Source organism: Pseudodesulfovibrio nedwellii, assembly GCF_027923765.1.
Classification (GTDB): Bacteria; Desulfobacterota; Desulfovibrionia; order Desulfovibrionales; family Desulfovibrionaceae; genus Pseudodesulfovibrio; species Pseudodesulfovibrio nedwellii.
Window position 1 is genome coordinate 1,344,829 of the sequence record NZ_AP026709.1, and the last position, 115,343, is coordinate 1,460,171.

Below are 115,343 nucleotides of genomic sequence, written 5' to 3' on the forward strand. Positions count from 1 at the left end.
GAACAAAAAAACTTACTGAAATCCTCCCGGTTATATCCGGGACCATGGAGTCCGAAGGGGAGTTGGTCTAACGCATCTACGGCCGACTTAACGGCCTGTGGCATGTCGTAACAAATACGTTTTTGGGCTTGGTCAAAGAGAAAATCATAGAATTTCTCTCCAGCTTCAACGCTCATCTCACTTTCAAGGGGAAGCCACCAAATGTCCCCTTTATACGAGTTAACCCTGTCGCTTAATCGAGACACGTTCACTCCGTTAAAACCATTGAGAGATGTCGATTCAATAATCTGATTAAAATACCGGTCAGTCGAATCCGCCATTACCTTTGTCTGCAAAATGACTCCCACATGCGACACTGGCGCCCACGTTGCCCACTTGATGATCTCGGAAAAATGTCCTTTCCCGCTGAAAGCTACGACATCACCCGGCTTCATCAATTCACGCACTTCCGCATAAGTCGATTGAATAAGCCCCATAGCTACCTCCTCTAAAAAAGTTGAGTAGATAGCCGTTTAATACACTATATTTATATTTTATCCTATATTCTGAACAAAAAAGAGAGGAAGGTTTCCCTTCCTCTCATTAACGTATTCTTTACAGGAACCTAGAAGTGTATCGGCAGATTCTTTTCGAGAGCAGCCAGCACTTTCTTATGTTCCTTATCAACTTGCTTGTCCTTCAAAGTTTTGGTCGGCGAACGATACGTCAAACGGAAAGACAAATTGCGTTCCTCTTCCTGACCTTCAGGCACGTATTCAGCCACCAGTTCCACGGACTCCATGATACTGACGCCCGCTTCCTCAATAACCTTACGAATTACATCGGCCCCAAGGGTGATAGACCCGATAACGGTCACATCACGACGACTGGGCGGAAACACAGGCAGCGGTGCGAACTCGATTGCGTGCTCCTCAGTCATGGACCGCAGGGCATCAAGATCAAGATCGCCCAGCCATGCCTCTTTCCGGGCATGATAATAATCCGCGATGTCTTCTTTGACGCGACCAATGAGACCAATCGGCATCTCGTTAACTATCACCTGCACGCACGGCTCCAAATAGGCATGGTCTTCGACCAAACTAAATTCAGGAGCTTCCAGCTTGAGATGATTCACAATGAGATGTTCAATATGCCCTTTGACATCAAGATAGTCTGCACTCTCTACACCCCACGGCCATTCATTGGCATGACGCGGACCGTAGAGCAAAACTCCTAAACGAATATGTTCGGAAGTCTCGGTTTCAGATTCGGCATCGGCCAGAAATTTCTTGGCCACTTCAAAAATACGAACGTGGTTGTTACCCTGCGCCAGATTATTTTTAAGTGTGTTCAGCAGGCCAGGCGCGAGATCAGTACGCATGACATTCTGGTCTTCACTCAAAGGATTGGCAATAAATACCCGCCCTTCTTCTGGAAGGTTAAGGCGATCCAGATCATCGGAGCCAACAAAGCTGTAATTCACAGCTTCATTTAGACCAATACCGGCACCCCACAACTTGATATTCTTGATAAAAGCATATTCAGTACCGCTTGAAACAGTATCCAAAGACTTGGAAACCCGCGGCAGAACTGCCGGAATCTGATCCAGGCCAAAAACGCGGCCCACTTCCTCGTACAAATCCACTTCGCGCTCAAGGTCGAGGCGATGGGACGGAGAAGAAACAGTCCAATTATCAGCATTGGAATCATCAACGGCACACCCTTCGCCCTCAAAAACTTTTTTGGCGAAATCTTGTTCCAAATCAAGACCGAGCAGGGACATGCACCGCGCATGACGATAGCCATGTGTACGGTCCTGCCATGGAGTCGGCTCATTGGAAACCACACCGGAGACAACGGAACCGCCGGAAGCTTCAGCCATGAGCTGAGCTGCACGGTCCTGACAGAAACGGGTCAACTGTTGATCCACGCCGCGCTCAAAGCGATAAGATGCATCAGACGGCAATGATAAACGACGGGCGGTCTTGCGAACAGTACCCGGACGGAAAACGGCAGCTTCCAACAAAACACTGGTGGATTCGGCGTGCATCTCGGAATTGGCACCACCCATAACACCTGCAAGAGCAACGGGCTTCTTACCATCCCATATAAGGAGATCCTTGGAAGTCAAGGTGCGCTCGACATCATCCAAAGTAGTAAATTTCATGCCGTCAGTTGCCGGAGCTACACGAATGGTAGCGTCTTCAATCAAATCAAGATCAAAGGCATGAAGCGGCTGTCCCAGCTCAAACATAATATAATTGGTCACATCAACAATATTGGATATTGGACGCTGTCCCAGTGCAAGCAATTTGAAACGCATCCAGTCAGGAGACTTACGTGTTTCAACGCCGCGAATAATACGACCGTGATATGCTGGGCACAGTGCCGGATCATCGATCAAAATTTTCAAATCGTCGGCAGCGTTGCCACCAGCCTCCACCAGATTCAACTCCGGCATAGTCAAAGGCAGATCAAATGCCAATGCAGTCTCACGAGCAAAACCCAGAATGGAGAGGCAATCTGCGCGGTTGGGTGTGATATCAAAATCAAAAACCACACGCTCCAGATTCATGACGTCCACAAGTTTTTCACCAACCGAGAAGGTGTCATCCAGAACCCAGATGCCATCATGGTCGTCGGAAAAACCGAGTTCGCGCTCGGAACAGATCATACCGAACGACTTGATACCGCGCAGCTTGGCTTTCTTGATCTTCATACCCTCGGGCATGACGGTACCAACAGTGGCTACCGGAACTTTCTGCCCCTTGCCAACATTGGGCGCACCGCAAACGATGGTCAAAATTTCGGGACCACCGACATCCACGGTACAGACCGAAAGCTTTTCGGCCTCAGGGTGCTTTTCGCACTCCACAACGTGGCCGACCACAATGTCCTTGATATTCTCAAAAGGATCGTCGATCCCTTCCAGCTCAAGGCCCAACATGGTGAGCTTGTCACCCAGAACCTGAATATCGCCCTCGTAGGGAACGAACTCACGCAACCAATTAAGACTGACTAACATTGCACTACCGTAATCGGTGAAAAGTTATGAAAAACGACCCGAATAATCCACGCGGAATCATTCGGGCCGCACAGAATATCTAAGCGAATTGTTCCAGGAACCGGACGTCGTTTTCAAAGAACATACGCAGATCACCGATGCCGTATTTCAGCATGGCGATACGCTCGATGCCCATTCCGAATGCAAAGCCGGTAAAGACTTCCGGGTCGTAACCCACGGATTTGAAAACATTGGGATCAACCATGCCGCAACCCAAAATCTCAACCCAGCCGGTGCCCTTGCAGACACGACAAGTCGAGCCATCTTTTTCACCTTTGCCACCGCACATAACGCAGGAGATATCAACCTCTGCAGACGGTTCTGTAAAGGGGAAAAAGCTCGGGCGGAAGCGAACATCAGTCTGAGAGCCAAAGATCTGGCGCACAAAGACGGTCAAAGTGCCACGCAGGTCAGCCATGGATACGTTCTTATCAACCAACAACCCTTCAATCTGATGAAACATCGGAGTGTGGGTCAAATCAGAATCACGGCGATAGACCTTACCTGGACAAATGACGGCCACCGGCGGCTCTTGCTTGAGCATGGAACGAATTTGCATACCGGAAGTATGCGTACGCAGCACGATTTTATCCGACACATAAAGCGTATCCTGCATGTCACGAGCTGGATGCTCAGGCGGCATGTTAAGCGCTTCAAAGTTGTGCCAATCATTTTCGACTTCAGGCCCGGCTGCATGCTCGAAACCAAGACCGGTCAGCACGTTACACACTTCATCCATGACAAGTGTCACAGGATGCAGAGAACCTGCCCAAGGCTTACGGCCCGGCATGGAGGGGTCAAATTTGGACAACGCTTCGGAGGCCTCAGCCTTATGCAATTCGGCTTCCCAGGAATCAAGCAACGCTGTGATGGCTTGCTTGACTGTGTTGGCCTTCTGTCCAGCTTCGGGCTTTTCCGAATTGTCGAGCTTCCCAAGCTGGCCCATCATTCCGGCGAGCTTGCCTTTGCGCCCCAGGAACTCGACACGGAGTTCTTCCAGTTCCTTTAACGAACAAGCCTGGCCCTTGCGAGATTCGCAATCCTGGGCCAGGCTGTCGAGTCCTTCCAGGAAGGACTTCAATTCATTACTCACAATTTAGCTCACTTTGGCTTTTGCTGCCTCTGCGATTTTGGCGAACACTTCAGGATCGCGCACTGCCATATCTGCCAGAACCTTACGGTTCAGCTCGATGCCAGCCAGCTTGAGACCGTTCATCAAACGGCTGTAGGACAGTCCGTTGAGACGGGCGGCGGCATTGATGCGAATGATCCACAATTTGCGGAACTCGCGTTTCTTGCGTTTACGGTCGCGGTATGCGTTACACAGAGCTTTCTCTACACGCTCGCGAGCTGTGCGGTACAGGCGACTGCCTGCGCCACGATAGCCTTTGGCCATCTTCAAATACTTTTTATGACGCCTCTTGGCGGCCACTCCACGCTTTACTCTCATGGTAAAACCTCCATCGCTTATTTACCTCCCGGGCCGGACGGACTCCCCCGACGAGGCGGATTGCTTTAAATGTTAATGTAAATCAACGGGCATCTCGACTGAACCGAACTGACGCTACGTGCGAACCGGGGCCATTCCCCGGCTCTCTTTGAACGCGGCCAGCAGGTTTATCAGGCGGATTGCTAGCCGTTGGGCAACTGACGACGAACAGCTTTCATGTTGGCGGAGTCCACTGTAGTGGACTGGCCCAGGCGACGCTTTCTCTTGGCATTCTTCTTGGTCAGAATGTGCCTGAGGTTTTTGCGGCGACGCTTGAACTTGCCAGTAGCGGTTTTGGAAAACCGCTTCGCTGCTGCGCGGCGAGTTTTAATCTTAGGCATAGTTGTATCCTCCTAAAAGGGAACAAGTCCCCTATGAGTCTCTATTTTTTCACGGGAGCAAGCATCATTGTCATGGTCCGTCCTTCTGACATTGGCTTGCTCTCGACTTTAGCGATATCCAACGTATCCTCCACGACCCTGTCGAGCATCATCAGCCCGCGGTCCTTATGGACGATTTCGCGTCCTCGGAAGAAGATGGTCACTTTACAGCGATCTCCTGCGTCGAGGAATTTAACAATTTTCTTGAGCTTGGTCTGGTAATCGTGCTCATCGGTTTTGGGCCGGAACTTGACTTCCTTGATCTTAATTACGGTCTGTTTTTTCTTAGCTTCCTGCAGCTTCTTCTGCTGCTGGTACTTAAACTTACCATAATCCATGATCTTACAGACAGGCGGATCGGCGTTCGGCGCGACCTCCACAAGATCAAGCCCTTTTTCGCGAGCGCGTTCTAAAGCGTCGCGGGTTGCCAGTACGCCCAACTGCTCGCCGTCATCATCCACGACTCGCACCTTAGGGATGCGAATTCTGTCGTTGCGCCGGACCTCGTCTTTCCGCTGGTCGCGGCGGTAGTTACCCCGAAAAGCTATAGCTCATTCCTCCTGCTTCGAAAGGCGACTTTGCAGCATCAAGTATCAACTGCACTGCCTCCTCCAATGAAACCAATCCGGGGTCTTCTCCGTCTCGTGAACGAATATTGACGCACCCGGCCTCAACCTCTTTATCACCGATTACCAACATATACGGGATCTTCTCAACTTGAGCTTCCCGAATCTTATAACCAAGTTTCTCGTTGCGGGTATCCGCTTCGATACGAATTCCCTTACTTGCAAACAAGGCTTTGGCTTTATTCACAAAATCAAGCTGTGCATCCGTCACGTTCAAAAGACGCGCCTGGACCGGAGCCAGCCAAACAGGATAAGCACCTGCACAGTGTTCCGTCAAGACGCCAATGAAGCGTTCGATAGAACCGAGCATAGCACGATGGATCATGACAGGTCGATGCCGCTCACCATCCTCGCCGACATATACTATGTCAAAGCGATCTGGCAAGGTGAAATCGACCTGAATAGTACCACACTGCCATGAACGTCCGATGGAATCACGCAAATGAAAGTCAATCTTGGGACCGTAAAAGGCACCGTCACCCTCATTGATGGCATATTCCAAACCGGATTCGTTCAAAGCCTCGCGCAAGGCTTCAGTAGCGATATTCCAATCTTCATCCGAACCGATAGACTTCTCTGGACGAGTGGACAGCTCCACATCGAACTCGTAGTCGAACAGAGAATAAATGTCCTGATAAAATTTGATGAGATCAATGATTTCCTCAGAAATCTGATCCGGACGACAAATAAGATGTGCATCATCCTGAGTAAAGGTACGCACACGCATCAAACCATGCAACACACCGGATTTCTCATGACGGTGCACTACACCCAGTTCAAAATACCGCTGAGGGAGCTCTCGATAGCTCATGATCTTACGCTTGTAGATGATCATGTGAGCCAAGCAATTCATGGGCTTAATGCCGTAAGCCTGCTCGTCAATTTCCGTGAAATACATATTCTCACGATAATTTTCGTAGTGACCGGACTTTTCCCACATTTCGCGTTTGAGAATGAGCGGCCCCTGAACGAGGTCATATCCACGCTTCAGGTGCTCCTTGCGCTCGAAGTCCTCCAAGATGGCACGAAGCAACATACCTTTGGGATGCCACAAAGGCATACCGGGGCCGACTTCATCATTGAAAGAGAAAAGATCAAGCTGCTTGCCGAGCTTACGATGATCACGCTTCTTAGCTTCTTCAAGACGGAACAGATGCTTCTTGAGCGCTTTGGGGTCCTGCCATGCAGTACCGTAGATACGCTGAAGCTGTTTGTTCTTTTCGTCGCCACGCCAGTACGCTCCAGCCACGGACAAAAGCTTGAAGGCTTTGATCATGCCGGTACGCGCAACATGCGGGCCGCGGCACAAATCCGCGAAATCGCCATGCGTGTAAATAGAAAATTCGTCTACACCAAGGTCATCCATAATTTCAGGCTTGTACTCTTCACCCATGTCGGAAAAGAACGTCTTCGCCTCTTCTTTGGTCATGGTTGAACGAACAAATTCCTTGTTGGCACCCACGGAACTGAGCATCTCTTTCTCGATGGCTTCCAGATCTTCAGGGGTAAATGGGCGCTCATAATCAAAATCATAGTAGAATCCGTCCTTAATGGCCGGACCAATAGTCACCTTGGCGGTGGGGAACAGTTTTTTGACAGCTTCGGCCATGAGATGGGCCGCGGAGTGGCGGATAACGCCCAGCCCCTCTTCGCTGTCAGCGAAGACGGGCTCAATGGTAGTACAAGGAGTCGGCACGGCAGTGGACATGTCCAAAATGGTGTCTTCGCACTTGGCGGCGACAACCTTCTTGAACTGTTTCTTTGACAGGCCCTCTTGCAGGGCATCGGCACAGGATGCACCGTCGGCCAATTCAACTGGATTGCCAGCGACTTCGATCTGCACTTCTTATACTCCTTGGTCCGGGAAAATGCCGGAAGCTGTTAACGAAGAAAGGGAGGCCTGAGGCCTCCCTTCCGGGGATGTTCTGGTAGGCGCGGAGGGATTTGAACCCACGACCCTTTGCACGTCAAGCAAATGCTCTCCCCCTGAGCTACGCGCCTTCTCGTTGAAGCGAGACGGAAAGTATCCGCGAGACCGTTTGTTGTCAAGCGACATTTTAATCTTTTTTCATTTTTTTTAAAAAGGATATCACCATGAAAAGGGAAAGAGCCTCAAACAACTTCTTATATCCATAGTCAGAGCCCCAAAAAAGCCCCATTCATTGTTTCCAAAATTGCTTCAACATATTTAACACAAACAACAAAATCATAGAATAATGAATGCAAATTCAAAAAGATATTCCATTCAAAACCCTAAATTCAGATGGAATGCGACCCGTTGCAAAGTCTCCTGCTCAATATAAACCAAGAAAATACAGACGTCCTAAACAAGCACTACGTCAACAACATGTCCGGGAACTGAACAACATGCAATTTCTAACCAATGGCTGCCAGTGCTTCACTCGCCATATCTCCAACGGTCAAATACTTAATAACACCGTCCTTGAACGTCCGAAGCTCGGCTTCATCACTCTTCATCGCTTCAAGCTTGACCTTTACCCCTTCAGCCTTGATGAGACCAAGCACCCATGCAGCATATGCACGGTTGTATGTATCAGAATCATCAAGCCCCACAATCAAAAAGCGTTCACCATGGGCAACCAGCTCAGGCCGCACACTGGCCAGTCGGGCTAAACCCCAATATACATCACGTCTCAGTTCAGGATGATCCAGAAAATTGCCATCACATTCGGCATCGCAGAATATGTAGGACACCAAAATCTTATGAAACTCCTTGGCGATCTTTTCATTTTGGACCATGGCCTCAGCCATGAAATGCGGGATACTCCATCCAAGATTGCCGGATTCTTCATTCATGTGCCACATAAGCGTACGCATAAGGGTACGAGTCTTTTCCATGGACACTTCAGCTAAACGATACACAGCTCGACCAAATGCCGGGACCGTATGCCAACGGACGGCCTCTTCTCGATCAAGCCTCAGATTCAACAACGGCGGCATCAGGTCTCCAGGAGGAAACTCATCCAACTCGACCAGTCGTTCCTGCCAATTATCATCTATGAGTATTTCACGAACTATCTTCTTCGTGCTGCGAAACTTTGACATATCAACTCCTACAAAGAATAAGGGGACCGCCAAACTGACGGTCCCCCTAGTATAATCATCTTTTCGATGCAGGCAATAGGAATAATTCCTATTTATTATTTTCTTCCACTTCTTTCTTGAAGTCTTCGGGCACTTCAAAGCCGGATTCTTCAGCCTTGACGATACACTTTGCGGCATCTTCCCAGTTGCCAAAGTGAGCGTCCACAATAGCCTTGTTATTCCAAGCCGGACCAAAGTTGGCTTGCTTTTCCAAAATTTTCTTGAGCAGCTTGTCAGCCTCTTCATAGTCGCTCATGGCGATAAACAGAGAGGACATGGTAGCCTGAGCCTGAGCGAACTCAGGATCAAGTTTAAGAGCCTTTTTCAGGGCCTTATGAGCCTTGTCAAAGTCTCCCTGCTGCAAAAGGATAAAGCCGATGTTGCCCCAGGGCACTGCAAAAAACGGACGCTGCTGAGTGGCCTGAATATTATAATTCAGACAAGACTCCATATCGTCACGCTGCAAAGCTATACCGCCGAGCTGCACATACCCTTCGGCCATACGCGGAGAATGAGCGATGGCATCGAGAAACTCACGTTCGGCCTCCATGAAATCCCGGCGGGACAAATAAGCCACGCCCAAATTATAATGGGTGTTACCGCAGGAGGGGTTAGCGACCAACTTAGCTTTGAGATCCGCAATGTACTCGTCAAGATTTTCGAATTTTTCCATGGCGTAATATCCTTCTTATGGTTCGATGCCGTGTTTTTTACAGTGCTCTGCATACCAGAGACAAAATTCATAAACGGGACGGACTTTTTCAAAATTCATAACCATCATGACATTAAATTCATTGACCTGATCAATAAATTCCTGATTGCTATGCTTCCCTGATTCTCGAATAAAAAGCTGAGAAAGTTCTGCCGAAGTATATCCGGTCTTATCCTGACGAATATCGATGGGATCAAACGGAGCCGCGAACGGGTCCCAATTCTCATAGCCCATACGATCAACGAATTTACGACGCCTTTTAGACATCTTTTCGTACATGAATTTTTTGCGGGCTTCGATATCCTGAGCGGACATCTCTTCATAATTGAGCGTCTTGGTCATTATTCTTTCCCGCCGCCACCGAGAACGATGGACTCACCACAGGTCTCGCAAGCGGATTTGGACTGAGTACATGTTGAACACGCTTCGGACTTGGGAGCATCGGGAGCGACAATTTCTTCGGGAACGACCTTGGGTGCGGTCTGCTCCAACTCATCAACCCGCTCCTTGGGGATAGTCAAATTCACACGATCGCCCACACCCAAATAATGTTCGTCGTACTCTGTCACGAGAGCCATGGACAACGGCAACAGCATTTCGCTCAATTCCTTGAACCGACTGCCGATGCCTTCCTGCAAATCCTTGCCAATGGCGAGCAATTTGTCGAGGACGATATCCATATTAACTGTGGGGTATTTCTCGCCACCCTTAAAACCAGTCTTGTTACAGGTATGAGCCACGCCGCCAATAGAGGTGGGCACACCGTACAATCGACAGGTTATGGGACGATTTTCATAGATGGAGCACAGGTCGTTGTCATCCAGCATGGGACAACGCACACGAGCCTTGGCTACTTCCAATAAAATATCATTCGTGGGCTGCCCGGCCTGGCTCGCTTTATAAACTTTACGCTTGAGCTTATGAATCTGGCGATCGGCCTGATCGGCACGAGTCATAATGATAGACCGTTCCAGACCGGAAAATTTTTCGTTGAACTTGGTGTTGATATACATGGCTTCAACCAATGTGACATCAAACAGGGCGTAACAACAGTCACTGCAACCCTTGCCACATTTAACCAAGTCACTCATTTCGTTTTCGAACTTCTTGAAAACGGCATCAACCTCGGCCACAACGGCTTCGTACTTTTCAAAATACTCGGTAAAATCAAGCGCCATTCTAAATACTCCTCGTCAAATCTGCACAAGTCGTTACAGGACCGTGGTGATGTAGTGTCCAGTTAATTTAAGTCGTGAATTGGAACCGTCAACCGTGCCGGGGAAAGAAAAATGGAACGGTGAACCCGGAAGATAAAAAAAGACGCCCGGAGGCGATAGGACGGCACGGTGTGCCAATGTAAAAAATGGAAGGGAGCAGCAGCAAAAACTGCCACTCCCTAGACCATATTCAGAACAATAAAGACTAGTTCTCTTCGATGGTGATAGCGTCGGATTCGCAAACCTCAACGCAGGACTCACAACCGAGACATTCGTCTTCGTTAACTGCAACGGCTTTGCCGTCCTGAAGTTCGTAAACTTCAACGGGGCAAACGTCTACGCATTCGCCGTCGCCGGTGCACTTGTCAGTGTCGATAGTAATAGTGTAGCCCATTTTTTCCTCCAGAAAATAATTTGGGACGCCCGTATTGCGGGCCTGTTCTTGTGTGTCGGCAGCCATACAAGACGGTTATCGGCACACTCATTCGTATTTAATCCGGTCAAAAAAGCCGGACACGAATTGCTGATATAACCAAGGCCGTCCTGTGTCAAGACATGAAACAGCTTTTCGGAATACGGGACAATTACTCGGTACAGTTCAATAAGGTTGTGATACACATCATACTTGTTTATTCTCCGAGTCCGAAAACGCATCTTTAAAACGAACAAGGACCTATATGTTTACTCAAGAAGAACTCAGAAAATATGCTGAAACCCTGTGGTGGGGCCTCTCCACCGCTCGCACCAAACCATACCAACCCGGTGATTTCGTTCTGCTCCGTTTTGACACGGATGCACTCCCTCTGGCTGAAACCATGTTTGAACTGCTCGTGGAAAAAGGCATCAACCCTGTGCCACGTCAAAACATGACCTCCAATATGGAATTATCTTTCTATGGCAAAGGAACCGAAGCCCAGCTCACCCATATTCCGGCTGGTGACAAGGAATTCGTCAGCAACCTGAACGGATTGATTTCGCTCATTGCCCCGTCCTCCCTGACCCATTTGCAAAACGTGGACCCCAAAAGAATCGGCCAAGCCGCCGTAGCCCGCAAATTCATGCGCGATATCATGGAGAAACGTGAACAAACCGGTGAATTCGGGTGGACGCTCTGCATCTATCCGACCAAAGCTCTTGCCGAGGCAGCCGGGTTGTCCATGGACAAGTTCAAATCCCAGGTAGTCAAAGCCTGCTTCCTCGACGCTGAAAACCCACCTGCCAAATGGGCTGAAATCTTCGAGCAGTCTGAAAAGGTCAAAAGATGGCTCAACAATCTCGAGATTGAACACATCAACGTCAAAACCGAAAATACAGATCTCATTGTAGTTCCGGGCAAGGACAGACGTTGGCTCGGCGTATCCGGTCATAACATCCCCTCCTTCGAAATTTTCCTTTCCCCAGACTGGCGCGGCACCGAAGGAGTCTACTACGCCGACCAGCCTTCATTCCGGTCCGGCAACTTCGTGGAAGGCGTCAAATTAACCTTTGAAAAAGGTATTGCCGTCAAAACTGAAGCCAAAACCGGCGGTGAATTCGTTGCCAAACAGTTGACTCTGGATGAAGGAGCCAACCGGCTCGGCGAATTTTCCCTGACAGACCGCAGATTTTCCAAGATCAGCGAATTCATGGCGAACACGTTATTCGACGAAAACTTCGGCGGAGACCAAGGCAACTGCCATGTCGCAGTTGGGGCATCATACGCCGACACCTACGCAGGTGATCAGTCAACATTGGACGATGCCAAAAAAAACATACTCGGATTCAATGATTCCGCCCTCCATTGGGATTTGGTCAATACGGAACAAAAAATAGTCACAGCCACTCTCAAGGGCGGTGAAGAACTCGTCATCTACAAAGATGGCCAGTTCCAGCACGATTAAAACGGGGGAAGCCTCTGGCGGTCGGGAGAAGGGGGGGGGAAGAAACCCCTTTGAAAAAAGTTCTCCTTCTCCCGACCCCTCGTCCTCTCTCCTTTCCTTTTTTATTGTTTTGCTTTGCAAAAGTTGTAGGTTACATTTGGCGGAATTTTATTGTCGGGATGCTTGAGGGAAGCGTTCCGAATTGATGTTTAAGGAGTTATCAAAATGACAAAACGAAATATTTATTTAGAAACAATTGCGCCTGAAAAAGCGGTCAGGAACGCCAAGGAAGCATTGGACCGCAAGGCCCTGATGGAAACCGAAACGATCCCCACGCACGAGGCTGCCGGACGAGTCACTGCCGGGCCGATCTTCGCAAAATGCTCTTCTCCAACTTTTCACGCTGCGGCCATGGACGGCATCGCCATTCAGGCCGAATCGACATTCGCTGCCCGAGAAGATGAACCCGTGGTCTTGAACCACCCGGATCAATTCCAGTTCGTCAACACAGGCAACCCGATGCCTGACGGAACTAATGCGGTCGTCATGATCGAAAACGTCGTACAAAAAGATGAAATGACGGTCCTTGTCGATACTCCGGCTTTTCCGTGGCAACATGTCAGACGCATCGGAGAAGACATCGTTGCTACCGAACTGCTTATCCCACAAAATCGCGAGCTAACGCCTTCAGACATCGGTGCTCTGCTTTCAGCAGGTATTTATGAAATTGAGGTCAGGGAAAAGGTCAAGGTCGTCTTCCTGCCCACAGGCGATGAAGTGCTCAACTTTCTGGACAAACCCGAGCCACAGGCCGGACAGGTCATCGAATCAAACTCGCAGGTATTCAAGGCATATGCAGACTCGTGGGGCGTTGACGCATCATGGTCGTCCCCTGTCCCGGATAACGAAGAGACACTCCGCACCGCTGTCATGGATGGACTCAAAAAAGGTTGTCACGTCGTCATCGTCGGCGCTGGATCGAGCGCAGGCAGTAAGGATTATTCAAAACGGGTCTTCGAATCAATCGGATCGGTATTGGTCCACGGCATTTCCGTCATGCCGGGAAAACCGACCCTGCTCGCCGTGACAGACGAACGAAGTGGATACCCGGGACGTTTGCTTGTGGGCGCACCTGGCTACCCGGTATCCGCCATTGTCTGCCATGAAAAAATCCTCGGCCCCATCATCCACTGGCTCATGGGCAAAGCCCTCACTGACCGACATATGGCAGACATTACGCTGGCACGAAAAACTCCATCGAAAGCCGGCATGCGGGAAGCCATCCGACTGGCCGCAGGTCGCATCGGTGACAAAATCGTGGCCGCACCGCTTGCTCGCGGAGCCGGCATGATCACCACCATGACCAAGGCGCAAGCCGTGGCTTATATCCCGGAAGAAGTAGAAGGCGTAGAACAGGGAGACTCCCTGAATGCGGAACTGTTGGTTCCAAAGGATGATCTTAATCGAGTGTTGGTACATGTGGGCAGCCACGACAACACGATCGATCTGCTCGCTAATGAACTTATGGGTTTATCGGTCCCCATGCGTCTGGTCTCCAGCCATGCCGGTTCCATGGGCGGCCTGACCGCACTCAAGGCAGGATCAGCCCTGTTTGCAGGTACACATCTGTTCGACCCGGAAACCGGAGATTTCAACTTCCCGTTTCTTGACCGCTATCTGCCCGATCTGGACGTGACCGTGGTCAACCTCGCCATCCGACATCAAGGTCTCATCGTCGGCAAAGGCAACCCGCTCGGTATTCAGGGTGTAGCCGACTTGACTCGCGAAGACGTGATCTTCATCAACCGTCAACGCGGGGCCGGAACCAGAATTCTTCTGGACCATCACCTCAAGGAAGCAAGCATCAATCCACGTGATGTACAAGGATATGACAACGAAGAGTTCACGCACATGGCCGTAGCCGTCAACATCCTGACCGGCGCAGCTTCCTGCGGTCTGGGCATATTTGCCGCAGCCAAGGCTCTGGACCTCGACTTCGTGCCACTGGCACATGAACGGTATGACCTGATCATTCCCACAGCATACATCAACGATGAGCGCATACAAACGCTCATCGCCACAATCCGCAAGGATGAAGTCAAAGCAAAGATCCAAGATCTCGGCGGATATGAAACTGATTTGACCGGCCTTGAAATGGCGCCGGGCATCGGACTGGGATAATCTAAAGTAACGTCGACGGGGAGCCGTCGTTCTTAAGGCGGACATCAACCGCCTTGGGACCGGTTTCCTCGTCGATCAGACCAAAGGTCACATATTCGCCCGGTTCCAAGGTCTGAAACCCATCACGAACTATTTCGGTATAGTGAACAAAAACATCATGTCCGTCTTCATCGACAATGAATCCAAACCCTTTCTGTTCGTTAAACCAAGTCACTTCGCCTTCACACCGCACGGCAGCCTCCGATGAGTTGATGTATAAACATTACTCGTTGATCAGCATATTTGCAATGTGAATGGCGCATTGTTCCAGATACACTGAAACAACTAGGAAGCAGTTTCCTTGTTTTCTTCAGCAGTATCATCAACGGTATCTTGAGAATCTTCTTCGACGGCACCTTCGACGGCTTCGCCGTTTTCTTCGCCATCTTCTGCCGTATCAAATGGTTCCTGCGCCTTTGCCAACTTGCGCTGTTTCTTCTCTTCTTTCTTCTTTTTCTTAGCCAATTCTTTCTGACGCTTTGCGAACTTGTAATTGGGCTTTGCCAAGACGATCTCCTTGTAAAAATATGTCCGATTCTGAAAGAATCAGATAAAAGAACCCGTCCCTCCCGAAAGAGAGACGGGCTTTTATAGCCAGCTTACGCTTGAAAGCGAAAAACTACCAGCGGGGACGCTCCACGCGGGGCTTTGCTTCGTTGACCTTGATGTTACGGCCGCCGAAATCCTTGCCGTCCAGAGCTTCGATAGCTTCCAAAGCGCCGGAGTCATCATCCATTTCGACAAAACCAAAGCCGCGGGGGCGACCGGTTTCACGGTCTTCGATCAATTTGACAGAAGAAACCTGACCGTATGCTTCGAAAGCAGCACGGACTTCGTCTTCGGTTGCGGACCAGGGCAGATTGCCGACGTAGATGTTCTTGGACATAATAAACTCCTGAAAAGTGATATGATGCAGATGCACCGATAAATAAAGAAAGAAGCAGTGTACACGATGCGCACACTGCTTCTCGATATACCTGTTCTATTTCCAACCAGCACCGGCCAACATTTAGACCTCGCCCCCATGGGCTTCACTGGTACATTCATGAGGACAGTTTGTTAAAAAACGGGAGATGTCAAGTGTTTTTTTAAATTTATTCATTTCACTTAAAAAAAAGTTTTATCCAATTATCCTATGCCGTATTCAGCACGCAGTCCACTAAACCGCAACCGGCCTTGCTTCAACATCAACACGCGATTAAGAGCTGGCACCCTGTCATCAGCATGATGCGTAACAAGGACAAGAGGGGTCCCAGACTCTGCCAGCCGTTGAATAATATCTCTCATAAATGCGCGAGAGCCGCTGTCCAACCCTGATAAAGGCTCATCCAGCAATAGCAGCTTCGGCCCCGGAGCCATTGCTCGTGCCAAAAAGACTCTTCTCTGTTGACCATATGACATATGACGCAATCGCCGAGACTCAAATCCAGTCAGCCCAACCATTTCGAGCCACTGTGCCGCCCCGAGCTTTTCTTGACCCGTCGGTTCGTCCAACATCCCCACGCTCCCACGATAACCGGACATGACAGTTTCTTCCGCCGTCACCTCCCACCCCAGTTCACGCGCATAGTTAGCCTGAAGGTCCGGCGACACAACACCAATCAAGGGACGCGCCTCATCCATGGTCATGCCGCCCAACCGCTGAATCACGCCCACACCCTCTTCATCATCTGCATATGGCGCAATCTCACTCATGATCAATTTGAGCAACGTGGATTTCCCTGCACCATTTGCACCGACCACCATCCAATTCTCACCGGGCAATATCTCCCAGTCAATGGAATGTAGGATACGTGATCCGTCCTGTACCACCGAAACATGTTCCATACGCAGAAGATATTCCATATTCGAATCGGAAGCTGTCACAGGCAAATCACAAGCCACAAGATCCGGTGCACTGGCCTGCAATGCCAACAAGGCTTCATCCCTGCCGCCTTCCGATATGATTATACCCCGATCAAGAATTATGGCGTGCGCAATGCACTCCGGCAAGTCTCCAGCTCGGTGCGCGACACACACCAACGTGGTCCGCTCCCCAGCTTTATTGAGCATTTGAAGCACTTCGCCACGAGACTGTGTATCCAAACCGTCCAGACATTCATCCAGCAGCAAGACATCAGGCTTGGGCACCAATCCTCTAGCCACAAGCAGTTTACGCACCTGACCTGTGGAAAGTGTTCCTAACGGACTCTCCGCCAAATCAAGAATATTAAAAAGATCAATGATTTCATCAGCCGAGGCCTCCTGTTCAGGAGTCGGCACATCATAAAGAATCGGGGTATCAAAAAATCCGGCCAGAATTACATTCCGGCCTGTAACATGCGGCGTATGCAAGCCATAAAAATCCTGCATATCCGTCGAGACCATGCCGATTCGCTGACGCAACCCAAGCACGGAACGCTGTTCTCCCTGCCCGAAGTCATAGACTCGTTCACCGCCCGAATCCGGCAGCAACTCACCACGCACAAGACGAAGAAACGTGGTTTTTCCGGCTCCATTAAAACCGGTTACAGCCACATGGCGACCACGCTCAAGGTGCCACGACAACGGACCGAGAAGGGTTTTGCCTTCACGGGTCACAATCACATTGGTCAATGAAATCAAAGTATGCATCAGCGACATTCTTCCTTTTCTTTCGATCAGAAGCAACCGCTTTATCTTGTAAACACCCCGACTCCTGCCTATGGTAATTGCCATGCGTCCAACAGTTGCCATCGACCACGTCCACGACTATGCCCCCACGCCATTAAAATTTGCCGTGGACAAGGTGCTGACAACATCGGGTTTGACCATCTCTCCCGGCCAACGAGTGCTGGTCAAACCGAACTTGGTCAACGGAAAGAACGCTCGGCACTGCACCACCCATCCTGCAATGGTCAAAGCAGTCTGTGCATGGCTTCTCGATCACGACGCCCTTGTGACTGTGGCAGACTCCCCGGCACTCGGCCCTGCCGCATATGTAGCCCACAACTCAGGATTGACGCAGGTAGTCGGCCAACTTGGCCTCAAGGTCACGAGCTTGAAACGAGCGATGCCGCTGGAATTATCGCACGGCGGCACAATCGGTTTATCACAGGATGCGCTTGATGCAGATCTCATTCTCAACATGCCCAAGCTCAAGGTTCATTGCCAAATGGTCATGACTGGTGCGGTCAAGAATCTGTTCGGTTGCGTGGTGGGATTCCGCAAGGCCATGGCTCACAATCACCTCGGGCATAACCGTAAAATATTCCGCGCCATGCTCATGGATGTATACGCCGCCCTGCCTCATTGCCATCATCTCATGGATGGAGTCCACGCCATGCACAAAGATGGCCCCATTAACGGCGAACCGTTCCCACTCGGTCTACTGAGCGCATCTACGAACGGCATTGCCATGGACACAGCTGCCTATACCGTACTGGGTTTGACGCCAGACCGTATCCCGCTCTGGGACGAAGCTTTGACTCGCAATATTTCCGGCGCAAACATACAGGAACTCGACTTCCCGATTGCCCCCCCCTCTGGATTCGACATTCTCGGTTTCACCATGTCGCCGGAGCGCGAACTTTCCTTCGCACCCTCTCGAGTTATCAAAGGCAGAATTCGCAGTTTGTTGAAGTATTTCAAAAAACAGTGATTTTCTTGCACTTTACGGCTTGGAGTTGTATGGACTCCCCATGACTCTCATGCGGCAGAAGTTTACCATCACCGGGCAAGTACAAGGCGTCGGATTCCGACCCTTCGTCTACCGAACCGCTTTGGACAACAACGTCTCGGGCACGGTCAACAATTCTTCCGCGGGTGTTCTCATCGAAATTCAAGGAACCCTGAAACAAGTCACTGGCTTCTCAGAAGATCTGGCTGAAAAGCTACCGCCATTAGCCAAAATCATCACTCTGGATTTTGAAGAATTGCCTGTCGTGGACGACGAAAAGGATTTCACCATCCTCAAATCCACTGGTGGGAAGGGACATTCTGTTCTCATCAGTGCAGACGTTGCTACTTGCCAGGACTGTCTGAATGACATGATTGATCCGACCAACCGTCGATACAGATACCCGTTCACCAACTGCACCAACTGCGGTCCTCGTTACACCATCACTCGATCAATACCGTATGACCGTCCTCAGACCTCCATGGCCTGCTTCCCACTCTGCAATGATTGTCTGGAAGAATACGAAGACCCACTCAACCGCCGATTCCATGCGCAGCCAAATGCCTGTCCTGATTGCGGCCCCACGGTCTGGCTCACAGATGGAGAATGTTCGACCATTGCTGAAGGCGACGAAGCGCTTAAGCAACTTGCTATTGAACTTGCCAAAGGAAAGATAGCGGCGATCAAAGGACTTGGCGGCTTCCATCTCGTCTGCGATGCCATGGCAGACGAAGCCGTGACGACATTGCGCCAACGCAAACACCGCCCGGACAAACCGCTGGCCGTCATGATCCCGACCATGACTCACGCTCGCCAATTGGCCGACATCATTCCGGCAGAAGAAAAATGGCTGACCGGATTGCATCGCCCCATTGTGCTCGCCGCCAAACACGAACCGTTTCCACTGGCAGAACAGGTTGCACCCGACACAAATTTCGTGGGGATAATGCTTCCCTACACTCCGCTGCACCACATCCTGCTGAATGATTTTGCCGCCGCCACACCGCACGACATTCCGGCTCTGGTCATGACCTCCGGCAACATGAGTTCCGAACCCATTTGTTTGGGCAACAAAGAAGCCTTTAAACGACTCCACGATATTGCGGATATTTTTCTCTTTCACAACCGGGACATTCTTATTCGCACAGACGACTCCGTGGTCCGCGTGAACCCTGCCACCGACAATCCCATTTTCATGCGCCGCGCACGTGGATTCGTCCCTGCACCCGTCTTTATCCCGGAAAAAGGTCCGACCGTTTTAGGCATGGGGCCTGAACTAAAATGTACCATGACCCTGACCAAGGGAGATCAAGCTTTCACCAGTCAGCACATCGGCAACATGTCCAATCTGGAAACACTGGAATTCCACAAGGAAATCCGGACCCATTTACAAGATATCCTTCAGGTTAAACCGAAGCTGATCGTCCGAGACCTGCACCCGGATTACATGACATCCACTCTGGCCGAGGACATCGGCAAGGAACTGGACATTCCCGTAGCGACGTTACAACACCACTACGCTCATATATATGCCAATCTTGCCGAGAACAAACACACTAGCCCCGCCATCGGGCTGGCCCTCGACGGCACAGGCTACGGTGAAGACGGCACCATCTGGGGCGGCGAATGTCTCATGGTCATACCCGAAGAACTAGAACATCAACGACTGGCCCACTTTTCCCACATCCGACTACCCGGCGGAGAGGCAGCAGTCAAAGAACCATGGCGTATAGCTCAGGCCGCACTCTGGAAACTTGGCATCAAGGAATCAGGGAAATACCAATGGCCATGGCTCACAAATTTTGAAACCCAAAGTCGATTCCTGCCGCAAATTCTGGAAAAGGCCATCAATGCACCAGAAACATCCAGTTGCGGGCGGTTATTTGACGGCGTGGCTGCGCTTTGTGGACTGGTCGACATCATCAGTTATGAAGGGCAAGCCGCCATCCTGCTAGAAAAAGCGCAGGATATGTCTGAAACCGGAACATATCCTTGTCCGCTCCAATCCGACGACCCCGTTTCCTTGAACACACTTTCTCTGGTACAAGCTGTATTGGAAGATCTGGAAAACAAGGTGCCTGTTTCCATTATCGCCCGCCGATTCCACCGAGGGCTGATTAACGGCCTGACAGAAATGGCTTATTCTTTTTCCATGGTGCTGGATATCCATCACGTGGCCCTGTCCGGTGGCGTCATGCAAAACCTGACGCTCGCCACAGAATTGCCGCAGGCCCTTGAAAATGTAGGGTTGATTCCATTAATACACCGCCAACTTCCACCCAATGACGGATGTATTTCCTTAGGTCAGGCGGTCTGGGGGCAAAGGAAACTACTCCTCAAATCATAAAGGAAAAACCATGCACGCCATCCGCACTTTTTCGATCGCGATCATGCTCATCCTGTTCACCCCGGCACTCATTATGGCTGGGACAAAATGCACCCCGCTTGTCCTGTCTGAAATCCATGTAGCGGAAGAGACCGCCGGTTTCATTGTGGACACCCGCTATCCTGTTCTCTGTGCAGAGGCCGCCAATCGCACCATCCGCGACTGGGTGGGACATCGCTTGTTCGATTTCAAAAAGTTCGATCCTGACCATGACCTGTCAGAATTCCCGCACAAATATGAAATGACCATGAACTACAGTGTCTGGGCGGCCGCTTCCGAACGATTCGCTTCGATTAAACTTGATGTTGAAGTCTATTCAGGTGGCGCCCACCCAAACCATTGGCCCATGACATGGGTCTTCGACATGACAAACGGCACGACCATCACACTAGAAGAACTTTTCACGGACATGAATACGGCACTCCCTGCTGTTTCCTCCATGTGCCGCGCCGTTCTGCTGCGGACACTTGGCCCGGAAATCAAGGACATGATCTTTTCCGGCACCAAATCGCTGGAAGAGAATTTTTCACGATTCATCCTCAACGACCAAGGCATAGTTTTTATCTTCCCGCATTATCAGGTGGCTCCCTATTCATCAGGCGAACAGGTGGTAACTATCCCGTATGCACATATTACGGAATACTTCACTCCTGAAATCAACCAGAAGCTCGGCCTCGCCCTTCCGCCACCAACCAAAGACATTGTTCCCGATATATGATTGATACAAACCACAAAAGTAGGTAATAGGAGATTATAGTACTCACCTTTTTCAAAGGAGCTCACGTGGAACTGCTTCGTATCATCATTTCCGTACTTATCCCGCCCATAGGCGCATTTTTGAAAGTCGGCTTTGGCCTACAATTCTGGGTGAACCTGTTGCTGACTCTCCTCGGATACTTCCCCGGCTTGGTGCATGTCATCTGGCTGTTATCCAGAAAATAACAACGCAAAAAAGGCCCGGTGCATCAACACCGGGCCTTTTCAATTTCAACAAAAAGTCTATTAAAATATCCAAAAATTACAGTTTTTTCAACTCCACTTCAAGCGCAGCCAGATACTCGGTAAGCATGTCAGGGGTAATATCGCCCATATGACCAATACGGATAATCTGACGTTTGCCCTCTTTTTCCAACTGAACATTAAGCTTTCCGTAGCCAGGGTCCATCAGATAGCCTTCTTCTCGCAAGGCTTCCTTCACGCCACCCTTGAGTTGAGCCTGTGTCACGCCTTCAGGACAAATGACAGTGGACATGGTCACGGACCGATACCCTTCCGGCACGAACATATCGAAACCATCCAGACCGGCCACCCATTCTTCAACCATGCCGCGCATCTGAATATGACGGGCAAAGCGATTCTCCACGCCTTCCTCGTTGACGATTCGATCAAGCTGCACAGCCATCTGGTTGGCGAGTGTGCCATTGGGTGTGGTTAAAGTCTGATTTTTACGAGCACAGACAAGCTGACGGGTGATGTCGTGAGCATGGCCCTTGTTGGTCACACGAGCAGCCTTTTCCTCGGCCTCCCTGGACACGAATCCGATACCGAATCCGGCAGGTAAAGCCAAAGACTTCTGTGTAGCAGTTACATACATGGCAGCCCCGGAATTCGACAAATCCAGATCAGCTCCGCCAAAAATGGACACTCCATCAACCAAGGGCATGGCGTCATATTGGCGAATAAGCGCGCACACAGCCTTCATATCATTGGTGACACCAGTGGATGTCTCGTTGTGAGTAAAAGAAACAACATCCGGCCGCAGATCTTTGAGTTTCTGCTCCAGCACATTCAAATTGATAGGCTGACCATACTCGAATTTGAGATTCGTGGATTGCTTTCCGTTGGCAACGGCGATCGTCTGATAATGGTCACCGAACGCTCCGACAGATACGTTAAGCAAAGTTTCATCATCAGCTACCAGTGAACGAATGGACGCTTCCATGGCAGAAGATCCAGACCCCAAAACCAGAATCGGTTCGTAATCGTCACCACATCCAGCCAGTGTTCGCAGATGCTGACGGATAGGACCGAAACGCAATTCATTCTCACTGTCGCGATGACCAAATTCCGGCAACATTGCCGCAGCCTTGACGTCGTCACGAATATAGGTGGGACCGGTAATAAAAAGCTTGAGTTGTGCGAATTTAGACAGGCTCATGGCGAATCCTCTCTCTGTGGATGTAGAACAAAAAAGATGAAAAAATGTCGTCGTTCAGTATACCGGAGAGTGCGCAATGTCCAGAAACGACACCATCAAATAGCACCAGATTTTCATATTTCTTATGCGCCCCAACGCTTGCCATTCGGGGGAAAAGTACTTATTTACTCTCTCTTCACCAATTTCCCATGGAGTAATAAGACATGGCTCAGCTCGGACCCCACATTTCAATATCAGACGAACAGCTCATCACCCGCGCCCTGGGCGTGGTAGAGATGGAGCAATATGCACACTGGCCCGAGGATGTAAAAAAACTCGCCGCCAATCTTGCCGCCGAACTTTTTCTGGTGCGCTATAATCCGTTCATCGACGCCTCACTGGTAAAAAAATCAGTTGCTCGTCGCCTGAACATGTCCAGGCCCTCCCTCGACAAAGAATTCGGCACGATCCTGACCAAAGGAATCGAACTGTTCTGGGAACGCTATGACCGAGAAATCACCTTTCGCGAACAGATCATTAAGCAACTCGAACACTTCATGCCCGAAGACGGCATTGGTGACGCACCGCACTCCCGTGTAGAATCAGCCACCGACGCCACCGACCTGCGCATGGAACTGCCCATGCTCGTCCTCTTTCCCGAAACCGAAGCGCAGATTCAGGGCATCGTCAAACTCGCCAACGAAATGCACTTCGGCATCATCCCGCGCGGTGGCGGCACCGGAGCAACAGGTGGAGCCATCCCGGCAGAAACTCGCTCCGTCATCCTGTCCCTGACCCGATTCAAGGATATTCTGGACGTTGATCAGGAAAATCACATCCTGACATTGGAATCCGGTGTTATTACCTTGAACGCCATTCAAGCTGCTGCCAAAAAGGATGTCCTTTTCACCGTGGACCCGGCTTCCAAGGCAGGTTCTTCCATTGGCGGCAACATTTCCGAAAACGCCGGTGGCCCGTTCGCCTTTGAATACGGCACCACCATCGACAACATCCTGAGCTACCGGATGGTTAAACCAGACGGCTCGCTCATCGAAGTCCGCCGTAAGGATCACCCACGTCACAAAATTTATGAAGGTGAAACTGCAACCTTTGAAATCTTCGATGTAAATGGACACAAAATCGACACTGTCGAACTCGACAGCAGCGAAATCCGTGGCAAAGGCCTCGGCAAGGACGTGTCCAACAAATATCTGGGCGGCCTGCCCGGCGTACAGAAGGAAGGCACAGACGGCATTATCACCGTAGCCCGATTCGTCTGTTATCCGGCCCTGAAGAACTCTCGAGTGCTCTGCCTTGAATTCTTTGGACGCTCCATGCGCAATGCCATGCTCGTCATCAAGGACGTTGTCGGCCTGCGCGACACCATCCGAGAAGAAGGCGATCTGGTAAAGATTTCCGCTCTGGAAGAATTCGGCCCCAAATACGTACAGGCCATCGACTACCAAACCAAATCCACCCAGTACGAAGGCAACCCGATTTCCGTCCTCATTCTGCAACTGGATTCCGACGACAAGGAAGCACTGGACGCGGCATGCCAGAACGTGCTGGCCATTGCCCAGCCCTTTGACGGCGTGGACATATTTGCTGCCCGTGACGACAAAGAAGGCGAACTGTTCTGGGAGGACCGGCACAAGCTGTCGGCCATTGCCAAACGCACCTCAGGTTTCAAAATCAACGAAGACGTTGTCATTCCCATGGATGTCATCCCGGAATTCTCCGACTTCCTCGAAGATCTGAACCTCATCTATCTGGCAAAAATATACCGCACCACCCTTGAAAAGGTCCGTGCCATGTCCGGCGTGAACGACGATGATGCTGACATAAGAGAAGCATTTGGTCGCATCGACGATATTCTGAGCGGCAAAGTAACGTCCCATGACTTTTCCGACACCGAACAGGAGGCTCAATGCCGTTACCTGTTCCTGAAATTGCGTGATTCCTACCCTCGTCTGGACCGCGAAATCAAAGCCATGTGGCAGGACATGCAGCTTCGGCGCATCGTCATTGCCAACCACATGCACGCAGGCGATGGCAACTGCCACGTCAACCTGCCGGTCAACTCCAACGACCCGGAGATGCTCGCCTCAGCCCACGAAGCCGCTGAAGTAGTCATGACCAAAGTTTTGGAAATGGGCGGTGAAGTCTCTGGCGAACATGGCATCGGCATCACCAAGATCGCCTTCCTGAGCGACAAAAAAATTAAGGATTTGTCTGATTACAAGAAAGATGTAGACCCAAACAACATCCTTAATCCGGGAAAGCTCACCGCACGAAAACTGCCAAGTGTGCCATTCACTTTCTCATTCAACAGACTGATCAAGGACCTCGACGCCACTGCGCTCAAGGACAAGGAAGCCCTCATGGGGCTTTTGAAAAACATTCAGACCTGTACCCGCTGCGGCAAATGCAAACAGGTCTGCCCCATGTACCTTCCAGCCAAAGGACTTTTATTCCACCCGCGCAACAAAAACATCAGTCTCGGCGCGCTCATTGAAGGCATTTATTATTCGCAGGTGCAAACCGGCGAGCCCGCTCCTTCGCTCATGGCTGAACTGCGCAACCTGATGGATCACTGCACAGCCTGCGGCAAATGCCAAGCAGCCTGTCCTGTCAAGATTGACTCTGCCGGGGCCGCTCTGTCCATGCGGTCATTCCTCGATTCCAAGGGCAAATCAGGCCATCAGCTCAAACAAATTATTTTACGCAACGTCGCCAAAAATCCGGCATCCAACCTGCCGGTCGTTGCAAAGTTCCTGTCTGTCGGACAATCCCTTCAGGATAAGACCTTGGGCATGATACCGGCCCGCTGGCTTTCTCGCATCGAATCCCCGATCGTCAAAAGTCGCAGTCCTCACATAGATTTCCGAAATCTGTTTGAAACTCTGGAATTGGAAGGCGGCTCAGTCTTCAAAAATCCCAGAGCCGCAAGCGATAACACCGTGCTCTACTTTCCGGGTTGTGGAGGATCACTCTTCTCCCATTCCATCGGTATGGCCTCGGTCTACCTGCTTCTCAAATCCGGCGTAAACGTGGTCATGCCCGACCACCACATGTGCTGTGGATATCCACTGCTCGCTTCGGGTTGTGAAGAGGCATACAAAACCAACCGTCATCGCAACATACAGGAATTCCTTGACCTGTTCGTCAAAACCGGCAAGGCGGGCCTCAAGGCTACCACTCTGCTCACAGCCTGCGGTACCTGTCGTGAATCGCTGGAAAGCTACGACTTCACCGGTGAAATGGAAGAACCGCTCAAGCAGATGGACGTAGTCCAATTCCTCATCGAACGATTGCCTTCCATCCGCCAGTCCGAGTCCATCGTGTACCACGCTGCCTGTCATGCAGAATGGGTGGACGCACCCAAAATCAAGGCCCCGGAACTGTATCGCACGGCACTGGCCGAACTGACCGGTGCTGAGGTGAGCCTCTCACCCGGCTGCTGCGGAGAATCCGGCCTCGGCGCCTTGACTTCACCTGGCATTTACAACCGGCTGCGCGAATGCAAACAGGACCAACTCACTGAGGATCTCGGCCACAACCGAGAAAAACCCATCGTGGTCGGCTGCCCGTCCTGCAAAGTCGGTATAAAACGGTCCATGCTCCAGATGAAACGCCCCAACCGGGTCCTTCACGCCGTGGAATATCTGGCCGAAGCCGTGGGCGGGAAAAAATGGAAAAAAGAACTCAAGGACTTGCTAGAAAAAGTTGAACGCAAAGGCTCGGATAACTAATTCCGACCCAAGTTTGACCCAAAATGTCTGACAAGGTAGGCTCCTGTTCCAAAGGAGCCTACCATGACAATCTACGCTCGCCTCATTGCATCCATTGCGATTCTACTCGGCCTGATCTGCTTTGCGGCCTTCCTGCGGCACAAAGGTTTTGTCCGCGAAGAACATGGTGGTGTCTTTGCTAAGCTCGTAACGCACGCCACCCTGCCAGCACTCATTTTTGTTTCATTAGCCCGCACCTCCATCATTTGGGATGAAGCATGGCTCGCGCTCATCATGCTGATGGCCGAACTCCTAGCTCTTGGCCTAGGCTGGATTGCGGCCAAGGCTCTCCGATTGGATCGTCCCTCTAGCGGGGCCATGATTCTCGTTTCCGGCTTTGGTAGTTCCTCGCTGCTTGGATACGCACTCATCAGCCAGGTCTTTCCGGGGAACACTGGCGCAATGACCGAAGCTGTCATGGTTTCAGAAATCGGCGTAGGTCCGGCACTCTTCACCATCGGCACAATGATCGCCATATACTATGGCAGTGAAGGCGCATCCCCAGAGGCTCGTTTCAAGGCAGCATTAGGATTTTTCCGTTCCCCCATTTTCATCTCAGTAGTAGCCGGACTTGTCTGGTCCGCCTTCAAACTCCCGACAGACGGCCCTATCATGGGGACCATCATGCAAGCCCTCGACGTAACAGGCGCAGCCAACACATTGATGGTCACCCTACTCGTGGGCGTCCTCCTCCATTTTCAAGACCTCGGCTCCGTGGCATTGGCAGGTGTCGCCGTAGCCGCAAACAAACTCATCCTGAAACCTATCATGATATGGATGCCAACCGTGTTTATGGCCCTGGAGACATGGGAAGTGCACGTACTGGTATTGGAAGCGGCCATGCCCTCAGCCCTGCTCACCGTGGCGTTGTCCCGCACCTATGGATGCAATGCCGGACTGGCATCTCGAATGGTCTTCCTGACCACCTTGGCCAGTGGCATTACCATCCCGATCATGTTCAAAATATTGAGTTGACCTCGTTTTTACATTGACCAGAGTCCGCTCAAATGCTTTGTTTGGGCGGACTTTTTCGATGAAGACACGCATGGACAATAAAAAGATTATGAAACACGACACAAACTGCCCCCCCGCTCACACTCGGGAAGAAGAATAGTATGCGTGCGCTCGGCATTGATTTCGGCCTAAAACGCGTGGGCCTTGCCGTGTCCGACCGCACAGGCACACTTGTCTCGCCGTTCAAGACTATTGTCCGCACTTCACGAAACGCCCTCTTTGACGAACTGCTCGAAATCATACACAATGAAGTAATTGAAACCGTTGTGGTAGGTCTCCCATTATCTTTGGACGGAGGAGACACCCTGACCACTCGTCAGGCCCGCAATTTTGCCGAAAGTCTGGGACGACGCATCGAACAGCCCATCCACCTGATGGACGAACGGTTGACCTCTGCTGAAGCCGAAGAAGAACTCAACGCTGCCGGTCTCTACGGCAAAAAACGAAAGATGGCCCTGGACAGTCAGGCCGCCGTCATCATATTGCGCTCATGGATCGAAAGCGGACAATCATAATATCATTTCTCAGCCTGCTTCTTCTCGCGGGCATTGGTGCGGGCGGCTATGTCTGGCATAAGGCATGGCTTGAAGAACAATTTCTGACCGTACCACCGGAATCCCCTGGACAAGACATCATGTTTCGCGTGGAACCCGGTCAAATTTTCACTACCATCTCAGCCAATCTCAAAAAAAATGGCCTGATCACGGATACCCGTCGTTTTCTCAAGTTGGCACAACAAACCGGCAAAACGTCATCACTCCGCGCAGGACAGTTTAAACTTTCGACTGGATGGACGCCCGATCAAATTCTCCATGAACTCAGTTCATCAGCCGGAATCATGAAAAAAGCCTCGATCCGCGAGGGTCTGACATGGTGGCAAACCGCCGACAAAATTCAGGCAGCACAGTTGGGCAGCTATAAAAATTTTGCTGAAGCCATAGTCGACCCTGAACTTTTAAAAAAATACGGCCTTGAAGCGAAAAATGCCGAAGGATATCTCTTCCCGGAGACATATCTGCTCACCCCGCCAAGGGGTGACCAATCTCGATACATGGCCGAAATCATGCTTAAGGAATTCTTCAAAAACGCGGCCAAAGTCTGGCCTGAGGGTCTGCCAGAATTTGAAGAGATGAACAAGATGGTCACGCTCGCCTCACTCATCGAAAAAGAAACTGGCAACACCTCGGAGCGAAAGCGAATTTCCGGGGTCTTTCATAACCGCCTCAAGAAACGGATGCTCATCCAGGCGGACCCAACCATCATTTATGGTCTTGGGCCAGCTTTTGACGGAAACATTCGGCGCAGTCACATTTTGGACAAAAAGAATCCATACAACACGTACGTCATTCGCGGCCTGCCTCCGGGGCCAATCTGTTCACCGGGTCTTGATGCACTTCTGGCCGCCGTCCACCCTGAAGATCATTCATTTCTGTATTTCGTAGCAAAAGGGGACGGGTCGCATTATTTCAGTAAATCCTTATCAGAACACAATAATGCGGTCAGACAATACCAACTCAGAAGAAATCGTAAGACCTATCGATCCACTCAAGAATAACCGAAATCCCTGCGCCTCGAACATTGCGAACTGATACCTTTTCCGATAGCATATCGGGTGGAAGAACATTCCATCGGGAGAAACATGCGTTTATCAATTCGACTCGTCCAACTCATGGGCCTTATCCTCTGTCTGGTCTGTGCCACGAACGGCTTTGCCCAATCAGAATCATCGGTGCGTCGTGCCGCATTCGATATAGGCTCCGCCGTCATCAAATGCACTATCGCCGATGTGAACATATCCACCGGCCAGATCATCAAAACAATTGAAACCCTGTCGGAAAAAATAGATTTCGCAGAAGACCTCGCCCGATCCTACGATTCAAATCTCAGCCGTGACATCATGAACGCGGGCATCAAGGCCCTTGAAGAAATGAAACGTATTGCGGTTAAGCAAAACGTTAAAGAATACTCTGCCGCAGGTGGGGCCGTATTCCGCTCTGCCAGAAATGGTCGGGCCTACTTTGTCCGCATCGAAGAAGAAACAGGTATCCCCAGCCGGATTGTTTCCGAACAACAAGCTGCCATGCTCAGCTACCACGCGGTACGACAGGCATTAGATTTTTCGTCTCGGGACCTACTTGTATGGGACATCGGTGGCGGCAGCATGCAGATGACTGCCCGACACATGGATGGTGGCCTTCTCTTTTACATTGACCCCATGGCTTCAGTCTCCTTCAAAAATGTGGTCATCGGCACCATTCAGGGAAAAAACATCGCCACAGTCTCTTCCCCCAACCCAGTCAATGCCGACGAAGTTGCCTCTGCTCTCACCAACATCAAGACCCACGCCGCCACATCCATTCCCCCGCTCATCACATCCCGCCTACGTCATTCCAACATGATTGTGGCCGGTATCGGCGGTGTGCACTATTACGGAATCCCCGAACAGATAGGCAGACGTGACAAAGTCTTCACCCGCGACGATGTCGCCAAGGCGCTGGAAAAATGGACTGGCAAAAACGACGAAGACTTTGAAAGTGAATTCGCCGCCACCCGCCTGACCAATCTTATTCTAGTGTTGGGTTACATGGACACTCTCGGCATCAAGGAAGTCCATCCGCTGGTCATCAACCAGTCAGACGGACTGCTGGCCGCTCCTGAATTCTGGTAGCCTAGCGAATTTCAACGCCGAGACGATCCGCCCATGACTCTGACTCAAATTCGCCGGGGAAATAAATATACTTGGCTTTGGCCTTGATCTTTACTCGTTGGACCGGCCCCCACCATCTGGAATCGTAACTAGCTTCACGATTATCACCGAGAACGAAATACTCCTCCGCCCCCAATGTCAAAGGCCCGAAGTCGTCACGTACTGGTACTATGCTCGTCTTGGTGTGTTGCACATACGATTCTTCAAGCGGATTATCATCAACAAACACTTGTCGTTGACGAATCTCAACGGTCTCGCCGGGAAGTCCGACTACTCGTTTGATAAAATCGACATGCTCATTTTCCGGGAACGGAAAAATCACGATATCCCCTCGCTTCACGGCATAATCTAAGGCCAAAGTCTCCACAATAAAATGATCCCCAATTTTCAAAGTGGGCAGCATTGAACCGGACGGGGCCTTATATGCCTCATAAGATTGAGACATCAAATGATCAAAGACAAGACCGGATGCCAGACTCACGCACAGACAGAGAGCGTACACCCACCAACGATTCCATGGTCCGGGACTAAATTCCCGAAGCCTTTTGGCAGAAGCAAAAGCCTCCCACGCCACGAATACATTGAAGCCCAACAATATGGCGAGACACAATAGTGTCGAGACAAAATCTGACCAAAACGGAATCATGGCCAAAGAGTACACCCACTCGGCCACGAAAAAACCAACGCCCTTTTTCCACTGACCGTTATATATTTGACCAAAACCGGTAAACAAAAGGGAAAGCAGTCCTGCCAGCCACGGCTTTCTCGGCTTGGAATCAGACGCACTCTGGATGGTATTTTGATCAGTCATGACTTGACCATGCCAGATTGACCGAGAGAAGAAAACATCAGGCTACTGGTATGAAATCGCGCCCCAATTCATAACCACGTCCATTCAAGAACTCGGCGATATCTTCACGTGCTCCCCGACTGGCTACGTACGGCAAACAAAACGCCTCGCCTGCACCGGGAATATCATTGCGATCAACCACTGGCACCCCGTTAACGATATGACCTATCTTACGCGGGTCGATGTCATAATAGGCCGCAAATTCCACACCATGAGCGAGCAAAAGATCTGCCCGTTTACGAGTGGTCCGTCCTGAGCCAAGTATATGGACCACGGGGTGCAACGGATTATTCCGAGCCAACCACCGTGCAAGATACTCGGTCTTGATACGATAAAAGGCATCCACATCATATCTGGGATGATTGCGCGACAATCGTGTGGGAGGATCATTCCAAATGAGCAGTTCCTCATCCACTTTCATCATGCGCACGCCTGCTTCCAACCACCGCAGCAGCAATTCGTAATCTTCAGGGAAATCTCCATCACGATACATGCCGTGTTCGTCGATGCACTCCCTTCGATACATGATGGATGGATTGGGCACTGGAAATTCAACGAACCGATTCAAAGTAATGGCTTCATGCGAGAGGACCGTATTGGTCCAATCTACATAATGGGCATACCCAGCACAAGCTTCACGACACCCGCCGAATCGGATACGACAGCCAACCAACCCGACATCCAGATTTTCATCCAACAGCCTAGACTGAGCCGCCAACCGCTCCGGCAACGACTCATCATCCGCATCCATGCGAGCTATATACCTGCCACAAGCCGCCTCAATAGCCGCATTAGCCGCCGTAATCACGCCACCATGCTCGATGGACACAACACGAATACGGGAATCCCGGCGCGCATATTCGGCCAGGATTCCCGCTGTATTATCATTACTACCGTCATCCACGGCCACCACTTCGAAATCCGCACACGTCTGAACAAGCAGACTGTCGAGCGCCTTACTCACGGTCTCCCCGCAATTAAAGCAAGGCATAGTCACGGAAACCTTCGGTGTAGGCATGGGTTACTCGACCTCGGCCTCGGCTTTGCTCGCCTTCACAGCCGCCTTGATGCGACAGACCGAGCATGTGCCGGCACTGGTTGGCGATCCACATTCAATGCACGGATTGAGTTCATCTCCGGTCTCCTTCTCCAAATTAGCGAATGCAGGCTTCCCCTTCTTGAGAAAGGATTGATAGAACTGAAACTTCTGCCCGGGGCTACGATATTCAAGTTCTCCCCACAATTCCTTATGGTGAGTAAAACTTGCACCTGAAGCATACGGACATGGGTCCGAATGTATTTCAATACCCTTAAGAAAGGCGTAGTTGGCGGTCTCGAATTCACTCAATCGAAACAGCGGCTTGACCTTACGCACAAAACCATCACTGGCAGGCAGGGTCGGCCCCTGATCGGATAAATATGCCGTATCCCAACGCAGAGTGTTTGCGAAGAGTCGCGCCACTTCATCATCCAAATTATGACCGGTAGCGAGCACATCAAAACCCTCTTCCCGAGCAATCCGGTTAAAATGATGTCGCTTCATCTTGCCACACACGGAACAGACCGGACGTTTGACGTATTGCTTGATGTCCGGGATGGGCAACCCCCACTTCTCCATTTCAAACACACACAGGTCGAGATCATGCAGATCACAAAAATCCTCGACTTTCTTACGCGCTTTTCCCGAAGAATTGGGAATGCCGAGGTCAATATGCAGGCCTGTAACATCATACCCCTGCAATTTCAGCTCAAGCATCAAAGCCAAAGAATCCTTGCCACCGGACAGTGCCACAAGAATACGCTCATCATGGGTGAACATCTTTTCCCGACGGATGGCGGTTTCCACCTGTTTGGTGAAGAAAAGCGGAAAACAATCCTTACAAAACCCGGAATGATGACTGGGCAATGCGACGCAGGCAGTTTTTTTACAACGGATACATTTCATAAATAATACCCTTACCCTGCGGAAGTAACTTTACGAACCATGAGCGTATCACCGTTTTTCAACATACAGTCCGCGGTGAGCAGCTCGCCGTCGCGCACAACGATGGCCATGGTGGAACGGAGCTTCAATTTATTCAGCACAGCAATGACCGAACGAGTGTTGCTCATCTCGATCTGCTCTCCGTCCGGTTCAAGATTAACCGTAATCATATGTGTCTCCTTTTCCGCCAGTCGCTTTGATGGCCAGCGGGTGGGTGGACACTACAGAGGAAGCGGGTCCTGTTCAAGCCCCCTGTCTCGGAGGGGAATTACACGAAAAACACAGTCACTCCGGGGTACCACGGCGGTATGTTAGAATCTGAATGAAAACACCAAACCTTTGTTGACCCAAAAGAGGGGAATCGCGTATGTTGCCAATAAGGGAATAATCCTAAGGAGGATTTCATGAGCCAACCGAAGATTCTCGTTGTCGATGATGAAAAACATATTCGCATGCTCTACAGGGAAGAACTGGAAGCTGACGGATACACTGTCGCCACCTCAGACGGCGAAGAAGACATCCTCGATGTAATGGAACGAGAAACCCCGACCATCGTCATTCTGGACATCAAACTTGGTGTCAGCCGCTCCGGCCTTGACCTCTTGCAGGAAATCAGGACCAAAGACCTGCAAATACCGGTCATCCTTTCCACGGCGTACGACTCCTTCCAGCACGACCTCAAATCCATTGCCGCAGATTACTATGTGGTCAAATCAGTGGACCTCTCAGAGCTGAAAGACAAGGTTCGTATGGCCCTTAATAAAGCTGGTATGTAGCTAATCACACACAGCTTTTCATCTTTTTAGCAGACACCCTCCAGGCACATCCCGGGGGGTGTCTTCGTTTAATTTTCGCACCTGCCCAACAATTTCTACTGAGACATTCCTCTTGCCGTGCCGCCCTCCGGCATGGTAGCCGCATCGCATGTTCGACATTACCGCACAGGACCTCCAACTGTATCTTATCATGGCTCCGGGCCTGCTCATTGCATTGGTTTGTCACGAAGTAGCCCATGGTTACGTGGCCTATCTGCTCGGTGACCCCACAGCCAAGTCCCAGGGACGATTGACGCTCAACCCGCTCAAGCACCTGGACCCCATCGGCACGTTGGCCTTTTTCTTTGTCCAGTTCGGCTGGGCACGCCCCGTTCCGGTTAATGCACGATATTTCAGAAACCCACGTCAAGGCATGATGCTGACAGCTATGGCGGGACCAGGGATTAACTTCCTGCTGGCCTCAATTTTTGCGCTGATCTTCCACGCCATGGTCGCTTTTGACATCAACGGACAGAGCGCATTCTATGCTGTGGCCTATTATGGCGTATTCGTGAACCTTATTCTCGGCGTATTCAACCTTTTGCCCATTCCACCTCTGGACGGCAGCAACGTTGTCGCGTACTTTCTACCGCCGCAGGCAGCCTACAAGTTCATGTCCCTAAGCCGATATGGTTTTATTCTCCTCATCGGCATTATCATGCTGGGACGCTTCACCGGCTTTTCACTGGTTGGCGAGATCATTCTGCCTATGGTTCGCGCCATGGCCGGTCTACTCGGCATCCCCATGTAACCCTTTAAACAACACCAATTCATCATGAGCGAAAGACAACGCATCGTTTCAGGCATGCGGCCCACCGGCCCCCTTCATCTCGGTCACTACTTCGGCGTCATTGCCAACTGGGTCAAACTCCAGGAAGAGTACGACTGTTTCTTTTTCGTGGCCGACTGGCACGCCCTGACCAGCGAATACGCCGATCCCACCAGAACCAAAGGCTTCGTTCCCGGTCTGGTCAAAGATTGGATCGCCGCAGGTCTGGACCCGGAAAAATGCAGCATCTTCCAGCAGTCCATGGTCAAAGAACACGCTGAATTGAACCTGCTACTGGCCATGATCACCCCGCTAGGCTGGCTGGAGCGGTGTCCTACATACAAAGAACAAAAAACCGAACTGGCACAGAAAGAACTGAACACCTTCGGATTCCTCGGTTATCCCGTACTCATGACTGCTGACATCCTGATGTACAAGCCGTGCGCCGTGCCTGTAGGCAAGGACCAGCTTCCGCATCTGGAACTGACCCGAGAGATAGCCCGTCGCTTCAATCACCTGAACAAGACGGAACTCTTCCCGGAACCGGCAGACATGCTCACCGAAGAATGTAAGCTGCCCGGTCTGGACGGTCGCAAAATGTCCAAGAGCTATGGTAACTCCATCATGCTTTCCGAGCCTATTGACGAGATCATGCCTAAACTGCGCGGCATGAAAACCGACGAAAATCGTCTGCGCAAATCCGATCCGGGTGATCCCAATATTTGCAACCTCTACCCCTACCACAAGCTCATGACCGATCCGGCCAGACTCCCTGAGATTCAGGAAGGTTGCCGCAATGCGTCCTGGGGTTGTGTTGATTGCAAAAAGGTGCTCATGGAGTCCATGGAAACCTTCCTGACGCCTTTGCACGAACGCCGCGCCGCCTGCACTGATGCAATGGTTCAGGAAATCCTGCACGCAGGGAATGAAAAGGCCCGTGCGTACGCCCGAAAGACCATGGACGAAATCCGTCAGGTCATGAACTTCGACTTCTAAGCAAAAAAAATATATATAGTGCATTTCCCGAACTCTTTCCGGGACCACACAACATTCAGGAGATTCTATGGCAGCCCAGAAAGGCAGCACTGTCAAAGTCCATTACACCGGTACCCTCAAGGCTGACGGCAGCCAGTTCGATTCCAGTGAGGGCCGCGAGCCTCTCGAGTTCCAATTGGGTGAAGGTATGGTCATCGCCGGTTTCGAAAAAGCCGTCATCGGCAAGAATGTCGGCGACTCCATGACCGTGGAGATTGCACCAGAGGAAGGCTACGGCAATCCCAATGAAGAACTGGTCTTCCAGGTCCGCAAGGAACAACTTCCCCCGAACGTCGAGTTGGAAGAAGGCATCATGCTGGAAATCCGCACCGAAGACGACCACCCCGCATACGTACGCGTCACCGCGTTCGACGAAGAGATGGTCACGCTTGACGGTAATCACCCCTTGGCGGGAGAAACCTTGATTTTTGACATTGAACTCGTGGAAGTTGCGTAAATAACTTCACATTGATTAAAATCCCCCCGCCTCTTGCTGAATTCGGCGAGGGCGGGGTTTTCTTTTTTTTAACAGGCGGACACATCACATGAGTATTTCAAAACGCTGTAGCGACCTGACCCCGTTTCTGGTCATGGAAATCCTTGAGGCTGCTCAGGCCATGGAGCGTAATGGCGAATCCATCATCCACATGGAAGTCGGCGAACCAGACTTCGATACACCGGACTGCGTCAAACGCGCTTCCTGTGAAGCTCTGGACAAAGGCCACACCCACTACACCCATTCATTGGGTCTCATCGAACTGCGTGAGGCCATCTGCGATGACTATCGCGAACGGTACGATATTGCTATTGACTCGGCGAACATCGCGATCACACAGGGCACCAGCCCGGCCATGCTCGCCCTATTCTCAGCGATTCTAGAAGACGGTGATCAGGTCATCACCAGTGATCCGTGCTACGCCTGCTACGATAATTTCATAACCTTTGCAGGGGCCGAACCTGTCAAGATCCCAGTGTCCGAAGACGACGCCTTCCAGTACCGCGTATCCGCCATTCGTGAAGCACTCAAGGCCAACAAAAACATCAAGGCCATTCTCGTCAACTCCCCGGCCAACCCCACTGGCACACTGCTTTCCAAGGAACGCATGCAGGCCATTGCCGAACTGGCTGAAGAATACAATCTCTGGATCATATCCGACGAAATTTACCATGGTCTGGTTTACGAAGGAAAAGAACATTCCATCCTTGAATTCACTGACCGCGCCTTTGTCCTAAACGGTTTCTCCAAGCTTTATGCCATGACCGGCTGGCGGCTGGGCTATCTCATTGCCCCGCCTGAATTCATGCGCACCTTACAGACCGCGTGCCAAAACTTCTTCATCTCCGCCAACAGTATGGCTCAGTGGGGCGGTGTGGCCGCACTCAAGGAAGGCGCACTCGACGTAGAACGCATGAAAACCACCTACAACAAACGCCGCCTGTACATCCTTGAACGACTGACCGGCATGGGCTTCGACATCAAGCATCCACCGACCGGCGCATTTTACGTGCTCGTCAACATGCAGCATCTGGCCGCAAAATTTGATGGCAGTTCACTCAAGCTTGCCTATGATATTCTGGAAAAAGCAAAGATCGGCGTTACTCCCGGAATCGATTTCGGTAAAGGTGCAGAAGGGTTCATTCGCTTCTCCTACGCCACCTCCATGGACAATATCAAAGAAGGCATGGACCGACTCGAACAGTATCTCAAAAACAACAACTAAAATTCTCCCTTAAAAAAGACCGAGGCCTGTACATCAGGCCTCAGTCTTTTCGATACTCATAAAAAAAACACACGTTCTAAACGTGGATATCCAGCCCCTTGTAAGCCACACCGCCCGCGCCAAACATCATTCCACCGCCTGTAAAAAGTGACGTCGTATTCATATTAGATGCATACCACCACGCCATAGCCTCAGTCTGAAGCGTCTGCTCCATATCCTGCGGCGACAACCTGCTTTCTGCAACGCCTGCCAGTTTCCCGAACTGAAGAATCTCACCCAGCTCATTCACCCGTGCAGGGTTCGTACTGAAATACGCATTGATCATTTCCCGATGCGGATGATCTCCGGCCACAGTCACGCCACCCGCCGGATCATATGACAAACGAAACGGTGCCGACACGTTCACACCAAGATCAGCCAGATCGTCACTTACGTCTCGGTTCCATCCACTTTGCAATGCATCATGATAATCCGACACGGCCTTGAACGACACTCTATCATCACCAACATCAGCAACCTTCGACAAAAGCGCACGAATATGATCCCGCACACTCCCTTGTATATCGGCATCAGTTTCCTGTCGTTTTTTTGACTGCTCAGGACCAAGCGAAAAATCGGCCTCGCCCTGTGTGCGCTTCGGCCTTTTGTACGTGTATCCTTGTACAGTCTGTTCAATAGGTTGCGTCGACATAGGAGCCTTCTCTCCACATAATGATTTACTTGAATCGAACAGCAAGCTATACATTTTATAGCACAAAATGTACCAGCCGCATTGCACGGACCGGAAAACATAGGTATACTTAACCTTATTAGGCCAACCACGAACTTTTAAGGGTTACACATATGCATGAGAAATCATTGATTATCAACGGCGTTAACGTCACTAATATCATCAATCGAAATGAAAGCCGCGTGGCGGCACTTATCCCGGAATTAATTCAGGAATACTATCCTGATTTCATTTTCGAAGATCTCGATATTCAGGATATCTATGCACTCACTCTGAATCTGATCCCCGCAGGTTACGCCCAGACCGGATCAATAGTTCTGTCCAACCGATTGTCAGATTTCGAAATAAACTCAAAAATCCGCATCGCCATCGAACGAGTCCTCGACAATCCCACCCGTGTGACTGGATAATAAAAATATATTTGATGTGCCTCCAAAAACTGGAGGAAAGGAAAGGGGATAAAAACACTTTTTTCACTGAGCGCACGGCTTTAATGCATCTTCAAAAAAAACATAAATAAAATTCAATGATCAATAATTATGTTGTCTACGTCCTTCTGGCGATCACAATTACTGCCATTCCAGGACCAGCTGTTATTCTCACCATACGAAACAGTCTAAAATATGGCTATAAAGCATCTATTGCCAATATCTTAGGAAACTTTATTGCCATGGTTCTGCTGGCGACACTTTCTGCAGTTGGACTAGGAGCTTTAATTATCTCTTCATCTTCGTTATTTGTTATTCTCAAAGTTTTCGGGTGTCTTTACTTGATATATCTGGGTATAAAATCTTGGAAAACACCTTGTATTCAAAAAAGAAACCACCAAAAAGAACAACAAATCAACAACCAAAAATTTACGGTTCTGTTTAAAGAAGGATTGGGAGTTGGTATCAGCAATCCAAAAGCCATTGCCTTTTTCACAGCCCTTTTCCCTCAATTTGTTGACCCAGCCAGAACTTTCATCCCGCAATTCTTAACTTTAATCCTCACCATTGAAGTAATTTCTTTCATTATTTTGACAAGTTACGCAATATCAGCGTCGTTAGCCTCGCCTTTCTTATCAAAAAAAAGAGCAATGGCTATTTTCAACAAACTGACTGGTATTTCTTTTATTGGATTTGGAATCGCTCTTCTCTGTGAAGATTCATAACCCTACACCGCCATCCTTCCATCTAAATTTTCTACCAAATTTGACTGGCGGCGTTGGCAGCAGTCCGCAAAAAATAGCGTGGGATATCTTCCTAATTACAGAAGATATCACACGCGTTTTTTTGCGGATATTCCATACCCCGGCCTTCCAAGCACAGTAACCATGCACGAATGCGCCTATATGATTCCAAAGGCTCTCGGCCTCTGCCGGGTTCAGAGCAGCGCCCTAGTTCCATGAAATAGACCGCCGATAGCCACCATTCCTTTCCCTCAAGTAAGTACTATTTTACCATGATACTGAGAGGAAACGTGACATAAAAACAACTTCCCTTTCCCAGCACTGATTCGGCTAAAATTTCACCGTGATAGTGTTCTACTATTTGCTTACAAATCGGAAGCCCCAAGCCTGTTCCAAGTTGGGAAGAACTGAGAGTATTCCCTTTTTTTGCGACGTAATATTTGTCGAATATTCTAGTGATATTTTCAGCAGTCATGCCAACACCTTCATCACTGACCGCGATCTCTATATGCTTATCATTCACTGACGCGGTGATGACGATTTCACCCGAATCCGTAAACTTAATTGCGTTACTCAAAAGATTGACAAGGACTTGTGTAATCAAATCCACATCCAAATACATTGAAGGAAGCGGCGAGTGCGTACCGATAGTCATCGTCACGGATGGCTTTTCAAGAACAAGACCCTCCACCGCCGTTACCGATGATTGAAGCACATCTTCCAACGAAGTGGGTTCATCGTTCCATGTAGCCTGACCCGATTCAATCTTAGCAAGATCAAGTACATTATTAATCATTCGGGTCAGTCTGCTGCACTCGTAGGAAATAATGGATATATTCTTCCGAATCCTATTCTCTTTTTTTGCAAGAGGTTCTGGAATAACATTCTCTGAACTGATCACATCAAAATCTTTTTTTATAAGCTTGGTAAAACCAAAAATGGAAGTAAGAGGAGTTCGCAACTCATGAGATACTTGCGAAAGAAAATCAGACTTCAGTTGTTCAGCCTCCTGCGCCATTTCTTTTTGTTTGATTTCCATCTTCAGATTATCATTAAGTCTGATCAACTTATCCTGATTCTCTTCAAGCTTTCTGGCATGTTCTCGCAACTCCTTATTGGTATTGTTCAACAAACCAAAGGCCTTCCGCTGAATAATAATTCCAATATAGACAAAGACTGCACCGAAAAAGAAAACAAGAGCAATAAACAGATCGTTTACAACATCGAAATGACCGATAAAAATAAAAATAACGAGTATATATGCAAAAAAGAAAAAGACCATGAAGGCCATATGCATTTTTATCAAGCTTGAGGTCCGTTTTGGGAACCCTTCTATCGAATCGTGGACGGTGAGCATCAAGCTCTTATGATAAAGTATGCTTCGCAGCATCACCAGTGCACCTAAAAAAATTAAAATGCACGCCAGTATTGTGCTCCACGTCATCCCCGCTCCTTTTCACGCAATAAATAGTAACGCCTTCTACTCCAAGTTTATTGGTTGCATCGTGATTCATAATTGTCCAGTATAACATATATGTAATCATTGATGACACATTCAACTATACATTTGATGTCACCACAGTCATCCCCTTCCCCAAAAACCAAAAGTCTAGCTGGCTATATTAACAACCGTTCGCAAAAAATTGCGCGGGACACCTTCCGATTATAGAAGATGTCCCGCGCAATTTTTTGCGAATATTCCGTAGCCCAACCTTCCGAGCACAGTAACCATACTCCACTGCGCCTATAAAATTCCAAAGGCCCACAATCGTTGATGGGTCCAAACAATGCCCTAGTCCCCACCAAATGGACCATAGGTAGCCGCTGTCCCGCAATCGGACGGCCCCCGGCAGAAGTCCCCAAAAGGACCTCCACCGAAAGCACGCTGTTATTCTACGTTTATATTACTACCCGGCTTCTCCATACCGATAACGAACATGAGAAGTGCTGGGATAACGAACACGGTAAAGACAGTAGACATAGCCAACCCACCAAGCACGACTGATCCAAGTCCTCGATATAACTCGGAACCGGGACCAGGAGCCACGGCGAGCGGCAACATACCGAAGATAGACGTAGTCGCGGACATGTAGATGGGCCGCAAACGTGTTCGAGTGGCTTCGATGACCGCCTCTTTGTGCTCCATACCGCGCTCTCGAATATTACCGAGCGATTGATGCACGATAAGAATTGCGTTGTTGACGACGACACCGATAAGAATGACAAATCCGAGCATTGTCAGAATATCAAGGGCCTGCGGTGCAATGAAGATGTTCTCCAATCGCAACCCGAGGAACCCTCCTGCACCGGCCAGAGGGACGGTGAAGAGAATGATGAGCGGATAGATAAAGTTCTCAAAGAGCGCAGCCATAAGCAGATATGTGATGATAATTGCAAGGATAAAATTCCATTGCAAAGCATCACGAGTCACGGTGAGCTTATCTGCCGCACCGGAAAGCTGGACGTGTACCCCTTCCATCATACCCGTTTGCTCCAAGGCAGGAATAAGCTTCTGCTGGATAATTTCCATAGCGGACTGCAAAGGCATATCCGGCGGAGGCGTGACCTGAAGGGTAATGGTCCGTTTGCGTTCGAGATGTCGAATCTGTGTCACACCATAGGTGTTTTCGATAGACGCAAGGGAAGAAAGCGGCACAGCCCATCCTTTAGGCGTTGCCACTAATTGAGAATAGAGTTCTTCGGGCGTAGCTATTTCATCTTTGGATGCCTTGAGCACCAGATCAATCTTCTTTTTGCCTTCTTCCTTATAATCACCGATCTTACGACCATCGAGAATAACATCCACGGCCTTACCCAAATCGCTGGAGGTTAGGCCCGCCGCACGCACTCGGTCACGATACGGATGGAACCGTACTTCGGGATACAGCAATTCCAACGACGGAATAGGCCGTACCTGTGCACCTTGAATAGACTGCATAGTCATGCCGAACATGGTTCCGGCAGCGCCCACAAGTTGTTGCAAGTTGTCACCAGAGAAATCCACATTGATAACTCGACCCTCACCGATCCCCTGCTCAAAAATGGAGGATTGGAGAGCAACGCCGAACATACCTGGTATGGAATTAAGCACCCGCATGAAGAGTGGAATCAACCCGCCAGCGTTCTGTTCTTCGGTCGATACGGCACCAAAGAGGTTGATAGTCGGATGAGAAACAAAAAACATGCTCTCAATTCCAGGGATATCACCAACACTTTTGTCAAAATAAGGATCCACTTGATCAAACACATACTGACCGATGTCGTAGCGTTCCGCATACGACAGGCCCGGCGGTGGGATCAGAATCGAGATCACAAAGTTACGATTGCCCTGCGGCAGGTACTCCATCTTCGGAAACATGGTCCAAACAATAAGAACGGACACCATGGTCAACCCGACAACGGTAATGACACGACTTTTCCACGTATTAATCGCCATACGCAAAAGCATGATAATAAAATCAGCAAATTTGCCACCCAATTGAGTGAGCGGCGTAAGAATCCTTTTCGCTATGGACAGGCCAGCCGGTTTTCTCGGGCTATCGTCCCGCTTGGCGGCTTTCTTCTCGGCAATACGATAAAACTGATTGGCGAGCATGGGGATAACCAACACCGACACAAAGAGCGACAAGGCAATGGCGCAGGTGACAGCAATGGCGATATCCTTGAAGAGCTGTCCGGCTTCCTGCTCCATAAATACAACGGGAAGGAACACGGCTACGGTGGTCAATGTCGAAGCAAGCACCGCCCCCCACACCTCACTGGCTCCATCATAGGCTGCCTTGAAAGCGGTTTTCCCCATTCGTCGATGCCGGTCAACGTTTTCAAGAACAACAATGGCGTTATCCACGAGCATACCAACAGCAAACGAAATACCCGCCATGGAAACGATATTCAAACTACGTCCTGCCGCTGCGAACATAATAAACGCACCAACGATGGACACGGGAATGGACACAGCCACAATAATAGTCGAGCTAAATGATTGGAGAAAGACAAACAAAACGATAATCGCCAAAATGGAACCGATAAGGATGTTGCGCCTTACCAGATTAATGGCACCTTCGATGTACGGACGCTGGTCATAAACCCAGTCAAGGTACACACCTTTTTCAGCCAGCACACCGTCGTTGAGATTCTGAACGACCTCTTCCACCGCATTGGTCATGGACAAAATGTTGGTTCCCGGCTCAGGCTTAACGCCTACGGCAATGCCGGAAACACCACGTTGCAACATGACGGTAACAGGTTTTTCATTTCCTTTGGAGACAGTTGCGACATCACCGAGAGTGACACGGAACTGACCGGAGGAAGAGATAACCACGGACTCGATATCTTCAATAGACTTGAACTCGGCTGGTGTACGAATACGATAATCGCGTCGCCCGACACCAAGGGTACCTGCGGATACGGACACGTTTTCGCTTTGCAACACACTTATAAGTTCAGTGGCCGTCAGGTTATAGGAAGCAAGTTTGGCAGGGTCCACGACGATGTGCATTTCATCCTCGCGCCCACCGCCCATGAACAAATCAGCCACACCGGGCACACGCTCGATGTACTGACGAACCTCGTTCTCAAAGAAAGTCATATATGTTGTGACATCGTCAGTGTTGTCCGGCAGGCCTTTCAGAAGCATCCAGATAACAGGCGATGTGGACGCACCTGTGGCCGAAATAATGGGTCGGTCAACATCGTCCGGGTAATCCGGTACTTCGTCGAGTTTGTTGGACACGCGCAAAAGTGCACGGTCGATTTCGGTACCAATTTTAAACGTCAAAGTCAGTTCAGACAGGGAGTTATAATTGGAACTCTCCATTTTGATGAGACTGGGGATACCCTTGAGTACCTTTTCCTGTTCCTCAACAACATCACGCTCCATCTCGTAGGGCGTAGCACCATTCCAAGTGGTGGTGACGGTAATTACAGGCTCGGTCACGTTTGGTGACAACTGATAGGGCAGCCCAAGCAGGGCCACCACGCCGAACATGGTAACCATAATGACGCCCACAAGGACGGCAACAGGTTTTCGTATGGCGGTTCCGACGATATCCACGGCGTCCCCCTACTGCTGCTGCATGGGTTTTGCGGCCACGGACTGCTGGGGCTGAAGCCGCTCATTGCCCTTGACCACCACGTCCATACCCTCTTTGAGAGTCTTGGACTTCACACCGGCACTGAGACCACGATAGCCAACAACGTATACTGGCATAGGTACGGCCTTGCCTTCGATAACGCACCAGACGACCAGTTGGCCTCGAGCGGAAATAATAGCGTCACGAGGCACAATAAGAGTCTTGCCTCCAACGCCCTTGGGCAGACTGACACGGGCTTCCATGCCTTCGGCCAAAGAACCATCATTCTTGACACGAATTTTGACCGGGAACGTACGAGTGGTCACATCACCCTTGGGAATGACGGCGAACACTTCACCCGGCAATTCCTTGCCAGCAGTATTAATAACAACTTTGAGACCGGGCTTAACCACGCCAAACGCTCCACGTGGGGCATTAACCACCACGTCAAATTCGTCGTCGCGAGCAATCAAAGTCACAACTGCCCCTTTTGAAACCCATTCACCACGAAAGACTTTGCGATCAAGCACCACACCTTCATACGGGGCACGGATGGTCTTCTTCTCCCGCTCCACATACAGCCTGTTAAGAATGGCCTGAGCAGCAATCATCTTCTTTTCAGCAGATAATGCGGCCAGTCGTTTAGAGTCATATTCTCCTTCTGCAACTGTCGCACTCTTGTAAAGCTTGGTCGTCCGAGTATTTTCCCGTTTGGCCAACTCAGCCTCTGCCTTGGACTGTTCCAACAGCGCTCTGGCATTAGCGATGGTTCGATTCAAAATATCCGAAGACAGGATCACAAGCGGATCGCCCTTTTTCACTCGCTGACCTTCCTGAACTTTCAGGTCCACCAGCTTGCCGTCCACCTCGGCGGCGACATTGGAAATTTCAGTAAAATATACAGTACCGATAAATTCAGTTTGCGGAGCCATATCCCCAGTCGTCACCTTTCCGGTAACAACGGGAGACGGAGGCCTTTCGCCAGATTTCTGAGCAAGAGCCGGAGCGGCAAGCAAAACCGCAAGGCTGAACACAACGAGGAGATACAGTGTTTTTTTCATGATAGGCTCGTACATTTCCTTATATTTTTCCACGGCTCAATAATAGAACCATGGTCATGCTCAACGACAACATTCTGCATTTCGGAAAATATTTTCTTCCCTGTCAGGAGAAGTAATGATCTGCCACAAAACCTTCTGACATATGGCAAGTTCTGCAGGATCAATATTTTTTACGGTATTGACAAGAACTTCCAGAACCGGATCAAAAGACGCTTCCATCAAATTCCGGCCAGCTTCCGTAATAAAAAGGAACTTGACCCGTCGATCCTCTTTGCTGGCCTCTCGACGCAACAAACCTCGCTTCTCAAGCGCAGATACCAACCGGCTGACACCTGTCTTTTCCTGAGACATAATTTCGCACAGCTGACCTTGAGTCAGCCCATCATGCTTGTAGGAAGGAATCAATGCGCGCCATTGCTCCACGGTAATGTCGAGGCCAGCCTCAAACAATTTCGCGGTCATATCATTAGTCAAAATTCTCGAGACCTTCCATGTAAGAAAGCCGAGAGAACCTCTTGGGTTCAATTCTTGTAAAGGCATCCGAAAGTTGTAACTGCAACAAAATAGTCGGTCAACCCATTTTTAGTGTGGACACCAGTTGCAATAATGATCGTATGGTTATACTGTTCCGGCCATGGAAAGATTCACCGCAGACTTGCACATCCACTCCCGTTTTTCTCGCGCCACGAGCAAGAACTTGACCATCCGGAGCCTGGCAGCCTGGGGGCGCCTCAAAGGACTAACAGTCCTGGGTACCGGAGACTTCACCCACCCTGAATGGCTGGCCGAAATCGAAGACCAGCTTCAAGACAACGGGCATGGACTCTTCACCCTGAGAGACCCCGGAGGGCTTGAATCGGAAATCCCGACTTTTGACGGAGAGATTCCCGGCCGTACTCGCTTCATGCTCCAGACGGAAATCAGCTCTATCTACAAACGTGGCGGCAAGGTGCGCAAAGTCCACAATCTGGTCTATATGCCAGACCTTGATTCCGTAAAACGATTCAACGAAAAGCTGGGACAAGTCGGCAATCTGGCTTCGGACGGACGCCCCATTCTCGGACTGGACAGCCGCAATCTCATTGACATGGTGCTGGAAACTCACCCCATGGCCTTCCTCGTTCCGGCCCACATATGGACACCATGGTTCTCATTGTTCGGCTCCAAATCCGGCTTTAACTCCATCCGCGAATGCTTCGGTGACTATTCAGACGAAATCTTCGCCATGGAAACCGGCTTATCTTCGGACCCGGAAATGAACTGGACATGGTCGGAACTCGACCGCATCAAACTCATCTCAAATTCAGACGCGCATTCCGGCGAAAAGCTGGGACGCGAGGCCAATCTGTTCCGTGGTGATATTTCCTATGAAGGCATTTACCGCGCGCTCAGAAGCGAAGGTTTGGGCCACAAATTTCTCGGCACCGTGGAATTCTTCCCTGAAGAAGGCAAATACCACATGGACGGCCACCGCAAATGTGGCGTGTCCATGGACCCGCACGAAACCATTGCCCGCGACGGCATTTGTCCGGTCTGCGGCAAACCGGTCACCGTGGGCGTCTATAATCGCATACTGGAACTGTCCGACCGCGAAGAACCGGTCCAGCCCGCAGGTGCGGCCAATTTCGTGTCCATGATTCCACTCAAGGAAATTCTGTCTGAAGTGGTGGGGGTGGGACCGACTTCAAAAAAAGTCAACTTGCTGTACATGAAACTCCTCCATGAATTCGGCACTGAATTGGACATCCTTCAACGTGCTCCGGTAGAAGATCTAAATAAATTTTCCTGTCATCTGGGCGAAGGTCTATCCCGAATGCGTGAAGGACAGGTCATTCGCAAGGCCGGATTCGACGGTGAATACGGCAAAATTACCGTGTTCTCTGAAAAAGAACGCGCTGAAATCAAAAATGGCGGTACGCTCATCTCCATGGCCGCATCCGACAAGCACCCTGACGTGGGCGAAATAGCCAAGCCGTGCAAAGTCATTCTCAGACGAAAAAATAAAATTGCTACTGTCACGTATAACAAGGAACAGCAGGCAGCCATCAACGCCGGCCCTGGTGCGGTTCTGGTCATGGCCGGCCCCGGTACCGGAAAGACGCAGACCCTTATGGGACGTATTGAACGACTCATTAACGAAGGGGGTAACCCCAAGCGCATACTCGCTCTGACTTTCACCCGCAGAGCAGCGCAGGAACTCCGCGATCGCATGAAAAGTCTTCGTGGCGACACAGCAGAAATGCCTCAGGCAGGCACCCTGCATTCACTGTGCTTCGACTACTGGCGACATGCCTATTCTGACACACCAATAGTGGTTCCAGAGGCTGCGGCCAAAAAACTTTTTGCCGAGGTTAACCCCGAATTCGCGGGCAAAAATCTCAACCACTACTGGAACAAATACATCATGGCCCGTGAGCGGTTAGAAGAACTGCCCGCTGACCTTGCCGAGGCACACATCAACTACGGCAACCAGAAAAATCACTGGGATTTGGTGGACTACACCGATCTGCTGGAATTCATGCTGGAGCAATCAGACGCGCCCACTTTCCGTATGCCTTACACCGACGTACTGGTGGACGAAGTTCAAGACCTCACCCCCCTGCAACTTGCCGTAATCAAAGGCGTTGCCGAGAAGTCAGGCAAAGGCGTATTTTGTATCGGCGACCCCAAGCAATCCATCTACGGATTCCGAGGCGCAGCAGAAAACGTGGAAGAACGCCTCAAGGAAATGTGGCCAAAAATTAAGCCTGTCACCCTGCTTGAAAACTACCGCTCAGGTCAGGCCATTCTTGATACGGCAGCATCCCTTTTCCCGGATGAACCAAAACTCCACGCCAATCAGGACATCAACGCTACCATTCATCTTTTTGAAGGACCAAACGGATTACGCGAAGCCACCTGGATCAGCGATAAAATCAAAGGACTGATTGGCACAACCAGTCATTCCATCACCGATCAGGAAGGCGGCGGAGATTTGGCCCCCGGCGACATCGCCGTATTAGTACGGTTCAAAGCCCTTATTCCCATTCTTGAAAAAGCCTTGAAACGGGCCGGTATCCCGGTATCCACGCCAGAACTGGAAGGCTTCTGGCAGGAACCGCGTGTAGCGAGTATACTCAAAGCCGCCGAACAATTCTTGGGCATGACACTTTCCGATTCCGAAGACGTCCTTGATGTACCTGACCACATCCTCGCCAAAGGACCAGTGGCTTTGGCCGCATTCCTGAATGAAACCCCACCGTTCGACCAGTTCTTCTGGGACAGCCGACAATTCAAAGAATTAAAAAAGGCCTTTGACGAACGTAATGGATGGCAGGGGCTGGTCAATTGGGTCAGCCTCCAGACCGAACTGGAGCTGGTACGCAAATCTGCGGAAAAGGTTCAAATAATGACCCTGCACGCGGCCAAGGGGCTGGAGTTCGATGCGGTGTTCATGCCTGCCTGCGAAGAAGGCATCCTGCCCTTTGCCGGAATGGACTTGCTGACAGCCACGGTGACACTCACCCCCGGACGCGGCCAACGCTTCGAAGAAGAACGCCGCCTAATGTTCGTGGGCATGACACGTGCCAAACGCAATCTTTATATCAGTCGATCCGACCAGCGGCAGTTATACGGCAAGACTCTGAATCTGCCATCTTCTCGATATTTACGGGAACTGCCTGAACATCTTCTGACAAAATCAACCTTGGCTGCCAAGATGGTAACCAAGGAAAAACAGCTCGGGTTGCTCGATTAGAAAAAGAACCGATAGACGCCGCGCTCATACGCCCTGCACATATTTCGTGCTGCAAAGACGGATACGCCTGCCTGACGCAAACGACAGAACAGGTGGAGCGGATTAAATACATGTTGGCAAAAGCTTCTGAATCTTTTCATGGCAACAACCTCGGCAACTCAGTGCATTTGTCTGTTCTTTTGCAAGGGATATGCCCACTATTGAGAGTGCAATAATGACCGACAGTTCCACATCGAACACTCCCGTCGACAGGGAAAAAACTGCGCACCAATGCCCAAATTCCGTCACGGCCGCCCAGAATAAATGGGGAGTGGAATTCCCGTATTCCGTAGCCGCAACGTCTTTTGTTGTTCCAGCCGGAGCCGCTGAAAACGCTGTATATCTGGCAAATCGATTCCCTGAAATCGCCCTGCTTTTTTTTGAAGCGGACGCCTGCCTCAATTATACCGAGGCCGACCTGCCACCTTCCATGGCCGAGCTGCCGCTTTCATGGCACGTTCACATGCCGCTGGACTTTGACTGGGCTGACGGACTGAATGTCATCTGGCACAAAATCGACGGACTTATCGACAAGGCCGCATTTCTGTCACCGCACTCCTATGTACTACACCCGCCAACTGAACCGGATATGCTTGTTCCATTGGCTGCCCGACTACGAGACAAAGGCGTGGACCCGGCTAGTTTTCTGGTGGAAAATATCCGAGGCTACAACCTGACACCCATCTGGGATGAAATACGTGAAGGCGGCTATTCAGCGTGTCTGGATATCGGGCATATACAGGCCTACAACCAATTTGACGTGCTTGATCTGCCCGACCTATGGCAACATGTTCAAATGCTTCACATCTATGGCGCTGAAAAGCGCATGCAGCACAGACCTCTTTCCGAGATGGACAAGGCGGGACAAGACCTGCTACGCACCATGCTCGACAAATTTACAGGCCGGACATTGACTCTGGAACTGTTCAATGAACAGGGACTTTTTCGATCCCTTGATCTGCTGGGCCAATGGGTGTCCGACTGGAGAAAAGAACAATGATCACCTTGGTACTCGGCGGCAACAAGTCCGGAAAATCCGACTTCGCGCTCAATCTACTGGCCGATATGGCGCAACCGGGTGTTTTTATTGCCACAGGCAAAGCCAAGGACTTCGCTTTCCGGGAACAGATCGGCAAACACCGCCGAGAACGCTCCTCAAGCATTGAAGTTATTGAAGTTTCCGAGAACTTGCCTCAGACGCTGAGACAGGCTAACTTGCACTTTCCGACTGTGCTTGTGGACAGTCTTGACTACTGGTTATTCGCCTGCCGGGAAGCTGGCTGCGAAGCGGAAAAAATGAAAGAATTCATGGATGTTCTCAGTAATTGGGGCTCCTCGAATCTGATATTGGTTTCATGTGAGACTGGACTTGGAGTTTTACCGGCATCCGGTGAAGTCCGGGCATTCGTACGGAGCCTCGGCGCGCTTAATCAGCGCATCGCCGCGCAGGCTGACCAGGCTTTTCTGGTTGCAGCCGGGCTTCCGTTAACCCTGAAACGGGGATAACTTTTTGGCACTCTTTCGACAACTGGATGAACAGGTCGAACATCTGCTCGAACTGTTCAACAAGGACGATAATTGGCTTATCGTCATCAATGCTGACCCGGATGCTCTGGGTTCGGCCTTGGCGTTGAGGCGCATTATGGCACGGCGGGTAAATCAAACTGCCATTGCCCAGATTAATGAGATCAAGCGACCGGACAACCTGTCCATGATCCGTTACTGCCGCATACCCACGCAAAAACTCATTCCGAACCTGTCGGCCCAATTCGACAAGTTTGCCTTGGTGGATTCACAACCCCACCACAACCCCGAATTCAAACAGTTCGATTTTTCAGTGGTCATCGACCACCACCCCATTGCACAGGATAATCTGGTCAACGCTGACTTTGTGGACATCCGGCCCAAGTACGGCTCCGTCTGCACCATGATGACCGAATACCTGTACAACATGAAAATCCGCCCGGCCAAACTGCTGGCCACGGCCCTGATGTACGGCATCCGTTGTGACACCAAGACCTTTGAGCGCGAATTCATCGACGCTGACATGGCGGCTTTCAAGTATCTGTCCAAATATTCCGACTCCAAGCTGATGAACCGTATCAGCCGCAGCGAATTCCATCTGGACTGGATGCGGTATATTTCCCGTGCCTTCTACAACCTGCGCCGGATCGGCAAAGGGTTGTTCGCTTATTGTGGCAACGTGGAAAACCCGGACGTTCTGGTCATTGTCGCCGATTTCTTCACCCGCGTTCACGACGTGCCGTGGGTTGTTGTTTCGGGGACGTCCGAAGGCAAGCTCGTCTGTATTCTTCGCGGCGACGGTCAACGTCGTAATATGGGGACCATGGCCCAAAAACTCATGAACGGCCTCGGCTCGGCTGGTGGTCACAAACAGGCTGCCCGTGCCGAAGTGCCGGTTGAAGAACTGGACGGCGTGGACCCAGAAATATTCATGCTCAAGCGTATCGGACAAGGCCGCAAAGCCACGATTCGTAAAGTTTAACCTTTACTCACACAATACATATGTCGCTGAAAGAACGCCTTAATTTCGATAAGGAACCTATTTTTCTTATCGACGGTACCGCCCTGCTCTATCGCGCCTTCTACGCTCGCGCCGACCTGTCACGTTCGGACGGATTCCCGACCAACGCGATCAATACGGTTCTGCGTGTGCTCATGAACATGCTCCGGGATGAACAGCCCAAACATGTAGCATTCATGATGGACGGTAGGGGGAAAACCTTCCGCAACGACCTGTACGACAAATACAAGGCCAATCGTCCGCCCATGCCCGAAGGGCTGGCCGAACAGATTGCGCCAGTACAGGAAGGCGTTCAGTTACTCGGCCTCAAACTGCTTGTCTCAGACGGCGTAGAAGCGGACGACTGCATCTGCGCACTCGCCAACAAGTACAAGGCGGACCGCCCGGTCATCATCATGGCCTCGGACAAGGACCTCAAGCAGTGCCTTGATACCAACGTGGCTATGGTCAGCCAGCACGGACGCAAGGAAACCCTCTATACACTAGACGGATTCCGCGAGAAGGAAGGCATGGAGCCAGCCACATGGCCGGATTTCCAGGCCGTAATCGGCGACTCGGCAGATAATATTCCCGGTATTCCCAAAATCGGCCCGGTCACGGCGCGAAAAATTTTCGCCGAAACCGGTCCCACGCTTGAGGACCTGCGCGACAACGTGGATAAGCTCCCGGAAAAGCTCCGCGCCAAGGTGGAGCCGGAAATGGAAACGGTATTCATGTTCCGCGACCTGACCCGCATGAAGACCGATTGCTGTGACAATCCGGTGGATGATTTCATTGTGCAGGACATGGATGTGGACGCGCTTCACGCATTTTTGGAAGAGTATGAACTGCGAGGCTTGCAACGCGATCTACCCAGAAACACGGCAACACAAACAGCGACAAGCGCCCCGGCCGCATCCTCCCCAAAAGCGGCACAGGACGGCGGCATGTTGTCCCTGTTCGGCGAAACCCCGGCAACCCCGAAGGTCGAAGCACCTCTGGCTATGACCGAGGCCCCGACTGTCGGCGATCTGCCCAATTTGGCGGGCGAAGACGTGGGTGTGGTCTTTGAGAAAAAAGCATTTTTCATTGGCATGGAAGGCAAGGAATACCGGTATACCGGTGACGTTGCCGATCTGGTTCGCGCATTGGCCGATGCTTCGGTGATCGCGACCCCGTCCGTGCAGGATTTGTTACGTGCCGATTCGGCATGGAATTATATTTTGGCAAGCCAATGGTTCGACCTGAGTCTGGCCACATATCTGCTCGACCCGGAATCACGCAATTATACGTGGGCTCGGCTCAAGCAATCCATTCACCATGATGGCCGCTCTGAATTTGCAGAAGCTGCCAAGGGATTGCACCCGCAATCTCAGGGATTGGCCGCGCTTGTGTATATGCAAGGTATTCAGGGACAGGTGAAAAGTGCGGAGCTTGAACCGCTTATGCACGACCTTGAATTGCCGCTCATCCCGGTGCTTGTTTCCATGGAGCAGGCTGGTATTGCCGTTGACCTTGAAGCGTTCAAAGGATTTCTCGATGACGTCAGCGCACAACTGGCTGAGCTGACCCGGACCATCATCGGCCACGCCGGAGAGGAATTCAATATCCGCTCCAGCCAACAGTTGGCCGTAGTCCTGTTTGATACACTCGGTATCAAAGCGGGATCAAAGACGAGTACGGGGTTGCGTTCCACTGCCAACCAAGTGTTGGAAAAGATTCGAGATCAGCACCCCATTGTCGAAGCAGTGCTGGAATACCGCATGTTGGAAAAACTGCGCTCCACCTATCTTGAACCACTGCCGAAACTGGTGGACAAGGAATCGAGACTGCACACCCATTTCAATCAGTTGTCCACGGCCACTGGCCGACTGTCCAGCTCGCAGCCGAACCTGCAAAACATCCCGATTCGCGGGGTACACGGCCCACGGATGCGCGCCTGTTTCAATGCGAAAGAAGGCCATCTGTTAGCTGCGGCTGATTACTCGCAGATTGAATTGCGCGTACTGGCACACTTTTCCAAAGACCCGGCCCTGATTGATGCATTCCGCCATGACGAGGACATCCACTCGCGTACAGCGGCCCTGCTCAATGACAAGACGGTTGAAGAAGTGACATCGGATGAACGACGCGGCGCAAAGACCATCAACTTCGGCCTGATCTACGGCATGGGCGTCCAAAAACTGGCCCGCGAGCTGAAAATCAAACAGACCGAGGCCAAGGAATTCACGGAAAAGTATTTCGAAAAAATGGCGACCCTCAAGGCCTACTACGACACCATCGTGGAAGACGCCCAGAAACACGGCTTTGTGGCAACCCTCGCCGGACGCCGCCGCCTGCTCCCGGAACTCCACTCCCGCAATAACCAACTCCAGTCTCAGGCCAAACGGCAAGCCGTCAACACGGTCATTCAAGGCTCAGCCGCCGACATCATCAAAATGGCCATGCTCGCGGCCCACGCCGACGCAGAACTCAAAACCCTCGGCGCCCAACTCATCCTTCAGGTACACGATGAACTCATCATCGAAGCCCCACAGGAAAACATCGAAGCCGCCGGAGCACGCCTCAAAACCATCATGCAAGACGTAGCAAGCTTGGACGTCCCCTTGAAGGTAGATTTAGGGATTGGATTGAATTGGGCTGAAGCGCATTAAACTTTTTCTTTGTACTTATTCATTAAAAGGTCGTCATTTTTTGACGACCTTTTGTTGTTCTGATTGACGCCGCAATAATCACACCTTTTCAGTGTGTTTTCGACATATTGCATGTTTTGTAGATGACAGTATAGTCATAATAAAGACCATACATCTACAGGAGCATTCCACATGGACCAATTTAAACTATACGAAGAAGAAATTAACTATTTTTCAGAAACTGTTATTGTTAAATACGATGGAACAAACCCATTCCTTTTAACCCACCAAATCGACGCAACGGATTATTCAATTTCAATTGGCGGATATGCGAAAGCGCTTAGTACTATTTGCACAGATCTATTCAACACCCCCATCCAAATTTCAATCGTTGCAAATGATGAAGGATCATTTAAATCTGTTGTTAATACGACTATCAAATCTATAGGGCTAATCGGGTCTATTTGTGGAATCCTAAATTTTTTTGGAATTGAAGCTCAAGATATTTCTGATGCGCTAACTAAAACTCAAACTGCAATTGTTCAAGAGTTTAAAGATGCCAAAGGCGACATCAACAAATTAGTGGAAAAAATTAATAGAGATAAAAATCTTAATGATGACGAAAAGAGTATATTAATTGAATCAATTAATAATCAAAATTTTAGAGAAGGGATGGATAACTTCACCCGCCCACTTGATGACAATGGTTATCACGCTATTACTGTAGCAAAAGGAGAACAAAAAATATTTTCAATAAAGAACACTGAAAGACACTATTTCAAATACACTCCTCCTGCTGAAAATGAAACCGACTTTTTTGATGACAATGTCGAAATCATATATCTTTCTCCTGAACTAAACCGCTGGCAATTCAAAGGAAAAAATGAATTTTGGGCTGACATCCAAGATCACACTTTTATCAACCGCACAAAGAATAAAAAGTCCAACGAATTAAAGGGTCTACACTTTAAAGTATACGGACGCAAAATTACAACTCGAAAAGCAGGACAAAAAAAACGACATATTACTTGGATTATTGATACCGTAAGTGAGGTGCCTTCACCATTCAAACTTCCACTCACATAAATTTACCCCTAGCCATCATCTCCCCAGCCTTAGAAGCTGACGGGGTGGTGGAGCGGCTCTTCCGAACTTGGAGGGAGCACAGCGAGTGACTGTTCGGGGAGCGGAACCGGCCCGATCAGCTTCTTAGGCTGGGGAGTGCTGCGGCCAAGCTAGGAAGCCGAGTTTTTTTGGTTCTTTTTTGGGGCGGCCCAGCCAAAAAAAAACCCCGCCGGGAGGGCAAAAAGAAAGCTGGAGGAACGCCAGTGACGGCTCTCTGCCTTTAAAAAGCCAAAGGCTTTTCTCTTCTCCCTTCCCCTCTTTCCCCTCTTCCTCTCTTCCCTTCTCTTCTCTTTCACAATAAAAACTCGAATAATCCCCCCCACTATTCAAAACTCCCCCAAACAAAACAAAAAACAAACACCCCCTGTAAGGGCACCCTGTATGTTCAAACAAAAAATATGGCCCTTCATAGGCGCCTCCGGCACGGAATACCCCTTCACCATCCTCCCCAAAAGCGAGAAACTCCCGCAATCCGCAGGAGTATTCATCCTCGCCTACACCCACCCGCGCGGCCATATGGCAGGCTGGAAAACAACCCCCATACTCATAAACCACGCCGACAATATAGCCTTAACGCTCGATACCGAAACACAGCTCAACCACAATCAAACGGCTCTATGGAACTCCAATTTCGTCCTCTTGGAACCCTCTCAATCAGCCAGAGAAAAATGCGTACACGACCTGAAAATACTCGAATCAAAAGACGCTTGACCGCCAAAACAAAAAAAGCCCTGATCAACAGGGCTTGCCTTCACTGCTTCATAAAAACCGCTCAAATCTTTACTTTCGATGACAACCATTACAACAATAATAGCACCCATCGACATTATCATAATGCTTCTTCGCTTCCCTCAACGCCCCCTTACAGGTTTCATGAACACCGAGATACACACGATTCTCAGGAGCCGGTAAATGTCCGCACGAAAACTCATGAACCTCGTGCTCACCTGTAGCCTGCTGATTCTTGTTCACATAATACTTCGGCATGCAATTCTCCTTTGAGTTATTTACTTAAACACGGAATATCATAAATTCTATATTGTTCAAAACAATAATTTCACATCCGACCCTCATCATTCCTTCTTCCATAAAAAAACCGCCTCCTCGGCGGCATCTACACTCTTCTTTGTCTCGACCAAAAGGCAGTCTCTTACAATCCCACCTTTACATACTTTCGCACCATCTCATCAATGAGACCTTCTTCCTGCATCTCAACAATAATTCTATCGAATTCCTCCAAACGTTCCACAAAAAGCTCACCCTTACGGACCAAAAGATGAAATGGCATTGATGCAACGACTACTTCAGTCTGAACAATCTTGTCGCTCACCCCTTCACTGACAATATGCGCCCACGCAGCTCCCGGCCACTCAATGGCAATATCAGCCCGTTTGTTCGCCAACATCTGCCAGACGTTCTTCAATCGCGGAGTCTGATAGGTCTTGATTCCCCGCGACTTGATATGCGTGTCATTCCACCCATTCCCTACATAGGTCACAACAGACAAATCTAACCGAAGGATATCCTCTATTGAAGTAACAGCTTCAATTTTCTTTATTTTCGGGTGGTCTATGGAAGTGAAAATTGTCAAATCCTTCATGTAAAATGAATGCTTGTGTGTCACCGTATACTCAAGGCGTTCCTTGGTTGGCACTGAAATCATGGCACTGGCTTCACCACATTGCACATTCACCTGACACCGTCCCCACGGGTATTCATGCCACGAAGCCCTCATATCCATTCGTATGAAGGCTTCGGTGATGATGTCATAGAAAAAACCTTCCATATTGCCATCTTCATCACGCGAAAAAAAAGGCCAATAGTTTGGATAATCAATATGGAGGGATGGGTGATGTGCCACGGCTGTTGATGACAGGAAAAACACAACCAACACCATTAAAACACACTGGTATAATGCTTTTTTAGCAAACAGGCCGAAAAATGATGACTGCTGTGGCATGGTGTCCAATTTAACACAATCATACAGACCGTCAACACGCACCAATCAATAATAACATTCACCCGATCAACCACAAAAAGGGCCGCCCATTTGGACGACCCTTTGATGATGTTTGCTATGAATCAGTTATTCATCCGACGCGGACTTTTCCGGCGGTCGAGTTTTACGAATCTTTCCGCTGAGCTTGCCGCCGGCACCCTGAATGGCCGTGTACAAGGCAGGTACCACGAGCACACCCAGAATAGTCGCCGCGAGCATACCGCCGAAAACGGATGTTCCAAGCGCGTGACGGCTGGAAGAACCAGCACCTTCTGCCCATACAAGCGGAATAACACCGAGAATAAAGGCGAAGGATGTCATCAGAATGGGCCGGAAACGCAAGGCAGCGGCCGCCAATGCAGCGTCTTTGACCGACATGCCTTCTTCATGTTTTTCCTTGGCATATTCAACAATCATAATAGCGTTTTTCGCCGCCAAGCCAATGAGCATAATCAGACCGATCTGGGCATAAACGTTGTTGTCCAACCCGCGAATCCACTGGGATGCCATGGCACCACAAATACCAAGCGGAACGCAGAGAATGACCGCAAACGGAGTGGCCCAGCTTTCATACTGAGCGGCCAGCACAAGGAAGACCATGATGATAGCCAAAACAAAAACTAACGCAGTGTCACCACCGGCGGCTTTTTCCTGATAGGCGATGCCTGACCAGTCGTAACCGTAACCCTGCGGCAAATTGGCAAGGGCTGTCCGCTCAAGTGCGGCCATAGCCTGCCCCGAACTGTAACCGGCGGCCGGAGATATAGTCAGTTCAACCGTCCGATAGATGTTGTACCGCTGGACATATTCCGGCCCGACCATGCGAGTGGATGTACTCAAAGTGGACAAAGGAACCATGTCACCCTTGGCCGAACGCATATAGAACTGGTCCAGATCATCGATCTTGGTCCGGTACTTGGATTCAGCCTGAGCCATAACACGGTATGTACGACCATATTGGTTGAAATCGTTGATATAATAGCCGCCGAGATAGGTCTGAAGCGTCTGGAAAACGTCACTGATCGGCACGCCGAGCTTCTTGACCTTGTCACGATCGATTTCCACATTGAACTGCGGAACATGCGCCGAGAACGTGGTGAACACGTTGCTGACCTCAGGCAATTTGCCTGCCTCGGCCATAAACGAAGTCGCCACGGAGGACAGCTCTTCGATGGAGCCACCGGTCTTATCCTGCAACTCGAACTGCAAACCACCAGTGGAACTCAATCCACGAATAGGCGGCGGGCCGAATCCCACGACAATGGCTTCCTGAATGCCAAAGAACGCTTTTTGCGCCTTGGCCATGATGGCATCAGCCGTCAATTCAGGCGTGGTCCGCTCGGACCAATCATCCAAAACCACGAAGAATGCTGAGTTGTATGAAGAATATGCACCGGTCAACAGGCTGAATCCACCAAGTGAAACCACACTCCGAACGCCTTCTGCATCCTTGAGATAGGCTTCAACTTTTCGAGCAACTGCATCGGAACGCTCAAGAGACGCGCCCTCGGGCAACATTGAGTTGACGATGAAGTAACCCTGATCCTCATCCGGCACAAAACCAGACGGCAGAATTTTAAACAACCCGCCACACGCGACAACGACAATACCCACAATGAGCAGGCCCATAACCGAGCGGCGAACCAACATGCCAACCCCATTATTGTACCGTTTGCTCACGGCCTCGAATATGACGTTGAATTTATCGAAGAACCATCCCAACGGCCCGCGAATGGGCTTATACGGCCTGAGCAACAAGGCTGACAGAGCCGGAGACAGGGTCAACGCGTTGATAGACGAAATAAACACGGACACGGACAGGGTCAGCGCAAACTGCTTGTAGAGCTGGCCTGTGATACCGCCCATGAAGGCGACCGGGATAAACACCGCGATAAGCACCAATGTACTCGCGATGACCGGGCCGGTAACCATAGTCATGGCCTTTTTGGTCGCTTCCTTGGGTGACATCCCGTCATCATCAATAAATCGCTGCGTGGCCTCAACCACAACAATGGCGTCATCAACAACAATACCGATGGCCAACACAAGGCCGAACAGCGTCAATGTGTTGATGGAAAAACCAAGCACCGGGAAAAGCGCAAAGGTACCGATAAGTGATACCGGCACACAAACCATTGGAATAATAGTAGTTCGCCAGTTTTGCAGAAAGATAAAGACCACCAGAAAAACAAGGATCAACGCCTCGTACAAGGTCACCAGAACCTCGTCGATGGAGGACGAAACGAACAGGGTCGTGTCGTAAGGGATCTGGTACTTGATGCCATGCGGGAAAGCGACGGATAATTCATCCATGGTCGAACGAATCTGAGCCGCTACATCCAGAGCGTTGGCACCGGGAAGCTGATAAATAAGCATGGATGCGGTGGGGCCACCGTTCAGACGGGCAAAGGTGAAGTAGTTCTTGGCACCAAGTTCTACCCGTGCGACATCCTGAATCTTGACAGAACTACCATCCTCGTTTGCCTTGAGGATGATGTTGCCAAATTCACTCGGCTCAACCAGACGCCCTTTGACGCGCAATGCCATCTGAAACTGCTGTCCTTGAGGTGCGGGGGGCATACCGATCTGTCCGGCAGGGGCCTGAACATTCTGCTCCTTGACCGCGTTGATGACATCCGAAACCGTCAAACCATAGGTCGTCAACTTATCAGGATCGAGCCAAAGGCGCATGCCGTAATCCTGGTCGCCAAACAACATGACATCGCCGACACCGGGAATACGTTTGAGCGCATCATACAGGTTAATCTTAGCGTAGTTGTTGAGAAAAAGCGTATCATAAGCAGGATTGTCCGAGGTCAGGTTAATGATCAGGACGATATCCGGCGACCGCTTATCAACGCTGATACCCGAATTGCGAACCTCCTGCGGCAACTGGGCCGTAGCAAGGTTCACACGGTTCTGCACGTCAACGGTTGCGAGTTCGAGATCACGCCCCAACTCAAAGGTAACAGTCAGGGACATGGAACCATCGTTGGCCGAGATGGAAGACATATACAACATGTCCTGCGCCCCGTTGACCTGCTCCTCGATGGGAGTGGCAACGGATTCCATAACGGTCTGCGCGTCAGCACCGGTATACGAAGCACTCACCTGCACCGATGGTGGCGCGATTTCCGGGTACTGGGCGATAGGCAGGGCAAAAATGGACAACCCACCCACCAACAGAATGATAATAGCCAAGACCGACGAGAAGATTGGCCGATCAATAAAGAATCTGACGAACATGGTCTAGCTGTCCTTCTTTTCAGTATCCTGAGCTTCGGCAGCGGGTGTAGCAGCGGGTGCAGGCTGGGAGCCGTCATCAGTCATGGGAACGACGATTGGCTTGATGTCCATACCCGGACGCACTCTGCGAATACCGTCAACAATAACCATGTCGTCGACTTTTAATCCTTCTTTAACAACGGTCAGATTGTCTACTTCAAAACCGATCTTAACAGGCTGGCTCTTGACCTTGCCGTCTGCACCAACCACGTAGAGGGACTTCATTCCTTGCACATCCATGACCGCGCGGGCCGGGACGACCACGGCATCATCAATATTCGTAATAAGCACTCTAACCTTAGCGTACTGACCAGGCCTGAGCATATTCTCTGGATTGGGGAAAACGACACGAATCCCCAGCGTACCGGTCTGAGGGTCAATCGTCGGATCAACCATGCTGACCTGGCCGTCGTGGCCATATTCGTTGCCATCGGAAAGGAGTAACCGAATCTGACGGTCTGTATCCTTTTCCATACGACTACGGGTAGCCCGCACATAGTCATTTTCACTAATGCTAAAACTGACATAGACCGGGTCCTGCGTAGAAATAGTGGCGAGCAACGTATTTTCACCCTGACCAACAAGGTTACCAACGTCCACTTTCACACGACCGATAAGGCCGTCAGTGGAAGCATAAATTTTGGTATATCCAAGCTGAATCTTCGCATTTTCAACCTTGGCCTGATTGTCGCCAATCTGCGCCTGATAGGTCGCAACCTGCGTCTGATAGCTTTCATACTCATCGCGGCTGACCACGCCCTCATCATAGAGCTTCTTGAATCGCTCAAAGTCTTTCTTCGCTTTTTTATACAAAGCCTGATTGTATTGCAGACCTGACTGGGCCTGCTTCAAATCCTCTTCAAAAGGCTTGGGATCGATGACGAACAACAGGTCGCCCTTCTTGACACTCCCACCTTCCTCGAAATTCCGCTTGATCAAAAATCCGGCCACGCGTGCCCGAACCTCAACGGTTTCGACAGCACTGATCTGCCCTACGAACTCACCCCATTGCGGCATCGTTCGAGTTTCGGCCTTGACGACCTTCATAGGTACGGGACCCTGAGGAGCCTGAGCCGCTTTATCTTCACCGCCACAACCGGCAGCCATCAAAACAAGTACAACCAAAGACAGGAGGAGAGCTCCACGCAGACCTTTCTTCGCCATGACAAAAACCTTATTGGAGGGTTTACTTACACAAACACCACAGCCCCTATGTTCAATTGAAGGCATCTTAAACGGAAAATGTACGCATGTACACCGTGTTTTACACTAAAATACATGCTGATAGACACGATTTGCACCTCCCTTGTTATTGACTCCAAAGACGCCAGACCGTATTTAATTGCGAGTGACACACGCATCCATCAAAATGGAGAGGAACATGGCTGACGACAAAACATGCAAAGACAACCCCATGAAGGGTGTCCCCATCGACATCACTTTTACCACTTTTATTTATTCCCTGTCCTCATCGGCCATGGTCGCCTTGGGCGAGGCCCCGGAGCCGGGTACTGGCAAAGTGGAATTCCAACCGCAACTCGCCAAGCACACCATCGACATGCTCGGTATGCTCAAGGAAAAATTTGATAAAGGTCTGGACGCTGAAGAACAAAAATTGCTCTGTGACATCGTATATAATCTGCGCATGTCCTATGTAAACAAGACAAAATAATCGGAGAGGCACATGTCTCAGACAATCAAGGCGGGATTGGTCGGCGTAACCGGCTATACCGGCATGGAACTGGCGCGTCTTATGATCCATCACTCCTCCATGGAACTGGTTCGGGTCACTTCACGCTCGGAAGCGGGTAAAACCCTCGCCGACATATACCCTTTCCTAAACCGGTTACCGCTGGGCAATTTGGTCATCACTCAGCCTGATCCCAAGGATTTGGCCGAAGAATGTGACGTAGTATTTCTGGCTGTGCCGCATAAAACCGCCATGGAAATCGCAGCCACCCTGCTGGAAGAAGGCGTTAAAGTTGTGGATCTGTCCGCAGATTTCCGCATCAATGACAAGGCGACCTATGAGCAATGGTATGACGTAGAACACACGCGTTCGGAGTTGCTTACTGAAGCCGTTTACGGACTGCCCGAACTCTACCTCGATCAAATCATGGGCGCACGGCTCATTGCCAACCCCGGGTGTTATCCAACTTCAAGCATTCTGGGTCTTGCCCCGGCACTAACAAATAAATTCATCGAAACCGACGACATCGTTATTGATGCCAAATCCGGTGCCTCTGGTGCAGGCCGAGGAGCCAAAGTTGGCTCTCTGTTCTGTGAGGTGGCAGACTCCTTCAAGGCATACGGTCTCCCCTCGCACCGGCATACTCCTGAAATAGAACAGGAAATTTCCAAATTGGGCAAGACCGACATCACGGTCTCCTTCAACACCCACCTGCTGCCCATTGATCGTGGTATCCTGTCCACAATCTACACTAAACTGACCGCTGACACTTCACTGGATGATATCCACACGGCATACACCGAATTCTATGCGGGTAAGCCCATGGTCCGTGTATTGCCCAAGGGGCAGCTCCCGGAAACCCGTTTCGTACGTGGCACAGTATTCTGTGACATCGGACTAGTGGTCGATCCCCGCACCAACCGACTGATTATCCTGTCCGCCATCGACAACCTGTGTCGCGGAGCATCCGGTCAGGCACTCATGAACGCCAACCTGATCTGTGGGCTCGATATTGACGAAGGGCTACCCATGGCCCCTATGATGCCGTAAACAACACCCTTATTTTTACGATTATGCAGGCCGCTTGAAAAAGCGGCCTTTTCTTTTTTTCAAGAATGGTTATCATGTGGCAAAGTTCTCAACCAGCCACAGGAAGGTTACCTTTATGGATTTCAACGATATCATTATCAAAAGACGGGCCATCAACTTCTTTGACCCCACACGCGATGTATCCGAAGACCTGATCAAAACCTTGCTCGATGAGGCCGCCAAGGCTCCATCAAGCTTTAATTTGCAGCCATGGAAAATTAAAATGGTCCGTGACCCCGAACGGAAAGCCACCCTGCGAGCACTGGCCTTCGATCAGCCCAAGGTAACCGAGGCACCCGTCATACTGTTGGTGCTCGCTGACCGAGACGGCTGGAAAGAGGGTTGCGACACACTGGAAAAGCACTTCACCAACAATCTCCAACCCCAACAACGCGAGTGGTTTATCAACACCACAAGCGCGCTCTATGGCAACAGCGAAGCGGCCAGTCAGGCTTTCGCCAACAAAAACGCTGGACTATTTGCCATGTCATTCATGTTTACAGCGACCAACCACGGCCTACACACGCATCCCATGGATGGATTCGACCACGAAGCCGTCAAAAAGGAATTTGCCATCCCGGACAACTACTGGATTCCCATGCTCATCGCGGTCGGACATCTCAATCCCGGTACAGAAATCCATCCCAAGGCATGGCGACAATCTGCGAATGAAATGATTCTGGAATAGGAAAGTATAGATACCGCTGCACGGTTATTATATGTGATTTCGTCTCCGACGGCCAAAAATCAAGGGCCTGTGGAATCCTGTGTCGCCTTTGGCGCGAACACAAAAAAAGGGGGCTCAAAAGCCCCCTTGTAATATTCAACGTGAGAGTATGTATCATCGCCATACGGCATACGCCGAAGCTTTCTTAAAGAGTGCGGCCAAAGCAACCATCCCCATCACGGCAGCCAGCCCGAGGTGCACCCATTCAATGGCAACAATGACTGTCGGATCAAGTGTCACGCTCGGCATATTACGATAGACCCGCAACAACCCGCTCACCAAAAGCCCACCCAGAATAACGGGCCGGACCACACCGAATCGAGTGAGGACCAGCCGGTCCTTCCATTCCAGCAGCCAATTCATAACCGCCAATGCGACCACAAACAACAGTAGGGCTGCCAGCACATAATGCAACTTATGCACAAAGAAAAAATCACCGGTCCAGGCCATGCCCGGAACCTCAGTCAGATAATACCGTTTTGCCAACGGCATTTGAAGCATACCGGTAACACCAAGACCAGTCATGGCAAAAAGAAACAATCGGGATATCCATGTGGAATACGGTCTAACTTTCATTGCCGCCCTCCTCTTCAGGACTCTTCAGGAGTTTAGCTCCCACGCCAAGGAACCCGGCAACAACACCGGCCATAGGAGCCAGTAGTGTCGCTGTCGCAAGATGAGTTTCATCCTTCATGACATCCTCGACCTTTGCCATATGCGGCTTGCCCTTGCCCTTTTCCACCCCCTTGCTGAGCAGTTCAAACGGAACCGGAGAGACATATATCGTATTAGTGCCACCATTTTCGTTCAGGCCATAGATAAAACCATCCATTTCCTTGGCCAAAGCCTTGGCCTTGACGACGATCTCTCGACGCGGCCCGATGGTCTGCACGTCCTCGGGACAAGCCGAAATACATGCAGGCAATTCGCCCTTGTCCAACAACTGATAACAACGGTCACACTTATACATAACCCCGTTCCCTGCGAAACGCGGCATAATATCCAAATACAACCCAACTCCTGATTGTCGTTGCGGGATGTGCCATGGACAAACCGTCCGACACTTGGCTCCCCCCATGCATAACTGGTCGCTAATTTTGGTAATGCCATTGAGTTCCTTATTGGCCGCACCGAATGGACACAAATTGGCACATGGCGGATTCTGACAATGCATACACCGACGAGGTATATTGATGTCATACTCTTCACCATTATACTCACCCGTAGCATTCTGCAAAAACAACCAGTTATATGGAGTCAGCCTGTCGTCGACATCCCGTTTTCCCGACCAGTCCTCGGGCTTGGCCCGCTTGGCAGGTACAATCTTCGGAAAAGGCTTGGTGGGTTCAGGGAATTTGGAAGCATTGGATTCACGACATGCGGACACACACTCACCACACCCGATACACTTGGACAAATCGAGCAGGGTTGCCAATTCGCCATCCGACGGTTTGGGAACTCGCTGTTCGGAAGCCACGGCAACAGACGGAATAAGCATTCCGGCTCCACCCACGCCAAAAGTTTTCAAAAAGCCACGACGACTTATGCCCCCAGAAGATTCTTTCTTTTTACCCATATTAATAAACACCTCATAATAAATACTCTGGCTGTTCGAACAAATCTCGATTCACCGCGCAACATACCCTATAGGGGTATATTCGCTCATGTCAAGATGGACAGTTTTCATTCAAAATGACACTTTTTTGGGGACATACAATAAAAAAATATACACCTTAGCATCGTTAAAGCTTTTAAATAATTCATTTTTCACAACATAGCGCATTCTGAACAATTGACACCATTCATACCTCTGTTGTAATAACATAGTGATAACAAACGAGTCCATAAATCAAGACAGCGCATCGACCGCAACTATCGGCCAAAATCATCGGCCATCTGGCCCAGTCCAGCAAACGAATATCATTCTGCCTCCGACATGATCGGAGTCGCTAGGTCGACGGCAAAAGACAAGGAAATGACATGGGAAAAGAGAACACAATGACACCGGATCAGAAAGCCACGCTGACCATAGGGGATGCAACCTATGAGCTGCCCATTATCGTGGGCACGGAAAATGAGCACGCAATCGACATCACTGGCCTCCGTTCCGAGACCGGCTTCATCACCTACGATCCAGGCTACGCCAACACGGGATCATGCTCCAGCAACATCACCTTTGTTGATGGCGAAAAAGGCATTCTCCGATACCGAGGCTATCCCATCGAGGAGCTTGCGGCCCAAGGCACTTTCATAGAGACCGCCTACCTGTTGATTTTCGGAGAACTGCCGACCCGCGCCCAACGTCAGGAATTTCGCCAACTCCTCGACGAACAAGAATTACTCCATGAAGACTTGCGCCACCACTTCGAAGGCTTTCCATCCAACGGACATCCCATGGCTATCCTGTCCGCAGTCATCAACGCACTTGGCTGTTATCATCCTGATCTGCTGCAAATCAATACGGAAGATGAATTTCTCCGGGCTGCTGCCAAGATTATTTCCAAGGTGCGTACCATCGCAGCCTGGTCCTATCGCAAGGCGCACGGCCTGCCGTTCATGTACCCGGACCCCAAGCTGACATACTGCCGCAACTTCCTGCACATGATGCACTCTTTCCCACACAGACCATTTGAGCCAACCGATGCTCAGGTACGTGCGCTGTCACTTTTCTTCCTGCTCCATGCAGACCATGAACAAAACTGCTCATGCTCCACCGTACGCATGGTTCAGTCCACCGAAGCCAATATGTTCGCTTCAGTTTCCGCAGGCATCTGCGCACTCTGGGGCCGTCTGCATGGCGGAGCCAACGCAGGCGTGATCTCCATGCTCGAACAGATCAATGAAGGAGATCTGTCCGTCAAGCAGTGCATCGAGCGAGTCAAGCAAAAGGAATTCCGGCTCATGGGATTCGGCCACCGCATCTACAAATCATTCGATCCACGTGCCAAAATACTGCGCGAGGCAGCCCATAACATGCTCGAATCCACAGGGTACAGTGACCCGCTGCTCGACATTGCACTGGAACTCGCAGATACTGCCTTGAATGATGAATACTTTACCGAACGAAAACTCTATCCCAACGTGGATTTCTATTCCGGCATCATCCTGCGCGCACTCGGCATCCCAGTGAACATGTTCCCTGTAATGTTTGCCATTGGCCGCATGCCTGGTTGGATAGCCCACTGGAATGAGGCCAACACCGACGGCGTCACCAAGATTCACCGTCCGCGCCAGATTTACACAGGTCTTGCCCCGCGCAAATATGTCCCGTTGGATTCACGACTGTAGGCTGTCATGACAGAAAAAGAGATCAGGAAAATCGCCTGTGTGGCGTCGGATGCCCCCAAGGCTCAGAAAGGGCTCGCTATCCTGGCTGAACGCTACCCGCTGACGGACGTTGCCGATGCTGATGTATTGGTTGCTTTGGGCGGTGACGGCTTCATGCTCCAGACCATCCACGAGCACATGGATACCGGCCTGCCCATTTATGGCATGAACCGGGGCACCATAGGCTTCCTGCTCAATCAGTTCAATCCCGACAACCTGTTGGGACGACTCAACGCGGCACAGGTACATGCTCTCAATCCGTTGGTCATGTCCGCCTTTACGGTGGATGGCCAACAGGTTTCCGCATTGGCCTTCAATGAGGTAGCCCTGCTCCGCTATTCACAGCAGTCAGCCAACATCAGGGTGTCCATCAACGGCAAACAACGTCTGGAAAACCTTGTTTGTGATGGCATTATGGTGGCGACCCCTGCAGGCTCTACCGCATACAATCTGTCCGCACGTGGACCAATCATCCCGCTCGGGTCCAATGTCCTTGCCCTGACACCGGTCAGCCCGTTCCGGCCCCGCCGCTGGAACGGCGCACTTCTGCCCCACTCGGCCAGCGTTGAATTTGAGATATTGGATGCCAAACGCCGCCCCGTTGGTGCGTCAGCAGATTCTTTCGAAGTCCGTGATGTCGCGCACATCACGATCAAGGAAGACCATTCCCGTCCGGCCTGCATCCTTTTTGACCCGGATCACTCACTTGAGGAACGCATTTTCAACGAACAATTTGTCCTTTAATTCTGATCGTCAAGCGCGGTCTGACTCCCGCACCTTTAGAGAAAAATATTTCAGGAAAAGGATTTTGCCGTTATTGTACAAACAGGGGATTAAGGTATACTGTGCGCGAGCTTTAAACAAATTTCTCACTCCGGCCCCATTTATACGACTGACTCGACCGGAGTTCACATCATACATTGTAGGTACTTATGGAAAATGAAAATCTGAATCCCGACACCGGGAACGAAGAAGGGATAGATGAAACAGGTATCCCTGGAATAACTTTTGAGGAACTGCCTGAAAAAATGGCAGAAGCATGCAACCGTGCAGGCTGGGATAAACTCATGCCAGTGCAGGAAAAAGCAATGCCGTACTTGTTGAATGGACAGGATGTCATGGTCCAAGCCCGGACAGGTTCCGGCAAAACGGGCGCTTTCGTACTCCCGCTCATCGAGAAACTCAATGCTAACAGCCCGAAATGTCAAACCTTGGTCATGGTTCCGACTCGAGAACTGGCTAAACAGGTAGCGCAGGAAGCGCGTATGCTAGCTGGCGACAATGGTATCAAAGTCGTGGCCGTGTACGGCGGTGTGGGCTATAAAGAACAGCTCGATGCATTTCGCGACGGTGCCCAACTCGTCGTCGGCACTCCCGGTCGTATTCTGGACCACCTCATGCGCCGTAACCTGATCCTTGACGACCTCAAGGTCCTAATTTTCGATGAAGCAGACCGTATGTTGTCGGTCGGTTTCTACCCTGACATGGTGGAAGTAAAACGGTATCTGCCACGCAATTTAATCGGTTCTTTCATGTTCTCCGCCACCTTCCCGCCATCTGTTTTGCGATTGGCCGAAGACTTCATGGTCAAACCGGAATTCCTGAGCCTCTCCTCTGACGAGACCAACGTTTCAGCCATCTCCCACCAATTCGTGGAAGTGCAAGCCATGGGCAAGGAACGCAAGCTCATCAAACTCATTGAGCTGGAAAATCCTTCCTCTGCCATCATCTTTTCCAACACCAAACGCAACGTGGAATTCACCGCCGCCCTGCTCTCCCAGTTCGGATTCGACGCTGAAGGTTTGACCTCGGATTTGACGCAGAATAAACGCGAACGCCTCATGACACAAATCAAGGAAGGCAAATTACGCTTCCTCGTTGCCACGGACGTTGCTGCACGCGGCATCGACATCCCGGAACTTTCCCATGTCTTCATGATGGAACCACCAGAAGATCCTGAATCTTACGTACATCGTGCTGGCCGCACAGGTCGTGCTGGAGCCACAGGCACCGCCATCACTCTGGTTGACGTCATCCAAAAGATGGAACTGGAACGCATCGCCACCCGGTTCAAGATCACTTTTGAGGAGATGAAGGACCCCACAGAAGAAGATGTAACCGCTATCATTGAGGAACGACTCACCGCCATTCTTGAAAAACGTTTCCGCAAATTGACCAACATTCAGCAAGAACGTGTTTCTCGATTCCTTCCCTTGGCAAAAAAATACAGCAAGGACGAAGAATCTCTGGCTTTGCTCGCCATGTTGCTTGATGAACTTTATCAGCCCACCCTGCACGGCAAACCCGTAGATCCCACTCTCGCAAAAGAACCATCTGGCAACTCTCGGCCCACAAAAAATACGCCCGCCAGAAAGCCTCAAAAACGAGAGGAAAAACCAGCCCCGCGTGAGCGTACAGTCGCAAAACGCGCTCCCAAACCAAAGGAAACGGAAAAGCCTGTCAAAAAACAACCGGCCAAAGAAAAACTTGCCAGTGAGCCAATACGCGAACCCGCTCCCAGGGAACAACTGCAGGCCGAGGACGAAACGGCTTCAAAATCCAGGCCCAAACCCAGACGACGTCGCCGACGCAGAAAAAAACCTTCCAGCAGTTAAGCCGTGCCAAAAAATTCACTTATTCTTGGACTGGCCGCAGGTTACCATTACGGTGATGTGCGGCCTTTTCTTGCCTCACTTGATCAAGTCGACTATTCCGGCGATCGGATTCTTTTCGTGTCCGACACGACTCGAAATCTGGACCAAATGCAGTCACACTCAGTGACCACCATTCCTATAAAACGGACGACGGGACATGAAAAAGTTCCTTACAATGGTTTGCGATATTTTTCATATCTAAACTTTCTGGAATCATCGAAAAGATATGATCACATTCTTATCGCAGATGTTCGCGACGTCGTTTTTCAACGCGACCCATTTTCCTTTCCATGGGCCAAAGGTCTCAACTGCACACTGGAAGATCGCAGCGCGACCATTGGAGGATGCCCATATAACGCCCATTGGGTTCGTGAACACCTCGGCCCCGAAATGTTAACAACTCTCACGGACAAACCAGTGTCCTGTTCCGGCACGACTGTTGGTGATCACGATGCCATGGTTGGCTATCTGCGTACCATGACCAGCCACCTCACACCGCCACCCACGGCCAAACGCATGGCGGGATATGATCAAGCCATCCACAACATGCTTGTTCACACCGGGCAAATTGAAACCCTAACTCTGCTCGACAACAGCGGCCCTATTCTCACACTTGGTCAGACACAGGGAGAACCAACGGCCGATGATACAGGAAACGTACTCAACGAAGCGGGAACTCCAGCACACATAGTCCACCAGTATGACCGCAAGCCGATTCTTTTCAAAACAATCCGAGGCTTGTACGCCGCGTAATCCCCTCTGAAAGCACCTCGGTATTATAAAGCAACTACTTGAAGTACTGCTGGAATTCCGCACTGGGTTCGATGTCTGCGTAAATATAGAGCGCAACTCCATACGGATCCAAAGTGGCAAATCCTCGGTCGCCCCACGGATGATCCTCAAGTGGCATAATAATCGGCAAACCGGCCTCGACCAGTCGATCATGCGTTGCATCGACCAAAGAGCTAGACTGCAACGCCATATTGTACGTGAGTCCCCCCTTAAAAGTTTCCTGCTCAGGAGATTGAGGCTCCATGAACTGTAATGTGGGACCATCCTCACCAAACTTGAAATTGACATACCACCCACTATCAAACCAGATGGTGGCATTAAAATGAGTACAATAAAAATCTCGGGCAAGCCTCGCATCAGCAACAATGATACAGGGCGAAATTGTCGACGGATTCATGTTTCCTCCATTTTTTTACAGTGCTACCATAAACACTTTCGCCTGCCCATACTGTCATAATCTACCTAAAATAAACGTGTTTTACTTCTCAATACTGCCACACAACGAAATGACATTGGTATTGACAAACATTAATCAAGCGATTAATTAATAGATATGAACAAGAAGGAACACATACTCAAAACAGCGGCGAGACTGTTTGCCATGCGCACCTTTGATACGGTGGGCATCCGCGACATCGCCAGAGAGGCAGACGTCAATAGCGCCATGGTTTCCTATTACTTCGGGAGCAAAACAGGCTTGCTGCGAGAGATTTTCTCTCGATTCTCCAATTTGTTCCTCAGTGAAGCCAAACGTTGCATGAATAGGTCTCTTAACCCCCATGAGTTAATTAAAAATTTTGTACCAACAGTACTGGAAAACGCCCGATCAAACCGCGATCTCTACCTCATCGGCCTGCGCGAATTAAACCACGATTCTGAAGAATTACAGGATCTTAGAGACGAGATCATCAGCGAGTCACTGGAAAATTACAAAGAAAACTTTGAACGACTGGGAATCAACAGACCACGATTAGACGGTATTCCGGGACTGGGTTTCACAGTCATTATCGGTGCCGTTTTTTCTGACTATCTACTCGGCGGAGGCAGTTGTATCGACGACGAAAAAATGGTCGGAGAATATGCAGATGCGATTGTAGAAATTCTTCAAAAAGGCCTCACTGGATACTGGGCGTAATTTTTTTTAACCTGGAATTAATCAACTGATTAATTTTTCAGTCCTACAAGGGAAGATAATGAGAAAAGTCATCGTATTCTGCCTGTTGCTCACCGTTGCACTGGCAGGCTGCAAAGAAGAAATCAAGAGAGTAGAATCCATCCGGCCGGTCCGCGTCTTCACCGTTGAAAGTGCGACTGCGCAGGAGTCACGAACTTTTCCTGGCAAAGTGAAAGCGACACGTGAAGCCAGCCTCGCATTTCGCGTCGCAGGGCAAATTATAAAATTGAATGTGAAAGAAGGTGACCCCGTCAAGCAGGGCCAACTCATTGCCATGCTCGACCAACGTGATTTTCAAGCTGCCGTAGCTGACCTTCAAGCCCGTCTTGTTGGAGCAAAGTCGGTCCTGAACGAAGCCAAGCTCAACATTGACCGTAACCGCAAACTTCTTGACGATAAAATCATTGCCCAGTCAGCGTTTGACGCTGCGCAATCCAAGTATGAAACCAGCCGATCCGAGGTTCTCTCCCTTGAGCAGTCACTGCGACGAGCGCGACTCAATCTGCAATACACCAGATTGGAAGCTCCGTTCAGTGGAATCATTGCCGAAAAGATCCCATCCAATCACGAATACGTCCAAGCCAAAGAAGTCATTGTCCAGTTGGCCGATACTTCCGCATTGGATGTTGTTATTGATATCCCGGAAAACATTTGGATCAAGGCCTTCAAAACAGGCGACGCCAATCTCCAAGGATTTAAGGCACGTTTCGAATCATATCCGGACAAACTCTTCCCTGTCCGTATCAAGGAATACCAGACCAACGCTAACCCGCAGACCCAAACCTACGAAGTGACTCTGACCATGAATAATGCGCAGGGACTTGGAATCCACCCCGGTATGACCGTAGAAATTGTGGGAAGTGTCCCCGAAGAGATAAGCGCCGCCTCCGTAACCATTCCGTTTTCATCAGTAGTTGGTGAAGTCGAAGGCGACAAGTATGTCTGGGTTCTTGACAGCAATAGCTCCGTGGAAAAACGGAAAATCGAAGTTGAAAAAATTATTCAGGATATGTTCCGCGTTACCGGTGACATTCAACCCGGCGATCTCCTCATCGTAGCTGGAGTCAACTACCTGCGTGAAGGTCAAAAAGTAAAAGTGCTTAATGGTCGAATCGGAGGCCGCGAATAATGAACCTTGCAGAACTCTCCATTCGCAAGAAGACCATTACTTTGGTTCTTACGGCTTGCTTCCTTGTAGGCGGTGCACTTTCCTTCCTGAATATGTCCAGATTGGAAGACCCTGAATTCACCATCAAGGACGCCCTCATTATCACCAACTACCCTGGAGCCACACCGGAAGAAGTAACCAATGAAGTCACCGATGTCATTGAAAGTGCGGCTCAGGAGTTAGGACAGCTTGATACTGTCGAATCAATTAATAACCCAGGCCAGTCCATTGTCACCGTAGAAGTACAAGACAAATACGGCCATGAAAAACTCCAGCAAGTCTGGGATGAACTTCGCCGTAAGGTCAATGACGCGCAGGTTCAACTGCCTCCTGGAGCCGAAACATCCATGGTCATTGATGACTTTGGCGATGTATACGGGATTTTGCTCTCCGTTTCGGGAGATGGGTATCCGCAACAGGATATTCAGGATTTTGCCGATTACCTCAGGAAACAACTCCTCCTAGTTGAGGGGGTAGCAAAGATCACTATTTGGGGCAGTCAGCCCGAAAAAGTCTATGTGGAGATTTCCCGTGCACGTATGAGCCGCATGGGACTTTCACTAGATTCGGTCTACAACGCATTGTCACAACGTAACCTCGTGGTCCCCGCCGGTAATGTCCGAGTTGACAGGGAATACATAAAGATATCTCCCACTGGCACCATCGATTCCGTCAAAAGTCTTGGCGACCTGCTTATCAAGGACAACGCCAGTGGCAGACTTGTCCCGCTTCGCGATATAGCTGAAATTAGCCGAGGGTATTCCGACACTCCTACACAAATCATGCGATATAACGGCGATAATTCCGTATCGCTCGGCATATCCTCAGTTTCAGGTGGCAACGTTGTTGACCTCGGCTCTGCCGTCAATGCCAAGCTGGACGAACTCCAGAACCAGACGCCGGTAGGCATGAAAATCGACAAAGTATACTATCAGCCCAAACGAGTGGAGAACGCTGTCAGCTCCTTTGCCTTGAACCTCGCCGAAGCCGTGGCTATCGTTATTGTCGTACTGCTCCTGTTCATGGGAATGCAATCTGGCTTGCTCATTGGGATCATCCTGCTCATCACTATTTGTGGCTCCTTCATATTCATTAAAATGGCCGGCGTCGCTTTGGAACGCATTTCCCTTGGAGCACTCATCATCGCACTAGGTATGCTGGTCGACAACGCTATCGTCGTCGTGGAAGGTTTGCTCATCCGCTATCAACAGGGAATGAATCGGCTTCAAGCGGCCGTAGAAGTCGTCAATCAAAACAAATGGCCATTGCTTGGGGCAACCATCGTAGCCATTATGGCCTTTGCCGGAATCGGCCTCAGCGAAGACAGCGTCGGTGAATTCTGCAGATCTTTGTTCATCGTCCTCTGTATTTCGCTCTCCATGAGTTGGATTACCGCCGTCACGGTCACGCCTTTGCTCTGTCACATGTTCCTGCATCCCAAAGTCTCATCGAACAAAGACCCCTATGGCGGAAAACTCTATCGCATATACAAAAAGTTTCTTGTTTTATGCATGCATCACCGAACAACGACCGTTCTTTGTCTGGTCGTCATGCTCTCCCTGGCTATTTACGGATTCGGCTTTGTCAAACAAAGCTTCTTTCCAGCCTCAACACAGCCACGCTTCCTGATCCACTATTGGATGCCGCAAGGGACGGATATCAGAACCACCAGCAATGATATTCATCAAATAGAAAAAATGCTGATGGAAGATAAAAATATCATTTCCGTCACTTCCTTCGTGGGGCAAGGCGGTCCTCGCTTTATCCTCACCTACAGCCCAGAAAAGACAAATGCGGCATACGGCCTACTACTCGTTGAAGTGGAAGACTATCATCAGATCGAATCCATCATGGCTAAATATCAAGGAGAAATTGAGAACTCATTCCCTGATGCAGAACCGAAATTCAAAAAATTCCGTCTCGGCCCTGGCCGTGACGCCTCCATTGAAGTCCGTTTCAGTGGCCCGGATACAAAAATCCTCAAACGACTCTCCACTCAGGCTCAGGACATCATGTACGCCAGCGGGAATGCGCAAGGCATCCGCGACAACTGGCGACAGGAAGTCAAGATTATCCATCCGGTCATGGCTGAAGCCCAGGCCCGTTTGGCTGGTATCACTCGCCCCGGACTGTCCAAAGCCTTGAATATGTTCTTTGACGGCACCACGGTCGGCGTCTATCGAGAAGGCGACAAACTGCTTCCCATCGTAGTTCGACCTCCTGAAAACGAACGAATGGAAGTCAGGGAACTCGGCAACGTACGCGTCTTCAGTCCCACCGCCGGACAGATGATTCCAGTGGAGGAAGTGGTCTCCGAATTCAAGACTGAAATGGCTTTCGGAACTCTCAAAACACGGAACCGCTTGCTGACCATAACCGCATCCTGTGATCCGGCTGAAGGTCTGCCGTCAGTTCTGTTCAAAGCCCTAAGGCCTCAAATCGAAGATATCGAACTGCCGCCAGGGTATATCATGGAATGGGGTGGTGAATATGAGGATTCCACAGACGCCCAAACGAGTCTCGCTGGCTCACTCCTCGTCCCCACCATCATCATGGTGCTCGTAACGATTATGCTATTCAACAACCTGCGCAATCCACTGATCATATGGTTGACTGTGCCGCTGGCCATCATCGGGGTTACCGTAGGATTATTGATTACAGGTGAACCATTTGGATTCATGGCCCTGCTCGGATTCCTCAGTCTGTCAGGTATGCTCATTAAAAACGCGGTCGTCCTCCTTGATCAGATCAAACTAGAACTGGAGGGCGGCAAGGAACCATATCATGCCATCGTGGATTCGGCTGTCAGCCGTATTCGTCCAGTGGCAATGGCTGCCGCAACGACAATCCTTGGCATGCTCCCATTGATGCTCGACCCATTCTTTTCATCAATGGCAGTCACCATTATGTCCGGCCTGGCTTTTGCCACGGTCCTGACTCTGATAGTTGTGCCGCTCTTTTTCGCCATGTTCCACAAGGTAAAAAACTCGGCATAAACATATTCCCCTCAACCATTTGGCAGCCCTACATGCCAAACACTGAAAGGGCCGGGAAGCACAAACCCCGGCCCTTTTTACGTGCCCATACGGCATGATCACCACCGGTCATCCTCTCTACAAAAAAATCAACGACAAGAACTGAACTGCAACACTCTGATTTCATACTCCCTCTTGACGAATTCATTTGATTCACCTACCTTACATGGTGTTACGAATAGCCATTTCGTAACATAAAGACACCAAATAATAAAAAATCGTACACCAAAAGGGGCTTACAAGTGAAAAATTGTATATGCGTTGCTCTGCTTATTCTGACTCTAGTCACATCGGCAATAGCCTCTTCAGACACTCGACCCGTCACTGATGGTGCCAACCGAACTGTCCAAGTGCCAAAAGATGTCCAACGCGTCATTTGTTCAGGTCCCGGATGTCTTCGCCTTCTGACATATCTTCAAGCACAATCAATGGTTGTAGCTGTTGACGATATTGAATCAGAAACCAGCCCTTACGATGCACGCCCCTATGCAATGGCCAATCCTCAATTCACTGGTATGCCCATGTTTGGAGAGTTTCGTGGCCACGACAATCCCGAATTGATACTGACCCTTGAACCTCAACCTCAGGTCATTTTTAAAACATATGCAAACAAAATGGGATACGACCCGATAGAACTTCAGCAAAAAACCGGAATCCCGGTGGTAACACTCACTTACGGCAACCTTGGCAAACTCCGCCCGCAATTTTACCAGGCACTCCGCACCATGGCAGAAGTCATCGGGAAACAAGAGAGAGCAGAAGAAGTCATCGCCTACTTTGAAGCAGAGATTGCCGAGCTTAAAAAAAGAACAACAGACATTGCTGAAGAAGGTCGTCCCAGTGTTTTCATTGGCGGTGTCGCCTTCAAAGGACCTCATGGGTTCCAATCCACTGAACCCGCCTACCCACCATTCGCTTTCATCAATGCAAACAATCTCGCATACAACAAAGGTCTTACCGGCAAAGAACTTAGCCATTCTGATGTATCCAAGGAAATGATAGTAGCCTGGAACCCGGATATTTTGTTCCTTGACCTCATGACCATGCAACTAGGCAACAAGGCTGGAGGACTGTATGAGCTGCGGAATGACCCCGCATACCGTAGCCTGACCGCCGTCTCCGAAGGCAAAGTCTATGGAGTACTGCCCTATAACTGCTATTCAAAAAACTACGGCTCCATTTTGGCCAATGCCTTTTACATCGGAAAGCTTCTTTACCCCGACCGGTTCACCGACGTCGATCCAATAAAAAAGGCAGACGAAATTTATCAATTCCTCGTGGGTAAACCTGTCTTTGAATTAGTAAACCAACTTTTTCAGGGATATGTATTCACCCCGGTTCCGGTAAACTAATATGCACTTCTCTGACGGACAAATTCCTGCCGAATATCGTCGATATATCGGCTGGAAGACCACGTTCCTGATCACCTCCATGGGACTTTTGGCGATCACTCTGGTGATCGCCATCTCCCTGGGAGCAGCGAAAATCCCCCTGACCGACGTCATAGCTTCACTACTGGACTTCCCGGTTTCAAGACGCGTGGATGTCATCGTCTGGAATATCCGCCTGCCCCAAGCGCTCGCGGCCGTCGTAGCCGGAGCCGGACTCTCAATATCCGGCACTGCCATGCAATCCATTCTACGAAATCCGTTAGGGTCACCATTCACGCTCGGCATTTCTCATGCTGCCGCATTTGGAGCGGCTTTTTCTGTCATGATGTTGGGCGGTGGCGTCATGACTTCCACCAATGCGGGTGCTGTCAACATTACCAGCCCGTATATGACTACTGCGGCGGCCTTCATCGCCAGTCTCATCGCAGCCGGCGTCATCGTGGGCATTTCGCGCACACGCGGTGCAACACCTGAGGTCATGGTTTTGACCGGTGTGGCTCTCGGAGCACTCTTCACGGCCGGAACCATGTTTCTACAATTCTTCGCTGATGATATCCAACTGGCTGCCATGGTCTTCTGGACCTTTGGCGACACTGCTCGTGCATCCTGGTCTGAGTTGGGAGTCATCACGGCAGTCGTTACCGTGTCATCACTTTATTTCCTCACCAACAGTTGGAACTACAACGCCATCGATGCAGGAGATGAAACCGCCAAGGGACTCGGAGTCCGTGTGGAACGGGTCCGTTTGATCGGCATGTTACTGGCATCCTTGGTAACAGCGACGATTATCGCGTTTCTCGGTATTATCGGATTCGTCGGTTTGGTTGTGCCGCACATGGCCCGCCGAATTATCGGCTCGGACCACCGATTCCTTTTGCCCGCGTCCATTCTGGGCGGCAGTCTCCTGCTGCTCATTTCAGATACAGCGGCTCGCCTTATGCTGGCTCCGCACATCCTGCCGGTTTCCGTGCTCACGGCCTTCATGGGCGCGCCAATCTTTATTTATCTCATAATACGGGGGCAACGCCGATGATCCTCTCTATCTCCGACGTTGAATTTACCTATGGAGCGACTCCGGTCCTTTCCGATGTAAACTTCCAACTCGACGGTGGCGAACTACTCGCAATCCTCGGTCCTAATGGTGTCGGCAAGACAACACTGCTAAAATGTATCAATGCCATCCACCGTCCATCCGCAGGCGCGGTCATGGTCGAAGGACGAGATATTCTGACCATGCCGCCCCACGAAATAGCTCTGGGTGTCGGCTATGTTGCCCAACAAAGCGAAGCCGCCCGCATGACGGTTTTTGATGCAATATTGATGGGACGAAAACCCCATATTCAATGGCGTCCCTCAGATAACGACCTGAAAATCGTAGATTCAGCCATCAATCGACTCAACCTGAAAGGGCTGACTCTGCGCCATATTGACTGCCTAAGCGGAGGCGAATTGCAAAAAGTTGCCATTGCACGCGCCATGGTTCAGGAACCAAAGTTGATGCTCCTTGATGAACCGACAAGTTCCCTTGACCTCAAAAGTCAGGTCGACATCCTAACAATGCTCCGCCGCGTGGTCGATGAACACCGTATCAGTGCTATCATGACCATGCACGACCTCAACACGGCCCTTCGCTATGCGGATAAAGTCCTCTTTCTCAAAGATGGCCGCATTCATTCAACCGGTCCGGCCTGCGCAGTCACCGCCGATGTTGTGGAAGAGGTCTATGACCTTCCGGTCCACATTCATACAATACAGGGGCATCCCATGATCGTCCCTGCCATTTGACCTCATTCAAAGGAGAATTCAATGTCCTGTAATTTTACACCTGATACCATTGATAAAACTATAGAATTTCACGGGCACAGCTGCCCAGGGCTTGCCGTTGGCATCCGTGCTGCAGAACTTGCTCTACGCGAGCTGGGCGATTCCCCTGATGTCGACATGGTAGCTGTTTCCGAAACCGACATGTGTGGCGTGGATGCAATCCAATTCCTTACCACCTGCACGTACGGCAAAGGGAATTTCCTCCACCGCGATCACGGAAAGATGGCTTTTTCATTCTATGACAGGAACAACGGAAAAGGCTTCCGAGCTTTCATCAAACCCGGGATCAAAGATGAAATAGACAACGAACTCGCAGTTCTCATGCGCAAAGACAGCGATGGCACAATCACCTCCGCCGAAAAAGATCGTATAGCGGCCCTCCGCAAAATGTTGCAGGAACTGTTTATGGCACTGGAATTAGATGACATGTTCGTCATCACTCAGCCCAAAGAGCCTGTCCCGACTCCTGCTCGAATTCTGGAAAGTCTGGTTTGTGAGTGCTGCAACGAATCCATCATGGAGTCCCGCACACGCCGAATGGGTGGCAAGACCCTCTGCATCCCCTGCTTTAATGCAAGGGAGCAGAAAATCTAACACCCATAAAAACGAAAACAATTTAGCGCGATGATTGCGTTGAAAGCCGATGACGAAGCTTATGAACAAAGTCCGTAATAATCCCGAAACAACCGGCATTAATCAGTGATACAGCTTGGTCCATGTCGTTCACGGTATACGGGTTGACCTTGATACCCCGACTAGCAAGGTCTCTCACCAGCTCTGGATCAATAATATCCTTGGCCGGATGATAGCCAGTCGCCCCAAGGAGCTTGAGATATCCCGGGATATCGTCTGGATGCTTTTTTTCAGCCAGAACTGCTAATGGCATATTCGGGGCAAGATAATGCATCCGAGTCAAATAGTCATGATTGAAGGAAGAAAGCAGGATAAGATCTTCAGTTTCTGTCTCATGCGCCATTTTTAAAACATCATCAACAATGGACAGATCGCCCGGAGACTGAAGCTGATCCTTAATTTCAACGTTCACAGGGAGGTCGTGTCTACGAGAAAATTCCAATGCTTCCCTAAGTGTGGGAATCTGCAGACCAACCATCTTGTCAAGAGTTGCGGATGAAACTTCTCCACTGGCAATGGTACCATAAGGATCTTCCTCGATAAACCAGGACCCGGCATCAAGTTGTTGCAATTCTTTACAAGAATATTCATGCGTCGCCCATGGCGCAATCCCAGTAAAGCCAGCATTCGAGGCAACATCCGTGGTGCGTGACAAAACGTCGTCATGGAACACCATAAGTGTCCCATCTGCCACCTTATTAACGTCAAGTTCCCAAAAATTAGCACCCATCTTCACAGCCAACTCAGCCGCAAGCATGGTGTTCTCAGGCGCAAGAGTACGTGCGCCTCGATGAGCACCGACGTGCCCTACTCCGGGTAAAAAATCGAAAAACACTTACTCTTCCTTCTTCGTGAAATAGAGGTTGACCATGGCCAACAACGACGTACCAACTATGAGCATCAAGGATATCGCATTAATAACCGGCGTGCTACCATCTCGAACCTGCAAATAGAGATTGATGGGCAGGGTCGGTTCCGAACCAACGAGAAACAACGTGGTATTGAAGTTCTCGAAACTCATGAGAAAGGCCACGGCTCCCGCGCCGATAATGGCCGGACGCAGGAATTTCAAAGTAATATACCAGATGACGCTGAGTTGAGTGGCTCCCAAATTCAGAGCGGCTTCCTCCAGCGACTTGTCAAACTTACGCAATCGTGCCGAGACAACGAGCGTCACAAAGGTTGAAATAAATGAGAACTGCCCAAGTACGACCAGCCAAAAACTGGGACGAAAGAGGTCAAAATCCAGCCCGAACGTCTCATCAAAAAACGTCCCGGCCGTATTGGCCGCAAGGAGCAGAGAAATTCCAAGAATAACGCCCGGAATAACCAACGGGGCAAGCATGAGAAAATAGAGTACACCCTTAAAACGAAAGTCCTCTTTTTCAAACAGAAAGCTCGCACAGGTACCGACCACCACGCTGAGAATAGCAACAAAAAAGGCGGTCTGAAAACTTGTCAAAATGGAACGCAAATTCTGATCATCAAAAAAAAGACCGACTCTTTCTGGCCCAGAAGAGACGAACCAGTCAAGACTAAAACCTTGCCACGGCAAGGACGGATAATTGGAATCGTTGAACGCCAGTACGCAGGTGACAAGGAGTGGCGCAAACAAGAAGACGAAATACGCGATAATGAACAGATTAAACGACCAGTTGTAGTTCCGACTTCTGGGCAAGGAGCGAATCATGACGCCACCTCCCCAAGCTTCTGGCGCGTAAGCTTCAGCCCCACCCAAATAATAAGCGAACTGAGGATGAGCAACAGGAAGCCAAAAGCCGAACCCTGATTCCAGTTGAAGCTGGCAATAAATTGATTATAAATCTGTTCGGTAAACCAGAGCGAATTTTTGCCGCCCATGAGATTCGGTGTCAGATAGTTACCCAATGCCAACATGAAAACCACGATGGAACCAGATGTAATACCAGGCTTGCAATGCGGGATGATAATGGTCCGCCAAATGGTGAGAGGCCCTGCTCCAAGATCATGTGCGGCTTCAATGAGACTGTCGTCCAAGCTATCCATGACCGAAATTAATGGTACGACCATGAACAACATAGAAGTGTAAACCAGTCCCATGATCATTGTCGCATCATTATAGAGCATTTCGATGGGTGTATCGATAACACCCAATTTGAGCATGAAAAAATTCAGCACCCCGGACTCCCGTAGCAGAATCATCCAGCCATAAATACGCACAAGCTCGCTGACCCAAAACGGGAGCAGCAGCAGAATCATGAGTGCACCCTGCACCCGCGTCCTTGCCAGCTTGGCTATATAGAAAGAAACCGGCATGGCAAGCAAAAAAGTGATGAATGTGGTGATAATCGCATAGAGCGCAGTGCGGACAAAAGTCAGCCAATAGACCGGCTCTGTAAAAAAATTCATATAATTCTGTATTGTCCAGACCGTATTACCATAATCATCTTCCCCCCTGAAGCTCATAGTCAGGAGATCAAGATGCGGCAAAACGATCAGCAGCAACAACCACATAATGACCGGTGCAAAAAAAATCCAAAAAACCAGACGGGAGCGTTGCATTCTACGCCTCCGCCTCAAAACAGATACCGGACTCAGGATGCCAGCCAATGGCAATTTCATTCCCCGGTTCAATATAGTCGAATTTACGATTCTGAGGGAGCGTGACCAACAGTTCATGGTCTTCTTTGGTGACGGTCAAAAGTCGACTGTTGGCCCCATCAAACAAAATGCTTTTCACTATCACGTTAAACGTATTCAAACCGTCCTTATTCCGAGGTTCAATACGTATTGCTTCGGGTCTAAGGAACAGGTCCACTCTCTTTCCAACGCCACACAAACCATGCGACTTCGTACGGAAGGAATAACCTTCATCCGTAGAAATGAGCACATGTCCGTCAATCTGCTGGGTCACATGCCCACTCCAGATATTATTGTCCCCGACAAACTTTGCCACGAATGGCGTTGCTGGTTTACCGTAGAGTTCCTGAGGCGTCCCCACCTGTTCAAATCGACCTTTATTCATCACGGCCACATGATCGGACATGACAAGGGCTTCGGACTGATCGTGGGTGATGTAAATAAAAGTCGTCCCAACCTTGGCCTGCAACTTCTTCAACTCCACTTTCATCTGTTCGCGAAGTTTAAGATCAAGCGCACCAAGCGGTTCGTCAAGAAGGAGCACCGAGGGTTCCAACACCAAACACCGAGCAATGGCCACCCGCTGTTTTTGTCCACCGGAAAGCTGACTGATCTGCTTACTACCGAACCCCGGCAGGCCAACACGGTCAAGCATGGTTTCGGTTTTCTGTTTGATTTCAGCAGCACCAACACCCCGCCGTTTAAGCCCAAATGCTATATTCCCGGCCACATCCATCATGGGGAACAAAGCGAGATGTTGAAACACGAGGTTGACCGGCCGCAAATTTGGCGGCACATCGAGCATATCCTTCCCGCGAATCTCAATCGCACCGGACGTGGGGCCTTCAAAACCTGCAATCATGCGCAAAAGTGTTGTCTTGCCGCAACCGGACGGCCCGAGAATAGAAAAAAAAGAACCGGTAGGGACATCAAAAGTCACATCATCAACAGCGGCGAAATCGCCAAACCGTTTTATCATATTGCGAACGGATAGGTCGTTGGTCATAGCTCTTCGTGGAATTAAAGATTAAATAAGGCGGGGAGTCCCTTCGGACACCCCGCCTCCAATACCTTGGATGCTTAGCTTTGGCTAGTTGGCAGCCTTGATCTTATCCAAAATCTTGCCTTCGATGCTTTCCAGCTTGGCCGGGACCGGCGGGTACCACTTGATATTATCAATGGTAGCCTGCGGGAAGGAACGAGCAAAGTTATCAGCCACAGCCTTGTCAGTGAACTTCAGTGCGCCCTGAGAAGCAGTGGCGTACTTTTCCTGAGAGGAAAAATAACCAGCGTTTTCAGGCTTCATGATAAAGTTGATCCACTTGTAAGCAGCGTCAATATTCTTGGCCTTGGCAGGAATGGCGAAGGTGTCGATCCAACCCAATGCGCCCTCGGAAGGAGCCTTGAAATCAATTGCCTTGTTATCGAGATGCAGCTTCCATCCGCCTGCATCCCAAGCCATGGCCACGAAAACTTCTTCGGAACGCATGGATTCAAGCAAAGAATCACCATTGGCCCAGTAATTCTTCACAACAGGCTTGGCATCAATCAGGGTCTGAGCGATTTTGTCGAGCATGGCCTTGTAGGCTGTGACATCACCATACAGAGAGAAAGGATCATAGCCGAGGGCAAAACCCATGGCGATCAAAGTAGGTCTCTTCAGACGGTAGCTGACGCGACCTTCATATTTGGAATCAATCAACGCCTTGAAGGAAGTTGCCTCTGGAGCCTTGTCACTGTTGACGATCAGGCCGGAGGTTCCCCAACAGAACGGGACAGCGTGAGACTTACCGCCAACCAAAGTGTTCTTCTTCACTGCGTCCAACATGGACGGAATGAACAGCGCGGCGTCAATCTTCGAATAATCAAGCGGTTGGTACAGCTTGAATTTTTCCTGCACGGAGGAAATACGATCCTGAGAAGGCTGCGCCAGATCAAAACCAGCACCGCGTGTAGCACGCAACTTGGCGATCATCTCTTCGTTGTTGGAAAAAGTGACTTCAACCTTGATTCCGGTTTCCTTTTCAAAAGTATCAATCAACTTCTGAGGGGCATACCCTTTCCACGTCAGCAATTTCAGCGTTTCCGCATGGGCTGTCCCGGCAAAGGCAAACATTGCCAGAAGAGCGAACACGATAATCTTCTTCACGGTCATACTCCTTATTAAAAATAACAAATGAACGAAATATCTCATTTTTAATACAACCATGTACAGTTTTACACAACCGACAAATGTTACAACTTGGCGTCTTATTACTATCAACAAGGAACTTTCTCCCAAAAATCCAATATAAAACACCAATCATAAACACTTTCACAACCACAAAAAAAGGCCGCCCAAATTTCTGGACAACCTCTTATTCTCGATTAAAATACTACCGCCTGTTCAGGCGACTGCCGTGAAACAATAAATTACACGGCTTTTCGCGCAGCGATCATCAACCCGAGACCAGTCTCGGAAACCGGCTGGCACCGAATGTCCTCAAAACCGAGATTTTTAAGGATTCCGGTCAACTCTTCCTGCTCAATAAAATGAGAAGAATAGCCGCACAAACGCGTCAGTAACTCGACTGACGCCTTGGCCATTTCATACCCAGGCTTGGCATATCCAGAATAATGCTGAGAGACATACCAGCCCCCCGGCTTCAAGCCTTCGGCAATTCTTTCCAATGCACCAACAAGATCCTCTTTAAAAATATACAGGACATGCGAGGTGAGGATCAAATCAAATTCACCGGCAGGCAAATGATCCTTTAAAAAATTTATTCCCTGCGTGGTAACACGATCACCAAAACCGAACCGGTCGCATCGGGCCTGCGACTTCTCGGCTACAGGAGGTAAATCAAAAATGACCCCATGCATATTCGTATTTCGCTCCAACATTCCCATGGTATACATACCGTGATTACCACCGATATCACCCATGACTTTAAAATCGACGAATCCAGGCAAAGAAGCCGTAAAATCAATTACAGGTGACAAAGGCCCACCCATGGCATCCTGCGCCGTCCCTTCAATGCCTTCATCGACCCCCCAATCCTGATCAGTCTTTCTCATATTAACTTCACCGCCGCGAACAAGCTCCGTAATATTGTCCTCCACCATCGCATTAAAACGCATGGTCAAACGCATACTGTCCCCCTGATACAGGGGTGCACTACTCACCAAGAATTCGGAAGCACAAGGAGTATTCCGATACCCGTCGTTCTCTTTAACAACCAAATCGGCTGCTACCAAAACATTCAGAAGCGGCTCTAATCTTTCAATACTGACTTCCATTTCATCAGCAAGGGAAGACGCTTCCCGCACCGAACCATCAAGCAGATCAAAAATCTTCAACTCCACAGCACTCATGATCGCCTTGGCATTGAAGGACTGCATCAGCATGGCATGTATCGGTTCAAAATTATTCTGAGGTTTTGTGACAAGCATATGCCCTCCGGTATGTTTAGTTGCTAAACTTATTTACTAAAAAAATTATTTCAAATAGTTGTCCATCCACAAATTCATCTGTTTGCCAAAATCGCGAATCGTCTCGTATGAAACGTCATCGAGTTGGCTCATATACTCCACAAAATCCCGATCATGCTCTCGATGAAAGGCCATATGATTATCACTGGCCGTCTTTCCAAGATCTGTTGTCCTGATAATCACTCGCGCTCCATGTTCGGGGTCGGCCTCTTTCATGAGCAACCTTTTTTTTACAAGCTTGCCGACCAATTGAGAGACAGCCCCCTTGGTGGTGCCAAGCTCTTCGGCCAATTCGGTCACTCCTGTGCCATCATGCATATTTACCGTGGTAACCATGTGAATTTCTGCTGAATGCAGCGACATACCCACACCAAAATCATACGATTTCCTGTCAACAAGGGAATGTTTTGTCATGGCTCGACTGAATTGCCTGAGCATCGGCATCATCTCTTCAAAAGTTCTCATGCACTGTGTTTAGCAACTAAACACAATGAAATCAAGAACTGATTCAAAAAGAACAGAACACTATATCATACAGGTAAATTTTGCGGAGTTTCAACGTTTTGGAGATGACTCCTGAACAGTATTGTAATCTGTGTCCCTCTGTCAGGTTGCGTCTTCATGGAAATATCTGCTCCATGCGTCCGCGCAATAAGTGCCGCAAAATACGTCCCAAGACCGGTTCCATTTTCCTTGCCATGCGTCACATATTTATCAAAAAACCGCCTCCGCACATCTTCATGAACCGTTTGCGAGTTGGCAATAACGACGCTTTTCCCCTCACTATCTGATAAATCCACAGACACATGATCACCTCGACGAGATGCCTCAATACCATTCTGTATCAAATTTCTGAACATGGCGCGTAACAGAGGTCCTTCTCCTGGAACGACAAAAACTTCACGTCCTTCAACGTCCTGACCATTCAACTGCATTTCTATGGCTATTCCCATACTCTCGAGCATTGGACGAAATTCTTCCTCAAGACCACACATGATTTCCACGAGATCGACCGACCTTCGACTCAGGGAATAAATACCCTTTTCCATTTTGAAAATATTGAGCTGGTTCCGAATCATGTCGAGCATTCGGTATCCGGCGGCACGAACCCGTTTGATGTGTTTCTCCTGGCGAGAGTTGAGTTCCCCTTCGCTCAAAAGCAGCTCAGGATACCCGATAACAAGACTCAAACCAGATTTTAAATCATGACGATTGATGCGTTCCACTTCCTCCCGGATCATCTCGGCTTGAGCACGCTTCTTGATCTCCGAAAGGAGTAGGCGGTTATTCTGCAACAATTCAAGCTCATTGCGTTTCAATTGCATAGTCCGTTCTTCAACGGTTTCTTCCAGCACTTCCTGATGATGACTCAATTGTTGATCACGACTCTGAATCTTGCTCAACATGGAATTGAATTCAGCAACGAGCACACCAATTTCGTCGTCGCTGTCATAATCGACACGCCGGGAATAATCCTTGTTCAAAGATATTTCGCGTACAGCATCGGTCATTTGCTCCAGCGGATCACCGAGTCTGCGACGAAACAGAATGGCAACTCTGTAGCAACAAAACAAAATCACCGGACAAGAAAAAATGGCAACGAGGAGATAACCTCGCATCATACTCCATTGTTCTTCCAAAGACAGCGAGATGAGAAGTACACCGCCCGACATATCAGAGGATATGGGCATTGCTACAGTCAAAGAAGAAAGCCCCAGCTCAACCTTCTTAACAGTTTCAATCCGTTGCGGAGTCTGACCGTAGCAAGCAAAAGGGATATCGCTGGTCACATACACGGCAGCTCCCATAACATCGGGAATAAGAGTCAGAGTTTCAAGGCTCTCCTGTGCGGCAGCAGCATCGTCAAAATCAACGGCAGCGACCAACGACGCAGCCATCAACTCGGCCTGTGCCAAAGTTCTGCTGACAGCCGCCTGCCGAAACTGCAAAACTATGGGCATGAGATTCAAAACGAAAGCCAATACCAACGCGATGCATGTAGTGCCAAGGATAGCCGCAACTATTTTCCGTCCAAGCGGGGTCAGCTGTTTACTGCTCATGGCTTTCTCCCCTATATATCGTGGCTATGCGAAGTAATCTTGAACTAATGTTTAACCCAGCTGCACCGGCTGCATGCGGATTGACCTGCAACTTGAGTTTTCCGCCAACCATACGAAAATTTATGACCACCCCCTGACGAAGATTCGCTGGGCTCTGCCCGATAGTCAGCACAGGCATTTCTGCTGTTCGCTTCAAGATGGCGGCAGCCTCTCTTTTGGGTGCGCCATTGATAACAAGAACATGAACACCGTCCGCAGGCCATTGCACCAACCGAAACTGCGATGATGCGTCATTAAAATATGGCTTAAGTTTTTTGGAATCAGTTGCAGCGATGACATACGGTTCGCCAAGTTTCGGGCCAGCGCCCACAGGCCACTTCACATACTTGACTAGCCGCTGCACATACAAGGCCTGAAGTTGTTCACTGGTCGCAGTGAGTTGCTTGCCACCGGCGAAGGATGAAACGGGACACAAACCGACTGTCCAAAAAAGGAGCGTTATGACAAAAAATTGAACACGACTCATCAAAAATCCCATGTCATACGCAAATCGACACTCGGACCAATGTGCAACGGGGAATATTGGTTCGTCGCTTCGCCAAGATTTCGACCAATCAATTCGAGCATAAGGGTTTCCGAAGCTTTCCATGAGGCATGAGCTTCCAGAGAAAAATAACCGGGCATGAAGCGCTCATCCGGGCTAATGGAATATCCCGCCAACACATCAAACCCGACATCCTGCATGGGCTTCATGAACGCGTGAAGTTTATATTCACTCGACAATCCTTCCTCCGGCATGGAATCTCCTGACGGAAGAAAATCGATATTCCGAAGATCTTGATAAACAAGGCCAATTGAAGGACTGAGACGCAACCAACTATTCACCGTCCAATCGAGAATAGCTTCAACTCCATATGCTGAACCTTCAAGTGAATTTGTCAAAGTGGCGGTCCGAGTAGCTCTATCAAAATCGATCATGGCAAGTTGATCATAGTCATTGATATAAAATGAAATGTCTCCATGGATATCCGAAGTGAAGCGCTGACGATATCCGGCTTCATAGGCAATGAGTTTTTCTGTCGTCAATGAATCCGGTGCATAAACGACATACTCTTTGCCACCATGCTCAATAGAATAGCTTCCACTCCGTTGAAACCGTGTATCGGCCCGAACAGCCTTGGATACAGCCAACCAGTATTCCGAATCCTCCCGAGTATGCAGCAATCGGATTGTGGGTTGAACTTCCACAGGAGTCTGTCCGAAATAATCCAATTTAACTCCAAGAAAGAGAAACAAACTATCTTCAAGGAGTGTTACTCGATCTTGAACAAACCCATTTGAAGTAAATGTATACCGTCTTTCTTTATCGATAGTAGCCCTGTCTCCGCTCTTGATATCGTCCCAAAAGTAGCGACTTCCCACTCCCCATGTCAGTCGATGCCGACCGTATTGCTCGGCAGCATATTGTAATTCTGCGTCCAGCGTATTGGTCCCGCCTGTCAAATCAGCCACGCTGACGAGTTCACGGGTGAACGAAGTCCTGAACCCTATCCCGGCATCCAACCCTGTCGCCCTATGCCAGGAAAATTGCCCATATCCACCAAATTCATTTCGAACATGCGGCCTGTAAATTTTTTGTGAACCAGAAGCGCCATCATTGATACTTGATGCCGCCAAGTCTCCCTGTAACGACAACGAATCAGTAAAAGCGTTCTCCCAATCGACCCGAAAACCACCCTGCTGTTTGACCCAATCCTGAGAGCTTCGATCATCACCCTCACCCGTAATCCAGTCACCAGTCCTGTAACCGCCGCTGAGGTAGCCTCTGTAGGCCACGTCATCAACGGTGTCTCCATACCTGAATAACTGCTCAATGCCGGTTGATCCGGCAAGAGTCACACTCTGCCCGCCCTGCGTCTCAGCGGCACTTTTAGTGATAATATTAATAACGCCGGTAAAAGAGTCCGCGCCCCATAGATGAGTCCAGACACCGCGTACGACCTCGATACGTTTCACTATACTGACCGGGATCGTATTTCCCCAAACCACCCCTGCAGTTGTTGGTGAGGTGATTGGCCTGCCATCCAGCAAAACTAAATGCTTGTTACTTAAAATCCCGTTAAAACCACGAATACCTATGGCCCACTTGTCTGTATCCATCTGGACACCATGCAGGCCGGGAACAAGTAGGAGTGCTTCTGCGATGGTGGTGGCACCAGAACGAAATATATCATCTTCGTCCAAAACGGTCACAGCTCCTGCGACCTGCGACAAAGGCTCGGCTCGACGAGAGGTGGTAACCACTTCGACTTCCATCAACTCTTCAAGACTTAATGAGGCCAAAGGATCTTCTGCATCGGCCCATGCACTGCCAACACAACATAAAAAAAGACAGACAAGGCACAGAGACTGAAAGCCCAAAGCGTACAGCCACCCTCGCACCATCATTAGACAGCCGCTCCTTGTGAAGTGGCGAGTAGATATCCTCTTCCTCGGATAGTCTTGATGCTGACGTGTGACCCCAGCTTTTTCCGCAGATTACTCATATGAACATTAAGGACGTAGTCATCAAACTCAACACCCCGACCAAGCGCCTGCTCCATAAGATCGTTTCGTTCAACCACGGCCCCCATATTCAAGGCTAACTGTTCAACGATATCATACTCCGTCGAAGTCAAATGCACGGGATTGTCATCAAGGGTCATATTGCGCGTATTTCTATCAATGACCACATTACCAAACTCAATACTCTTCTTCCGGAGCATCTTCACGGCCCCGCCTTCAGATCGACTGGTGTCATACCGGCGAAGCACGGCCCGAATTCTCGCCAGCAATTCACGAAGTGGAAAAGGTTTGGCAATGTAATCATCAGCCCCCATTTCCAATCCTACCACCCGGTCAATCTCTTCTCCACGTCCGGTCAGCATGATCACCGGAATATTTGAACTTGATCTCAAGGCGGAAAGCACATTGAACCCACTCAGGTCAGGTAACATGACATCAAGCAGAATCAACTCATACGACTTTTTCTCAGCGGCCTGAATACCAGACTCACCTGTATACATTGAATCAAGGGCAAAACCTTCGCTTTGAAGGTAGCTGGACAAGAGTTCCGCAACCTCGGGATCGTCATCTATCAACAACAGATCACTCATACCGCCTCCTTTTCATTTGATTATATAGCTTTAGAAGAGACACTGAAACTCATATAATGTTAATTTATATAAAGAAGATTAAGACGCATTAATAATCACTGTAGTTTTCTCAATATCTCATGCAATTTTTATGCAGGGAAAAATTTTCCCATGTAAACGAATTGCCCATCCTCCTCCGTATAGAGGGGCATTGAATGTGCGTTTTGCTCACCGTGAACAAAACCACCGCATGGATGCACCCACTTTCAAGGAGGAAAGTATGTCTCTGGTCGTTAACAACAACTTAATGGCAAACTCGGCAGCCCGGTATCTGAACAACGCGTACAGTGCTTTGGGCACCTCGACGGAACGTCTGTCTTCTGGCCTGCGCGTCAACAGCGCAGCGGATGATGCAGCTGGACTGGCAGTCCGCGAACTCATGCGCTCCGACATCTCAACCCTCAACCAAGGGGTCAGGAACGCCAACGACGGCATCTCCATGATCCAGACAGCAGACGGCGCGCTTTCCGTCATTGATGAAAAGCTCATCCGTATGAAGGAACTGGCCGAGCAGGCCGCCACCGGTACGTACACCGATAGCCAGCGTGAACTTATCGACGACGAGTATCAGGCCATGGCTTCGGAAATCACCCGTATCGCCAATGCCACTGACTTCAACGGCATTTACTTGCTCAACGGCAATCTGTCCGGCGACGGGCTGACAGTTCACTTCGGTACTGGCAACGATGCCACCGAGGACAAGTACGCCATCACTATCGACAATTGCACAGCTTCAGCTCTCGGTGTGGGCTCAAACAGTACTACCGGAGTCGGCGCTGCCGTTTCCACTCAGGAACTCGCCCAGAACTCTCTGGACGCACTCAACTCGGCCATCGTGTCCAAGGACAAGGTCCGAGCCAACCTGGGTTCAATGCAGAACAGACTTTCGGCAACCATTTCCAACCTCGAAGTCCAGGCGGAAAACCTTCAGGCTGCCGAATCCCGTATCTCCGATGTGGACGTAGCGACTGAGATGACCGAGTACACCAAGCAGCAGATCATAACCCAATCTGCCGTGGCCATGCTCTCACAGGCCAACTCACTCCCGCAGATGGCCTTGTCACTCATCGGCTAGTCCACTCCTTCTCCAACATGAGGACCGACTCGGAACCAATCCGGGCCGGTCCTCACTCTTTACATCGTCCAAACTCCCGACGCGGTTACATCTTTTTTCCCATCGGCGTTTTTTTCCGGCCTGCACTTTCCCTCACGGAGAACAAATGGTTTCACCCCACTCTCAACTATCGTTTTTTATTAAGAATTATTTATTTTCATTTCATCATGACGTCTTCATCAAAACAAAACAGATCAATTATTCATTTTTAAAAAATATTTACTAACATACTTTTTATATAAGTGAACATTAAACGGTATTCATATTGCTCATTTTGTAGTCAGGAGGCGAACAATGAGTAGTACATTAATTGAAATAGAAAAAAAATTTGGCAATATATCATATGATGAACTCTTCAAAAAACACTCTAAACTGATATTTAAACTCATTTACAACTTCATTAATGCAAAAAATATTAGACTTCATAACAGTGAGGTCGATGACATATTTCAAGAAATTGCATTGAAAATTTTTAAGAATAACTATCTTTTAAAGTATAATAAAGAAAAAAGCTCATTTATTACATGGCTCAACATCATATGCAGAACAACTACAATTGATTACTACAGGAAAAAAATCCGATGGACAGAATCAGTACTCACCGAGACCCACCACATCACAGAAGAGCCAAACATTGATGCGGCCATATTCAGTCTCCCGGCGGGAGTTCTTACAGCACGACAGACGGAAGTCATAACACTCCTCTTTAAGGAAGGGATGGTGGCCTGCGAAGTCGCAACAGCACTGGGGATCACAGCCAGAACTGTCAGAAGCATCAAATTTCAAGCCCTGAACAGACTCCGTACCTACTACGGAGCCACTCCCGCACTGCACGAGATAGACACCATGGAAACACCCAGGAGGAAGGTCTCATGAGTATCGACACCACAAGTTATTACGACTCACTGGTGCAGTCTTCTGCGCCTGATCCGGTCACCATCACCACTGATACTGAAGCCAGTTCCCTCACTTCGGATGATTTCATCACGCTGTTGCTGGCCGAGTTACAATATCAGGACCCCACTGAGCCTGTGGACAACTCACAAATGGTTGACCAGATGACCCAGTACTCCCAGCTCGAACAGATGACTGAAATGAATGAGAAAATGGATGCCCTGACCGAAAGTCTTGGTGCCATGACCGCCTCCAACGGCTTGGACTACCTCGGCAAACAGGTCGAAGCAGATGGATCAACCATCAGCGTATCGGGGGACTCCATTTCCTCTCTTTATTTCGAACTGCCCGAAGATGCCGCCTCAGTGACCTGCAACGTCTACGACAGCAACGGCACCATCGTGGACACCGAAACCTACTCCGAACTGGATGCCGGAATCAGCGCATTCACGTGGGACGGCACTGATTACAACGACGACACAGCGAGCAACGGCATATACTACGTGGTCGTTTCCGCACAAGACAGCAACGGTGCGGATATCGATGTTTCCACCACAACCACCGGCACGGTTATCGGCATCAGCAATACCGATGATGGAATCATCCTCTCTCTCGACGACGGACGCACCGTGAACATGCTGGACGTCACATACGCCACTTCCTGATTAAATTAATCAAATTTCTGTTAATACAAGGAGATAGACATGAGTATCACAGGATCAATGTACGCAGGGATTTCCGGTCTTCAGGCACAAAGTCAGGCGACTTCGGTGGTCAGCAGCAATCTAGCGAACTCCACAACTACAGGCTACAAAAGCTCATCCATCGTTTTCGAAGATGTTTTCTACAGCACGGTCTATGCTGGTAACAGCGCGGACCAGGTCGGTAACGGTGTATCCGTGGCCTCCATCAATACTGATTTTTCTCAGGGGGCATACCAATCCACCAACTCGGTCACTGACGTTGCCATTAACGGAGACGGCTTCTACATGCTCGTGGACCCGGACACAGACAATACCTATTACACCCGCGCCGGCAACTTCACCTTTGACACGAATGGCTACCTCGTAGATGCCCACGGCAATCGTGTTCAGGGGTGGGAAATGGCAGACGATTCCATCTCCGGCGGGTTAACCGACATCCAGCTGGACAACTCCCAATCCCCGCCCAACGCCACCAGTGAAATCAATTTCTCACTGAATCTCGACTCTACATCCACGGATAACAGCACCTCAGCCACCAGCCCATACACAGCGTTATTCGACGCGTACGACGGCACGGCAGAACCGCCCATGGACGACTCCCGTTATGCATATCAAACAACCATCTCGACATATGACGAAAACGGTGCTGCCCATGATATGACCATATACTTCGATCCCGTAGAAACTGCTGACGGTGATCTGGTCTGGGAATACGTCCTGACTTGTGACGCCAGCGAAGACATGCGTGACTTCGAAGGGGCGGAAATGAACACCACAAGTGGTGCAGGCGCACTCATGACCGGCACCATGACGTTCTCCTCTTCCGGTGATCTGCAAAGCATGACTGCGTTCACCCTCTCGGACACGCCGACGGACCCGACCGACCCCATGGCTGCCGAGAACTGGGAATTAGCGGAATTCGACACCAACGGACTGCCCATCTTCGACACCAATTTCACCGGCTCCGACGAAAATCAAGAAATCACGCTGGACCTCGGCATCTCGAACTCGGATTACAGCACAGGCACCGGTTGGGACACCACCGGCGGCATTGACTCACTGGATGACTTAAACGCGGCAACCGTTACCGACGACCTGCCTTCATTCAATACGGGCGTTCTCGCCACAGGCGCCACCACCAGCACGACCTCCGGGTCTGCCACATTCAGCCTCAATCAGGACGGCTATGCACCCGGCGTGCTCATCGATGTTTCCATCAGCGAAAACGGCGTACTTTCAGGCCGATATACCAATGGACAGACACAGGATCTGTACACTCTTGGATTAGCTGACTTCACCAACACACAGGGGCTCTACTCCGAGGGAAGCAATCTGTTCTCGGCCACCACTGAATCAGGACAGGCCTATATCGGCACTCCCGGTTCCGCAGGCTTCGGCTCCATAGCCTCCAACGTTCTGGAACAATCCAACGTAGATACGGCCACAGAACTGACTAACCTCATCATTATTCAAGCAGCCTATCAGGCCAACTCCAAGGTCGTCACTACGGCAGACACCCTGCTTCAGACAGCCATCGGCATGAAGCGATAACGGCCACGATACCGGGAGAGCGACATGATCAACAATCTGTACAATATCGGACTGAAGTCACTGCAAAATGCGCAGGTGTCCATCGACAATGCGTCGAACAACATCGCCAATGCAGACACTCCCGGATACCAGCAGACAGAGGCCGTTTACGAAACCGGCGATTCCATCACCATACAAGGTTTGACTATCGGCACCGGGGCGGACGTGGTGGCTATCCAGTCAGCGTTCGATGAATTTGTAGAAGCGCAATACCTCGACGCCTCCGCAGATTTGGCCTGTCAGAACGCCGCCTACCAATACCTGTATCAACTCGACTCACTGCTTAACCAAACGGACGGTGGACTCAGTACATCGCTGGATGATTTCTTCCTGGCCTGGAATGATTTGAGCACCGACCCGGATTCGCTGTCCGCACGTGAAGCCCTGTTGGGAGAAACTCAAACACTGATCTACGGCCTCAACTCCACAGCAGAACAACTTGAAGGCGTGGAAGAAAGCATCAACACGGAAATCCAGAGCGAAATCAGCGAAGCCAATCAACTCATCGAAGACATCGCCCTGTCGAATGCGGCCATTGCAGCCAATCCAAACGATCTTCAAGCCATTGCCGAACGCGATCAGATGATCCGTAATCTCGATGCGATCATCGGAGTCAACGCGCTTTACAAATCCAATGGGGAAGTCACGATCATGACCGAGGAGGGATATACCATGGTGGATGGAACTGAAACGCACAGCCTTGTCTATGGCGATCCGAATGCTACGACTTCACTGATTCGTGACTCTGATTATGATGGAACTATCGATTTCTCCGGGTCATCAAGTGAAGAACTGCTCCTTGAATTCGTTTCCACAGGCCCGGACGGAACTGCGGAATTCAAAGTGTCTACCGATGGCGGCAAGACCTGGTTGGAAGATGAAAACGGCGACACCATGCTCTACACGGCTGGCGATGAAAACTCCCCGGTTGAAATCGAAGGGGTTGAAATATGGTTTGAAGGCGGCACAGCAGATCATGCAACAGGTGATCGATACGCTATTACTCCCAAGAGCGGCCTGTACTGGGAAACCAGTGATGGCTCATTACAAAACATCACTCCCATGACCGATGCCGCAGGTCAGGAAGTCTCCGGGCGCACTTCAGGAGGAAGTCTGGCTGGACTTTATACGGCACGAGACGACACAGTTGTCCCCACCCTTGACGCACTGGACGACATAGCCAATGCCCTCATCTGGGAAGTCAACGCCGAACACGCACAAGGAGCCGGGCTTGAACACCACACCGGACTGACAGGCAGTTACAGCATGGAAGATTCCAGTGCCCTGCTCAGCAATAGTGGTCTCGCATACGCCGATAATATTCAGGCAGGGGAACTTGAGTTGGTGACATACAATGCGGACGGCACGGTCTCCACTTCGGCTGTCATATCCGTTGATCCGGCCACGGATTCCATGGACGACATCATCAATTCCATCAACACACTCTATGCAGGAGAACTCACGGCATCCGTCAACGGTGACGGTCAACTGCAAATCGCAGCAGCCTCGGACGTAAGTTTCGAGATTGCAGGAGACTCATCAAACCTTCTTGCCGCGACAGGCATGAATACCTTTTTCACGGGTTCGGATGCTTCGACCATTGCAATAGACAGTTACATCGCAACCGACACAGCACACATCAACAGCGGAGTCGTTGGTGACGACGGTCTGGTTTCATCTGGAAACAACGATGTAGCCAACGCAATAATGACTCTTTCAAGCGAAAACGTCTCTGTAGGGTCTATAACCACGACTCTCAGTGGTGCCCTTTCAACGCTTGTATCCGACGTTGGATCAGCAACCTATTCCACGGAACTCAAGCTGACCTATGCCCAGACTTCAGCCCAGTATCTTTACGACCAGCAAGCCTCTGTCAGTGAAGTGAATGTTGACGAAGAACTTCTCGATCTCACCAAGTATCAACAACAATACCAAGCTGCTGCAGAAATAATCTCTGTCACGCGAACCATGATGGATACCATTTTGGACATGGTCTAACCTCAAAGGAACAGTCATGCGTATCAGCACATCACAAATATTTTCCCAGTCTCTCAACCAGATGAATACCGCGCTCAATGATGTAGCGGAACTCAACATGATGGAATCCACTCAAAAAAAAATCAACAGGCCGTCAGATGATCCCGCCGGAATAGCGAATATCATGAACCTGAACGCTTACGATCAATCCCTGAGTGGCTACATGGATAACTGCGGAACCGCCACGGACAGTCTTGATTTGGCAGATCAAGCATTAATGCAGGTCAGTGAAAATATCATAGCTGCCATGGAACTGGCTGAACAGGGATCGACCGAAACATACACTGATGAACAGCTCCAGATGATGGCTCTGGAAATGGAAAGCTACCTCGACAGTATACTCGCCATTTCCAACACCCAAATGGGGGCGGACTCTCTCTTTGCAGGAGATGACCTTGGCAATAATGCTTACGAAATGGGCCTTGGCGTCACGTTGCCAAATGACTCATTGAACGATGCGAACTTTGCTTCCATGACCGGTGAAATCGACAGCACGGTCCACGTCCAATTCAGTGAACCAGGTGTCATCGGAACTGATGAAATCGACTACCAATATTCCACCGATAACGGTCAGACATGGACAACCGCCACACTTGCGGCTGGCGACACGACCATTGATGTCGGGACCGCCCAAATTGAATTCACAACAGGTACCCCGGTGACAGCGGCTGACGGCAACGGAAACGGCACTGAATTCTATCTGCGAGAAGCGGCCCATTACACAGGAAGTGACACAGCCATGTCCGTTGCCATTTCCGAAAACACCAATGTGGATATGACCACCGTGGGCAGCACTGTCTTCGGCGGTGTCGACCCGACAACCAACATGCCTTACACAGAACCCAATCTCTTCGAGACCTTAAGCGACTGCATCGTCTACATGGAAACTGGCAATCAGGATGCAGTGGCCGCATGTCTCGACGATTTGCGCGACGCTCATGAAAATGTCGAAACAGGTTCAGCCAACGTCGGCGCGAGAGAAAACAAAATTTCCTACACCGAGCAATCCTTGGGGCTGATCCGGGAAGTGACCACAAACAGTATCAGCCGCGAGGAAGACGCCAACGCAACTCAACTGATTGTCGAGCTTGAACAGGCCAATTACGTCTATGAAGCTGTGCTCAGATCGACTGCTGACATCATGAAAATGAGCATACTCAATTATATTTAAGGAGGAAGTCATGGGATACGTCTCTTCTGTTTCCAGTAATGTCATTGCATACGAGCCTGTTACGACCTCTGGTGAAGTCTCATTCTCAGGACTGGGTAACGGGACGGACTTCCAGGAAATCATCGACGTCACCATCGATTCCGAAAGCTATCAAAAAGAAGAGTACGAAGCCCAAAAGACTGAAACAGAATACATAATCAGCCTTCTGGAACAGTTGGAAAGCGAAATGGACGAACTCAACACCTCGCTGAAAGATTTGGACGAACCTGACGAGTTCTACACCATGGAAGGAACCAGCAGTGGCGATGAGGTCGATGTGGAAGTCACTGGCGAAGCGGATGTTGGCGTACACACTGTCATTGTTGACCAGTTGGCCCAAAATGACATCTGGATAAACAGCGCACAAGGGTACGATGCAGAAACAACTGTAATCGCAGATACGGCCACAACTCTGGATATAACATTTCAGGGAGACACCATTTCCATTGATGTAGCCGCCGGGACCACTCTTCAGGGCCTTGTGGACACTATCAACGGCAGCGTGGCCGCACGCGACAAGGTCGAGGCCGACCTCATGTTCGACGGCGACAGTTATTACTTTGTCCTGAAAAGCACCGACTCCGGCGAAGATAACGCCATCACCATCGACAGCACGGGCACATTGAATGGCATGGACCCGACAGGGTTCGCCAACACCCAGACAGCGCAAAACTCAAAAATCAAGGTAGATGGATTCCCGGACGATCCAAACCAATGGATAGAACGCGACACCAATTCCGTAGATGACGTGATAAACGGCATGACCCTTGATCTCAAAGAGACAACGGGAAGTGACGGGGTCAAGATATCGGTGGATTACGACACTGACGGGATGCTCGACACCATCATGGATGTGGTGGCGGGTATGAACCAAATCATTCTCGACATTCAGATTCTGACAGGTCGCGTCACTGAGGAGGAAGACCCGGAAACGGAAGCTTATACAATCGACAACTACGCCATGGACATCATGTACAACGAACTCAAAAGCATCCTGTCATCAGGGGCACTTGGGTTCTCCCGATATGACGAAGAAGAAGGTGGAGATTATTACAATGCCCTGTCACAAATCGGTTTTTATACCGACACGGATGAAGGATCTGACACATTCGGTCAATTGCTCGTGGAAGAAGACGAATTGCAGGAAGCACTGGACACCGACCCCGAAGCCGTGGCCGCACTGTTTTCCGAAAGCGGCGTTGGCGAATCAGACAGTGACGACTTCCAGATCATCTCCGTTATCGATTCCGTAACACCTCCGGGTGAACACTCGGTTGAGTACACCATTTCCGGCGGGGCCATTACCTCGGCAACTATTGACGGCAAGGAAGCTGAAATTGACGGTTGGACCATTCTAGGCACCGATTCGACCTCAACCGGTTTGTTTATCTCGGTGGGAGACCACAGCGACGGTGACTATTCTGGCACGGCGCGGGTCAAGCAGGGGAAGATAGGTGAGATATCAGACGCCCTTGATGCCATGTCAGATGAAGACACTGGAACCCTGTCCATTCTCATCGACAATTATGAAGAAAGCGTCACGAGTCTGGACAACCAGATATACAATGAAGAAAAACGACTCGACACATTGGAAACATCACTGACACGCAAGTACGCTGCTCTCGATGCGACTTTAAGCACTTACGAAAACCTCAGCGCCATGCTCACGAGTCAATTGGCACAGCTTGATTAATTCCGGGGACGATCTCTCTTTTCCGACGATACGAACCTCAATCTCCGACTCCCAACTTCACGAGAGTCGGACGTGTACTCAGATTTTATGCACTCATCGTCAGCAGATGCATTCGTAGCATTCTTGCGCATTATTCGCCTCAACACATCCACAGGGATTTCGACCGGTAATATCATGGCAACCCACAATTTTATTGAAAAAGGGCCGTGCTCAAACACACAGCCCTTTTTTTGTTCCGCATAAACGTCTAAGCGCTGAGGTCCAATCCTGCGGAGAAGGATTGGGTATAATCGCCACCGAACATGGAATCCTGCATCTGGCCGTACTGTTCAACGCCCTGAGCCTGACGATCGCGGGTGTTACCTCCGGTCATATCCATCAACTGTTGGAATGCCTGAGAACCTCCGTTGAACTTAATACCGCCCAAGCCATTGCCCCCACGTCCCGCGTCAAGCTCTTCCTGCGACACAAAACCATCTTCATTGGTATCCAATGGGTCAAGTTCTTCGGTACTGTCCGAAGAATCTGAGGCTTCAGAAGAGGATGCGCCAATCTGACTCACAAGGTCATCACTATCGGCGTCCATCGCATCCGCGAAATCCGAACTTTCTGACGACGCTTCCGGCGGAGGCGGAGGCTGCATACCACCCTGCATTCCCATCATTCCGGCCATGGAACTCATCGAACTCATAGAGCCAATTTCCATAAGGCATCTCCTTGAATCATCCACCCCCGTTTTCACGGCCCGGCAACAGCCGATATGACTGTCTCCCCTCTCCAAAGGCGGGCATGCGAAAAGGAAGTGGTGTACTTGATAATATTATCGCATACCCCACCCAGAACGTTACTAGGATTTCATTAAGAAATATTCAGAAAACTCAAAAGATTATAGCTGGACAGTGTTCAGGACCACAGACAAAGCCTTGAACCAAAACTCCATTTCATCGCCGGATTTCAGGGCAAGTTCCTTGGCACTCTGTTCAGAAATGAGTGCGCAAACGTCAGAACCATCCGGCAGTCGTCCCAACACTTCTGACAATACGGGAGAATCAGTCACACGAATAACAGTCCCCTTGAATCGATTCCTGGCACTGCCAACCGGTGTTTTACGACATGAAATGACATTGACTAACGGAGCTTTAACCGTTGCAATGACCGGCGCACCTTTCACGAGTTTCAAATTGCGCAGACTGTCCGAAGTGATAACGGAGGACAAAACCATACCCGACCGTGTTTCCATAGTCACTTCTGCCATGACTGAATCTTCCACAACGCCTATCACGTGGCCGACAAAAGAATTTCGCGCACTGGTTCTTTTACGCATGGCATTATGAGCCGTCCGCACAATAGATTGCATATCGCCCGTCGAAAATTGTTGAAAATTCGCTGTCAAATCAAGAGAGGACTGACCAAGAACTTCCTTCACGATAGTGATGGGGACACCGCTGCGAAGCATTTCCACGGCCCGTGTATTACGAAGGGATTTTGGACAGACATGATCTTTGGACAACCCGCAATCCTTCCCTCGAGCATAACAAATACGCCGAAAATACCCTGGGTCAACCTGAAAGAATGTCCCCCGTAAACCACATCCCAACGGGCCTTCAAGGGCTGCCATCACCTCGGAAAACAACTCGTTTGAAAGTGGCACTTCCCGGATTCTCCCTTCCCGTCCCAAACGAACAAAGAGCCCCTCAGCGTCAAAAGCGATTGAATCATCAAGGGAAAGGATCTCCCCCAGGCGCGCTCCGGTATGCCTGAGCATCAAAAAAATGAGCCACATGCGCTCCCTTGCCTGCACACTGTCCGCACGAACAGCCGAAACCTTCCATTGCCTGAACGCCTGCTCAAACTCACGCATCTCAGACGGTTCCAGATAATTCACATGATCCGACACATTAAAAAAGTCTCGGGGGTAGGCCTTGCTGGATGATTTAACACTGCTCATTGATGGTATTCCTTAAAGAGTCACGTTTTACACTGTTCGCGTGACTTGGTTGCCGAATAACAGAACAGAACATAGGAAAATTGTGAGCGTGACACAACCCCGCAGGCCACCCCAATGACCGAAAGGATACGAACAACCATGAGTCTGACCGTCAATATCCATAAAAAGCTTCCACATTTCGATCTGCAAACCCAATTTTCCTGTGCTGCGGGAGAGCTGACAGCCATTGTCGGTCCTTCTGGGGCAGGAAAAACCACGCTTGTCCGCATAATTGCAGGACTCGAAGCGCCTGATAATGGAGCCATTACACTGAATGGCAGGACATGGATAGATTCAAAAACGGGCAGCTTCATTCCAACGTGCAAACGAAAAATCGGACTGGTCTTTCAGGAATACACACTTTTCCCACACATGACAGTTCGTCAAAACATAGCCTTTGGCGCCATTACGCCGACATCGGTTGAACCTCTGATGAAGACCTTCGGCATAGGACATCTCAAAGATCAACGGCCAGCCTCCATCTCGGGAGGTGAACGCCAACGTGCCGCCTTTTGTCAGGCACTTGCCAGAGAACCGGATCTGCTTCTGCTCGACGAACCATTCTCCGCTCTGGATACGGCCACACGCATCTTTCTGTGCTCCCTGCTATCGGATCTCAAAAAGGATCTCGACATTCCCATTCTCCATGTAACCCACGACCTCAGAGAAGCAGATCAACTTGGAGATAGCGTCATTGCCGTGGAAAGTGGCCGTATCGCTCCTGACTGGTTCAACCGTCATCAACATGTACCACACGGATCGGCCCAGCTGACCGTCCCCTCATACTCATAAAAGGAATGCATATGCGCACGACTCGTACTATCATCGTCACGGCTTTTCTTATCCTCTGCATAGCCACAGTTGCCTCGGCAGAAAACGCTGTCCTCGCATCCGGCGCAGGCTACAAGAAAATGGTCAACGCCCTGAACACAGCCTACACGAAAAACACCGGACAGACTGTGGACCTCCTCTTCGGCAACATGGCACGTGTGACTACTCTGGCAAAAAAGAGTGGCAACGTGGACATCGTCCTTGGTGACGCATCTTTCCTGAAAAAGGCACAACTCACTTTTTCCGAAAAACAGGAATTAGGTCACGGAAAATTGGTCCTCGCTTTTGCCAAAAACTGCCCGTATTCCTCAGTTGCTGACTTGGACAAGGCCGGTCGCATCGCCCTGCCTGACACGCACAAAGCCATTTATGGCAAGGCTGCAAGGGAATTTCTTGAGTCCAACGGCAACCTTCCCGGCATCAAACAGCGATTGCTGGAAGTATCAACCATTCCTCAAGTCTTCTCCTATTTGACGACCAATGAAGTGGACATGGGCTTCCTGAACCTCACACACGCACTGAACGTGGCCGACAAACTTGGCGGCTATGTCATAGTTGATCAAAAAGGATACTCTCCCATCGTAATTCTCGCTGCCCTGCTCAAAGACAGTCGACATATGAAACAGGCCAAAGACTTCCTCCGTTTCCTCGAAACTCCCGAAGCCCAAACCATTTTGCGAGAAAACGGACTGTAGGCCGCATGAACGTCCTTGATATTCTGGCACAACCGGAAACCACCGGACCACTCGTCCTCACCCTCAAAGTACTGGCAGTATCCGGCCTACTCCATTTGGTAAGCAGTATTCTGCTCGGCTATTATCTGACCTCGGGGAAAAGCACGATGCGTTCAGTGGTGGACTTTCTGGTCACCTTGCCGTTAGTCTTTCCGCCCATAGCCACAGGTTTCATTCTGCTCATACTGCTCGGCAGAGCCGGGTTCATCGGGCAGGTCCTACCAGTGGATATCGTGTTCAGCTTTCCGGGCGTGGTCATCGCCGCGTTTGTGGCCGGACTTCCATTGGTGGTCAAACCAGTGGAAGCCGCACTTCGGGGCAATGTCAAACAACTGGCCGAAGCCTCACGGGTGCTTGGCAAGAGCGAATGGCAAACCTTCTGGTTCGTATTATTGCCCAACGTCAAACGCAACGTCGCTTCAGGCTGGTTTCTGGCTCTGGGCCGTTCTCTCGGAGAGGTGGGCATCACGCTGATGCTCGGCGGCAACATCATCGGCAGGACCAACACCCTGTCCCTTGAGATTTATAACGCCGTATTCAGCGGTGAATTCGAGCGGGCACTGGTCCTGTCCGCTATCATCGGCATATTCTCACTGACCATATTCATCGCACTCAAAAAACTTTCCGCTGTCTAGGAGCACATATGAAAACCACATTGGAAACCGTCCGCGACAAGGCCCTTGTTCTCTGGGGCAAAGAAGATATCCTCAACGAAAGCATCACGGTTTCAGCCGGTCCCCTGACCGTCGAGGAAGCTATTGGCACCCCTGAAGAAAACGACTTTCCCATTCAGCAGGGTAAAGAAAAATTGATGGAGGCCGTATTTCGCGGAGAACGCGGGCAGGCTTTTACAGATAACTACGGCAACTACACCGGCACCTTGAGCGATGTGGCCGCCTTGACACTGGACAACAACTTCAACCGTGCCGTGTTTGTCGCCACACTCAATGCCGTTTCCCGCTCGCTCGGCCTGGCAAAAGGCACAGTTCATTGCAAGGATTGCGGCCCCAAGGAATGTTCGGAAAAAATATTCGATCACATCAAGGAAAACTACGGGAAATGTCGCATCACCATCATCGGATTTCAGCCGGCACTGGCCGAAGCACTCAACAAAGAAACCGAAGTGCGGCTCATTGATCTCGACCCGGACAACATCGGAGAAACAAAACGCGGAGTACTCGTGGAAGGTGGCGAGGCCACGGCAGAAGCTATTGACTGGTGCGATCTCTTGCTTGTCACCGGCACCACGCTTGCCAACAGCACCATTGATCTGTTCCTGACAAAAAAACCGGTGCTTTTCTATGGTACCACCATCTCCGGCGGGGCCGCTCTCATGGAATGGGACCGATTCTGTCCACAGAGTTCCTAAGAAGTCGATTCAAAAAAAGATGACAAATCGTCAGGGGAGACGTTGTCCGCAACCAACTCCAGCCCATTATTCCCTGACCGAAACAATGTACAATGGGCATAGTCGGGTTTAAAATGAAACAGGTCATCCAAAGGGTGACCTGTTACCCGACAAAGCACTGATCGAAGAACTCCTGCGTGCGTCACGGCCAAAACAGGACACGCACTGTGCGCCAGTTCTTCTAGGGCACTCATAGCCCGGTCAGCCACATCCGAAAAGCTTTCACCGGACGGGGCGCGAAATGAACCAAATCGATCACCGCGTTCAGCATACTTCGCAAAATATTCTCGACGTATCTCATCAAAGAGAAGGCCATCCCACTTTCCCATATCGATTTCGTTCAAAGCGGGAATAGTATCCACCGACATATTCAAATCCAGAGCCAATGGGCTGACGGTATCCAAAGCCCGCTGCGCCGGACTCGCGCACAGTCGCTTGAACCCAATACCGCGTACCGATTCCACAAGAGACCGAGCCTGCTCGCGTCCGACATCTGACAACGGCAACGGAGTTCTTCCAATACATCGCCCCTTGGAATCCTCTTTCTGCGCATGGCGCATCAGTACAATCATGCCAAGACCTCCTGCGCCAACTGCTCAGTGGAAACACCCATCTCCCGATCAAAGCGAGCCATAATATCTGTCGCCCGCTCCAGTCGGCCAAGTATGGCCTGTTCCACGCCCGGTTCGTGACGATATTGCTCTATCTTGTTCATGTAACGGACTTTAAGTGGTACCGGTTTCTCTCCGCACACCAATTTATCCGCAAGGAACACAACTTCTTTTTCCGTAATCGGTTCCTCCGATGGAAGCAACAAATCGAAATGTTCCAAGGCAATATCCGCAGCAACATGAAAACCATGCGCATGCAGCCGCTCGGCTCCCACTATCTCATGCCGCTTGGTCCCCTTGCCTATATCATGGGTCAACGCCGCCCCCCGAACAAGTGCGGCATCAAGACAATCGCCGTTGCGCAGGCAGTTCAACTGTTGACACAGGGCCTCGGCCACACGCGATACAGCCTGACAATGCCGAACGATATTCAAAGGCACGGAATACATTTCCCACAACTGACAGCACTCTTCATGATTCGGATACGGGGAATCTACCAAAGACTTTGCCAACGTATAATCTGCCGGGTAATCCAAATCGTGCACAGTTCCAAAATCAGCCACGTCCAAATCTCGTGCCCCGGTTTCATTTTGATCCAACACGGTCCGCAACCCACCTGTTCCATCGTGATTCACAATTGCGGGAATCAAACTCCGACTGATCAGCGGAGGATGACCTCGTTCTCCCATAAAACAAGGATACAAAATGGAGGGAGAGGCCTGTTCAAAATCATCAACAAGGCGGCTAACAGTTTCAGAACGGACCAACGGGATATCTACCGGAAGCATGAAAAACGCCGAAATATCATCTCCCAAAGCCCGAACACCTGTCAGCACTGAAGAATACATACCCTGCTCAAAATCGGCATTATGCACAGCTACAACTCCGGCCTGATGCGCAGCCTCGGTCACTTCGTCACTCCGTCTTCCCGTAACCACAATGACCTGCTCAACACCATTTCTTCGGAATACGTCAACGCACCGCGACAACACTGTTCCATCTCCCAACGGTAACAAGGGTTTGAAATCACCCATACGAGAAGAAAAACCAGCCGCCGGTATTATTGCGGCCAGGGCGCTCATACGCCCCCCGAACGCACCTGAATAAGTTCACCGCAAATGGAAACCGCAATTTCCTCCGGTGTCTGCGCACCGATCGTCAATCCAATAGGACAATGACAACGATCAATATCCTTCTGCGTGAACCCATCAGCCAGCAGGGAATCGTAAATCTTATCGCGTTTCTTCTTGCTCCCGATCATGCCCACGTATCGGGCCTTGGTCCGCAGTACTTCGGCCAACACATTACGATCGTGCAAATGCCCTCTGGTCACAATGATGACGAATGAATTTTCATCCATATTCAGACCGTCGCAGCATCCGGCAAAAGAAGGCAAAACAACCACTTCATCGGCCTCCGGAAAACGGGCTTCATTGGCAAAATCCTCCCGGTCATCAAGAACCACTGTCCTGAATCCGATCATGGCCGCTGTACGTGCCGTAAACAGAGAAACATGACCAGCTCCGAAAATATAAAGAGATGCAGGCGGAATAAACGGCTCCGTAAGCTTCATGCCGTTTGAATTCTTTTCAAAAACAGGCGTATCACCATCGGTTTGATCTTTCTGGACCTGATGTTCCACGGCACAAAAATCGATAATTCCCTCAAATTTGGTGGCAAGTGACGACCGCACGCCACGCCGCAACAATTCATTCACTTCGAGGTATGCCTGAGCACACGGGCCACTCGGTTCCACAACTTCAAGCAACACGCTCAGACCGCCGCCGCAAATCATGTCCGAATTGGCAGCGAGTTCCTGTGTCATATCGACAAACGTCAGACTGCCCCTACCGTCTCCCGTGTCAAGCATGGCCCGACCATCCTTGCAGGCCTTGGCCTCCACCAATCCACCACCCACGGTGCCGAGGATGGACCCGTCACCGCGCACAGCCATTTTTGCCCCGGACGAACGAGGTGTGGACCCGGAGCTTTCCACCACCGTTGCCATGACAAAAGTTTCATCCTGTCCAATAAGTTCACATATGGAACGCACAAACGCTTTCATGATTCAATTCTCCAATTCTCTCAGTATGGATCGTTTTCCCAGTCCCGGAATAGCCGGGGTCCCATCGTCTTTGATTATGACATCCAACGAGAGCAGTCCCTCTTCAATCCCCTGCTCAACGACCGGCATGGAGCCAAGAGCCGTGCGTATCAAATAGGGCAATGCGGTTTGATCCCCGCACGCCACAACACGCAATTGCCCATCTACACACCATGCACCAAAATCTTCCAGCCCCGGCACTCCGTATAGAACTTCATTCAATTCCCGCAGAGTCAACCGACCTGAACCAACAGATAATCCGTCTTCCTTTCGGAATACCTGTGTATCAAGTCGGCGCAAAGGACTTTTACATTCACACCTGTCAGGGAGGATTCTCCCCATGTCGCCGGTCCGGTAACGAATAAGCGGCATCCCGTGCCGAAGCGGCGTGGAGACAACCATCTCGCCAAATTCTCCATCCATCAACAACGTGCCTTTATCCGGGTCAACGATTTCCATAAATACGTCGGTTTCCCGTAGGTGCATTCCAGAATGAGGGAAGCACTCCACTGCCCCACCAAGGCCCGTCTCAATCATGCCCCAATGGCGCAACGCAGAACATCCAAAAATACGTTCGACATTGTGCACCACAGCATTTGGAGCCGCATCCCAACATAAAAGAACTGACTGAATTTTACCCGAAGGCAACCCGCGCTTTTCCCATGCACTGGCAAACATATTCACATGGGCCGATGATCCGACAATACACTGGGCATCTTCTTTGAGGCATTGATCGAGCGCAATGTTCACATCATGCATCACACCATGCGTAACCGCTCGCGCCCCGATCCGATCAAGTGCATCGACCAAGAGACGTCCCACGCCGCCCGGTCTTTCCCCCGGCATGAGTACGAGTACGGTCTGGCCTGACTCAACCAAATTGGTCATCCCCCAGCTAAAATAATCTACTGTGGCCTCAAGGTCGTCAGCCGTATGGAAAATTCGCTTGGGTTGTCCCGTGGTACCGGAAGTCGCCAGCGTCACCACCCGTGCAATCTCATCCTGTGACACGCACAAGAGTTGCTCGCCACCCCTACGGATATCTTCGGGCGTCATCATGGGCAGACGGGAATATGCCTCCACAGACTGTATGGCTGAAGCTTCAACGCCCCCAAGATGGAGCGCATAAAACGGACTGTTGGCCTGAGCATGCGCCACAGTGTCACGCAATCGGGCGAGCTGCCACTGACGAATATCACGGGCTGTAGGCAGCACGGCTCCCTGCCACCCCATACGGCGAACAAGCCATTGATCAAGCGCTGGCAGGCCCATGACATTTACCTCTGTACAAAGTTTCTCCGTCCATAGAGGTCAAATTGTAGGCACAAAATGGAATCAATCTCCCGTCCGGGGAAACTTCATGAATACAACACCCCTTGAGGCGCTCCAGATCCAGAGTCCAGGCGTCCTGAAACGCCATAGCGGATACCGCAAGAGTATGTGTTGCCGCACGGCTGATAAAAGCATCAAGAGCATCTGGCGCGTCAGCCATGGGCAATATTTTTTCTGGTGCCGCCCATTGTCGTTTTACAAAGGCCTTGGCCTTATCCGCTCCTTCCGAAGCTGGACGAGGCTGGCATCCGCACTTGCCTTCAGCGGAGAGCTTCTGCAACTGCCCGTCCTCTCTCACCATGTAATTGGCATGAAAAGAGCAATGTGAATGTTCACACCCCGGCGGCATGAAATGGGTTGCCTGAAGAGCACCGTATGTCTGTTGTTCAAGACGGCGCATGAGTTCAGGCAAAGTGATCCGTTCTGCATCTGTCGGCGATTCTGCGTATCGCCCAAAATAACTCACAGGCTGAAAATGCACACCACGCACATGCGGTGAATTTTCGGCTGCCAGTTTAATAATGGTACCCAATGAATGATCGTTGACCCCCGGTATGATTGTGGGGACCAGCACCACGCCGATGCCTGCTTCAGCCAAGGCCCGAAGCGCGGCCAACTTAAGATCAACAAGGGAACGACCACGCAAGACCTGATACACATCGTCACTCAACCCGTCGAATTGCAAAAAGACGGAATCAAGCCCGGCTTCGGCCAACGACATCGCGTAGCCTTTTTCGCGGCCGATGCGTAGCCCATTGGTATTGAGTTGAACAAAAGGGAACCCCTTGGACTTGGCAAGCCGGATCACGTCCGACAAATCATCCCGCACTGTGGGTTCGCCGCCAGAAAGTTGAATATTGCAATACCCGGATGCTTCCTTGACCCGATCAAACAAAAAGCCAAGTTCAGCATGAGTCGGATCTGGTGGTGCGTTCTTGCCGGATGAAGCAAAACAAACCGGACAGCCTAAGTCGCAACGCCACGTTACCTCAATAACCGCTGTACAAGTATGCTGCCGGTGGGCATCACACAATCCGCAATCAAGCGGACACCCTTTATCAACACGGGTAAAAGGCTTTTTCGGCGGAGAAGGTATCTTCACCCGAGACCAATCCGAAAACGCAGGTTCACCACGCCAGACAACAGTCCTGAATTCGCCATGTTCTGGGCATATTTTTACTAGAAAAGTCTCTTCACCTACGGTTTCATGCTCTGCCGAAATAGGCTTCAAACACACAGGGCAGACGCTTCGCGGAATACGACTCATGACAAGGAGCGCCCTTCGGACGGGTCCAGTCCGTTGTCCACCAAAATTTCACGTATCCGGGCATACGTCGCAGCCACCAATCCACCACAACGAGTCGTATCAGGCTGGCCGCACTGACCATCCAGAATATCCTTGCACGCCGTGCCGCCATAGTGTGTCGTGGCGTCGACAAACCAATCACGTAACTCTTCGAGCATTAATGGCAAGACATCCGCAGGTTCTTCCATGTCTTCACCTTTACCGCCATACAATCCAAGTAACACGGCTGCCCCGGTGTAGACGCCGCACACACCTGAACAATCGCCCAAGCCATTACACAGCCCGGAAGCGGCCCGAATCAAGTCAGGGTTGTCGCGGCCCATTTCATCAAGAGCCAACATGACCATAATCTGACTGCAACAATACCCTTTGCCGCCCAATTCCATCATCTTGAGACCAGTATCATCCAACACGAGGCTCACTCCCTTTTTGCGCAATCATCAAATAATACCCGAGATCGCCATCACATGTCCTGGTTGTTTCCCCTCCGGCGAACAGTAATTTGGCCGCCAAATCCTTCAACTGTCGGGAATGATCCTCAACCAGACGCACCGTGAAGCCACACGCCTCCACCCGTTCCCGCGTGACAGCAAGCGGCACGGCGCGTCCGGCACAGGAACTCCCATCCGGCAGGCTCGGCCGCTCTGCATGCAAATCAGCAAGGACAAGATACCCTTGCGGTTGAAGTACTCGATAAAACTCTGCAAGTCCCTTCTGAGGATCAGCAAACAGCGACAGCACACACTCACAAAAAACGGCCTTAAAACTTTCATCATGAAAGGGCAGGGCATCACCTTGTGCCTGAATGACATTCGCTCCACCACCACGTTCAATCTGCACACTTGACGATTCCACACCCCAGGCATCTGCTCCGAAACGGGAGCGTAATCGCTCAACCGTGGCTCCCAGTCCACTGCCCACATCAAGTATCCGCCAGCCGGGAAGTACCCCGACAAGTTCAGCAGCTCGGTCCGTCAAAGAAAAACCACCGGGCCGCAAGGTCTCTCCCGCGGCAACACGTAATGACGGTTTTTCCCAAAGAGGAACACATGGCTCCGGCACGATTACTTGTCCTCCAACAAATGCTCGACCTGATTCATCTTGCCGAGCGCCAACCCTTCCGGGATAAACACGAACCCACATGAGGGACAGGTTGGCAATTCCACATTGAACAATGAATCGAGATACTCCAACTCAACCGGAGCCAGAACCAATTCTTTGTCGCAGGCCGCACATTTCCACCCTGAAACTTCCGCTTCCGGTACTTTGATAACACTCATGACTGCGCCCCTTTTATCTTCATCCGGTGGCACCATGTGTTATGCACGAGATACCCGTTTTCAGTGGATTCATATTCAACCCAGTAGGTCACAACCACCGGCCTGAATGATGTGAGAAAATGTCCGGTTTCGTTGTTCACCAACTGTTTGCCGGACTGATCCAACTGAAGCAGAACTTTCTGGATATCGCTCTTCAAGATACGCCGCTCTTCCATGATACGTGCAGCATGATCCGTCACAGCGAACTCGATTGATTCATACGGTTCGGCAACATGTGTCTCATCCTGCCGCCACACATCACGCAGCAACTTCTCCCGAAGATGAACACGGTTTTCACGTCGTGCAGGATAACCGGGAGAAGGACGTGCGCCGGGATCATCACGCCGTGGATACAACAGGTCATACAAGTGCATGGCCCGCTTACCGGTCTTGGCGATCATGTCACGACACATAATACAGTAGGTAACAAAATCCTCATCTGCACCCTTGGCGCGCACTTCCGCCACAGCCATACCAAGTTCCGGGTTGGCCTCGGACAACAAACCGCCGTAGCCACAACATTGGGCAAGTTCACCATTGTATTCCGGCTCGGTCATATCCACATGTAACTGGTCCAGCAAAACCCGAACATCTTCACGCAATATGGTGTCATGTCGAGCAGCACACGGATCGTTAACAGCCAAGGTACATTCTTTGGATGCCACCCCTGAAGGTAACCCGACCGCTCGAAGAATGGACCAATGAGACACTATTTCAGCATCGGACAATCCCTGACGCAGAGTTTTGAGACATGTGGGACAGGCAGCGATAATTCTGGGGCTGCCGAGGTCCTTCCACTTTTTCTTGAGCACAGCCATGGATTCCTCAAACATGCGATGTCGCCCGGACCATTCAGCGGGTGCACCGCAGCAATGCAGCATCAACCCGACACTACCGAGCCGTTCATGCAGGTCAGCATAGGCTGCTTCCACACCTTCAGGATCAGATGCCGTCAACTGACAGCCGGGGAAAAACAGGTATTCACTGGTGGACTCACCGGGTGCATGGCGATGCAACACACATTTTTCGCCATCGGCAAAGGCCATGTCTCGCAAGGCAAATTCATGAGCGGACGGCGGCATTTTACCTCGCTCGACCATATTCTGCCGCGCGGCAAGACAAACGTCGGCCATGGAAAAATCTTCGGGGCAAAGGACCTCGCACTGACCGCACAACGTGCAGGAATTGATCATGGTGTTTGCCTGACGCGTTCCCATGACAATGGATTCATTGTTGTAAATTTGTCGGGCGTATACCTTGGGATAATATTTGTAATGCCGCAGGTATTCGCACCCTTTCACGCATTCAAGGCACTCGCACTGGATGCAGCGCTTTGCCTCATCACGCGCATTTTCTTCGGAATATCCATCTTCGCTTTCAACAAGTGGCAAGGAATCGATCTTTTCCAGACTGGTGAACAGCCTACTTTCATACGGCCCTTCCAGTTCCCGCCCCGTGACCATGGAAACGCCCTGTGTGAATCGCTCAATGGAATTGGCGACCCGACGACCGGCAGCGGCCTGCAAGACAGCGGATTTCTCATTGAGACGGCTGGCAAAAACACCGATTTTGGTTGTCCCCAATGTCAGGGAATCCGGTTTGCCAAGATCAGAAAGACAATCGGAAGGCACACAAGCTGAATCTATAAAAACAGCATCCTTTTCATCAACGAATGAACTCAGGACATCAGGAGTCAGGGCTTCTCCGCTGGAGATGACAACCCCCAGTTTTTCGAGACTCGCCAGTTCGTTATCCAATACACCTTCGGGAAGTTCGGGCAGATCTTCGCCCAAAATTGCACAATGCAGGGTGACATTGAACCCTCTGCGCGCCATTTCCCATGCGCCACACAATCCGGTCATACCGCCACCAAGAACGGCAACAGATTTACCACGAGACGGTAGGGGACGCGGCGAGGCCACAGGCTTGGCATTCTCAGCACAAAACCGTTCAAGCAGTCCCATTTCAATAGAGCCACCGGCATCCTTGCGAACACAATCGACTCTGCATAGGCCTTCGCACAACCGAGCCAACACACCGGGGAGCGGCATGGTTTTGGCGAGCACCTGCCATGCCTTGTCCCATCGGCGTTGCGCCATGAACGAACAAAAGGTGCGTGCATCAACGTGCAAAGGACAGGCGGCAACACATTTGGGCGCTTCCTCCTGAATACACTTGCTTTCCAATTCTCTCAGATCAGCTTGTTCCATGATCGCCCTGCTCTATTTCAACTGAAAGGAGCGGTCCATGCCGAAGCACAGACCGCTCCTTTTACGTGTTATGAATTAACCTTTGAGTCCAGCCAAAACCTTTTCAGGCAAAGCCGGCAGCGTACGAATACGAACACCGCATGCGTTGTAGATAGCGTTAAGGATCGCCGGATGCGGGGAGCACAACGGGACTTCGCCAACGCCGGATGCACCATGCGGGCCTTCGGGACGCGGAGTCTCGACGTAGACAATCTCGATATCGTCCGGAATCTGCTTGATGTACGGGAATCCAGCACCCTTCATGGTGGAGTGTTTCTTGATGTCCTCGTAATCTTCAGACAGGGCCAAACCGATACCTTGAGCAACACCACCGTAGATCTGCCCGTCAACGACCAGAACGTTGTTGACCTTACCGATGTCAGCAATGAAGGTGATCTTCTCAACCGTGGTCTTACCAGTAGCAATTTCCACGGCCACTTCAGCCATGCACAGACCGTACATGTAGCAAGCAAAAGGTTTACCCTGGCCGTTTTCATCAC

Annotated in this window: 106 protein-coding genes and 1 tRNA gene (2 of these 107 only partly in view); 50 read left to right on the forward strand and 57 right to left on the reverse strand. The window is 50.3% G+C overall.

From position 1 onward, the window contains the following. The 13 genes from SYK_RS06455 to SYK_RS06515 form a co-directional block, all read right to left on the reverse strand. A protein-coding gene (locus tag SYK_RS06455) for a hypothetical protein (RefSeq protein WP_281762772.1) crosses the window boundary here: on the reverse strand, window positions 1–476 show its 5' portion. The gene continues 187 nt to the left of window position 1, outside the view; only the first 476 of its 663 coding nucleotides appear in the window; the start codon lies at window positions 474–476; its stop codon lies off the left edge, out of view. 128 nt (window positions 477–604) lie between these two features. Further along, complete coding sequence (pheT, locus tag SYK_RS06460) at window positions 605–3,004, reverse strand: phenylalanine--tRNA ligase subunit beta (RefSeq protein ID WP_281762773.1); 2,400 nt, start codon at window positions 3,002–3,004, stop codon at window positions 605–607. Between the two features lie 79 nt (window positions 3,005–3,083). Continuing rightward, window positions 3,084–4,136, reverse strand: coding sequence for a phenylalanine--tRNA ligase subunit alpha (gene pheS / locus SYK_RS06465; RefSeq protein WP_281762774.1), 1,053 nt, complete (start codon window positions 4,134–4,136; stop codon window positions 3,084–3,086). 3 nt (window positions 4,137–4,139) lie between these two features. Then, window positions 4,140–4,493: a 50S ribosomal protein L20 gene (rplT, locus tag SYK_RS06470; RefSeq protein ID WP_281762775.1), complete on the reverse strand. Its 354-nt coding sequence runs from the start codon at window positions 4,491–4,493 to the stop codon at window positions 4,140–4,142. A gap of 182 nt (window positions 4,494–4,675) precedes the next feature. Next, entirely contained in the window at window positions 4,676–4,873 is a 198-nt protein-coding gene (rpmI, locus tag SYK_RS06475) for a 50S ribosomal protein L35 (RefSeq protein ID WP_229594756.1), read from the reverse strand. 41 nt (window positions 4,874–4,914) lie between these two features. Then, entirely contained in the window at window positions 4,915–5,460 is a 546-nt protein-coding gene (gene infC, locus SYK_RS06480) for a translation initiation factor IF-3 (RefSeq protein WP_281763243.1), read from the reverse strand. Further along, window positions 5,444–7,381 (reverse strand): threonine--tRNA ligase, encoded by a 1,938-nt coding sequence (gene thrS, locus SYK_RS06485; protein WP_281762776.1) that lies wholly within the window; start codon window positions 7,379–7,381, stop codon window positions 5,444–5,446. Before thrS ends, infC begins: the two co-directional genes overlap by 17 nt. Window positions 7,382–7,464: 83 nt before the next feature. Next, window positions 7,465–7,539: transfer RNA gene (locus tag SYK_RS06490), tRNA-Val, on the reverse strand. A 375-nt stretch (window positions 7,540–7,914) separates the two neighbouring features. Next, window positions 7,915–8,604, reverse strand: a complete 690-nt coding sequence (locus tag SYK_RS06495) for a DVU0298 family protein (protein ID WP_281762777.1) — start codon at window positions 8,602–8,604, stop codon at window positions 7,915–7,917. An 88-nt stretch (window positions 8,605–8,692) separates the two neighbouring features. Continuing rightward, window positions 8,693–9,316 carry a tetratricopeptide repeat protein gene (locus SYK_RS06500; RefSeq protein ID WP_281762778.1) on the reverse strand — a complete coding sequence of 208 codons (624 nt, stop codon included), beginning with the start codon at window positions 9,314–9,316 and terminating at the stop codon, window positions 8,693–8,695. Between the two features lie 15 nt (window positions 9,317–9,331). Continuing rightward, the gene (locus SYK_RS06505; protein ID WP_281762779.1) at window positions 9,332–9,697 is read right to left on the reverse strand and encodes a hypothetical protein; all 366 of its coding nucleotides are present in this window, start codon (window positions 9,695–9,697) and stop codon (window positions 9,332–9,334) included. Beyond that, window positions 9,697–10,533: a YkgJ family cysteine cluster protein gene (locus SYK_RS06510; protein WP_281762780.1), complete on the reverse strand. Its 837-nt coding sequence runs from the start codon at window positions 10,531–10,533 to the stop codon at window positions 9,697–9,699. The genes SYK_RS06505 and SYK_RS06510 overlap by 1 nt, the downstream gene beginning before the upstream one ends. Before the next feature lie 244 nt (window positions 10,534–10,777). Continuing rightward, a complete protein-coding gene (locus SYK_RS06515) occupies window positions 10,778–10,966 on the reverse strand; it encodes a ferredoxin (protein ID WP_281763244.1) in 189 nt (62 codons plus the stop codon). Between the two features lie 283 nt (window positions 10,967–11,249). On the opposite strand from SYK_RS06515, the gene SYK_RS06520 reads away from it, so the two are divergent. Both SYK_RS06520 and SYK_RS06525 read left to right on the forward strand, forming a co-directional pair. Continuing rightward, window positions 11,250–12,452: an aminopeptidase gene (locus SYK_RS06520; RefSeq protein ID WP_281762781.1), complete on the forward strand. Its 1,203-nt coding sequence runs from the start codon at window positions 11,250–11,252 to the stop codon at window positions 12,450–12,452. A 204-nt stretch (window positions 12,453–12,656) separates the two neighbouring features. Continuing rightward, the gene (locus tag SYK_RS06525; protein WP_281762782.1) at window positions 12,657–14,612 is read left to right on the forward strand and encodes a molybdopterin biosynthesis protein; all 1,956 of its coding nucleotides are present in this window, start codon (window positions 12,657–12,659) and stop codon (window positions 14,610–14,612) included. A gap of 1 nt (window position 14,613) precedes the next feature. On the opposite strand, the gene SYK_RS06530 is transcribed toward SYK_RS06525, so the two are convergent. From SYK_RS06530 to SYK_RS06545, 4 genes are all read right to left on the reverse strand, one after another. Then, entirely contained in the window at window positions 14,614–14,844 is a 231-nt protein-coding gene (locus tag SYK_RS06530; protein ID WP_281762783.1) for a cold-shock protein, read from the reverse strand. Between the two features lie 92 nt (window positions 14,845–14,936). Further along, window positions 14,937–15,158, reverse strand: coding sequence for a hypothetical protein (locus SYK_RS06535; protein WP_281762784.1), 222 nt, complete (start codon window positions 15,156–15,158; stop codon window positions 14,937–14,939). 112 nt (window positions 15,159–15,270) lie between these two features. Continuing rightward, window positions 15,271–15,537, reverse strand: coding sequence for an RNA-binding regulator (gene rbp / locus SYK_RS06540; RefSeq protein WP_281762785.1), 267 nt, complete (start codon window positions 15,535–15,537; stop codon window positions 15,271–15,273). 242 nt (window positions 15,538–15,779) lie between these two features. Next, on the reverse strand, window positions 15,780–17,264 hold the full coding sequence (locus SYK_RS06545) for an ABC transporter ATP-binding protein (protein ID WP_281762786.1): 1,485 nt from the start codon (window positions 17,262–17,264) through the stop codon (window positions 15,780–15,782). Window positions 17,265–17,346: 82 nt separating this feature from the next. Here SYK_RS06545 and SYK_RS06550 point away from each other — a divergent pair, with 82 nt between their 5' ends. From SYK_RS06550 to SYK_RS06565, 4 genes are all read left to right on the forward strand, one after another. After that, window positions 17,347–18,270: a DUF362 domain-containing protein gene (locus tag SYK_RS06550; protein WP_281762787.1), complete on the forward strand. Its 924-nt coding sequence runs from the start codon at window positions 17,347–17,349 to the stop codon at window positions 18,268–18,270. Window positions 18,271–18,310: 40 nt separating this feature from the next. Beyond that, a complete protein-coding gene (gene hypF, locus SYK_RS06555) occupies window positions 18,311–20,635 on the forward strand; it encodes a carbamoyltransferase HypF (RefSeq protein WP_281763245.1) in 2,325 nt (774 codons plus the stop codon). A 10-nt stretch (window positions 20,636–20,645) separates the two neighbouring features. After that, window positions 20,646–21,392, forward strand: a complete 747-nt coding sequence (locus SYK_RS06560; RefSeq protein ID WP_281762788.1) for a DUF3298 and DUF4163 domain-containing protein — start codon at window positions 20,646–20,648, stop codon at window positions 21,390–21,392. Between the two features lie 65 nt (window positions 21,393–21,457). After that, complete coding sequence (locus SYK_RS06565) at window positions 21,458–21,616, forward strand: YqaE/Pmp3 family membrane protein (RefSeq protein ID WP_281762789.1); 159 nt, start codon at window positions 21,458–21,460, stop codon at window positions 21,614–21,616. Between the two features lie 76 nt (window positions 21,617–21,692). Here SYK_RS06565 and SYK_RS06570 read toward each other — a convergent pair whose 3' ends face one another. Next, entirely contained in the window at window positions 21,693–22,832 is a 1,140-nt protein-coding gene (locus SYK_RS06570; RefSeq protein WP_281762790.1) for a pyridoxal-phosphate-dependent aminotransferase family protein, read from the reverse strand. 203 nt (window positions 22,833–23,035) lie between these two features. Between SYK_RS06570 and SYK_RS06575 the strand changes: the two genes are divergently transcribed. From SYK_RS06575 to SYK_RS06595, 5 genes are all read left to right on the forward strand, one after another. Then, window positions 23,036–26,563 (forward strand): FAD-binding and (Fe-S)-binding domain-containing protein, encoded by a 3,528-nt coding sequence (locus tag SYK_RS06575; RefSeq protein WP_281762791.1) that lies wholly within the window; start codon window positions 23,036–23,038, stop codon window positions 26,561–26,563. 63 nt (window positions 26,564–26,626) lie between these two features. After that, the gene (locus SYK_RS06580) at window positions 26,627–27,577 is read left to right on the forward strand and encodes an AEC family transporter (protein WP_281762792.1); all 951 of its coding nucleotides are present in this window, start codon (window positions 26,627–26,629) and stop codon (window positions 27,575–27,577) included. A gap of 140 nt (window positions 27,578–27,717) precedes the next feature. Beyond that, window positions 27,718–28,131, forward strand: coding sequence for a Holliday junction resolvase RuvX (gene ruvX, locus SYK_RS06585; protein WP_281762793.1), 414 nt, complete (start codon window positions 27,718–27,720; stop codon window positions 28,129–28,131). Then, complete coding sequence (gene mltG / locus SYK_RS06590) at window positions 28,107–29,171, forward strand: endolytic transglycosylase MltG (protein WP_281762794.1); 1,065 nt, start codon at window positions 28,107–28,109, stop codon at window positions 29,169–29,171. The genes ruvX and mltG overlap by 25 nt, the downstream gene beginning before the upstream one ends. Before the next feature lie 84 nt (window positions 29,172–29,255). Continuing rightward, window positions 29,256–30,284: a Ppx/GppA phosphatase family protein gene (locus tag SYK_RS06595; protein ID WP_281762795.1), complete on the forward strand. Its 1,029-nt coding sequence runs from the start codon at window positions 29,256–29,258 to the stop codon at window positions 30,282–30,284. A gap of 1 nt (window position 30,285) precedes the next feature. On the opposite strand, the gene lepB is transcribed toward SYK_RS06595, so the two are convergent. Genes lepB through SYK_RS06615 form a run of 4 tightly spaced genes read right to left on the reverse strand, consistent with a single transcriptional unit; the run spans window position 30,286 to window position 33,327 of the window. Then, the gene (lepB, locus tag SYK_RS06600) at window positions 30,286–31,134 is read right to left on the reverse strand and encodes a signal peptidase I (protein WP_281762796.1); all 849 of its coding nucleotides are present in this window, start codon (window positions 31,132–31,134) and stop codon (window positions 30,286–30,288) included. Between the two features lie 37 nt (window positions 31,135–31,171). After that, a complete protein-coding gene (locus SYK_RS06605; protein WP_281762797.1) occupies window positions 31,172–32,191 on the reverse strand; it encodes a glycosyltransferase in 1,020 nt (339 codons plus the stop codon). Window positions 32,192–32,194: 3 nt separating this feature from the next. Next, entirely contained in the window at window positions 32,195–33,118 is a 924-nt protein-coding gene (locus SYK_RS06610; protein ID WP_281762798.1) for a TIGR00269 family protein, read from the reverse strand. Between the two features lie 11 nt (window positions 33,119–33,129). After that, complete coding sequence (locus SYK_RS06615; RefSeq protein ID WP_281762799.1) at window positions 33,130–33,327, reverse strand: ubiquitin family protein; 198 nt, start codon at window positions 33,325–33,327, stop codon at window positions 33,130–33,132. Between the two features lie 234 nt (window positions 33,328–33,561). Here SYK_RS06615 and SYK_RS06620 point away from each other — a divergent pair, with 234 nt between their 5' ends. From SYK_RS06620 to SYK_RS06640, 5 genes are all read left to right on the forward strand, one after another. Next, window positions 33,562–33,933, forward strand: coding sequence for a response regulator (locus SYK_RS06620; RefSeq protein ID WP_281762800.1), 372 nt, complete (start codon window positions 33,562–33,564; stop codon window positions 33,931–33,933). Window positions 33,934–34,081: 148 nt separating this feature from the next. Next, window positions 34,082–34,723 (forward strand): site-2 protease family protein, encoded by a 642-nt coding sequence (locus SYK_RS06625; protein ID WP_281762801.1) that lies wholly within the window; start codon window positions 34,082–34,084, stop codon window positions 34,721–34,723. Between the two features lie 24 nt (window positions 34,724–34,747). Next, a complete protein-coding gene (trpS, locus tag SYK_RS06630) occupies window positions 34,748–35,737 on the forward strand; it encodes a tryptophan--tRNA ligase (RefSeq protein ID WP_281762802.1) in 990 nt (329 codons plus the stop codon). A gap of 67 nt (window positions 35,738–35,804) precedes the next feature. Continuing rightward, window positions 35,805–36,233, forward strand: a complete 429-nt coding sequence (locus tag SYK_RS06635) for an FKBP-type peptidyl-prolyl cis-trans isomerase (protein ID WP_281762803.1) — start codon at window positions 35,805–35,807, stop codon at window positions 36,231–36,233. Window positions 36,234–36,321: 88 nt separating this feature from the next. Further along, the gene (locus SYK_RS06640; RefSeq protein ID WP_281762804.1) at window positions 36,322–37,497 is read left to right on the forward strand and encodes a pyridoxal phosphate-dependent aminotransferase; all 1,176 of its coding nucleotides are present in this window, start codon (window positions 36,322–36,324) and stop codon (window positions 37,495–37,497) included. Window positions 37,498–37,573: 76 nt separating this feature from the next. Here SYK_RS06640 and SYK_RS06645 read toward each other — a convergent pair whose 3' ends face one another. Beyond that, window positions 37,574–38,188 carry a hypothetical protein gene (locus SYK_RS06645; RefSeq protein WP_281762805.1) on the reverse strand — a complete coding sequence of 205 codons (615 nt, stop codon included), beginning with the start codon at window positions 38,186–38,188 and terminating at the stop codon, window positions 37,574–37,576. A 152-nt stretch (window positions 38,189–38,340) separates the two neighbouring features. Between SYK_RS06645 and SYK_RS06650 the strand changes: the two genes are divergently transcribed. Both SYK_RS06650 and SYK_RS06655 read left to right on the forward strand, forming a co-directional pair. After that, complete coding sequence (locus tag SYK_RS06650) at window positions 38,341–38,637, forward strand: late competence development ComFB family protein (protein WP_281762806.1); 297 nt, start codon at window positions 38,341–38,343, stop codon at window positions 38,635–38,637. A 116-nt stretch (window positions 38,638–38,753) separates the two neighbouring features. Then, window positions 38,754–39,380, forward strand: coding sequence for a LysE family translocator (locus tag SYK_RS06655; RefSeq protein WP_281762807.1), 627 nt, complete (start codon window positions 38,754–38,756; stop codon window positions 39,378–39,380). A gap of 280 nt (window positions 39,381–39,660) precedes the next feature. Here SYK_RS06655 and SYK_RS06660 read toward each other — a convergent pair whose 3' ends face one another. The 4 genes from SYK_RS06660 to SYK_RS06675 all read right to left on the reverse strand — a co-directional run bounded on the left by SYK_RS06660 (window position 39,661) and on the right by SYK_RS06675 (window position 45,993). After that, a complete protein-coding gene (locus SYK_RS06660) occupies window positions 39,661–40,842 on the reverse strand; it encodes a sensor histidine kinase (protein ID WP_281762808.1) in 1,182 nt (393 codons plus the stop codon). A 444-nt stretch (window positions 40,843–41,286) separates the two neighbouring features. Continuing rightward, window positions 41,287–44,451: an efflux RND transporter permease subunit gene (locus tag SYK_RS06665; RefSeq protein ID WP_281762809.1), complete on the reverse strand. Its 3,165-nt coding sequence runs from the start codon at window positions 44,449–44,451 to the stop codon at window positions 41,287–41,289. Window positions 44,452–44,460: 9 nt separating this feature from the next. Further along, window positions 44,461–45,531 carry an efflux RND transporter periplasmic adaptor subunit gene (locus SYK_RS06670; protein ID WP_281762810.1) on the reverse strand — a complete coding sequence of 357 codons (1,071 nt, stop codon included), beginning with the start codon at window positions 45,529–45,531 and terminating at the stop codon, window positions 44,461–44,463. Between the two features lie 60 nt (window positions 45,532–45,591). Beyond that, window positions 45,592–45,993: a MarR family winged helix-turn-helix transcriptional regulator gene (locus tag SYK_RS06675; protein WP_281762811.1), complete on the reverse strand. Its 402-nt coding sequence runs from the start codon at window positions 45,991–45,993 to the stop codon at window positions 45,592–45,594. 172 nt (window positions 45,994–46,165) lie between these two features. Here SYK_RS06675 and SYK_RS06680 point away from each other — a divergent pair, with 172 nt between their 5' ends. The 7 genes from SYK_RS06680 to SYK_RS06710 all read left to right on the forward strand — a co-directional run bounded on the left by SYK_RS06680 (window position 46,166) and on the right by SYK_RS06710 (window position 56,299). Beyond that, window positions 46,166–49,267, forward strand: a complete 3,102-nt coding sequence (locus SYK_RS06680) for a UvrD-helicase domain-containing protein (protein ID WP_281762812.1) — start codon at window positions 46,166–46,168, stop codon at window positions 49,265–49,267. 214 nt (window positions 49,268–49,481) lie between these two features. Next, window positions 49,482–50,306 carry a cobamide remodeling phosphodiesterase CbiR gene (gene cbiR / locus SYK_RS06685; RefSeq protein WP_281762813.1) on the forward strand — a complete coding sequence of 275 codons (825 nt, stop codon included), beginning with the start codon at window positions 49,482–49,484 and terminating at the stop codon, window positions 50,304–50,306. Further along, window positions 50,303–50,812, forward strand: a complete 510-nt coding sequence (locus SYK_RS06690; RefSeq protein WP_281762814.1) for a bifunctional adenosylcobinamide kinase/adenosylcobinamide-phosphate guanylyltransferase — start codon at window positions 50,303–50,305, stop codon at window positions 50,810–50,812. The genes cbiR and SYK_RS06690 overlap by 4 nt, the downstream gene beginning before the upstream one ends. 4 nt (window positions 50,813–50,816) lie before the next feature. Continuing rightward, window positions 50,817–51,812 carry a DHH family phosphoesterase gene (locus tag SYK_RS06695; protein ID WP_281762815.1) on the forward strand — a complete coding sequence of 332 codons (996 nt, stop codon included), beginning with the start codon at window positions 50,817–50,819 and terminating at the stop codon, window positions 51,810–51,812. Between the two features lie 20 nt (window positions 51,813–51,832). Beyond that, complete coding sequence (polA, locus tag SYK_RS06700; RefSeq protein ID WP_281762816.1) at window positions 51,833–54,484, forward strand: DNA polymerase I; 2,652 nt, start codon at window positions 51,833–51,835, stop codon at window positions 54,482–54,484. Between the two features lie 171 nt (window positions 54,485–54,655). Then, window positions 54,656–55,549 (forward strand): LAPAL motif-containing putative phage structural protein, encoded by an 894-nt coding sequence (locus tag SYK_RS06705; protein WP_281762817.1) that lies wholly within the window; start codon window positions 54,656–54,658, stop codon window positions 55,547–55,549. 420 nt (window positions 55,550–55,969) lie between these two features. After that, window positions 55,970–56,299, forward strand: coding sequence for a hypothetical protein (locus SYK_RS06710; RefSeq protein ID WP_281762818.1), 330 nt, complete (start codon window positions 55,970–55,972; stop codon window positions 56,297–56,299). Window positions 56,300–56,368: 69 nt separating this feature from the next. On the opposite strand, the gene SYK_RS06715 is transcribed toward SYK_RS06710, so the two are convergent. The 4 genes from SYK_RS06715 to SYK_RS06730 all read right to left on the reverse strand — a co-directional run bounded on the left by SYK_RS06715 (window position 56,369) and on the right by SYK_RS06730 (window position 62,036). Then, the gene (locus tag SYK_RS06715) at window positions 56,369–56,575 is read right to left on the reverse strand and encodes a hypothetical protein (RefSeq protein WP_281762819.1); all 207 of its coding nucleotides are present in this window, start codon (window positions 56,573–56,575) and stop codon (window positions 56,369–56,371) included. 163 nt (window positions 56,576–56,738) lie between these two features. Beyond that, window positions 56,739–57,548 (reverse strand): substrate-binding periplasmic protein, encoded by an 810-nt coding sequence (locus SYK_RS06720; RefSeq protein WP_281762820.1) that lies wholly within the window; start codon window positions 57,546–57,548, stop codon window positions 56,739–56,741. 126 nt (window positions 57,549–57,674) lie between these two features. Further along, the gene (locus SYK_RS06725) at window positions 57,675–60,833 is read right to left on the reverse strand and encodes an efflux RND transporter permease subunit (protein WP_281762821.1); all 3,159 of its coding nucleotides are present in this window, start codon (window positions 60,831–60,833) and stop codon (window positions 57,675–57,677) included. Window positions 60,834–60,836: 3 nt separating this feature from the next. After that, complete coding sequence (locus tag SYK_RS06730; protein WP_281762822.1) at window positions 60,837–62,036, reverse strand: efflux RND transporter periplasmic adaptor subunit; 1,200 nt, start codon at window positions 62,034–62,036, stop codon at window positions 60,837–60,839. A gap of 217 nt (window positions 62,037–62,253) precedes the next feature. Here SYK_RS06730 and SYK_RS06735 point away from each other — a divergent pair, with 217 nt between their 5' ends. The 3 genes from SYK_RS06735 to SYK_RS06745 all read left to right on the forward strand — a co-directional run bounded on the left by SYK_RS06735 (window position 62,254) and on the right by SYK_RS06745 (window position 64,339). Next, window positions 62,254–62,544, forward strand: coding sequence for a DUF1844 domain-containing protein (locus SYK_RS06735; RefSeq protein ID WP_281762823.1), 291 nt, complete (start codon window positions 62,254–62,256; stop codon window positions 62,542–62,544). A 12-nt stretch (window positions 62,545–62,556) separates the two neighbouring features. After that, the gene (gene argC, locus SYK_RS06740; protein ID WP_281762824.1) at window positions 62,557–63,612 is read left to right on the forward strand and encodes an N-acetyl-gamma-glutamyl-phosphate reductase; all 1,056 of its coding nucleotides are present in this window, start codon (window positions 62,557–62,559) and stop codon (window positions 63,610–63,612) included. Window positions 63,613–63,727: 115 nt separating this feature from the next. Further along, window positions 63,728–64,339 carry a nitroreductase family protein gene (locus tag SYK_RS06745; protein ID WP_281762825.1) on the forward strand — a complete coding sequence of 204 codons (612 nt, stop codon included), beginning with the start codon at window positions 63,728–63,730 and terminating at the stop codon, window positions 64,337–64,339. A 153-nt stretch (window positions 64,340–64,492) separates the two neighbouring features. On the opposite strand, the gene SYK_RS06750 is transcribed toward SYK_RS06745, so the two are convergent. Both SYK_RS06750 and SYK_RS06755 read right to left on the reverse strand, forming a co-directional pair. Continuing rightward, window positions 64,493–64,954, reverse strand: a complete 462-nt coding sequence (locus SYK_RS06750; RefSeq protein WP_281762826.1) for a 4Fe-4S ferredoxin — start codon at window positions 64,952–64,954, stop codon at window positions 64,493–64,495. Then, entirely contained in the window at window positions 64,944–65,954 is a 1,011-nt protein-coding gene (locus SYK_RS06755) for a 4Fe-4S dicluster domain-containing protein (RefSeq protein WP_281762827.1), read from the reverse strand. The genes SYK_RS06750 and SYK_RS06755 overlap by 11 nt, the downstream gene beginning before the upstream one ends. A gap of 422 nt (window positions 65,955–66,376) precedes the next feature. Between SYK_RS06755 and SYK_RS06760 the strand changes: the two genes are divergently transcribed. The 4 genes from SYK_RS06760 to SYK_RS06775 all read left to right on the forward strand — a co-directional run bounded on the left by SYK_RS06760 (window position 66,377) and on the right by SYK_RS06775 (window position 71,112). Beyond that, window positions 66,377–67,666 (forward strand): citrate synthase, encoded by a 1,290-nt coding sequence (locus tag SYK_RS06760; RefSeq protein WP_281763246.1) that lies wholly within the window; start codon window positions 66,377–66,379, stop codon window positions 67,664–67,666. A gap of 6 nt (window positions 67,667–67,672) precedes the next feature. After that, complete coding sequence (locus tag SYK_RS06765; protein ID WP_281762828.1) at window positions 67,673–68,449, forward strand: NAD kinase; 777 nt, start codon at window positions 67,673–67,675, stop codon at window positions 68,447–68,449. Between the two features lie 188 nt (window positions 68,450–68,637). After that, window positions 68,638–70,320, forward strand: coding sequence for a DEAD/DEAH box helicase (locus tag SYK_RS06770; RefSeq protein ID WP_281762829.1), 1,683 nt, complete (start codon window positions 68,638–68,640; stop codon window positions 70,318–70,320). A 3-nt stretch (window positions 70,321–70,323) separates the two neighbouring features. After that, on the forward strand, window positions 70,324–71,112 hold the full coding sequence (locus SYK_RS06775; protein WP_281762830.1) for a hypothetical protein: 789 nt from the start codon (window positions 70,324–70,326) through the stop codon (window positions 71,110–71,112). A gap of 34 nt (window positions 71,113–71,146) precedes the next feature. On the opposite strand, the gene SYK_RS06780 is transcribed toward SYK_RS06775, so the two are convergent. Beyond that, the gene (locus tag SYK_RS06780; RefSeq protein ID WP_281762831.1) at window positions 71,147–71,548 is read right to left on the reverse strand and encodes a VOC family protein; all 402 of its coding nucleotides are present in this window, start codon (window positions 71,546–71,548) and stop codon (window positions 71,147–71,149) included. Window positions 71,549–71,704: 156 nt separating this feature from the next. On the opposite strand from SYK_RS06780, the gene SYK_RS06785 reads away from it, so the two are divergent. The 7 genes from SYK_RS06785 (at window position 71,705) to SYK_RS06815 (ending at window position 80,337) form a co-directional block, all read left to right on the forward strand. Next, window positions 71,705–72,286: a TetR family transcriptional regulator gene (locus tag SYK_RS06785; protein WP_281762832.1), complete on the forward strand. Its 582-nt coding sequence runs from the start codon at window positions 71,705–71,707 to the stop codon at window positions 72,284–72,286. A 58-nt stretch (window positions 72,287–72,344) separates the two neighbouring features. After that, window positions 72,345–73,454: an efflux RND transporter periplasmic adaptor subunit gene (locus SYK_RS06790; RefSeq protein ID WP_281762833.1), complete on the forward strand. Its 1,110-nt coding sequence runs from the start codon at window positions 72,345–72,347 to the stop codon at window positions 73,452–73,454. Further along, window positions 73,454–76,489 (forward strand): efflux RND transporter permease subunit, encoded by a 3,036-nt coding sequence (locus SYK_RS06795; protein ID WP_281762834.1) that lies wholly within the window; start codon window positions 73,454–73,456, stop codon window positions 76,487–76,489. The genes SYK_RS06790 and SYK_RS06795 overlap by 1 nt, the downstream gene beginning before the upstream one ends. A 281-nt stretch (window positions 76,490–76,770) precedes the next feature. Next, window positions 76,771–77,880 carry an iron ABC transporter substrate-binding protein gene (locus SYK_RS06800; RefSeq protein WP_281762835.1) on the forward strand — a complete coding sequence of 370 codons (1,110 nt, stop codon included), beginning with the start codon at window positions 76,771–76,773 and terminating at the stop codon, window positions 77,878–77,880. A gap of 1 nt (window position 77,881) precedes the next feature. After that, entirely contained in the window at window positions 77,882–78,952 is a 1,071-nt protein-coding gene (locus SYK_RS06805; RefSeq protein ID WP_281762836.1) for a FecCD family ABC transporter permease, read from the forward strand. Further along, complete coding sequence (locus SYK_RS06810) at window positions 78,949–79,704, forward strand: ABC transporter ATP-binding protein (protein ID WP_281762837.1); 756 nt, start codon at window positions 78,949–78,951, stop codon at window positions 79,702–79,704. Before SYK_RS06805 ends, SYK_RS06810 begins: the two co-directional genes overlap by 4 nt. Window positions 79,705–79,725: 21 nt before the next feature. After that, window positions 79,726–80,337, forward strand: coding sequence for an FmdE family protein (locus SYK_RS06815; protein WP_281762838.1), 612 nt, complete (start codon window positions 79,726–79,728; stop codon window positions 80,335–80,337). A gap of 22 nt (window positions 80,338–80,359) precedes the next feature. Here the strand turns inward: SYK_RS06815 and SYK_RS06820 are convergent, their stop codons facing one another. The 11 genes from SYK_RS06820 to SYK_RS06870 all read right to left on the reverse strand — a co-directional run bounded on the left by SYK_RS06820 (window position 80,360) and on the right by SYK_RS06870 (window position 91,681). Then, window positions 80,360–81,211, reverse strand: a complete 852-nt coding sequence (locus tag SYK_RS06820) for a glycerophosphodiester phosphodiesterase (RefSeq protein ID WP_281762839.1) — start codon at window positions 81,209–81,211, stop codon at window positions 80,360–80,362. Beyond that, window positions 81,212–82,066 carry an ABC transporter permease gene (locus SYK_RS06825; protein WP_281762840.1) on the reverse strand — a complete coding sequence of 285 codons (855 nt, stop codon included), beginning with the start codon at window positions 82,064–82,066 and terminating at the stop codon, window positions 81,212–81,214. After that, window positions 82,063–82,917, reverse strand: coding sequence for an ABC transporter permease (locus tag SYK_RS06830; RefSeq protein ID WP_281762841.1), 855 nt, complete (start codon window positions 82,915–82,917; stop codon window positions 82,063–82,065). Before SYK_RS06830 ends, SYK_RS06825 begins: the two co-directional genes overlap by 4 nt. A gap of 1 nt (window position 82,918) precedes the next feature. Next, window positions 82,919–84,001 (reverse strand): ABC transporter ATP-binding protein, encoded by a 1,083-nt coding sequence (locus tag SYK_RS06835; protein WP_281762842.1) that lies wholly within the window; start codon window positions 83,999–84,001, stop codon window positions 82,919–82,921. An 84-nt stretch (window positions 84,002–84,085) separates the two neighbouring features. Then, on the reverse strand, window positions 84,086–85,144 hold the full coding sequence (locus SYK_RS06840; RefSeq protein ID WP_281762843.1) for an extracellular solute-binding protein: 1,059 nt from the start codon (window positions 85,142–85,144) through the stop codon (window positions 84,086–84,088). A 263-nt stretch (window positions 85,145–85,407) separates the two neighbouring features. After that, a complete protein-coding gene (locus tag SYK_RS06845) occupies window positions 85,408–86,427 on the reverse strand; it encodes a class I SAM-dependent methyltransferase (protein ID WP_281762844.1) in 1,020 nt (339 codons plus the stop codon). Between the two features lie 45 nt (window positions 86,428–86,472). Continuing rightward, entirely contained in the window at window positions 86,473–86,931 is a 459-nt protein-coding gene (locus SYK_RS06850) for a MarR family winged helix-turn-helix transcriptional regulator (protein WP_281762845.1), read from the reverse strand. A gap of 65 nt (window positions 86,932–86,996) precedes the next feature. Beyond that, on the reverse strand, window positions 86,997–88,526 hold the full coding sequence (locus tag SYK_RS06855; RefSeq protein ID WP_281762846.1) for a HAMP domain-containing sensor histidine kinase: 1,530 nt from the start codon (window positions 88,524–88,526) through the stop codon (window positions 86,997–86,999). Beyond that, window positions 88,516–89,064 (reverse strand): YfiR family protein, encoded by a 549-nt coding sequence (locus SYK_RS06860; protein WP_281762847.1) that lies wholly within the window; start codon window positions 89,062–89,064, stop codon window positions 88,516–88,518. The genes SYK_RS06855 and SYK_RS06860 overlap by 11 nt, the downstream gene beginning before the upstream one ends. Next, window positions 89,052–90,974 carry a TonB-dependent receptor plug domain-containing protein gene (locus SYK_RS06865; RefSeq protein ID WP_281762848.1) on the reverse strand — a complete coding sequence of 641 codons (1,923 nt, stop codon included), beginning with the start codon at window positions 90,972–90,974 and terminating at the stop codon, window positions 89,052–89,054. The genes SYK_RS06860 and SYK_RS06865 overlap by 13 nt, the downstream gene beginning before the upstream one ends. After that, entirely contained in the window at window positions 90,974–91,681 is a 708-nt protein-coding gene (locus SYK_RS06870) for a response regulator transcription factor (protein ID WP_281762849.1), read from the reverse strand. Before SYK_RS06870 ends, SYK_RS06865 begins: the two co-directional genes overlap by 1 nt. 259 nt (window positions 91,682–91,940) lie before the next feature. Between SYK_RS06870 and SYK_RS06875 the strand changes: the two genes are divergently transcribed. From SYK_RS06875 to fliD, 7 genes are all read left to right on the forward strand, one after another. Continuing rightward, window positions 91,941–92,795, forward strand: coding sequence for a flagellin N-terminal helical domain-containing protein (locus SYK_RS06875; RefSeq protein ID WP_281762850.1), 855 nt, complete (start codon window positions 91,941–91,943; stop codon window positions 92,793–92,795). A gap of 333 nt (window positions 92,796–93,128) precedes the next feature. Further along, window positions 93,129–93,710, forward strand: coding sequence for an RNA polymerase sigma factor (locus SYK_RS06880; protein ID WP_281762851.1), 582 nt, complete (start codon window positions 93,129–93,131; stop codon window positions 93,708–93,710). Further along, window positions 93,707–94,393, forward strand: a complete 687-nt coding sequence (locus SYK_RS06885; RefSeq protein WP_281762852.1) for a flagellar hook assembly protein FlgD — start codon at window positions 93,707–93,709, stop codon at window positions 94,391–94,393. Before SYK_RS06880 ends, SYK_RS06885 begins: the two co-directional genes overlap by 4 nt. Window positions 94,394–94,432: 39 nt before the next feature. After that, window positions 94,433–95,983 carry a flagellar hook protein FlgE gene (locus tag SYK_RS06890; RefSeq protein ID WP_281762853.1) on the forward strand — a complete coding sequence of 517 codons (1,551 nt, stop codon included), beginning with the start codon at window positions 94,433–94,435 and terminating at the stop codon, window positions 95,981–95,983. A 24-nt stretch (window positions 95,984–96,007) separates the two neighbouring features. Then, the gene (gene flgK, locus SYK_RS06895; protein WP_281762854.1) at window positions 96,008–98,020 is read left to right on the forward strand and encodes a flagellar hook-associated protein FlgK; all 2,013 of its coding nucleotides are present in this window, start codon (window positions 96,008–96,010) and stop codon (window positions 98,018–98,020) included. 16 nt (window positions 98,021–98,036) lie between these two features. After that, entirely contained in the window at window positions 98,037–99,230 is a 1,194-nt protein-coding gene (gene flgL / locus SYK_RS06900) for a flagellar hook-associated protein FlgL (protein WP_281762855.1), read from the forward strand. A gap of 10 nt (window positions 99,231–99,240) precedes the next feature. Continuing rightward, the gene (fliD, locus tag SYK_RS06905; RefSeq protein WP_281762856.1) at window positions 99,241–100,962 is read left to right on the forward strand and encodes a flagellar filament capping protein FliD; all 1,722 of its coding nucleotides are present in this window, start codon (window positions 99,241–99,243) and stop codon (window positions 100,960–100,962) included. 247 nt (window positions 100,963–101,209) lie between these two features. On the opposite strand, the gene SYK_RS06910 is transcribed toward fliD, so the two are convergent. Continuing rightward, window positions 101,210–101,668 (reverse strand): hypothetical protein, encoded by a 459-nt coding sequence (locus tag SYK_RS06910; RefSeq protein WP_281762857.1) that lies wholly within the window; start codon window positions 101,666–101,668, stop codon window positions 101,210–101,212. Between the two features lie 180 nt (window positions 101,669–101,848). Further along, complete coding sequence (locus SYK_RS06915; RefSeq protein ID WP_281762858.1) at window positions 101,849–102,910, reverse strand: TOBE domain-containing protein; 1,062 nt, start codon at window positions 102,908–102,910, stop codon at window positions 101,849–101,851. Between the two features lie 138 nt (window positions 102,911–103,048). On the opposite strand from SYK_RS06915, the gene SYK_RS06920 reads away from it, so the two are divergent. Genes SYK_RS06920 through SYK_RS06935 form a run of 4 tightly spaced genes read left to right on the forward strand, consistent with a single transcriptional unit; the run spans window position 103,049 to window position 105,883 of the window. Then, window positions 103,049–103,741, forward strand: a complete 693-nt coding sequence (locus SYK_RS06920) for an ATP-binding cassette domain-containing protein (RefSeq protein ID WP_281762859.1) — start codon at window positions 103,049–103,051, stop codon at window positions 103,739–103,741. 11 nt (window positions 103,742–103,752) lie between these two features. Then, a complete protein-coding gene (gene modA, locus SYK_RS06925; protein WP_281762860.1) occupies window positions 103,753–104,475 on the forward strand; it encodes a molybdate ABC transporter substrate-binding protein in 723 nt (240 codons plus the stop codon). Between the two features lie 5 nt (window positions 104,476–104,480). Next, entirely contained in the window at window positions 104,481–105,149 is a 669-nt protein-coding gene (locus SYK_RS06930) for a molybdate ABC transporter permease subunit (protein ID WP_281762861.1), read from the forward strand. A gap of 8 nt (window positions 105,150–105,157) precedes the next feature. Then, a complete protein-coding gene (locus SYK_RS06935; RefSeq protein WP_281762862.1) occupies window positions 105,158–105,883 on the forward strand; it encodes a Rossmann-like domain-containing protein in 726 nt (241 codons plus the stop codon). Here the strand turns inward: SYK_RS06935 and SYK_RS06940 are convergent. The 10 genes from SYK_RS06940 to SYK_RS06985 all read right to left on the reverse strand — a co-directional run. Beyond that, window positions 105,880–106,494, reverse strand: coding sequence for a histidine phosphatase family protein (locus SYK_RS06940; protein ID WP_281762863.1), 615 nt, complete (start codon window positions 106,492–106,494; stop codon window positions 105,880–105,882). The genes SYK_RS06935 and SYK_RS06940 overlap by 4 nt on opposite strands. Then, the gene (locus SYK_RS06945) at window positions 106,491–107,615 is read right to left on the reverse strand and encodes a DVU_1551 family NTP transferase (protein WP_281762864.1); all 1,125 of its coding nucleotides are present in this window, start codon (window positions 107,613–107,615) and stop codon (window positions 106,491–106,493) included. Before SYK_RS06945 ends, SYK_RS06940 begins: the two co-directional genes overlap by 4 nt. Beyond that, complete coding sequence (locus SYK_RS06950) at window positions 107,612–108,598, reverse strand: XdhC family aldehyde oxidoreductase maturation factor (protein ID WP_281762865.1); 987 nt, start codon at window positions 108,596–108,598, stop codon at window positions 107,612–107,614. The genes SYK_RS06945 and SYK_RS06950 overlap by 4 nt, the downstream gene beginning before the upstream one ends. A gap of 3 nt (window positions 108,599–108,601) precedes the next feature. Further along, window positions 108,602–109,909 carry a DVU_1553 family AMP-dependent CoA ligase gene (locus SYK_RS06955; RefSeq protein WP_281762866.1) on the reverse strand — a complete coding sequence of 436 codons (1,308 nt, stop codon included), beginning with the start codon at window positions 109,907–109,909 and terminating at the stop codon, window positions 108,602–108,604. Beyond that, on the reverse strand, window positions 109,890–111,236 hold the full coding sequence (gene trsS, locus SYK_RS06960) for a radical SAM (seleno)protein TrsS (protein WP_281762867.1): 1,347 nt from the start codon (window positions 111,234–111,236) through the stop codon (window positions 109,890–109,892). The genes SYK_RS06955 and trsS overlap by 20 nt, the downstream gene beginning before the upstream one ends. Then, window positions 111,233–111,688 carry a DVU_1555 family C-GCAxxG-C-C protein gene (locus tag SYK_RS06965; RefSeq protein WP_281762868.1) on the reverse strand — a complete coding sequence of 152 codons (456 nt, stop codon included), beginning with the start codon at window positions 111,686–111,688 and terminating at the stop codon, window positions 111,233–111,235. The genes trsS and SYK_RS06965 overlap by 4 nt, the downstream gene beginning before the upstream one ends. Next, a complete protein-coding gene (gene trsM, locus SYK_RS06970; RefSeq protein WP_281762869.1) occupies window positions 111,678–112,337 on the reverse strand; it encodes a DVU_1556 family methyltransferase in 660 nt (219 codons plus the stop codon). Before trsM ends, SYK_RS06965 begins: the two co-directional genes overlap by 11 nt. Window positions 112,338–112,339: 2 nt before the next feature. Further along, window positions 112,340–112,555 (reverse strand): DVU_1557 family redox protein, encoded by a 216-nt coding sequence (locus tag SYK_RS06975; protein WP_281762870.1) that lies wholly within the window; start codon window positions 112,553–112,555, stop codon window positions 112,340–112,342. Further along, window positions 112,552–114,804, reverse strand: coding sequence for a pyridine nucleotide-disulfide oxidoreductase/dicluster-binding protein (locus SYK_RS06980; protein WP_281762871.1), 2,253 nt, complete (start codon window positions 114,802–114,804; stop codon window positions 112,552–112,554). The genes SYK_RS06975 and SYK_RS06980 overlap by 4 nt, the downstream gene beginning before the upstream one ends. Before the next feature lie 75 nt (window positions 114,805–114,879). Further along, a protein-coding gene (locus SYK_RS06985) for a molybdopterin-dependent aldehyde oxidoreductase (protein ID WP_281762872.1) crosses the window boundary here: on the reverse strand, window positions 114,880–115,343 show its 3' end. Its footprint extends 2,254 nt past the window's final position; the window shows 464 of its 2,718 coding nt (coding positions 2,255–2,718); its start codon lies beyond the right edge, outside the window — the gene reads right to left on this strand; the stop codon is at window positions 114,880–114,882.

Bases quoted from the DNA above. Each gene is read 5' to 3' on its own strand.
- SYK_RS06745 (WP_281762825.1), top strand. From the start codon at position 63,728: ATGGATTTCAACGATATCATTATCAAAAGACGGGCCATCAACTTCTTT.
- SYK_RS06505 (WP_281762779.1), bottom strand. From the start codon at position 9,697: ATGACCAAGACGCTCAATTATGAAGAGATGTCCGCTCAGGATATCGAA.
- SYK_RS06705 (WP_281762817.1), top strand. From the start codon at position 54,656: ATGGACCAATTTAAACTATACGAAGAAGAAATTAACTATTTTTCAGAA.
- SYK_RS06825 (WP_281762840.1), bottom strand. From the start codon at position 82,066: ATGATTCGCTCCTTGCCCAGAAGTCGGAACTACAACTGGTCGTTTAAT.
- SYK_RS06570 (WP_281762790.1), bottom strand. From the start codon at position 22,832: ATGAGCCTGTCTAAATTCGCACAACTCAAGCTTTTTATTACCGGTCCC.
- SYK_RS06890 (WP_281762853.1), top strand. From the start codon at position 94,433: ATGAGTATCACAGGATCAATGTACGCAGGGATTTCCGGTCTTCAGGCA.
- SYK_RS06595 (WP_281762795.1), top strand. From the start codon at position 29,256: ATGCGTTTATCAATTCGACTCGTCCAACTCATGGGCCTTATCCTCTGT.
- mltG (WP_281762794.1), top strand. From the start codon at position 28,107: ATGGATCGAAAGCGGACAATCATAATATCATTTCTCAGCCTGCTTCTT.
- SYK_RS06790 (WP_281762833.1), top strand. From the start codon at position 72,345: ATGAGAAAAGTCATCGTATTCTGCCTGTTGCTCACCGTTGCACTGGCA.
- SYK_RS06605 (WP_281762797.1), bottom strand. From the start codon at position 32,191: ATGCCTACACCGAAGGTTTCCGTGACTATGCCTTGCTTTAATTGCGGG.
- rplT (WP_281762775.1), bottom strand. From the start codon at position 4,493: ATGAGAGTAAAGCGTGGAGTGGCCGCCAAGAGGCGTCATAAAAAGTAT.
- SYK_RS06835 (WP_281762842.1), bottom strand. From the start codon at position 84,001: ATGACCAACGACCTATCCGTTCGCAATATGATAAAACGGTTTGGCGAT.
- SYK_RS06785 (WP_281762832.1), top strand. From the start codon at position 71,705: ATGAACAAGAAGGAACACATACTCAAAACAGCGGCGAGACTGTTTGCC.
- SYK_RS06755 (WP_281762827.1), bottom strand. From the start codon at position 65,954: ATGGGTAAAAAGAAAGAATCTTCTGGGGGCATAAGTCGTCGTGGCTTT.
- rpmI (WP_229594756.1), bottom strand. From the start codon at position 4,873: ATGCCTAAGATTAAAACTCGCCGCGCAGCAGCGAAGCGGTTTTCCAAA.
- SYK_RS06795 (WP_281762834.1), top strand. From the start codon at position 73,454: ATGAACCTTGCAGAACTCTCCATTCGCAAGAAGACCATTACTTTGGTT.
- hypF (WP_281763245.1), top strand. From the start codon at position 18,311: ATGACTCTCATGCGGCAGAAGTTTACCATCACCGGGCAAGTACAAGGC.
- SYK_RS06855 (WP_281762846.1), bottom strand. From the start codon at position 88,526: ATGAGCAGTAAACAGCTGACCCCGCTTGGACGGAAAATAGTTGCGGCT.
- lepB (WP_281762796.1), bottom strand. From the start codon at position 31,134: ATGACTGATCAAAATACCATCCAGAGTGCGTCTGATTCCAAGCCGAGA.
- SYK_RS06875 (WP_281762850.1), top strand. From the start codon at position 91,941: ATGTCTCTGGTCGTTAACAACAACTTAATGGCAAACTCGGCAGCCCGG.
- SYK_RS06495 (WP_281762777.1), bottom strand. From the start codon at position 8,604: ATGTCAAAGTTTCGCAGCACGAAGAAGATAGTTCGTGAAATACTCATA.
- trpS (WP_281762802.1), top strand. From the start codon at position 34,748: ATGAGCGAAAGACAACGCATCGTTTCAGGCATGCGGCCCACCGGCCCC.
- SYK_RS06940 (WP_281762863.1), bottom strand. From the start codon at position 106,494: ATGATTGTACTGATGCGCCATGCGCAGAAAGAGGATTCCAAGGGGCGA.
- SYK_RS06560 (WP_281762788.1), top strand. From the start codon at position 20,646: ATGCACGCCATCCGCACTTTTTCGATCGCGATCATGCTCATCCTGTTC.
- SYK_RS06730 (WP_281762822.1), bottom strand. From the start codon at position 62,036: ATGGCGAAGAAAGGTCTGCGTGGAGCTCTCCTCCTGTCTTTGGTTGTA.
- SYK_RS06880 (WP_281762851.1), top strand. From the start codon at position 93,129: ATGAGTAGTACATTAATTGAAATAGAAAAAAAATTTGGCAATATATCA.
- flgK (WP_281762854.1), top strand. From the start codon at position 96,008: ATGATCAACAATCTGTACAATATCGGACTGAAGTCACTGCAAAATGCG.
- SYK_RS06715 (WP_281762819.1), bottom strand. From the start codon at position 56,575: ATGCCGAAGTATTATGTGAACAAGAATCAGCAGGCTACAGGTGAGCAC.
- SYK_RS06980 (WP_281762871.1), bottom strand. From the start codon at position 114,804: ATGGAACAAGCTGATCTGAGAGAATTGGAAAGCAAGTGTATTCAGGAG.
- SYK_RS06660 (WP_281762808.1), bottom strand. From the start codon at position 40,842: ATGACGTGGAGCACAATACTGGCGTGCATTTTAATTTTTTTAGGTGCA.
- SYK_RS06675 (WP_281762811.1), bottom strand. From the start codon at position 45,993: ATGACCGCGAAATTGTTTGAGGCTGGCCTCGACATTACCGTGGAGCAA.
- rbp (WP_281762785.1), bottom strand. From the start codon at position 15,537: ATGTCCAAGAACATCTACGTCGGCAATCTGCCCTGGTCCGCAACCGAA.
- SYK_RS06720 (WP_281762820.1), bottom strand. From the start codon at position 57,548: ATGCCACAGCAGTCATCATTTTTCGGCCTGTTTGCTAAAAAAGCATTA.
- SYK_RS06515 (WP_281763244.1), bottom strand. From the start codon at position 10,966: ATGGGCTACACTATTACTATCGACACTGACAAGTGCACCGGCGACGGC.
- SYK_RS06865 (WP_281762848.1), bottom strand. From the start codon at position 90,974: ATGATGGTGCGAGGGTGGCTGTACGCTTTGGGCTTTCAGTCTCTGTGC.
- cbiR (WP_281762813.1), top strand. From the start codon at position 49,482: ATGACCGACAGTTCCACATCGAACACTCCCGTCGACAGGGAAAAAACT.
- SYK_RS06950 (WP_281762865.1), bottom strand. From the start codon at position 108,598: ATGAAAGCGTTTGTGCGTTCCATATGTGAACTTATTGGACAGGATGAA.
- SYK_RS06710 (WP_281762818.1), top strand. From the start codon at position 55,970: ATGTTCAAACAAAAAATATGGCCCTTCATAGGCGCCTCCGGCACGGAA.
- SYK_RS06525 (WP_281762782.1), top strand. From the start codon at position 12,657: ATGACAAAACGAAATATTTATTTAGAAACAATTGCGCCTGAAAAAGCG.
- SYK_RS06650 (WP_281762806.1), top strand. From the start codon at position 38,341: ATGCATGAGAAATCATTGATTATCAACGGCGTTAACGTCACTAATATC.
- SYK_RS06810 (WP_281762837.1), top strand. From the start codon at position 78,949: ATGATCCTCTCTATCTCCGACGTTGAATTTACCTATGGAGCGACTCCG.
- SYK_RS06640 (WP_281762804.1), top strand. From the start codon at position 36,322: ATGAGTATTTCAAAACGCTGTAGCGACCTGACCCCGTTTCTGGTCATG.
- ruvX (WP_281762793.1), top strand. From the start codon at position 27,718: ATGCGTGCGCTCGGCATTGATTTCGGCCTAAAACGCGTGGGCCTTGCC.
- SYK_RS06680 (WP_281762812.1), top strand. From the start codon at position 46,166: ATGGAAAGATTCACCGCAGACTTGCACATCCACTCCCGTTTTTCTCGC.
- SYK_RS06580 (WP_281762792.1), top strand. From the start codon at position 26,627: ATGACAATCTACGCTCGCCTCATTGCATCCATTGCGATTCTACTCGGC.
- SYK_RS06520 (WP_281762781.1), top strand. From the start codon at position 11,250: ATGTTTACTCAAGAAGAACTCAGAAAATATGCTGAAACCCTGTGGTGG.
- SYK_RS06915 (WP_281762858.1), bottom strand. From the start codon at position 102,910: ATGAGCAGTGTTAAATCATCCAGCAAGGCCTACCCCCGAGACTTTTTT.
- SYK_RS06945 (WP_281762864.1), bottom strand. From the start codon at position 107,615: ATGAGCGCCCTGGCCGCAATAATACCGGCGGCTGGTTTTTCTTCTCGT.
- SYK_RS06935 (WP_281762862.1), top strand. From the start codon at position 105,158: ATGAAAACCACATTGGAAACCGTCCGCGACAAGGCCCTTGTTCTCTGG.
- SYK_RS06735 (WP_281762823.1), top strand. From the start codon at position 62,254: ATGGCTGACGACAAAACATGCAAAGACAACCCCATGAAGGGTGTCCCC.
- SYK_RS06500 (WP_281762778.1), bottom strand. From the start codon at position 9,316: ATGGAAAAATTCGAAAATCTTGACGAGTACATTGCGGATCTCAAAGCT.
- argC (WP_281762824.1), top strand. From the start codon at position 62,557: ATGTCTCAGACAATCAAGGCGGGATTGGTCGGCGTAACCGGCTATACC.
- SYK_RS06780 (WP_281762831.1), bottom strand. From the start codon at position 71,548: ATGAATCCGTCGACAATTTCGCCCTGTATCATTGTTGCTGATGCGAGG.
- SYK_RS06610 (WP_281762798.1), bottom strand. From the start codon at position 33,118: ATGAAATGTATCCGTTGTAAAAAAACTGCCTGCGTCGCATTGCCCAGT.
- SYK_RS06575 (WP_281762791.1), top strand. From the start codon at position 23,036: ATGGCTCAGCTCGGACCCCACATTTCAATATCAGACGAACAGCTCATC.
- SYK_RS06645 (WP_281762805.1), bottom strand. From the start codon at position 38,188: ATGTCGACGCAACCTATTGAACAGACTGTACAAGGATACACGTACAAA.
- SYK_RS06830 (WP_281762841.1), bottom strand. From the start codon at position 82,917: ATGCAACGCTCCCGTCTGGTTTTTTGGATTTTTTTTGCACCGGTCATT.
- SYK_RS06625 (WP_281762801.1), top strand. From the start codon at position 34,082: ATGTTCGACATTACCGCACAGGACCTCCAACTGTATCTTATCATGGCT.
- SYK_RS06815 (WP_281762838.1), top strand. From the start codon at position 79,726: ATGTCCTGTAATTTTACACCTGATACCATTGATAAAACTATAGAATTT.
- SYK_RS06620 (WP_281762800.1), top strand. From the start codon at position 33,562: ATGAGCCAACCGAAGATTCTCGTTGTCGATGATGAAAAACATATTCGC.
- SYK_RS06615 (WP_281762799.1), bottom strand. From the start codon at position 33,327: ATGATTACGGTTAATCTTGAACCGGACGGAGAGCAGATCGAGATGAGC.
- SYK_RS06550 (WP_281762787.1), top strand. From the start codon at position 17,347: ATGCGTCCAACAGTTGCCATCGACCACGTCCACGACTATGCCCCCACG.
- SYK_RS06760 (WP_281763246.1), top strand. From the start codon at position 66,377: ATGACACCGGATCAGAAAGCCACGCTGACCATAGGGGATGCAACCTAT.
- SYK_RS06930 (WP_281762861.1), top strand. From the start codon at position 104,481: ATGAACGTCCTTGATATTCTGGCACAACCGGAAACCACCGGACCACTC.
- SYK_RS06670 (WP_281762810.1), bottom strand. From the start codon at position 45,531: ATGAAAAAAACACTGTATCTCCTCGTTGTGTTCAGCCTTGCGGTTTTG.
- SYK_RS06635 (WP_281762803.1), top strand. From the start codon at position 35,805: ATGGCAGCCCAGAAAGGCAGCACTGTCAAAGTCCATTACACCGGTACC.
- modA (WP_281762860.1), top strand. From the start codon at position 103,753: ATGCGCACGACTCGTACTATCATCGTCACGGCTTTTCTTATCCTCTGC.
- SYK_RS06725 (WP_281762821.1), bottom strand. From the start codon at position 60,833: ATGTTCGTCAGATTCTTTATTGATCGGCCAATCTTCTCGTCGGTCTTG.
- SYK_RS06920 (WP_281762859.1), top strand. From the start codon at position 103,049: ATGAGTCTGACCGTCAATATCCATAAAAAGCTTCCACATTTCGATCTG.
- SYK_RS06910 (WP_281762857.1), bottom strand. From the start codon at position 101,668: ATGGAAATTGGCTCTATGAGTTCGATGAGTTCCATGGCCGGAATGATG.
- SYK_RS06870 (WP_281762849.1), bottom strand. From the start codon at position 91,681: ATGAGTGATCTGTTGTTGATAGATGACGATCCCGAGGTTGCGGAACTC.
- SYK_RS06850 (WP_281762845.1), bottom strand. From the start codon at position 86,931: ATGAGAACTTTTGAAGAGATGATGCCGATGCTCAGGCAATTCAGTCGA.
- pheT (WP_281762773.1), bottom strand. From the start codon at position 3,004: ATGTTAGTCAGTCTTAATTGGTTGCGTGAGTTCGTTCCCTACGAGGGC.
- fliD (WP_281762856.1), top strand. From the start codon at position 99,241: ATGGGATACGTCTCTTCTGTTTCCAGTAATGTCATTGCATACGAGCCT.
- SYK_RS06655 (WP_281762807.1), top strand. From the start codon at position 38,754: ATGATCAATAATTATGTTGTCTACGTCCTTCTGGCGATCACAATTACT.
- SYK_RS06750 (WP_281762826.1), bottom strand. From the start codon at position 64,954: ATGAAAGTTAGACCGTATTCCACATGGATATCCCGATTGTTTCTTTTT.
- SYK_RS06770 (WP_281762829.1), top strand. From the start codon at position 68,638: ATGGAAAATGAAAATCTGAATCCCGACACCGGGAACGAAGAAGGGATA.
- SYK_RS06510 (WP_281762780.1), bottom strand. From the start codon at position 10,533: ATGGCGCTTGATTTTACCGAGTATTTTGAAAAGTACGAAGCCGTTGTG.
- SYK_RS06805 (WP_281762836.1), top strand. From the start codon at position 77,882: ATGCACTTCTCTGACGGACAAATTCCTGCCGAATATCGTCGATATATC.
- SYK_RS06690 (WP_281762814.1), top strand. From the start codon at position 50,303: ATGATCACCTTGGTACTCGGCGGCAACAAGTCCGGAAAATCCGACTTC.
- SYK_RS06545 (WP_281762786.1), bottom strand. From the start codon at position 17,264: ATGCATACTTTGATTTCATTGACCAATGTGATTGTGACCCGTGAAGGC.
- SYK_RS06975 (WP_281762870.1), bottom strand. From the start codon at position 112,555: ATGAGTGTTATCAAAGTACCGGAAGCGGAAGTTTCAGGGTGGAAATGT.
- SYK_RS06885 (WP_281762852.1), top strand. From the start codon at position 93,707: ATGAGTATCGACACCACAAGTTATTACGACTCACTGGTGCAGTCTTCT.
- SYK_RS06845 (WP_281762844.1), bottom strand. From the start codon at position 86,427: ATGCTTGTCACAAAACCTCAGAATAATTTTGAACCGATACATGCCATG.
- SYK_RS06860 (WP_281762847.1), bottom strand. From the start codon at position 89,064: ATGGGATTTTTGATGAGTCGTGTTCAATTTTTTGTCATAACGCTCCTT.
- flgL (WP_281762855.1), top strand. From the start codon at position 98,037: ATGCGTATCAGCACATCACAAATATTTTCCCAGTCTCTCAACCAGATG.
- SYK_RS06955 (WP_281762866.1), bottom strand. From the start codon at position 109,909: ATGGGCCTGCCAGCGCTTGATCAATGGCTTGTTCGCCGTATGGGGTGG.
- SYK_RS06765 (WP_281762828.1), top strand. From the start codon at position 67,673: ATGACAGAAAAAGAGATCAGGAAAATCGCCTGTGTGGCGTCGGATGCC.
- trsS (WP_281762867.1), bottom strand. From the start codon at position 111,236: ATGAGTCGTATTCCGCGAAGCGTCTGCCCTGTGTGTTTGAAGCCTATT.
- polA (WP_281762816.1), top strand. From the start codon at position 51,833: ATGTCGCTGAAAGAACGCCTTAATTTCGATAAGGAACCTATTTTTCTT.